100 protein-coding genes, 3 tRNA genes, 1 other RNA gene and 1 pseudogene (2 of these 105 running past the window's edge) are annotated in these 113,973 nt (G+C 60.6%); 54 read left to right on the forward strand and 51 right to left on the reverse strand.

Annotated elements, in window-relative coordinates; translation table 11 throughout:
* On the reverse strand, window positions 1-745 hold the 5' portion of the coding sequence (cqsA, locus tag ACQ4WM_RS06505; protein WP_436545857.1) for an alpha-hydroxyketone-type quorum-sensing autoinducer synthase. Its footprint begins 506 nt before the window's first position; 745 of the gene's 1,251 nt are visible here — the first part of the coding sequence; the start codon lies at window positions 743-745; its stop codon lies beyond the left edge, outside the window.
* Window positions 746-968: 223 nt separating this feature from the next.
* Here cqsA and ACQ4WM_RS06510 point away from each other — a divergent pair, with 223 nt between their 5' ends.
* Window positions 969-2,222 (forward strand): sensor histidine kinase, encoded by a 1,254-nt coding sequence (locus ACQ4WM_RS06510; RefSeq protein ID WP_436545858.1) that lies wholly within the window; start codon window positions 969-971, stop codon window positions 2,220-2,222.
* Between the two features lie 3 nt (window positions 2,223-2,225).
* Entirely contained in the window at window positions 2,226-3,233 is a 1,008-nt protein-coding gene (locus tag ACQ4WM_RS06515; RefSeq protein ID WP_436545859.1) for a response regulator, read from the forward strand.
* A 5-nt stretch (window positions 3,234-3,238) separates the two neighbouring features.
* On the opposite strand, the gene ACQ4WM_RS06520 is transcribed toward ACQ4WM_RS06515, so the two are convergent.
* On the reverse strand, window positions 3,239-5,770 hold the full coding sequence (locus ACQ4WM_RS06520) for an ABC transporter permease (protein ID WP_436545860.1): 2,532 nt from the start codon (window positions 5,768-5,770) through the stop codon (window positions 3,239-3,241).
* A 22-nt stretch (window positions 5,771-5,792) separates the two neighbouring features.
* Entirely contained in the window at window positions 5,793-6,821 is a 1,029-nt protein-coding gene (locus tag ACQ4WM_RS06525; RefSeq protein ID WP_436545861.1) for an adenosine deaminase, read from the reverse strand.
* Window positions 6,822-7,390: 569 nt separating this feature from the next.
* On the opposite strand from ACQ4WM_RS06525, the gene ACQ4WM_RS06530 reads away from it, so the two are divergent.
* The 14 genes from ACQ4WM_RS06530 to ACQ4WM_RS06595 all read left to right on the forward strand — a co-directional run bounded on the left by ACQ4WM_RS06530 (window position 7,391) and on the right by ACQ4WM_RS06595 (window position 24,263).
* On the forward strand, window positions 7,391-9,313 hold the full coding sequence (locus ACQ4WM_RS06530; protein ID WP_436545862.1) for a PrkA family serine protein kinase: 1,923 nt from the start codon (window positions 7,391-7,393) through the stop codon (window positions 9,311-9,313).
* A 58-nt stretch (window positions 9,314-9,371) separates the two neighbouring features.
* On the forward strand, window positions 9,372-10,640 hold the full coding sequence (locus ACQ4WM_RS06535; RefSeq protein WP_436545863.1) for a YeaH/YhbH family protein: 1,269 nt from the start codon (window positions 9,372-9,374) through the stop codon (window positions 10,638-10,640).
* Entirely contained in the window at window positions 10,640-12,229 is a 1,590-nt protein-coding gene (locus tag ACQ4WM_RS06540; RefSeq protein WP_436546214.1) for a SpoVR family protein, read from the forward strand. The genes ACQ4WM_RS06535 and ACQ4WM_RS06540 overlap by 1 nt, the downstream gene beginning before the upstream one ends.
* A 522-nt stretch (window positions 12,230-12,751) precedes the next feature.
* A complete protein-coding gene (locus tag ACQ4WM_RS06545; protein ID WP_436546215.1) occupies window positions 12,752-13,414 on the forward strand; it encodes an energy transducer TonB in 663 nt (220 codons plus the stop codon).
* A gap of 86 nt (window positions 13,415-13,500) precedes the next feature.
* Window positions 13,501-14,436: a MotA/TolQ/ExbB proton channel family protein gene (locus ACQ4WM_RS06550; protein WP_436545864.1), complete on the forward strand. Its 936-nt coding sequence runs from the start codon at window positions 13,501-13,503 to the stop codon at window positions 14,434-14,436.
* A gap of 3 nt (window positions 14,437-14,439) precedes the next feature.
* Window positions 14,440-14,868: an ExbD/TolR family protein gene (locus ACQ4WM_RS06555; protein ID WP_436545865.1), complete on the forward strand. Its 429-nt coding sequence runs from the start codon at window positions 14,440-14,442 to the stop codon at window positions 14,866-14,868.
* A 105-nt stretch (window positions 14,869-14,973) separates the two neighbouring features.
* Window positions 14,974-15,405, forward strand: coding sequence for an ExbD/TolR family protein (locus ACQ4WM_RS06560; protein WP_436545866.1), 432 nt, complete (start codon window positions 14,974-14,976; stop codon window positions 15,403-15,405).
* A 78-nt stretch (window positions 15,406-15,483) separates the two neighbouring features.
* A complete protein-coding gene (locus ACQ4WM_RS06565) occupies window positions 15,484-16,695 on the forward strand; it encodes a tetratricopeptide repeat protein (RefSeq protein ID WP_436545867.1) in 1,212 nt (403 codons plus the stop codon).
* Window positions 16,696-16,863: 168 nt separating this feature from the next.
* Window positions 16,864-17,835, forward strand: coding sequence for a bifunctional riboflavin kinase/FAD synthetase (locus tag ACQ4WM_RS06570; protein WP_436545868.1), 972 nt, complete (start codon window positions 16,864-16,866; stop codon window positions 17,833-17,835).
* Between the two features lie 70 nt (window positions 17,836-17,905).
* A complete protein-coding gene (gene ileS, locus ACQ4WM_RS06575) occupies window positions 17,906-20,806 on the forward strand; it encodes an isoleucine--tRNA ligase (RefSeq protein ID WP_436545869.1) in 2,901 nt (966 codons plus the stop codon).
* Between the two features lie 97 nt (window positions 20,807-20,903).
* Window positions 20,904-21,419 carry a signal peptidase II gene (lspA, locus tag ACQ4WM_RS06580; RefSeq protein WP_436545870.1) on the forward strand — a complete coding sequence of 172 codons (516 nt, stop codon included), beginning with the start codon at window positions 20,904-20,906 and terminating at the stop codon, window positions 21,417-21,419.
* 27 nt (window positions 21,420-21,446) lie between these two features.
* Window positions 21,447-22,667 (forward strand): bifunctional phosphopantothenoylcysteine decarboxylase/phosphopantothenate--cysteine ligase CoaBC, encoded by a 1,221-nt coding sequence (gene coaBC, locus ACQ4WM_RS06585; RefSeq protein WP_436545871.1) that lies wholly within the window; start codon window positions 21,447-21,449, stop codon window positions 22,665-22,667.
* Between the two features lie 23 nt (window positions 22,668-22,690).
* A complete protein-coding gene (dut, locus tag ACQ4WM_RS06590) occupies window positions 22,691-23,140 on the forward strand; it encodes a dUTP diphosphatase (protein WP_436545872.1) in 450 nt (149 codons plus the stop codon).
* A 16-nt stretch (window positions 23,141-23,156) separates the two neighbouring features.
* Entirely contained in the window at window positions 23,157-24,263 is a 1,107-nt protein-coding gene (locus tag ACQ4WM_RS06595) for a M48 family metalloprotease (RefSeq protein ID WP_436545873.1), read from the forward strand.
* Here the strand turns inward: ACQ4WM_RS06595 and ACQ4WM_RS06600 are convergent.
* Window positions 24,260-24,403 (reverse strand): hypothetical protein, encoded by a 144-nt coding sequence (locus ACQ4WM_RS06600; protein ID WP_436545874.1) that lies wholly within the window; start codon window positions 24,401-24,403, stop codon window positions 24,260-24,262. The two genes, ACQ4WM_RS06595 and ACQ4WM_RS06600, sit on opposite strands and share 4 nt — an antisense overlap.
* A gap of 109 nt (window positions 24,404-24,512) precedes the next feature.
* Between ACQ4WM_RS06600 and ACQ4WM_RS06605 the strand changes: the two genes are divergently transcribed.
* On the forward strand, window positions 24,513-25,496 hold the full coding sequence (locus ACQ4WM_RS06605) for an XdhC family protein (protein WP_436545875.1): 984 nt from the start codon (window positions 24,513-24,515) through the stop codon (window positions 25,494-25,496).
* On the forward strand, window positions 25,493-26,395 hold the full coding sequence (locus tag ACQ4WM_RS06610; RefSeq protein WP_436545876.1) for a DNA-3-methyladenine glycosylase 2: 903 nt from the start codon (window positions 25,493-25,495) through the stop codon (window positions 26,393-26,395). Before ACQ4WM_RS06605 ends, ACQ4WM_RS06610 begins: the two co-directional genes overlap by 4 nt.
* 5 nt (window positions 26,396-26,400) lie before the next feature.
* Here the strand turns inward: ACQ4WM_RS06610 and ACQ4WM_RS06615 are convergent, their stop codons facing one another.
* Window positions 26,401-26,988, reverse strand: a complete 588-nt coding sequence (locus tag ACQ4WM_RS06615) for an Imm5 family immunity protein (protein ID WP_436545877.1) — start codon at window positions 26,986-26,988, stop codon at window positions 26,401-26,403.
* A gap of 166 nt (window positions 26,989-27,154) precedes the next feature.
* Here ACQ4WM_RS06615 and ACQ4WM_RS06620 point away from each other — a divergent pair, with 166 nt between their 5' ends.
* Together ACQ4WM_RS06620 and ACQ4WM_RS06625 are read left to right on the forward strand one after the other, a co-directional pair.
* Window positions 27,155-27,628, forward strand: coding sequence for a (2Fe-2S)-binding protein (locus ACQ4WM_RS06620; RefSeq protein WP_436545878.1), 474 nt, complete (start codon window positions 27,155-27,157; stop codon window positions 27,626-27,628).
* Entirely contained in the window at window positions 27,625-29,928 is a 2,304-nt protein-coding gene (locus tag ACQ4WM_RS06625; RefSeq protein ID WP_436545879.1) for a xanthine dehydrogenase family protein molybdopterin-binding subunit, read from the forward strand. The genes ACQ4WM_RS06620 and ACQ4WM_RS06625 overlap by 4 nt, the downstream gene beginning before the upstream one ends.
* A 150-nt stretch (window positions 29,929-30,078) precedes the next feature.
* On the opposite strand, the gene ACQ4WM_RS06630 is transcribed toward ACQ4WM_RS06625, so the two are convergent.
* Both ACQ4WM_RS06630 and ACQ4WM_RS06635 read right to left on the reverse strand, forming a co-directional pair.
* A tRNA-Met gene (locus ACQ4WM_RS06630) sits at window positions 30,079-30,155 on the reverse strand.
* 107 nt (window positions 30,156-30,262) lie between these two features.
* A tRNA-Met gene (locus ACQ4WM_RS06635) sits at window positions 30,263-30,339 on the reverse strand.
* A gap of 187 nt (window positions 30,340-30,526) precedes the next feature.
* Between ACQ4WM_RS06635 and ACQ4WM_RS06640 the strand changes: the two genes are divergently transcribed.
* From ACQ4WM_RS06640 to ACQ4WM_RS06650, 3 genes are read left to right on the forward strand one after another with little or no spacing between them, the layout of a single operon-like run.
* A complete protein-coding gene (locus tag ACQ4WM_RS06640; protein WP_436545880.1) occupies window positions 30,527-31,117 on the forward strand; it encodes an NUDIX hydrolase in 591 nt (196 codons plus the stop codon).
* Between the two features lie 13 nt (window positions 31,118-31,130).
* Window positions 31,131-31,841: a leucyl/phenylalanyl-tRNA--protein transferase gene (gene aat / locus ACQ4WM_RS06645; protein WP_436545881.1), complete on the forward strand. Its 711-nt coding sequence runs from the start codon at window positions 31,131-31,133 to the stop codon at window positions 31,839-31,841.
* Window positions 31,842-31,889: 48 nt separating this feature from the next.
* Window positions 31,890-32,612 carry an arginyltransferase gene (locus ACQ4WM_RS06650; RefSeq protein ID WP_436545882.1) on the forward strand — a complete coding sequence of 241 codons (723 nt, stop codon included), beginning with the start codon at window positions 31,890-31,892 and terminating at the stop codon, window positions 32,610-32,612.
* 82 nt (window positions 32,613-32,694) lie between these two features.
* Here ACQ4WM_RS06650 and ACQ4WM_RS06655 read toward each other — a convergent pair whose 3' ends face one another.
* Window positions 32,695-36,006 carry a S41 family peptidase gene (locus ACQ4WM_RS06655; RefSeq protein WP_436545883.1) on the reverse strand — a complete coding sequence of 1,104 codons (3,312 nt, stop codon included), beginning with the start codon at window positions 36,004-36,006 and terminating at the stop codon, window positions 32,695-32,697.
* 191 nt (window positions 36,007-36,197) lie between these two features.
* On the opposite strand from ACQ4WM_RS06655, the gene ACQ4WM_RS06660 reads away from it, so the two are divergent.
* From ACQ4WM_RS06660 to ACQ4WM_RS06670, 3 genes are all read left to right on the forward strand, one after another.
* Entirely contained in the window at window positions 36,198-37,247 is a 1,050-nt protein-coding gene (locus tag ACQ4WM_RS06660) for a quinone-dependent dihydroorotate dehydrogenase (protein WP_436545884.1), read from the forward strand.
* Window positions 37,248-37,256: 9 nt separating this feature from the next.
* Window positions 37,257-38,303, forward strand: a complete 1,047-nt coding sequence (locus ACQ4WM_RS06665) for an aldo/keto reductase (RefSeq protein ID WP_436545885.1) — start codon at window positions 37,257-37,259, stop codon at window positions 38,301-38,303.
* Window positions 38,304-38,584: 281 nt separating this feature from the next.
* Window positions 38,585-40,987 (forward strand): TonB-dependent receptor plug domain-containing protein, encoded by a 2,403-nt coding sequence (locus tag ACQ4WM_RS06670; RefSeq protein ID WP_436545886.1) that lies wholly within the window; start codon window positions 38,585-38,587, stop codon window positions 40,985-40,987.
* A 251-nt stretch (window positions 40,988-41,238) separates the two neighbouring features.
* On the opposite strand, the gene ACQ4WM_RS06675 is transcribed toward ACQ4WM_RS06670, so the two are convergent.
* The 8 genes from ACQ4WM_RS06675 to ACQ4WM_RS06710 all read right to left on the reverse strand — a co-directional run bounded on the left by ACQ4WM_RS06675 (window position 41,239) and on the right by ACQ4WM_RS06710 (window position 48,022).
* Entirely contained in the window at window positions 41,239-42,171 is a 933-nt protein-coding gene (locus tag ACQ4WM_RS06675) for a CysB family HTH-type transcriptional regulator (protein ID WP_436545887.1), read from the reverse strand.
* 10 nt (window positions 42,172-42,181) lie between these two features.
* Window positions 42,182-43,252 (reverse strand): sulfate/molybdate ABC transporter ATP-binding protein, encoded by a 1,071-nt coding sequence (locus ACQ4WM_RS06680; protein WP_436545888.1) that lies wholly within the window; start codon window positions 43,250-43,252, stop codon window positions 42,182-42,184.
* 1 nt (window position 43,253) lies between these two features.
* Window positions 43,254-44,180 (reverse strand): sulfate ABC transporter permease subunit CysW, encoded by a 927-nt coding sequence (gene cysW / locus ACQ4WM_RS06685; RefSeq protein ID WP_436545889.1) that lies wholly within the window; start codon window positions 44,178-44,180, stop codon window positions 43,254-43,256.
* On the reverse strand, window positions 44,180-44,986 hold the full coding sequence (cysT, locus tag ACQ4WM_RS06690) for a sulfate ABC transporter permease subunit CysT (RefSeq protein ID WP_436546216.1): 807 nt from the start codon (window positions 44,984-44,986) through the stop codon (window positions 44,180-44,182). Before cysT ends, cysW begins: the two co-directional genes overlap by 1 nt.
* A 230-nt stretch (window positions 44,987-45,216) precedes the next feature.
* The gene (locus tag ACQ4WM_RS06695) at window positions 45,217-45,855 is read right to left on the reverse strand and encodes a peroxiredoxin (RefSeq protein ID WP_436545890.1); all 639 of its coding nucleotides are present in this window, start codon (window positions 45,853-45,855) and stop codon (window positions 45,217-45,219) included.
* 34 nt (window positions 45,856-45,889) lie between these two features.
* Entirely contained in the window at window positions 45,890-46,456 is a 567-nt protein-coding gene (locus ACQ4WM_RS06700; RefSeq protein WP_436545891.1) for an RBBP9/YdeN family alpha/beta hydrolase, read from the reverse strand.
* A gap of 51 nt (window positions 46,457-46,507) precedes the next feature.
* Complete coding sequence (locus tag ACQ4WM_RS06705) at window positions 46,508-47,509, reverse strand: sulfate ABC transporter substrate-binding protein (protein WP_436545892.1); 1,002 nt, start codon at window positions 47,507-47,509, stop codon at window positions 46,508-46,510.
* 129 nt (window positions 47,510-47,638) lie between these two features.
* Entirely contained in the window at window positions 47,639-48,022 is a 384-nt protein-coding gene (locus ACQ4WM_RS06710; RefSeq protein ID WP_436545893.1) for a diacylglycerol kinase, read from the reverse strand.
* Window positions 48,023-48,174: 152 nt separating this feature from the next.
* On the opposite strand from ACQ4WM_RS06710, the gene ACQ4WM_RS06715 reads away from it, so the two are divergent.
* Window positions 48,175-48,954, forward strand: a complete 780-nt coding sequence (locus ACQ4WM_RS06715) for an IclR family transcriptional regulator (protein WP_308924830.1) — start codon at window positions 48,175-48,177, stop codon at window positions 48,952-48,954.
* A 34-nt stretch (window positions 48,955-48,988) separates the two neighbouring features.
* Here ACQ4WM_RS06715 and pbpG read toward each other — a convergent pair whose 3' ends face one another.
* Both pbpG and ACQ4WM_RS06725 read right to left on the reverse strand, forming a co-directional pair.
* Complete coding sequence (gene pbpG / locus ACQ4WM_RS06720) at window positions 48,989-50,098, reverse strand: D-alanyl-D-alanine endopeptidase (RefSeq protein ID WP_436545894.1); 1,110 nt, start codon at window positions 50,096-50,098, stop codon at window positions 48,989-48,991.
* Window positions 50,099-50,274: 176 nt separating this feature from the next.
* Window positions 50,275-51,192 carry a DMT family transporter gene (locus ACQ4WM_RS06725; RefSeq protein WP_436545895.1) on the reverse strand — a complete coding sequence of 306 codons (918 nt, stop codon included), beginning with the start codon at window positions 51,190-51,192 and terminating at the stop codon, window positions 50,275-50,277.
* A 349-nt stretch (window positions 51,193-51,541) separates the two neighbouring features.
* On the opposite strand from ACQ4WM_RS06725, the gene phaP reads away from it, so the two are divergent.
* Window positions 51,542-52,102 carry a TIGR01841 family phasin gene (gene phaP / locus ACQ4WM_RS06730; protein WP_436545896.1) on the forward strand — a complete coding sequence of 187 codons (561 nt, stop codon included), beginning with the start codon at window positions 51,542-51,544 and terminating at the stop codon, window positions 52,100-52,102.
* Between the two features lie 130 nt (window positions 52,103-52,232).
* On the opposite strand, the gene ACQ4WM_RS06735 is transcribed toward phaP, so the two are convergent.
* The 6 genes from ACQ4WM_RS06735 to ACQ4WM_RS06760 form a co-directional block, all read right to left on the reverse strand.
* Window positions 52,233-52,952 carry an ABC transporter ATP-binding protein gene (locus tag ACQ4WM_RS06735; RefSeq protein WP_436545897.1) on the reverse strand — a complete coding sequence of 240 codons (720 nt, stop codon included), beginning with the start codon at window positions 52,950-52,952 and terminating at the stop codon, window positions 52,233-52,235.
* A complete protein-coding gene (locus ACQ4WM_RS06740; protein ID WP_436545898.1) occupies window positions 52,949-53,722 on the reverse strand; it encodes an ABC transporter ATP-binding protein in 774 nt (257 codons plus the stop codon). Before ACQ4WM_RS06740 ends, ACQ4WM_RS06735 begins: the two co-directional genes overlap by 4 nt.
* A gap of 9 nt (window positions 53,723-53,731) precedes the next feature.
* Window positions 53,732-54,949, reverse strand: a complete 1,218-nt coding sequence (locus tag ACQ4WM_RS06745) for an ABC transporter permease subunit (protein WP_436545899.1) — start codon at window positions 54,947-54,949, stop codon at window positions 53,732-53,734.
* Window positions 54,950-54,968: 19 nt separating this feature from the next.
* Window positions 54,969-55,898 carry a branched-chain amino acid ABC transporter permease gene (locus tag ACQ4WM_RS06750; RefSeq protein ID WP_436545900.1) on the reverse strand — a complete coding sequence of 310 codons (930 nt, stop codon included), beginning with the start codon at window positions 55,896-55,898 and terminating at the stop codon, window positions 54,969-54,971.
* Between the two features lie 257 nt (window positions 55,899-56,155).
* Window positions 56,156-57,130, reverse strand: coding sequence for a 4-hydroxy-3-methylbut-2-enyl diphosphate reductase (gene ispH, locus ACQ4WM_RS06755; protein WP_436545901.1), 975 nt, complete (start codon window positions 57,128-57,130; stop codon window positions 56,156-56,158).
* A 10-nt stretch (window positions 57,131-57,140) separates the two neighbouring features.
* Complete coding sequence (locus tag ACQ4WM_RS06760) at window positions 57,141-57,596, reverse strand: FKBP-type peptidyl-prolyl cis-trans isomerase (RefSeq protein WP_436545902.1); 456 nt, start codon at window positions 57,594-57,596, stop codon at window positions 57,141-57,143.
* 109 nt (window positions 57,597-57,705) lie between these two features.
* Between ACQ4WM_RS06760 and radC the strand changes: the two genes are divergently transcribed.
* From radC to rpmG, 3 genes are all read left to right on the forward strand, one after another.
* The gene (gene radC, locus ACQ4WM_RS06765) at window positions 57,706-58,380 is read left to right on the forward strand and encodes a RadC family protein (protein ID WP_436545903.1); all 675 of its coding nucleotides are present in this window, start codon (window positions 57,706-57,708) and stop codon (window positions 58,378-58,380) included.
* A gap of 245 nt (window positions 58,381-58,625) precedes the next feature.
* On the forward strand, window positions 58,626-58,862 hold the full coding sequence (gene rpmB / locus ACQ4WM_RS06770) for a 50S ribosomal protein L28 (RefSeq protein ID WP_010400928.1): 237 nt from the start codon (window positions 58,626-58,628) through the stop codon (window positions 58,860-58,862).
* Between the two features lie 22 nt (window positions 58,863-58,884).
* Complete coding sequence (rpmG, locus tag ACQ4WM_RS06775) at window positions 58,885-59,052, forward strand: 50S ribosomal protein L33 (protein WP_010400929.1); 168 nt, start codon at window positions 58,885-58,887, stop codon at window positions 59,050-59,052.
* 128 nt (window positions 59,053-59,180) lie between these two features.
* Here the strand turns inward: rpmG and ACQ4WM_RS06780 are convergent, their stop codons facing one another.
* The 5 genes from ACQ4WM_RS06780 to ACQ4WM_RS06800 form a co-directional block, all read right to left on the reverse strand.
* Window positions 59,181-60,350: a DesA family fatty acid desaturase gene (locus ACQ4WM_RS06780; protein WP_436545904.1), complete on the reverse strand. Its 1,170-nt coding sequence runs from the start codon at window positions 60,348-60,350 to the stop codon at window positions 59,181-59,183.
* A 168-nt stretch (window positions 60,351-60,518) separates the two neighbouring features.
* Window positions 60,519-61,919, reverse strand: a complete 1,401-nt coding sequence (locus tag ACQ4WM_RS06785) for a mechanosensitive ion channel family protein (protein WP_436545905.1) — start codon at window positions 61,917-61,919, stop codon at window positions 60,519-60,521.
* Between the two features lie 63 nt (window positions 61,920-61,982).
* The gene (locus ACQ4WM_RS06790) at window positions 61,983-63,302 is read right to left on the reverse strand and encodes an RsmB/NOP family class I SAM-dependent RNA methyltransferase (RefSeq protein WP_436545906.1); all 1,320 of its coding nucleotides are present in this window, start codon (window positions 63,300-63,302) and stop codon (window positions 61,983-61,985) included.
* Window positions 63,303-63,323: 21 nt separating this feature from the next.
* Complete coding sequence (gene purN, locus ACQ4WM_RS06795) at window positions 63,324-63,932, reverse strand: phosphoribosylglycinamide formyltransferase (RefSeq protein ID WP_436545907.1); 609 nt, start codon at window positions 63,930-63,932, stop codon at window positions 63,324-63,326.
* 92 nt (window positions 63,933-64,024) lie between these two features.
* Window positions 64,025-64,492, reverse strand: a complete 468-nt coding sequence (locus tag ACQ4WM_RS06800; protein ID WP_436546217.1) for a barstar family protein — start codon at window positions 64,490-64,492, stop codon at window positions 64,025-64,027.
* 344 nt (window positions 64,493-64,836) lie between these two features.
* Between ACQ4WM_RS06800 and ACQ4WM_RS06805 the strand changes: the two genes are divergently transcribed.
* The 5 genes from ACQ4WM_RS06805 (at window position 64,837) to ACQ4WM_RS06825 (ending at window position 68,700) form a co-directional block, all read left to right on the forward strand.
* On the forward strand, window positions 64,837-65,349 hold the full coding sequence (locus ACQ4WM_RS06805; RefSeq protein ID WP_436545908.1) for a glycine zipper 2TM domain-containing protein: 513 nt from the start codon (window positions 64,837-64,839) through the stop codon (window positions 65,347-65,349).
* A 93-nt stretch (window positions 65,350-65,442) separates the two neighbouring features.
* Window positions 65,443-66,231, forward strand: a complete 789-nt coding sequence (locus ACQ4WM_RS06810) for a spermine/spermidine synthase domain-containing protein (RefSeq protein ID WP_436545909.1) — start codon at window positions 65,443-65,445, stop codon at window positions 66,229-66,231.
* 45 nt (window positions 66,232-66,276) lie between these two features.
* Window positions 66,277-68,043, forward strand: a complete 1,767-nt coding sequence (locus tag ACQ4WM_RS06815; RefSeq protein ID WP_436545910.1) for a GspE/PulE family protein — start codon at window positions 66,277-66,279, stop codon at window positions 68,041-68,043.
* Between the two features lie 67 nt (window positions 68,044-68,110).
* A tRNA-Lys gene (locus ACQ4WM_RS06820) sits at window positions 68,111-68,186 on the forward strand.
* 133 nt (window positions 68,187-68,319) lie between these two features.
* Entirely contained in the window at window positions 68,320-68,700 is a 381-nt protein-coding gene (locus ACQ4WM_RS06825; protein ID WP_436545911.1) for a hypothetical protein, read from the forward strand.
* Between the two features lie 85 nt (window positions 68,701-68,785).
* On the opposite strand, the gene ACQ4WM_RS06830 is transcribed toward ACQ4WM_RS06825, so the two are convergent.
* Complete coding sequence (locus ACQ4WM_RS06830; protein ID WP_436545912.1) at window positions 68,786-69,832, reverse strand: lysozyme inhibitor LprI family protein; 1,047 nt, start codon at window positions 69,830-69,832, stop codon at window positions 68,786-68,788.
* A gap of 160 nt (window positions 69,833-69,992) precedes the next feature.
* On the opposite strand from ACQ4WM_RS06830, the gene ACQ4WM_RS06835 reads away from it, so the two are divergent.
* Entirely contained in the window at window positions 69,993-72,137 is a 2,145-nt protein-coding gene (locus ACQ4WM_RS06835; protein ID WP_436545913.1) for a dipeptidyl-peptidase 5, read from the forward strand.
* A gap of 82 nt (window positions 72,138-72,219) precedes the next feature.
* On the opposite strand, the pseudogene ACQ4WM_RS06840 reads toward ACQ4WM_RS06835, so the two are convergent.
* From ACQ4WM_RS06840 to ACQ4WM_RS06870, 7 genes and pseudogenes are all read right to left on the reverse strand, one after another.
* Window positions 72,220-72,647, reverse strand: a pseudogene (locus ACQ4WM_RS06840) (hypothetical protein); the annotation flags it as partial.
* A gap of 191 nt (window positions 72,648-72,838) precedes the next feature.
* A complete protein-coding gene (locus ACQ4WM_RS06845) occupies window positions 72,839-73,570 on the reverse strand; it encodes a BON domain-containing protein (protein ID WP_436545914.1) in 732 nt (243 codons plus the stop codon).
* A 33-nt stretch (window positions 73,571-73,603) separates the two neighbouring features.
* The gene (locus tag ACQ4WM_RS06850; protein ID WP_436545915.1) at window positions 73,604-75,349 is read right to left on the reverse strand and encodes a dipeptidyl-peptidase 3 family protein; all 1,746 of its coding nucleotides are present in this window, start codon (window positions 75,347-75,349) and stop codon (window positions 73,604-73,606) included.
* 48 nt (window positions 75,350-75,397) lie between these two features.
* Window positions 75,398-77,110, reverse strand: a complete 1,713-nt coding sequence (locus tag ACQ4WM_RS06855) for a methyl-accepting chemotaxis protein (RefSeq protein WP_436545916.1) — start codon at window positions 77,108-77,110, stop codon at window positions 75,398-75,400.
* A gap of 191 nt (window positions 77,111-77,301) precedes the next feature.
* Window positions 77,302-78,765, reverse strand: a complete 1,464-nt coding sequence (locus ACQ4WM_RS06860; protein WP_436545917.1) for an efflux transporter outer membrane subunit — start codon at window positions 78,763-78,765, stop codon at window positions 77,302-77,304.
* 46 nt (window positions 78,766-78,811) lie between these two features.
* Window positions 78,812-80,410: a DHA2 family efflux MFS transporter permease subunit gene (locus ACQ4WM_RS06865; RefSeq protein WP_436545918.1), complete on the reverse strand. Its 1,599-nt coding sequence runs from the start codon at window positions 80,408-80,410 to the stop codon at window positions 78,812-78,814.
* A gap of 6 nt (window positions 80,411-80,416) precedes the next feature.
* Window positions 80,417-81,637, reverse strand: a complete 1,221-nt coding sequence (locus tag ACQ4WM_RS06870; protein WP_436545919.1) for an HlyD family secretion protein — start codon at window positions 81,635-81,637, stop codon at window positions 80,417-80,419.
* A gap of 136 nt (window positions 81,638-81,773) precedes the next feature.
* Here ACQ4WM_RS06870 and ACQ4WM_RS06875 point away from each other — a divergent pair, with 136 nt between their 5' ends.
* Window positions 81,774-82,487 carry a TetR/AcrR family transcriptional regulator gene (locus ACQ4WM_RS06875; RefSeq protein WP_436545920.1) on the forward strand — a complete coding sequence of 238 codons (714 nt, stop codon included), beginning with the start codon at window positions 81,774-81,776 and terminating at the stop codon, window positions 82,485-82,487.
* Here ACQ4WM_RS06875 and ACQ4WM_RS06880 read toward each other — a convergent pair whose 3' ends face one another.
* Window positions 82,488-83,636, reverse strand: a complete 1,149-nt coding sequence (locus tag ACQ4WM_RS06880) for an STAND family AAA ATPase (RefSeq protein ID WP_436545921.1) — start codon at window positions 83,634-83,636, stop codon at window positions 82,488-82,490. It abuts the gene before it with no gap.
* Between the two features lie 210 nt (window positions 83,637-83,846).
* Here ACQ4WM_RS06880 and ACQ4WM_RS06885 point away from each other — a divergent pair, with 210 nt between their 5' ends.
* A complete protein-coding gene (locus tag ACQ4WM_RS06885; protein ID WP_436545922.1) occupies window positions 83,847-84,479 on the forward strand; it encodes a hypothetical protein in 633 nt (210 codons plus the stop codon).
* Window positions 84,480-84,535: 56 nt separating this feature from the next.
* On the opposite strand, the gene lpdA is transcribed toward ACQ4WM_RS06885, so the two are convergent.
* The 3 genes from lpdA to aceE form a co-directional block, all read right to left on the reverse strand.
* Window positions 84,536-86,308 carry a dihydrolipoyl dehydrogenase gene (gene lpdA, locus ACQ4WM_RS06890; RefSeq protein WP_436545923.1) on the reverse strand — a complete coding sequence of 591 codons (1,773 nt, stop codon included), beginning with the start codon at window positions 86,306-86,308 and terminating at the stop codon, window positions 84,536-84,538.
* Window positions 86,309-86,317: 9 nt separating this feature from the next.
* On the reverse strand, window positions 86,318-87,994 hold the full coding sequence (gene aceF / locus ACQ4WM_RS06895; protein WP_436545924.1) for a dihydrolipoyllysine-residue acetyltransferase: 1,677 nt from the start codon (window positions 87,992-87,994) through the stop codon (window positions 86,318-86,320).
* 93 nt (window positions 87,995-88,087) lie between these two features.
* Window positions 88,088-90,784, reverse strand: coding sequence for a pyruvate dehydrogenase (acetyl-transferring), homodimeric type (gene aceE, locus ACQ4WM_RS06900; protein WP_436545925.1), 2,697 nt, complete (start codon window positions 90,782-90,784; stop codon window positions 88,088-88,090).
* 441 nt (window positions 90,785-91,225) lie between these two features.
* Here aceE and folD point away from each other — a divergent pair, with 441 nt between their 5' ends.
* From folD to ACQ4WM_RS06930, 6 genes are all read left to right on the forward strand, one after another.
* Complete coding sequence (gene folD / locus ACQ4WM_RS06905; protein ID WP_436545926.1) at window positions 91,226-92,071, forward strand: bifunctional methylenetetrahydrofolate dehydrogenase/methenyltetrahydrofolate cyclohydrolase FolD; 846 nt, start codon at window positions 91,226-91,228, stop codon at window positions 92,069-92,071.
* Window positions 92,072-92,131: 60 nt separating this feature from the next.
* Window positions 92,132-94,201, forward strand: a complete 2,070-nt coding sequence (locus tag ACQ4WM_RS06910; RefSeq protein ID WP_436545927.1) for a M3 family metallopeptidase — start codon at window positions 92,132-92,134, stop codon at window positions 94,199-94,201.
* Between the two features lie 8 nt (window positions 94,202-94,209).
* Window positions 94,210-94,635: a DNA polymerase III subunit chi gene (locus tag ACQ4WM_RS06915; RefSeq protein WP_436545928.1), complete on the forward strand. Its 426-nt coding sequence runs from the start codon at window positions 94,210-94,212 to the stop codon at window positions 94,633-94,635.
* Window positions 94,632-95,027: a DUF2486 family protein gene (locus ACQ4WM_RS06920; RefSeq protein WP_436545929.1), complete on the forward strand. Its 396-nt coding sequence runs from the start codon at window positions 94,632-94,634 to the stop codon at window positions 95,025-95,027. The genes ACQ4WM_RS06915 and ACQ4WM_RS06920 overlap by 4 nt, the downstream gene beginning before the upstream one ends.
* A gap of 180 nt (window positions 95,028-95,207) precedes the next feature.
* Entirely contained in the window at window positions 95,208-95,900 is a 693-nt protein-coding gene (locus tag ACQ4WM_RS06925; RefSeq protein ID WP_436545930.1) for a hypothetical protein, read from the forward strand.
* A 235-nt stretch (window positions 95,901-96,135) separates the two neighbouring features.
* The gene (locus tag ACQ4WM_RS06930; protein WP_436545931.1) at window positions 96,136-97,278 is read left to right on the forward strand and encodes a branched-chain amino acid ABC transporter substrate-binding protein; all 1,143 of its coding nucleotides are present in this window, start codon (window positions 96,136-96,138) and stop codon (window positions 97,276-97,278) included.
* Here the strand turns inward: ACQ4WM_RS06930 and ACQ4WM_RS06935 are convergent, their stop codons facing one another.
* Entirely contained in the window at window positions 97,279-98,166 is an 888-nt protein-coding gene (locus ACQ4WM_RS06935; protein WP_436545932.1) for a LysR family transcriptional regulator, read from the reverse strand.
* Window positions 98,167-98,257: 91 nt separating this feature from the next.
* Between ACQ4WM_RS06935 and ACQ4WM_RS06940 the strand changes: the two genes are divergently transcribed.
* Window positions 98,258-99,220, forward strand: coding sequence for an NAD-dependent epimerase/dehydratase family protein (locus ACQ4WM_RS06940; RefSeq protein ID WP_436545933.1), 963 nt, complete (start codon window positions 98,258-98,260; stop codon window positions 99,218-99,220).
* Between the two features lie 56 nt (window positions 99,221-99,276).
* On the opposite strand, the gene ACQ4WM_RS06945 is transcribed toward ACQ4WM_RS06940, so the two are convergent.
* Entirely contained in the window at window positions 99,277-99,591 is a 315-nt protein-coding gene (locus ACQ4WM_RS06945) for a c-type cytochrome (RefSeq protein ID WP_436545934.1), read from the reverse strand.
* Between the two features lie 344 nt (window positions 99,592-99,935).
* Complete coding sequence (gene ilvD / locus ACQ4WM_RS06950) at window positions 99,936-101,801, reverse strand: dihydroxy-acid dehydratase (RefSeq protein WP_436545935.1); 1,866 nt, start codon at window positions 101,799-101,801, stop codon at window positions 99,936-99,938.
* Window positions 101,802-101,977: 176 nt separating this feature from the next.
* Here ilvD and ACQ4WM_RS06955 point away from each other — a divergent pair, with 176 nt between their 5' ends.
* From ACQ4WM_RS06955 to ACQ4WM_RS06965, 3 genes are all read left to right on the forward strand, one after another.
* On the forward strand, window positions 101,978-102,883 hold the full coding sequence (locus tag ACQ4WM_RS06955; protein WP_436545936.1) for a LysR family transcriptional regulator: 906 nt from the start codon (window positions 101,978-101,980) through the stop codon (window positions 102,881-102,883).
* An 11-nt stretch (window positions 102,884-102,894) separates the two neighbouring features.
* On the forward strand, window positions 102,895-103,725 hold the full coding sequence (gene lgt, locus ACQ4WM_RS06960) for a prolipoprotein diacylglyceryl transferase (protein WP_436545937.1): 831 nt from the start codon (window positions 102,895-102,897) through the stop codon (window positions 103,723-103,725).
* 187 nt (window positions 103,726-103,912) lie between these two features.
* Complete coding sequence (locus ACQ4WM_RS06965) at window positions 103,913-104,773, forward strand: MurR/RpiR family transcriptional regulator (protein WP_436545938.1); 861 nt, start codon at window positions 103,913-103,915, stop codon at window positions 104,771-104,773.
* Here ACQ4WM_RS06965 and ACQ4WM_RS06970 read toward each other — a convergent pair.
* The 5 genes from ACQ4WM_RS06970 to ACQ4WM_RS06990 all read right to left on the reverse strand — a co-directional run bounded on the left by ACQ4WM_RS06970 (window position 104,770) and on the right by ACQ4WM_RS06990 (window position 106,990).
* Window positions 104,770-105,216, reverse strand: coding sequence for an EVE domain-containing protein (locus tag ACQ4WM_RS06970; RefSeq protein ID WP_436545939.1), 447 nt, complete (start codon window positions 105,214-105,216; stop codon window positions 104,770-104,772). The genes ACQ4WM_RS06965 and ACQ4WM_RS06970 overlap by 4 nt on opposite strands.
* Before the next feature lie 88 nt (window positions 105,217-105,304).
* A non-coding RNA gene (ssrS, locus tag ACQ4WM_RS06975) (6S RNA) lies at window positions 105,305-105,482 on the reverse strand.
* A gap of 76 nt (window positions 105,483-105,558) precedes the next feature.
* Window positions 105,559-105,870: a cell division protein ZapA gene (locus ACQ4WM_RS06980; protein WP_436545940.1), complete on the reverse strand. Its 312-nt coding sequence runs from the start codon at window positions 105,868-105,870 to the stop codon at window positions 105,559-105,561.
* A complete protein-coding gene (locus ACQ4WM_RS06985; protein WP_065307521.1) occupies window positions 105,870-106,133 on the reverse strand; it encodes a cell division protein ZapB in 264 nt (87 codons plus the stop codon). The genes ACQ4WM_RS06980 and ACQ4WM_RS06985 overlap by 1 nt, the downstream gene beginning before the upstream one ends.
* Window positions 106,134-106,252: 119 nt before the next feature.
* Window positions 106,253-106,990, reverse strand: coding sequence for a hypothetical protein (locus tag ACQ4WM_RS06990; protein ID WP_436545941.1), 738 nt, complete (start codon window positions 106,988-106,990; stop codon window positions 106,253-106,255).
* A gap of 509 nt (window positions 106,991-107,499) precedes the next feature.
* Between ACQ4WM_RS06990 and groES the strand changes: the two genes are divergently transcribed.
* Window positions 107,500-107,790, forward strand: coding sequence for a co-chaperone GroES (gene groES / locus ACQ4WM_RS06995; RefSeq protein WP_065307519.1), 291 nt, complete (start codon window positions 107,500-107,502; stop codon window positions 107,788-107,790).
* A gap of 52 nt (window positions 107,791-107,842) precedes the next feature.
* Complete coding sequence (gene groL, locus ACQ4WM_RS07000; RefSeq protein ID WP_436545942.1) at window positions 107,843-109,492, forward strand: chaperonin GroEL; 1,650 nt, start codon at window positions 107,843-107,845, stop codon at window positions 109,490-109,492.
* 157 nt (window positions 109,493-109,649) lie between these two features.
* Here the strand turns inward: groL and ACQ4WM_RS07005 are convergent, their stop codons facing one another.
* Entirely contained in the window at window positions 109,650-110,300 is a 651-nt protein-coding gene (locus ACQ4WM_RS07005) for a hypothetical protein (RefSeq protein WP_436545943.1), read from the reverse strand.
* A gap of 298 nt (window positions 110,301-110,598) precedes the next feature.
* Between ACQ4WM_RS07005 and ACQ4WM_RS07010 the strand changes: the two genes are divergently transcribed.
* Window positions 110,599-111,057: a hypothetical protein gene (locus ACQ4WM_RS07010; RefSeq protein ID WP_436545944.1), complete on the forward strand. Its 459-nt coding sequence runs from the start codon at window positions 110,599-110,601 to the stop codon at window positions 111,055-111,057.
* Between the two features lie 86 nt (window positions 111,058-111,143).
* Here ACQ4WM_RS07010 and ACQ4WM_RS07015 read toward each other — a convergent pair whose 3' ends face one another.
* A complete protein-coding gene (locus ACQ4WM_RS07015; protein WP_436545945.1) occupies window positions 111,144-112,853 on the reverse strand; it encodes a S41 family peptidase in 1,710 nt (569 codons plus the stop codon).
* 225 nt (window positions 112,854-113,078) lie between these two features.
* Between ACQ4WM_RS07015 and ACQ4WM_RS07020 the strand changes: the two genes are divergently transcribed.
* A complete protein-coding gene (locus ACQ4WM_RS07020) occupies window positions 113,079-113,645 on the forward strand; it encodes a GNAT family N-acetyltransferase (RefSeq protein ID WP_436545946.1) in 567 nt (188 codons plus the stop codon).
* A gap of 81 nt (window positions 113,646-113,726) precedes the next feature.
* Window positions 113,727-113,973: the 5' portion of a POT-type proton-dependent oligopeptide transporter gene (locus tag ACQ4WM_RS07025; RefSeq protein WP_436545947.1), read on the forward strand. Its footprint extends 1,328 nt past the window's final position; only the first 247 of its 1,575 coding nucleotides appear in the window; it begins with the start codon at window positions 113,727-113,729; the stop codon falls past the right edge of the window.

The raw sequence follows: 113,973 nt of genomic DNA on the forward strand, positions 1-113,973 counted from the left end.
CCAGCGAGGCGGTACGGAAATGGACCCGGTGTGCCAAGCCCAGTTCGACCACCATGCCAGCTCCTTCAGGCCCGTGCGTACCCAGTGAATGCGATTCGTCGACGATCAGCATGCAGCCGCTGCGCTCGGCAATCTCCACCATCTCCAGCAGCGGCGCCACGCTGCCATTGGTGCTGTACAGCGCGTCAACCACGATGATGCCCGCGCCATGGCGTTCCAGCTGGCGACGCAAATGAACGCAGTCGTTATGCAGGAACGGCACGGCCACCGCCTGCGCCGACTGCACGCCCTCCCACAGCGACGCATGGGCCTGCATGTCCAGGTAGACGGGGATGCCGGGGCCAGCCAGGCTTTGCAGCAGCCCCACATTGGCGGCCCAGCCCGACTGCGCCAGCACGCACGCCTCGCTGTGCAGGAAAGCGGCCAGGCGACGTTCCAGCTGGTGCTGCCGGCTGCCTTCCTGCAGGAACACGGACGACATCAGCATGGCGCCGCCACCGGCAAGCACGCGCGCTTGCGCCGCCAGCAAGCTCGTCTCGCCGGCAATATTCAGATAGTCGTTGCCGGCGAGCATGACTGCATCGGCCGGCATCGCCTGCCATTCGTGCAAGTGCTGGCCGCCCAGCAACTTTTCAATGCGCTCGACATAGTGCTCATCCATGCGTTGGCGGACAAAGGCGGACAACTGCTGTTCGGCGCTGGCCTGGGCAGTGGTATCGAAATGGGAAATGGACAGTCTGGACATGAAGACTCCTTGTAAGGTTGCATGCGGAACTACCGCAACCAACATGCGCGAGTGCTTCTATCGTCATTTGATACAGCTCAATATTTGTCGAGATGGCCCGCCCATTCATCGGAAACAGCCTGATCATGCGGTATTGATTTTTCGCAATTATCCTCCCACAACCATGATGCAAGCGCAGGCTCATACCGGCAAGACGTGGCATGGCAGGCTGTTCCAGCCTTTCATGCACTTCCATGATGCCATCGAACATACGCCGGTGCGGCGCGCCCAGGTACGCCTGCTGGCCATGGGTGGCGCGCTGGGCATGCCGCTGTATTACACGCTGTGGCACTATTATTTTCCGCAGGAATATGAATCGCTGCCGCTGCGCGCGGTCGCCGCCCTGCTGTTCCTGCCGGCCCTGTTTCCTGACCGCTTCAGCAACAGCTGGTTCAGCATCTATCTGTTCGCGGGGCTGACCTTCGAACTGCCCTTCTTTTTCACACTGATGTTCCTGATGAATCACGCCTCGGTGCTGTGGGTGCATTCGCTGCTGGTGGCCCTGATCGTGCTGTTTCACTTCGATACGCGCATCGCGGTGCTCGCTTACCTGAGCGGCACCCTGCTTGCCTGCCTGGTGTTTGCGCAGCTGGGCGATGCAGCTTTCCTGTTTGACGACCGGGTGCGGCAACAACTGCCCGTGCACTGGTTTACCATCATCGTGCTGTCGCTGGTCAAGGTCAGCCGGCATGTGGGCGCGCAGGAAAAGCTGGCCGGACTGGCGGCCGGCCTGGGCAGCGTGGCGCACGAACTGCGCACGCCGCTCGTCAGCGTCGAGGCCAATGTGCGCGGCTTGCAGCGCCAGTTGCCGCGCATTGCCGATCCGCTAGCGCAGGAGACCAGCGCCGCCTGCCTCGACGCACTGGCGCGCATCCAGTTCGAAGTGCGCCACATGCATCACATGATCGACCTGTTCCTGCTCAGCGCCAGTGCCGTCAGCCGCAAGCTTGAAGCGAGCGAAGCGGTGTCCATGCACGAAGCCGTCACGGCCGTGCTGAAACGCTATCCCTTCACCAACAGCGTGCAGCACGAACTGGTGAGGGTCGACCTGCGGTGCGACTTCCAGTTTCCCGGCCAGAGCGAGCTGTGCGTGGTAATCCTGCTGAACCTGCTGCGCAATGCGTTCAAGGGCATACAGCGGGCCGGCAAGGGCCGCGTACGCATCATTATCGATGGCGCGCGCCCCGTGCCGCGCCTGCTGTTCATCGACACCGGCTGCGGCATTGCCACCAGCCGCTTGCCGCTGATCTTCGACCGCTTCTATTCCTATCCCGCACACAACGGCAGCGGCATCGGCCTGGCTTTGTGCCGGCAGATCCTGCAGGCCTGGCATGCGCGCATTCATTGCGTGTCGCGCGAGCATGCGTACGCCATCTTCGTGCTGGAGTTTCCGCAGCCTGTGGCGGACCGTTTTTCTCCTCCGTTTCGAGCAAGGTGACGCATGATACTGCCCGTCCATACCCACCCGACCCTGACCGTCCTGATCGACGACAGCGAGTCCTTCCTGACAAGCCTGGCCTTCCAGCTCGATCCCGCGCTGGCGCGCAAGACCTTCCACGATACCAGCGCGGCCCTGCACTGGCTGCGCCACAGCACACAACAGGGAGAGACCCCGCTGCACGTCAACTTCGACACGCAGAACCTGCCGCCCGACCAGTGCAATGTGGCGCTCGACGTCGAGCGCATCTGGCGCATCAGCGCCCAGCCCCAGCGCTTTGCCACACCGTCGGTGCTGGTAGTCGACTATTCGATGCCACAGATGAATGGCCTGGAATTTTGCCAGGCGGTGCGCGACCTGCCGTGCAAGAAGATTTTATTCACGGGTGCGGCCGATGAAAAAGTGGCGGTCACCGCCTTCAACCGGGGCCTGATCGACCGCTACATCAAGAAGAGCGACGACCATGCGCTCGACATCCTCGAACACGAAATCGTCAACCTGCAGCGCGAATTTTTCCTGCAGCAGTCCGACACCGTGCGCGACCTGCTGGTGCTGCACGACTACCAGTTCCTGCAGGACGAGGCGATGGCGTCGGTGGTGCTGGAACTGTGCCGGCGCCATGGTTTTGTCGAACACTATATCTTTCCCAACCCGGGTGGCATCCTGTTTTTCACGCGCGATGGCCAGGCCCGGCTGATGGTGATCGAAACGGCACGCAGCCTGCATACGCAATACGAGATGGCGCGCGACAGCGACGCGCCCGACTCGCTGCTGCTGGCCCTGCTGGAAAGGCGCGTGATCCCATATTTTTCCGATGCCGACAGCGACGGCATGTATAGCGCCGGCATCGGTGAAAACTGGTTCCGCTACTGCGCACCGCCGACCGTCTGCCTGGGCCGCGACACCTATTTCTGGGCCCTGTTCGACCTGCCAGCGCACCAGCTGGGCCAGCCGGTGTCGTCATACGCACAATTCCTGCGCAGGCAGGCCATGGAGAGTCCTGCCGCGTAAGCTGATCAGCTTTCGCGCAAGGTTTGCAGCGGTGGATGTTTCAGTACACCGCGCAGGCCCAGCCAGCCGCCGGCGATCGCGCACAGGGCGCCGGCCAACAGGCCGAACACCCAGACGCCGGGCGCAAAAGTCCAGGCAAACTTGAACTGATACGTAGCCAGCGCCCAGCCCATGGCGGCCGCGCCGGACGCCGCCAGCAAGCCGGCCAGCGCACCGACCAGCGAGAATTCGATCAGCTGGGCTTGCGCCAGCTGGCGCCGGGTGGCGCCCAGCGCGCGCAGCAGGCCCGCTTCGCGGGTGCGTTCGTCTTGCGAGCCCATCAGCGCGGCATACAGCACCAGCAAGCCCGAAGCCAGGGTAAACGCAAACAGGAATTCGACCGCCGTGACCACCTGGTCCAGCACCGCCTGGATCTGTTTCAAAATGCCACCAACGTCAACCACCGTCAGATTCGGATAGTCACGCGTCAGCGCGTTGCCCAGGTCGCCGTGCGCGGCCGGCAAATGAAACGCCGTGATCCAGGTTTGCGGCGTGTCCGCCATCGCTTCCGGATTGATAATGACAAAGAAATTGACCCGCATCGAGCCCCATTCGAGCTTGCGCAAGCTGGTGATGCGCGCCTCCACCGGCTGGCCGGCGATATCGAAACGCATGCTGTCGCCGAGTTTCAAATTCAAGGTTTTGGCGATGCCCTCTTCCACCGATGCTTCGGCCGGCGCGCCGGCCTTGCCGCTGAACCATTGGCCGGCGACCAGCTTGTTTTGCTCTTGCATGCGCGCCATGGTCGACAGATTGAATTCGCGGTCGGCCAGGCGCTTGGCGCGGTCATCCTCGTAAGTTTCTTCGGTAATCGCCTTGCCGTTTACCGCCACCAGGCGGCCTCTTATCATCGGATAAAGCGGTGCGTTGCCCACGCCGGCCTGCGCCAGGCGCGCGGCAATCGGCTCTTTTTGTTCCGGCAGGATATTGATGATGAAACGGTTTGGCGCATCAAGCGGCGTGGCGTCGCGCCAGGCCACCATCAGGTCGCCGCGCACCACGGTCAGCAGCAGCAAGGCCATCAGGCCCAGCGCCAGCGACACCACCTGGATCACGGTCGCGCCGGGACGCCGCTGCAGGGAAGTGACGGCAAAGCGCCAGCTTTGATGATTGACCATGCCGCGCAGGCTTTTCAGGGATTTGAGTCCGAGCCAGCCTGCCAGGCCGAACAGGGCAAAGCCGCCGAGGAAACCTGCCGCAGTCAGCAGCGCCAGTGTCACGTCGCCAGCCTGCCACAGCAGCAGCACGACAAAGGCAACGATGCCCAGGCCGTAGGTAGCCAGCGCCAGCGCCTGCGGTGGCTCCTGCTCGCGGCGGATTACGCGGTTGTGCGGCACATTACGCAGTTGCAAGATCGGTGGCAATGCAAAACCCAGCAGCAGCAAGATGCCGGTGGCCACGCCCTGCAGCGCCGGCAGCATCGACACCGGTGGCAAGTCGCTTTGCACCAGCTTGCCCAGCAATTCGAGCAGCACCAGATGGCCACCGAAACCGACAGCCACGCCGATCACGCTGCCGACCAGGCCGACGATCAGGAACTCGATCACATACATGGCCGTCACCTGGTTTTGCGTCAGGCCCAGGCAGCGCAGCATGGCGCAGGCATCCAGGTGGCGCAGCATGAAGCGGCGCGCCGCCATCGCCACGGCAACCGCCGCCAGCATCGCCGACAGCAAGCCTACCAAGGAGAGGAAACGGTCGGCGCGGTCCAGCGTCGATTGCATCTGCGGATTGCCCGACTCGATCGATTCGACGCGCACGCCCTTGATGGCCTGCTCGCTGATCTGCTGTTCCACCCAGGCCTGGTAGGCGGCGATGTCCCTGGCCTGGCCAGCCGGTGCCGACAGCAGCAGGCGGTACGACACGCGCGAGCCATTTTGCACCAGCGCCGTGGCGACCAGGTCGCCCAAGGGCAGCATCACGCGCGGCGCAAAGTTCAGGAACGAGGCACCGCGGTCAGGCTCGCTGGCGATCAGCTGGGTGACGGTAAAGCGCTTGTCGCCCAGTTTCAAGGTGTCGCCCAGCCTGGCGTTGAGGGCAGACAGTATCGCCGCATCGACCCACACGGTGCCGGGTGCGGGAACCTGGTCCGTAGCTTTGCCGACGGCGTCGAGCGCTTCGCTGGCACTGGTGGTGATTTTCAGTTTGCCGCGCTGCGGGTAGCCGTTTGAAACAGCCTTGATGGAGGCGAGCTGCGACAGCGATTGCTCGCCCTCGCCGGCCTGCGCCATGCTGGGAAAGGTGACGGTGTCGGCCAGCATGAAGCCGCGCCGTTGCGCCTCCGCGCGCCAGGCGGCGCTGACCGGCTGGTCGGCGCTGATGACGAGGTCGGCACCGAGCAGCTGGTGCGCATCGCGGTTCAGTCCCGAGCGCAGGCGGTCGACAAAAAAGCCCACTGCCGACAGCGCGGCGACGGCCACGATCAGGGCGATCAGCAGGAAACGCAATTGCCCGGCGCGCCAGTCGCGCCCGGTCATGTTGAGGGAAAGGCGGAGCATGACGGCAGGTCTTTATAGAAAGTTATTGCGGCGTATTCGAGGCGAGATATGGCGCAAAATAGGCATCGACGGTAGCCAGGAAGGCGTCTTTTTCCACCTGCGGCAAAAAGGCGGCAATAAAGCCGTTGCGCGACAGCTGCTGCGCGTGCGCCAGGCCCAAAGGCAGCGCGTCAAAGATGGCGTCGTAGTTGTCGTTCATGTAGCCGCCAAAATACGCCGGGTCGTCCGAGTTGACGGTGACCAGGAGGCCGGACGCCAGCAGCTCGGCCAGGTTATGGTCATGCATCTGGTCGAACACGCGCAGCTTGGTGTTCGACAGCGGGCAGACGGTCAGCGCGATCTGCTCGCGCGCCAGGCGCGCCGTCAGTTCCGCGTCTTCCAGGCAGCGCACACCATGGTCGATGCGCTCGACCTGCAAATCGTCAAGCGCGGTACGGATATAGGCCGGCGGGCCTTCTTCGCCGGCATGCGCCACCAGGTGCAGGCCCAGTTCGCGACAGCGTGCAAACACGCGCGAAAACTTCTCGGGCGGGTTGCCCACTTCCGACGAATCGAGGCCGATGCCGATGAACTTGTCGCGATAGGGCAGCGCCTCTTCCAGTGTGTCGAACGCTTCCTTTTCGCTCAGGTGGCGCAAAAAGCACAGGATCAGGCTGGCGCTGACGGGGCTGTCCTGGCAGGCGCGATGGATGCCGTTGATCACGTCGGCGATGGCCACGCCGCGCGCCGTATGCGTTTGCGGGTCGAAGAAAATTTCCGTGTGTAATACATTGTCTGCTTCGGCGCGCAGCAAGTAAGCCCGCGTCATGTCGTAGAAATCCTGCTCTTTCAGCAGCACGCTTGCGCCGGCGTAATAAATGTTGAGAAAAGACTGCAAATCCGTAAAGGCATAGGCGCTGCGCAAGTGTTCCACGGATTCATAGCCCAGCGGCACGCCGTTGCGTTCGGCCAGTGCGAAAATCAGTTCGGGCTCCAGCGAGCCTTCGATATGGATATGCAATTCGGCTTTGGGCATGCCGCGTACGATCGCGCGCAATTGCTCGTTCATCATGGGGTGTTCCTTGTAGGGGCGAAGAAAAAATGCTGGCGATCACGCACGACCAGCACAGGTCGGCACAGTACGCCATCAGACATGCATGCAGTTTATCGCAAGATGGCCGACCCCACCGGCGCAGGCCGGTACAGCGCCCTTCAGGCGTTGGCGGCGCACGCTGCAAAATTGTCGTATGATGGTTGTACGGGTGGCTCGAAGCGCCCGAAAAACCACGCAAATACATTGAATTTATCCATTAAAATCAATTATTTACACGCAAGTATTAAGGATATTACGAACTATCTTTTGACTTCCTCATCCTTTAGAGCAATAATAAATTTCATGGGGAAAAAGTAGCTGCAGCAAGCGCTGTCAGGACATGAAAAGACCGGCTGACCACGTCAGCATACGGTATCCAAGCGCCAGTTTTTTGGTCCGGGCAATCCGGACCGGGACAAACAGCCGGGCTTGAAAAAATAATAAAACCGGTAATAAGCAAACGATATTTGCAAGCGGCGAGCCGAGGCGGCTGCCTGGCCTGCTGCATGGTGACTGGCAGGGTGGTTTTACATTAAAGGACATTGAACATGACCATTTTTGACAACTACGCAGCACGCTACGAGCGCACCCGTGAAGAGGAAATGTCGCTCACCGAATACCTGGCCCTGTGCAAGAAGGACAAGCTGACCTATGCCAGCGCGCCCGAACGCATGCTGGCGGCCATCGGCGAGCCGCAGCTGGTCGACACGCGCAACGACACGCGGCTGTCGCGCATCTTTGCCAACAAGGTGATCAAGATCTACCCTGCCTTCCGCGACTTTTACGGCACCGAGGAAGTGATCGAGCAAGTGGTCTCGTATTTCCGCCATGCCGCGCAAGGCCTGGAAGAGCGCAAGCAGATTCTGTACTTGCTGGGACCTGTCGGTGGCGGCAAGTCGTCGATCGCCGAAAAGCTCAAGTCGCTGATGGAACACGTGCCTTTCTATTGCCTGAAAGGCTCGCCCGTCAACGAGTCGCCGCTGGGCCTGTTCAACGAGCAGGAAGACGGCACCATCCTCGAGGAGGACTACGGCATCCCGCGCCGCTACCTGCGCAATATCCCCAGCCCGTGGGCAGTGAAACGCCTGCATGAATTCAATGGCGACATCAACCAGTTCCGCGTCGTCAAGCGCTATCCGTCCGTGCTGAAACAGATCGCCATCTCGAAGACCGAACCGGGCGACGAAAACAACCAGGATATTTCCTCGCTGGTCGGCAAGGTCGATATCCGCAAGCTGGAAGACTATGCCCAGGATGACCCGGACGCCTACAGCTATTCGGGCGGCCTGTGCCTGGCCAACCAGGGCCTGATGGAATTCGTCGAGATGTTCAAGGCGCCGATCAAGGTGCTGCACCCGCTGCTGACGGCCACGCAAGAGGGCAATTACAAGGGCACGGAAGGTTTTGGCGCGATTCCGTTCGACGGCATCATCCTGGCCCACTCGAATGAGTCGGAATGGAAGACGTTTAAAAACAACCGCAACAACGAAGCGTTCCTCGACCGTATCTATATCGTCAAGGTGCCCTACTGCCTGCGCGTGGCCGATGAAATCAGGATCTACGACAAACTGGTAGCCAATTCCTCGCTGGCAAAAGCACCGTGTGCGCCGGGCACGCTGCGCATGATGGCGCAGTTCGCCATCCTGTCGCGCCTGAAAGACCCGGAGAATTCCAGCATCTTTTCCAAGATGCTGGTCTACGACGGCGAGAACCTCAAGGATACCGACCCGAAAGCCAAATCCATGCACGAGTATGTCGATTACGCAGGTGTCGACGAAGGCATGAACGGGCTGTCGACGCGCTTTGCCTTCAAGATATTGTCGAAGGTATTCAACTTCGACAATTCCGAAGTGGCGGCCAATCCCGTGCACCTGTTATATGTGCTGGAGCAGCAGGTCGAGCGCGAACAGTTTTCGTCGGAACTCGAGCAGCGCTACTTCTCTTATATCAAGGAGCACCTGGCGCAGCGTTACGTGGAATTCATCGGCAAGGAAATCCAGACCGCCTACCTGGAAAGTTATTCCGAGTACGGCCAGAACATTTTCGACCGCTATGTGACGTTCGCCGACTTCTGGATACAGGACCAGGAATACCGAGACCCTGATACGGGCGAGAGTTTCGATCGCGAGTCGCTCAACAACGAACTGGAAAAGATAGAAAAGCCGGCCGGCATTTCGAATCCCAAGGATTTCCGCAACGAGATCGTCAACTTCGGCTTGCGGGCACGGGCCTCGAACGGCGGCAAGAATCCGGCCTGGACCAGCTACGAAAAATTCCGCACCGTGATCGAAAAGAAAATGTTCTCGAATACGGAAGACTTGCTGCCGGTGATCTCCTTCAACGCCAAGGCCAGCGCCGACGATGCCAACAAGCACGCCGACTTCGTGGCCCGCATGGTGGAAAAAGGCTATACGGCCAAGCAGGTACGCCTGTTATGCGAGTGGTACTTACGCGTACGCAAGTCGTCCTAGCGGCAGCGGGGCGCGCCGGCTTCGGCCCGGCGCGCAAGACAAGTGAAGGAGGCACGCTTTGACTTACCTTATCGACAGGCGCTTGCAAAGCAAGAACAAGTCCGCCGTCAACCGCGAGCGTTTCTTGCGGCGCTACAAGGGCCAGATCAAGGATGCCGTGGGGCGCGCCATCAAGGGGCGCTCGATCACGGATGTCGAGAATGGCGAAAAGGTCACTATCCCCGTCAAGGACGTGGGCGAACCGGCGTTTGGCCACGCCCATGGCGGCGTGTGGGAAGTCGTCAATCCCGGCAACAAGGAATACCTGAAGGGCGACCAGATCGCCCGGCCCAAGGGCGGTGGCGGCAGTGGCCGCGGCAAGGCCGGCAACAGCGAGGAAACGTCCGAAGACGATTTCATCTTCGAACTGTCGCGCGAAGAATTCATGAACTTCTTCTTCGAGGACCTGGAATTGCCGCATATGGTGAAGACCCAGCTGACGGCCCCCACCGAATTGAAGAACCAGCGCGCCGGCTACAATATGTCGGGCACGCCCTCGAATATCCATGTGCTGCGCTCGCTGCGCGGCGCGCTGGGGCGGCGCATCGCCGTCGGCGGTGGTTCGCGCAAGCAGCTGGCACTGCTTGATGCACAACTGGTGCAGATGCTCGAGGATGGCGCATCGGAGGAAGACGGCGATGTGATCGAATTGCGCCGCCAGATACACCATCTGCACACGCGATTGCTGGCGATTCCCTTTATCGACCCGTTCGACCTGCGCTACAGCAACCGCATCAAGGTGCCCAAGCCCATGACGCAGGCGGTGATGTTCTGCATCATGGACGTCTCGGGCTCGATGGACGAGTCGCGCAAGGACACCGCCAAGCGCTTTTTCATCCTGCTGTATCTGTTTTTAAAACGCGCCTACGACAAGATCGACGTGGTCTTTATCCGCCACCATACGGCCGCGTCCGAGGTCGATGAGCACGACTTTTTCAATTCGCGCGAGTCGGGCGGCACGGTGGTGTCGTCGGCACTCAACCTGCTCAACACTATAATAGAAGAGCGCTACGGCGGCGGCCAGTGGAACAGCTATGTGGCGCAGGCGTCTGACGGCGACAACTGGGACAACGATTCCGTGCTGTGCCGCCAGTTGCTGATCAATACCATCATGCCCAAGGTGCAGTACTACACCTACGTCGAAATCACCGACGGCCCGCAGCAGAACCTGTGGGAGCAATATGCGGGCGTGCAGGACCACCACGCCCATTTCGCCATGCAAAAGATCGTCACGCCGGCCGATATCTACCCGGTGTTCCGCGAACTGTTCAAGAAACAGGTGAAATGATGACTTCCGCCGCCACCCCGCATGCCGAACCATTCGTCCGCATCCGCCACCCGAACGCCCTGCCCGAACAGTCCGAATGGACTTTCGAGCTGATCGAACAGATCCACGAGGAAATCCGGCGCGTGGCAAAACAGTTCGGCCTCGACACCTATCCCAACCAACTCGAAGTGATCACGGCCGAGCAGATGATGGACGCCTATACCTCGGTCGGCATGCCGGTGTCGTACAACCACTGGTCGTTCGGCAAGCATTTTTTGTCGACCGAGAAAAGCTACAAACGGGGCCAGATGGGTCTGGCCTATGAGATCGTCATCAACTCGAATCCCTGTATTGCCTACTTAATGGAGGAAAACAGCCTGACCATGCAGTCGCTGGTGATCGCGCATGCGGCCTATGGCCATAATTCCTTCTTCAAGGGCAATTATCTGTTTCGCGCCTGGACCGATGCGGACGCCATCATCGATTACATGGTGTTTGCCAAGAATTATATTGCCGAGTGCGAACAGCGCCATGGCGTGGACGCGGTGGAATTGCTGCTCGATTCCTGCCATGCGATCCAGAACTATGGCGTGGACCGCTACAAGCGCCCGGCCAAGTTATCGATGGCGAAAGAATATGCGCGCCAGAAAGAACGCGAAGAATACGTGCAGTCGCAGATCAACCAGCTGTGGCGCACCCTGCCCCGCCGCGACGAAGAAGACGACGAGGAAGAGCAGCGCCGCACCACGCCGCGCTTCCCGGCCGAGCCCGAGGAAAACCTGCTGTACTTTATTGAAAAATATGCGCCGCTGCTGGAACCATGGCAGCGCGAGATGGTGCGCATTGTGCGCAAGATTTCCCAGTACTTTTATCCGCAGCGCCAGACCCAGGTCATGAACGAAGGCTGGGCCACTTTCTGGCACTACACAATCTTGAACCAGCTGTATGACGAAGGCGTGGTCGGCGATGGATTCATGATGGAGTTCCTGAAAAGCCATACCAACGTGGTGTACCAGCCGCCGATCGACAGCCCATACTACAGCGGCATCAATCCATACGCGCTCGGCTTTGCCATGATGAGCGATATCCGCCGCATCTGCGAACACCCGACCGACGAAGACCGCGCCTGGTTTCCCGACCTGGCCGGCAGCGACTGGCGCAAGAGCCTGGACTTTGCCATGCGCAATTTCAAGGACGAAAGTTTTATTGCCCAATACCTGTCGCCGCGCCTGATCCGCGAGTTCCACTTTTTTGCCGTGCTCGACGACGACAAGAATGAAAAGCTGGCCATTTCCGCCATCCACGACGAAGCCGGCTACCGCTATGTGCGCCAGCAACTGGCAGAGCAGTACAACCTGGGCAACCGCGAACCAAATATCCAGGTATGGTCGGTCAACACGCGCGACGACCGCGCGCTGACCTTGCGCCACACGCAATTTTTGCGTCGTCCCCTGAACCAGCAGGCCACGGAAGTGCTCAAACATGTGGCGCGGCTGTGGGGTTTCGACGTGCATCTGGACACGGTCGATCCGCAGGGCAAAGTGCTGGGCACCCTCAATTGCCGGCGTGAAAAACGTCATCGCCGCGACGATGCGGCCTTCCGTCCCTAGGCATTTGCGCCCTTGTATAAGTGTGCGCTATGCCTGCATCAGAATTTAGTATGGCTGTCCGGGCTCGAAAATCGTCTTTTTGGGCTCTTTTTTTTGTCTGTTCAGTGACAGTTTGCACTCGATTGGTGCAATCGCCAGGCAAAGTGGTCTGGTTCCATAGCGAAAAGTTGTCAAAAGTAAAGAATTTGATCCAAATTTAGCGTTTTGCATATCCCATAACGCAAAATATAATTCTGTCATATTGGCACATGGAAGAACTTAGCCGCGGTAGGCCCTGATGGCTGTAAAAAACCGATAAGACCGCCTTTTTTTATGTCCGAAAGCGTGCAAAGATGGCATAAGCAAGTACGTTTTCAGGGCGCAAAAGATGGAGAAATTTAACCGGTTTTAGGCGTTAAAAATCTGTGTAAAATAAAGAATTCGTATGTATAATTCGGCGACGTCCCGGATACGGCTGGAGCTTTGTGTCGTCATTTTGGGGTTCAGTTGCAAGACAAGAGATGGTATTTGGAGAAAGCAGGCATGAATTTTTCGAACGAGAAAAGTCCCAAGAACTACACAGGCATCGTTGTCGTTGTCGTGTTGCACCTTCTCGCGGCTTATGGGATGGTGACGGGCTTGGGCAAGCGCCTGGTCACCAAAATGATGGACCCGGTTGAAACCAAGATTATCGAGGAAGTGAAACCGCCTCCACCGAAAGATCTTCCACCGCCACCACCGCCGCCAGAAACGAAAGCGCCGCCGCCGCCATTCATTCCGCCAGTCGAGGTGAACGTACAGCAGCCGCCACCGCCACAAAACGTGATTGCCAACACCAGCCAGGTGAAGCCAACCACCACGGAATTGGCGCCACCTGCGCCGCCGGCACAGCCTGCGCCTGCGGCACCTCCTGGCCCAGCCAAATCGGTGCGTACTGCAGCCGTGGTCGACTTCAGTGTCTGCGAAAAACCGCAATATCCGAAGTCGTCGCAGCGCAATGAGGAAACCGGTGTCGTGACACTGTCGTTCCTGATCGGCGTCGATGGCAAGGTCGCAGATTCGAAGATCGTCAAGTCTAGCGGCTTCCGTGACCTCGACAAGGCTGCGGTTACCGGCATCAGCCGCTGCACGTTCAAGCCTGCAACGGTAGACGGCAAGCCGGAACAAGGCTGGCAACAAATGCAATACGTTTGGTCGCTGGATTAAAACCCGAGGCAGTGTTTCACTGTCTCACACCATGATTTCGTTGTCGTCACGTTCAGCGATCTGTTATTTTTAATTTTGGAGGAAGCATGTTTAAGAATACCCGTTTGTCCGCATTTTTTGCCGCGGTTCTGTTGTCCGTTACCGCTACTACCGCCCTGGTAGCAGCGCCAGCCTTCGCGGACGCGCCAGCTTCGGCAGCAGCCACGGCGCCTGCGGCAGACGCTGCACCAGCTCCAGCTGCTGACGCAGCAGCACCGGCAGCAGCACCAGCCGCCGATGCAGCAGCTCCAGCTGCTGACGCAGCAGCTCCAAAAACCGAAGAAGTGCACAACCCGTTCGGCCTGCAAGCAGTGTGGGACGGCGGCTTCGTGCCACGCGCCACCCTGATCATCATGGTCATCATGTCGATCGGTACCTGGTACATCATCATCACCAAACTGCTCGATCAGATGAAAATCTTCAAGCAAGCCAAGGAAGCCGCAGCCAAATTCTGGAAAGCTCCTTCGATCGCTGCTGGTTCGGCTACCCTGGAAGAAGGCTCGCCATTCCGCTTTATCGCTGAATCGGGCACCAAGGCTACCGCTCACCACGACGGCGCCCTGCTGGAACAAATCGACCTGTCGACCTGGGTAACGATGTCGATCCAGCGCGCTTCGGACAAAGTCCAGTCGCGTCTGCAAGATGGCCTGTCGTTCCTGGCAACCGTTGGTTCGACCGCACCGTTTATCGGTCTGTTCGGTACCGTTTGGGGTATTTACAACGCGCTGACCGCGATCGGCATGACCGGTAACGCTTCGATCGACAAAGTCGCAGGTCCGGTTGGTGAAGCACTGATCATGACCGCCTTCGGTCTGCTGGTCGCTGTTCCTGCCGTTCTGGGTTACAACTGGCTGGTTCGTCGTAACAAAACCGCGATGGAAGACATCCGCTCGTTCAGCGCCGACGTCCACTCGGTACTGGTTTCTGGCGTAATGTCGACCAGCGAAGCTGGCCGTGCTGCCGGCGCTAAAAAGATCGGATAAGTCATGTCGATGTCCGTCGGCTCCGACAGCGGAGAACAAGATCAGGTAATGTCAGAAATTAACACGACGCCGCTTGTCGACATCATGTTGGTTTTGCTGATCATCTTCCTGATCACCAGTCCGGTTGTACTCAAGCTGCAGAAAATCGATCTGCCGATTGAGGCCAACCAAGCCCTGCAGACCAAGCCGCAAAACGTTAACATCGTGGTTAACAAGGACGGCGAGATTTACCTGGGCCAGACCAAACTGAAAGATACGAACGAATTGTTCGATTATCTTAAAGTTGAAGCAGTGAAAGTACCGCAGCCGGAAGTACACGTTCGTGGCGATCAGGAAGCGCGCTACGAATCGATCGGCCGAGTGATCTTCACGACCCAACGTGCCGGGATTCAGAAGGTCGGCTTTATCACCGAACCACCTGACAAGAGCTGATAGCGACTGACGTCGGCGCCCTGGCATTAACGGGGCGCCACGCTCAGGAGCTTGCCGGGCGGCAGTTTCGCCCGGTGCTTCGTTGGACTTCTTAAAGGAAACACTATGAGTATGAATGTCGGTTCGGGAAGCGCAGCAGGCGCGGATCCGGAACCAATGATGGAACTGAACATGACGCCCCTCATCGATGTGATGCTGGTGCTGATTATCATGTTGATCATCACGATTCCAAAACAAAACCACTCGGTGAACCTGAACATGCCGGTCGGCACCCCGCCGCCACCGACTACGGAACCAGTGGTCGTCACGATCGATGTCGATTTTGACGGCACCATCTTGTGGGACAACCAGGTCATTCCTGACCGTGCTTCACTGGAAGCCAAGCTGAACAACGTTGCTGCGCAAGCAGACCAGCCGGAAGTGCATCTGCGTCCGAACAAGCTGGCAGAATACAAGGTCGTCGCCGGTGTCATGGCTTCGGCACAGCGTCTGGGCGTGACTAAAATCGGTCTGGTCGGAAACGAGCAATTCCAGTAAGCTGTTAGTATCAGGTTCTCTTTACATCCGAATAGGCAGGCCATCCTGCCTATTCGCTTTTTACTGAAAGACTTTCTCATGTCCAAGTTTCGTCTCGCTCATCTCGGCCTCGTCATGGCCGCTATCGGTTTTACCGCAGCAACTCCCGTGATCGGCCTGGGTTCGCTGGCATATGCCGCCGACACCGTGCGCGCCGAAGTCGGCAAGCCACTGCAAGAAGCACAACGGCTCACGAGCGCCGGCAAAAACAAGGAAGCGTTGGCCAAGCTGCGCGAAGCTGACAACGTCGGCAACAAGACCGCCTTTGAAAGCTACCAGATCGAACGCGTGCGCGCCTCGGCCGCCGCCAGCGCCGGCGATAACGCCACCGCCATCAAGGCTTTTGAAGCCGTGATCAATTCCGGCCGCCTGAGCGCCGCCGAAGCACCGAAATTCACGCAAGGCCTGGCCGGCATGTACTACCGCGTCAAGGACTGGCCTAACGCCATCACCTGGTTCAAGCGCTCGCTGAAAGATCGCGACGATCCACAGACGCGCGAATACTTGATCCAGGCCTACTATTCGAGCGGCAACTATGCCGAAGCGGCAAAAGAGCTGCAGGCCAAAGGCGGCAACTCGGAAGGCAGCCTGCAGATGCTGGCCAATATCCAGTTGAAACAGGGCGACAAGGCCGGCTATGTATCGACCCTGGAAAAGCTGGCGACCAGCTATCCGAAGTCCAGCTACTGGGCCGACCTGCTGAACCGCGTTTCGGGTAAACCTGGCTTCTCGCAACGCCTGGGCCTGGACGTACAGCGCCTGCGCCTGGCCAATGGCCTGTTCACCAAGGCCTCCGAATACATGGAACTGAGCCAGCTGGCACTGCAGGCAGGCAATCCGGGTGAAGCACTGAGCATCATCGACCAGGGCTACAAAAAAGGCGTGCTCGGTACCGGTGCCGACGCCCCCCGTCACCAGCGCCTGAAAGACCTGGCCCTGAAAAACCAGGCCGACCTGAAAGCCAATGCAGCCAAGTCGGAAGCCGACTACGTCAAGAACAAGGACGCCGACAGCTTGAGCAAGCTGGGCTTTGCCCTGGTCTACGAAGGCCAGGCCGACAAAGGCCTGGGCCTGATGAATGACGCCGTGAAAATGGGCACCGCCAAGTATGCAGAAGAAGCCAAGCTGCACCTGGGCATCGCTTACATCCACGCCGGCAAGAAAGCCAATGCGAACACCGCCTTGAAAACCGTCAAGGGCACCGATGGCTCGGCAGATCTGGCCCGCTACTGGACCCTGATGAACAAGTAATTGACGCTGCACTGAATATTCGGTGAAAAAAAGCGTTGCTGGCACTCGTGCTGGCAACGCTTTTTATCATTTCAGCCAGGAAATTACCCCTGCGCCGGCCCCGCCGGGTGTGCATCGCTGAAACAGTCCGTATAATCGCTGTTTTGGCACAGTTTTGATCCCATTCCCATGAAGGTATTTCGCGGACTTCCCAATGCCCAGGCACGCGCACCATGCGCGCTGACCATCGGCAATTTTGACGGTGTCCATCTCGGTCATCAAGCCTTGCTGGCGCGCGTGCGCGAGGCGGCGACCGACCTCGGCATCGAGGCGGCCGTGATGACGTTCGAGCCGCATCCGCGCGAGTTCTTTGCCCAGCGCGCCGGAGACTTGTCAAAAGCGCCGCAGCGCATCGCCAACCTGCGCGACAAGCTGCAGTCGCTGGCCGACGCCGGCATCGACAGGGTGATCGTCGAGCATTTCAGCGTCCAGTTCGCTTCCCTGAGCCCGCAGGACTTTACCCGGCAAGTGCTGGTCGATGGCCTGCATGTGAAATGGCTGATGGTCGGCGACGACTTCTGCTATGGCGCGCGGCGCGCCGGCGACGTGGCCATGCTGCAGGCGGCGGGCCGTGAGCACGGATTTCATGTGAAAACCATGCCCACCGTGATGAATGGCAGCATCCGCATTTCATCGTCGGCCGTGCGCCTGGCGCTGGCCGCTGGCGATTTTACCCTGGCCACGCAGCTGCTGGGCCACCCGTATGCGATTTCCGGCCATGTGATCCATGGCCAGAAGCTGGGCCGCACGCTCGGTTTCCCCACTCTGAACCTGCGCGTGGCGCACCGCCCCGCCCTGTCCGGCATCTTTATCGTGCAAGTGCATGGCCTGGCGCCCGCGCCGCTGCCGGCCGTGGCCAGCCTGGGCGTGCGCCCGACCGTCGACGACAGCGGCCGAGTACTGCTGGAAGTGCATCTGTTCGACTTCGCCCAGTCCTGCTACGGCAAGCTGGTGCGCGTGGAGTTCCTGGAAAAGCTGCGCGACGAAGAGAAATACGATGATCTGGCCACCCTGACGGCCGCCATCGAGCGCGACTCGAACCAGGCGCGTGCGTATTTCACGCAACGCCGCAGCGCGATTACCGCCACCGACCGAATTTGATCCCGGCCCACTCCTGCGCGCGGCGGGTTTGTCCCGCCACAGTAACTCACACCATCCAGTAAAGAAGACTATGTCCGACCAAAACAAGCCAGCCGCACCGAAGCAGAACAAGAAACCCGTCAGCAAATACCCGGTCAACATGACGGAAACCCCGTTCCCGATGCGCGGCGACATGGCCAAGCGCGAACCGCAATGGGTACAGCAATGGCAAGACAAGAAAATCTACGAGCGCGTGCGCAAGGCAGCCGCCGGCCGTCCGAAATTCATCCTGCATGACGGTCCGCCGTATGCCAACGGCGACATCCATCTGGGCCACGCCGTCAACAAGATCCTGAAAGACATGGTGATCAAGTCGCGCTCGCTGGCCGGCTTCGATGCGCCGTATGTGCCGGGCTGGGATTGCCACGGCATGCCGATCGAGATCCAGATCGAAAAACTGTACGGCAAGAACCTGCCGACGGCCGAAGTGCTGGAAAAAGCGCGCGCCTACGCGAACGTGCAGGTCGAGCGCCAGAAGAAAGACTTTATACGCCTGGGCGTGCTCGGCGAATGGGACAACCCTTACCTGACAATGGCGCACGGCAATGAAGCCGACGAACTGCGCGCGCTGGGCAAGCTGCTGGAAAAAGGCTATGTCTACCGTGGCCTGAAACCGGTCAACTGGTGCTTTGACTGCCAGTCGGCGCTGGCCGAAGCGGAAGTGGAATACGCGGAAAAACGCGATCCGGCCATCGATGTCGGCTTCAAATTCGCCGAGCCGGAAAAACTGGCAGCCGCTTTTGGTTTGCCATCGCTGCCGACCGAAAACGGCTATATCGTCATCTGGACCACCACGCCGTGGACCATCCCGTCGAACCAGGCGCTGAACGTCAATCCGGAAGTCAAGTACGCGCTGGTGCAAGCCGAGCGCGATGGCCAGCCGCAGCTATTGATCCTGGCGCAGGACCTGGTCGTCTCCAGCCTGGCGCGCTTCAAGCTCGATGGCACGACGATCGCCACGTGCGACGGCGCTGCCCTGGCCGGCATCAGTTTCCGCCATCCGCTGCACGCCGCCGACGCCTTCTATGACCGCCTGTCGCCACTGTACCTGGCCGACTACGTGACCACCGAGAGCGGTACCGGCGTGGTGCACTCGGCGCCGGCCTATGGCCTGGACGACTTTATCTCGTGCAAGGCGCACGGCATGAAGGACGACGACATCATCAAGCCGGTGATGGGTGACGGCAAGTTCGCCTCGACCCTGCCGCTGTTCGGCGGCATGACCATCTGGGAAGCGTCGAAACCGATCTGCAACGCCCTGAAGGACGCGGGTGCGCTGTTTGAAGTGAAGATGTTCGATCACAGCTATATGCACTGCTGGCGCCACAAGACACCGATCATCTACCGCGCCACCTCGCAGTGGTTCGCCGGCATGGATGTCACGCCAAAAGACGGCGGCGCCACCTTGCGCGAAACCGCCTTGACAGGCATCGCCAACACCGAGTTCTTCCCGGACTGGGGCCAGGCGCGCCTGCATGGCATGATCGCCAACCGTCCCGACTGGACACTGTCGCGCCAGCGCCAGTGGGGCGTGCCGATGGCCTTCATCGTGCACAAGGAAACCGGCGGCCTGCACCCGCGTACGCCTGAACTGCTGGAACAAGTGGCCAAACTGATCGAAAAAGACGGCATCGAAGCATGGCAGGCGCTGGACCTGGCGGACCTGATCGGCGACGAAGCGGCCATCTACGCCAAGAACAAGGACACGCTGGACGTGTGGTTCGATTCCGGCGCCACCCACCAGACAGTATTGGGCGGCCCGCAAGCGCACGGTTCGCACTCGACCCAGTTGCAGTTCCCGGCCGACCTGTACCTGGAAGGCTCGGACCAGCATCGCGGCTGGTTCCACTCGTCCTTGCTGGTGTCGTCGATGCTCAATGGCCGCCCACCGTACAAGGCACTGCTGACGCACGGCTTCACGGTCGATGGCGAAGGCAAGAAGATGTCCAAATCGCTGGGCAACACCCTGGCGCCGCAAAAGATCTCGGACAGCCTGGGCGCCGACATCCTGCGCCTGTGGATCGCCTCGACCGACTACACGGGCGAGCTGTCGATCTCCGACGAAATCCTGAAGCGCGTGACCGAATCGTACCGCCGCATCCGCAACACCTTGCGCTTCCTGCTGGCCAATACCTCGGACTTCAACCCGGCGACGGACGCCGTACCGGTGGCGGAACTGTTCGAGATCGACCGCTATGCGATCGCCAACATGGCCTCGTTGCAGCAGCAGATCGAGAACAACTATGCGCGCTACGAGTTCCACCCGGTGGTGTCCAAACTGCAGACCTACTGTTCGGAAGACCTGGGCGGCTTCTATCTCGATATTTTGAAGGACCGCCTGTACACCACGGGCCTGAATTCCATCGCGCGCCGCTCTGCGCAGACGGCGCTGTGGCATATCACGCAAAGCCTGCTGCGCCTGATGGCCCCTGCCCTGTCGTTTACGGCCGAAGAAGCATGGGCCGTGTTTGCCGGCGAAGAAGCTTACGCCGCCAGCGATGAAACCATCTTCACGCAAATCTGGTGGCAGTTGCCGGAAGTAGCGGACGCTGCCGAACTGCTGGAAAAGTACACGGCCCTGCGCGCCGTGCGCACCGATGTGACCAAGCAGCTGGAAGACCTGCGCACTTCAGGCGCGATCGGCTCGTCGCTGCAGGCCGAACTGACCATCAAGGCCGCGCCGATGAAGTACAAGCTCTTGAACACTCTGGGCGACGACCTGAAGTTCGTCTTTATCACCTCGCAGGCGACGGTGGCCGAAGTGGCCGACGAAGCAGGCGAAGAAGTGGTCGTCACGGCGTCCGCCGCGCCGAAGTGCGAGCGCTGCTGGCATTACCGCGCCGATGTGGGCACCGATGCTGAGCATCCGACCCTGTGCGGGCGCTGCGTCAGCAACCTGTTTGGTGCAGGTGAAAAGCGCCGTTTCGCTTAAACTGTCGCACCGGAACGCCACGTGCGTTCCGCTCCCGACCGCCGCTGCCTGGATACCTGCCCGGGCAGCGGCGGCTTTTACCTCTCCCTGAAAAAATATGGCCACTAAAAACCGCGTTGTGTCGAAATCGAAATCGTCGTCGTCATCGTCCCTGGTTCCCTGGCTGGGCATCGCCGCCATCGTTATCCTGTTCGACCAGATCACCAAGATCACCGTGCTGCGCACCTTCCAGTACGCCGAAGAAAAGGTCATCACCTCGTTCTTCAACCTGGTGCTGGCGTTTAACAAGGGCGCCGCATTCAGCTTTTTGTCCGACCAGGGCGGCTGGCAGCGCTATTTATTCACCGGCATCGCGCTGGCGGCAGCCGCGTATATCATCTACCTGTTGAAAAAGCACGCCGGCCAGCGCATGTTCTGCTGGGCGCTGGCACTGATACTGGGCGGTGCGCTCGGTAACGCCATCGACCGGCTGGTATATGGCCACGTGGTCGATTTCCTCGATTTCCATTGGAAAAGCTGGGGCCATTTCCCCGCTTTCAATATCGCCGACAGTGCCATCTGCATCGGCGCGGCCCTGTTCATCATCGATGAACTGCGCCGAGTGAACAAATAACGCCAAATAACACGCAGGAGCCACACCATGGAATTGTCCGGCAAAAAAATCGTCCTCGGCCTGTCGGGCGGCGTCGCCTGCTACAAGGCGGCCGAACTGTGCCGCGCGCTGGTGCGCGCCGGCGCTTCGGTGCAAATCGTCATGACGGACGCAGCCAGCCACTTCATCACGGCCGTCACGATGCAGGCGCTGTCCGGCCACCCCGTGCATACCAGCCAGTGGGATGCGCGCATCGACAACAATATGGCGCATATCGACCTGACGCGCGGCGCCGACGCGATCCTGATCGCGCCGTGTTCGGCCGACTTTTTACGCAAGCTGGCGCATGGCGTCTGCGACGACCTGCTGTCGACCCTGTGCCTGGCCCGTCCGGCTCACCTGCCGCTGCTGGTGGCGCCGGCCATGAACGTGGAAATGTGGCAGAACCCCGCCACCCAGCGCAATGTGCAGCAGCTGCGCGAAGACGGCGTCAAGCTGTTTGGCCCGGCTGCCGGCGAACAGGCGTGCGGCGAAGTGGGCCTGGGCCGCATGCTTGAACCCGAGCAGTTGCTGGCTGAACTGATCGCCGCCTTCCAGCCGAAAGTATTGGCAGGCAGGCGCGTGCTGGTCACGGCCGGCCCTACTTTTGAGGCGATTGACCCGGTGCGTGGCATCACCAATCTGTCCTCGGGCAAGATGGGTTATGCGGTGGCACGCGCTGCGCGTGAAGCGGGCGCCGAGGTGCTGCTGATCTCCGGCCCGACCGCCCTGCCCGCACCGTTCGGCGTGCGCCGCATCGACGTGCAAAGCGCGCAGCAGATGCATGACGCAGTGCTGGCTCACCTCGATGGCCAGCACGTCTTCATCGCTGTCGCCGCCGTGGCCGACTGGCGGGTGGTCAACGCCAGCGACCAGAAAATGAAAAAGCAGGCCGATGGGTCGGTGCCGGAACTGCAGTTCGCGCAGAATCCCGACATCCTCGCCACTGTGGCGGCGCGCACCAACCTGGCCGGTTTTCCGTATTGCGTGGGCTTTGCCGCCGAATCGGAAAACCTGGTGCAATTCGGTTCCTCCAAGCGCGAAAAGAAGGGCATACCCCTGCTGGTGGGCAATATCGGCCACCACACCTTCGGCCAGGATGACAACACCATCATCCTGTTTGACGAAGACGGCCACACCGTGCTGCCGCGCGCCTCCAAGCTGGAACTGGCGCGCCAGCTGATTTCCGAAATTGCCAAGCGTATCGCGAAAATTTCGCTGCTCAAGTAACCCTTAACAAAGTTGTAGCTTCAATGAAAAATATCGACATCAAGATCCTCGACGCCCGCATGAAAGACCAGTTGCCGGCCTATGCCACCCCGGGCAGCGCCGGCCTGGACCTGCGCGCCTGCATCGATGAAGCCATCACGATAGCACCCGGCCAGACGGTGCTGATACCGACCGGCCTGGCGATCCACCTTGGTGACCCGGGCTATGCAGCGATGATCTTGCCGCGCAGCGGCATGGGCCACAAGAACGGCATCGTGCTGGGGAATCTGGTAGGCTTGATCGACTCCGATTACCAGGGCCAATTGATGGTCTCGACCTGGAACCGGGGCCAAAACGCATTCACGCTCAACCCCATGGAACGCCTGGCGCAGCTGATTATCGTGCCGGTGCTGCAAGTGGGCTTTAATATCGTCGAGGAATTCGGCGACAGCGAACGCGGTGCTGGCGGTTTCGGCAGCACCGGCAAACATTAATTAAGGACGACTATTTATGCCAGGTTTCCGCCAAATCGACCCAGCTCAAAACCCGCTGCGCCAATTGGCCATGCCGCTGCTGGTGGCTTGCGCCGCCATGCTTGCCGGCTGCACCACGCCCGGCAGCACCGTCAGCGGCCCGTTCAACATGACACCCTCAGCCGATGAAGCGCCCGCCTACACGGCGCAGCAAAAGGCCGCGCAGGAAATCCTGGTAAAGATGGTGGCCTTGCAGGACCGGCTGTCGAAAGTGTCGGCGCCGCTGCTGATCAACAATGCGGACCTGTGCAAGACCTACGCCCGCAACCTGCTCGGTTTCACGGCCCAGAACAAGTATTCCTACCCCAGCGTGTATGCCGATGCGGCGCAGGCAGCCCTGGGCTACGGCGAACAGATGCAGGTATCGAGCGTGCTGCCGGGCAGCGGCGCCGCGCGCGCAGGCCTGCGCAAGGGTGACGGCCTGCTGGCTGCCGAAGGCAAACCGCTGCCGGCCGGCCCGAACGCAGAAGGCCCGTTTGGCGCCATCGTCGGTCCGCTGGCCTCGAAAAGCGCCAGCATCAACATGACGATTGCGCGCCAGGGCCAGCCGCAGGACCTGAAAATTCCCGTCACCCGCGCCTGCGCCTTCCGCGTTGCACTGGGCAATGCCGACAATATCAATGCATATTCGGATGGCGCCCGCATCATGCTCACGCGCGGCATGGTGGGCGCAGCGCAAAGCGATGAGGGGATAGCCTTTGTGATTGCGCGCGAAATGGCGCATAACATCCTCGACCATGCACGCACGCAGCGCAGCAGCGGCACGGCGGGCAGCCTGATCGACAGCCTGGGCGCGGTACAGCCCGACGTGTCGATGCTGACGGGTGCCGCCGGCATACGCGCCATGCCGCAGGACCTCGACGCGCAGGCCGACACCCTGGCGATCTACCTGCTGGCGCGCGCCGGCTACGATATCGGCAATGCCGCCAGCTTCTGGCAACGCCTGTCGGCCCAAGTGCCGGCCAGCATCGCCAACGGCTACACGGCACTGCATCCGGGCACCAATGCGCGCATCGCCGCCATCAACCGGGCGGTGATCGATGTGCGTGCCAAGCAGGCGGCCAAAAAGCCGCTGCGGCCTTAAGAGCCTGAAAATGGGGGGAATACGCCCCCCATCAGCCAGCTGACCATGCCGATCAATATCACTGCCAGGAACACGCCGACCAGCAGTTTGCTGACGATGGGCATGCCTTGATCTTGCGATTGCTGTTCTTTGATTGTCATGGGAACTCTCCGCAGGCTGTGGGATAGCGAGTTTTCAGTATAGCCATGTTTTCCCCTCTTGCGACGCACGCCTGCGGCATATTTATTCACTCATCAAAGACAGCGCACCATGGACAGCATCGACCTCGAAGTACTGAAAACCTGCGCTGCCTGGATCGCTGCCGGCCACCGCTGCGAACTGGTCACGGTCATCAAGACCTGGGGTTCCAGCCCACGCCCGGTCGGCGCCACCCTGGCCATCTGCGACGACGGCACGGTGGTCGGCTCGGTCTCGGGCGGCTGCATCGAAGATGATCTGATCGAGCATGTGCGCACGCATGGCATCGTGCGCGAGCGGCCCGAGATCGTCAGCTATGGCATCAGCGCCGATGAGGCGCACCGCTTCGGCCTGCCCTGCGGCGGCACCATCGAACTGGCGATCGAACCGCTGCATGCCGGCAGCGGCGTGGCCGAACTGCTGGCGCGTCTGGAGCGCCATGAGCTGGTAGAACGGCGGCTCGATCTGAAGAGCGGCGCGGTCAGCCTGCATGCGGCGGCGCCGGGCGCAACTCTGGTGCTGGAAAACGATCACCTCACCACCCAGCATGGCCCGCGCTGGCGCCTGTTGATCATCGGTGCCAGCCAGTTGTCGCGCTTCGTGGCACAGATCGCCACCGCCATGGATTACCACGTCATCGTGTGCGACCCGCGCGAAGACTACCGCAGCGGCTGGAACGTGCCCGGTGTGCCGCTGCTGCACGCCATGCCCGACGACCTGGTGCTGGAACTGCAGCTCGACAGCCGCAGCGCCGTACTGGCCCTCACGCACGACCCGAAACTGGACGACCTGGCGCTGATGGAAGCGCTGAAGTCACCGGCATTCTATGTCGGCGCCATCGGCTCGCGCGCCAACAATGCGAAACGGCGCGAACGGCTGCTGCAGTTCGACGTCACGCCCGGGCAGCTGGCACGCCTGCACGGGCCGGTGGGCCTGTATATCGGCAGCAAGACACCGGCCGAAATCGCCATCTCCATCCTGGCCGAACTGACGGCCGTGAAAAACGGCGTGCCCGACACGCTGCAGATCCCGCACGCCCAAGCACTGTCGGCATGACCACCTTGCACTGGACGCTGCCGCTGCCTGCCGGCTACCGGCAGGCAGACGTGTTGGCTTTTCACGGCCGCGACACGCAAGGCGTGGCCGAACAGGTGACGCCGCACCGCCTGCGCAAGGCCATCTTGCAGCAAGGCCTGCCGGTGCTGCTGGAAGTTGATTTCACTGCCAGCGAAGCGCAATGCCGCGCCGAGATCGATGGCCGGCTCTGTCACGGCATGCAGGACGCGCTACACGGTGTGCTGAATAATATCCTCGGCCTGCGCATCGCACCCGAACCGTTTGCGCAGCTGGTGGCCGGCGACCCGCTGATGGGCCCTTTGGCGCGCGCCAACGGCAGCTTGCGCATCGTGCAGTCGGCCACGCCGTTCGAGGCGCTGACCTGGGCGATTATCGGCCAGCAGATCAACCTGCCGTTTGCCATAGCGCTGCGCCGCACCTTTATTTTGCAAGCCGGGCGCCAGCACAGCAGCGGCCTGTGGTGCTACCCGGAAGCGCGCGACGTGGCGCGGCTGGCGCCCGAAGATCTGACAGGGCGCAAATTTTCGCGCGCCAAGGCCGAGACCTTGCTGCGCCTGGCAGCGCTGGTCGACCAAGGCAAGTTGTCACTCGAACTGCCTGCTTCGGGCGAGGTGGAGGCGGTCTCGCAAGCCTTGCTGAAAGTAAAAGGGATCGGCCCGTGGACCGTCAATTACGCGCTGCTGCGCGGCTATGGCTACGCCGACTGCTCGCTGCATGGCGACGTGGCGATCCGCGCCGCCCTGCAAAAGCTGCTGGGCGAGGCAAGCAAGCCGGATATCGCGCGCACCGAGCAATGGCTGCGCCAGTACGCGCCGCACCGCACCATGGCAGCCGCGCATTTGTGGGCCAGCCTGCACACGGCACAGATCGATACATAGCCCCGCTAAGCCGCAACAGCCTGCGGTACGGCATGCGTCAGATACCACTTCCAGAATGTCCTGCGCAATCGTGTATCGCCATCCTCGTCAAGGCCACCGGCAACGGCCGATGCGATCAGATAGTCAGGAAAAAAGGCTTCCGCATCCATCTCGTGATCGTCACGCTTATCGCCGGCATCGAAGAGCGTGTCACTGATGGCCATGGTGATGGTGTTGGCAGCAGCGTGGCCGACAAACATGGCCGGGTACTCGCCGGTCTCGTACTCCTCGTCTTCAACCACGGCCACATAAAAATCGTCACGCACGCGCTGCGCTTGCTGATGCGATACCGCACCGCTGGCCGCGCCTCGCGCCGTGTCGAGTATCGCGTCGATAGCCTTAGGGTCGGCGAATTTTTCGCACCAGATCGGCAGGCCGTGCCGCACGCAGATGGCGTGCAGCTTGGCCAATCTCACGCTGCAGGCCTGGCCGGACTGCCCTGCCGACAGCGACCGCCACAACAGTTTTCTCGATGGCAGAGGCAAGTGCCCCGAACGAGAACTCTCCAATTGCTCCAGCAAGGTGCTGATCAACAGCGCCAGTTCATGCTCCATGCTTGCCCCTTGTGTTCGCCGATGCATCGGGCGTCAGCAGCTGCAGGATTTTACACCGCCTCCCTGCAGCACTTTGTTGCCGATGCTACCATCTACTACTGATGAGCTAATCCCCATGACGGATGGCCGCCACGTTTTTCCGTACCCCCCATTTCCGAGGAATCAAATGACTACCCTGACCATCAATGGCAAGCGGCACGATATCGCCCTGCCCGAAGACACGCCGCTGCTGTGGACCCTGCGCGACGAACTGGGCATGACCGGCACCAAGTTCGGCTGCGGCATGGCCCTGTGCGGCGCCTGCACCGTGCATCTCGATGGCGAGGCAGTGCGCTCATGCGTGACGCCGATCTCGGCCGCCGCCGGCAAGAAGATCACCACCATCGAGGCGGTGGGCGAAGACAAGGTGGGACTGGCCCTGCAACAGGCGTGGCAAGACCATGGCGTGCCGCAATGCGGCTACTGCCAGGCCGGGCAGATCATGTCGGCCACGGCCCTGCTGCACAAGACGCCCAAGCCCAGCGACCAGCAGATCCGCGAGGCAATGAGTGGCAATATCTGCCGCTGCGGCACCTACACGCGCATCCATGCGGCCATCAAGCAGGCCGCCGGCGTGCCCCCTAAAGGAGCTTCGAAATGAACGCGCCTGACAAGATGATCGTCTCGGCCTCGCGCCGCAACTGGCTCAAGGCCGCTGGCGCGCTGGCCGGTTTCAGCCTGGTCGCCGGCCCTTCCGGCCTGGTGATGGCGGCCGATGCCGTCAAATACGGCGGCGACAATATGGCCGGCGGCGTGGTCGACAACGTGCTGGTGTTCCTGTCCATCGGTTTTGATGGCATCGTGACCATCGTGTCGCACCGCGCGGAAATGGGCCAGGGCGTCCGCACCAGCCTGCCGATGGTGGCGGCCGACGAACTGGGCGCCGACTGGGCCAAGGTGAAAGTGCAGCAAGCGCCGGCCGACGAAGCGCGCTACGGCAGCCAGGACACCGACGGCTCGCGCAGCATGCGCCACTCGTTCCGCGCCATGCGCCATGTGGGCGCCACCGCCCGCCTGATGCTGGAAACGGCGGCCGCGGCGCGCTGGAACGTTGCCGTCGACCAGGTCAAGGCGGTCGATCACAAGGTGGTGCATGCGGCCAGCGGCCGCACCCTGGGCTTTGGCGAACTGGCGGCCGAGGCGGCCAGGCTGCAGGTGCCGTCGCGCGCCAGCATCTCGCTCAAGCGCGCCGAAGAGCTGCGTTACATCGGCCAGGACAATAAGCGCGGCATCGACCTTCACGATATCGTTACCGGCAACACCCACTTCGGCATCGATACCCGCATGGACGGCATGAGCTATGCCGTGATCGCCCGTCCGCCGGTATTTGGCGGCAAGCTGAAAAGCGTCGACAAGACGGCCGCCCTGAAGGTGCCGGGCGTGCTGCGCATCGTCGAACTGGCGGGCAGCCCGCCGCCGGCCATGTTCAATCCGCTGGGCGGCGTGGCGGTCATTGCCAGCAATACCTGGGCCGCCATCAAGGGCCGCGAAGCACTGGTGCTGGAGTGGGAAGACGGCGCCAACGGCAGCTATGATTCCAGGGCCTTCCGCGCCACGCTGGAAGCGGCCGTGCGCCAGAGCGCCAAGCCGGCGCGCGACCAGGGCAAGACGGTCGAGACCCTGGCCGCCGCACCGGCCACGCGCAAGATGAGTGCCGAATACTATCTTCCGCACCTGGCCCACGCCACCATGGAGCCGCCCGCCGCCACCGTGCGCGTGGCCAATGGCAAGGCCGAAGTATGGGCCTGCGTGCAGGCGCCGCAAGCGACGCGCAGCAATGTGGCCAAGGCCCTGGGACTGGCGTTCGAAGACGTCACCGTGCACGTGACCTTGCTCGGTGGCGGTTTCGGGCGCAAATCGAAACCGGACTTCGCGGTCGAAGCGGCGCTGCTGTCGAAAGCGATGGACGGCAAGCCCGTCAAGCTGACCTGGACCCGCGACGACGACCTGCAGCACGATTACCTGCACACAGTCTCCGTCGAGCGCCTGGAAGCGTCGCTCGATGCGAAAGGCATGCCGACGGCCTGGCTGCACCGCACGGCCGCGCCCACCATCACCTCGACCTTTGCCGCGGGCGCCAACCGGCAGGCGCCGTTCGAACTGGGCATGTCGGCTATCAACGTGCCGTTTGCGATCCCGAATGTGCGCGTCGAAGTGCCGGAAGTGCCGGCCCACACCCGCATCGGCTGGTTCCGTTCGGTGTCAAATATTCCGCACGCCTTTGCCATCCAGTCGTTTGCGGCCGAACTGGCGCATGCGGCGAAAAAAGACCACCGCGACTATCTGCTTGAATTGCTGGGCCCGGCGCGCAAGATCAATCCGAAAGAGCTGTCCGACGGCTGGAACTATGGCGAAGACCCGGCCAGATACCCGGTCGATATAGGCCGCATGCGCCACGTGATCGAACTGGCCACGGCCAAGGCAGGCTGGGGCCGCAAGCTGCCCAAGGGACGCGGGCTGGGCCTGGCCGTAGCCTACAGTTTCGTCACCTACGTGGCAGCCGTGATCGAGGTGGAAATCAATGCGGCCGGCGAAGTGCTGATCCCGCGCGTCGATATCGCCATGGACTGCGGCCCGCAGATCAACCCGGACCGCGTGCGCTCGCAGATCGAGGGCGCCTGCATCATGGGCCTGTCGCTGGCGATGAGCGGTGAAATCAGCTTCAAGAACGGCAGGGTCGAGCAGAGCAATTTCCACGACTACGCCGTGCTGCGCGCCGCCGACGCCCCGCGCGTGATCCACACCCACCTGGTGCCGGGTACGCTGGACATGGAACTGGGTGGCGTGGGCGAACCGGCCACCCCGCCGATCGCGCCGGCGCTGTGCAACGCCATCTTTGCCGCCACCGGCAAGCGCATCCGCGCGCTGCCGGTGGGGATGCAGCTGGCGAAGAAGAGCTGATCTTGAAAGTATAAGCCATGAGTTGGCGTTACCACGCCCCATAGCAAAAATCCGGGGTCAGACCCGCCCGGTCTGACCCCAGCCTTTCCGCCGTCGGGTTAACAACGAAAAAACCGCTGACCCTCTTGCGAGGAATCAGCGGCTTCGAATTGGTTGCGGGGACAGGATTTGAACCTGTGACCTTCGGGTTATGAGCCCGACGAGCTGCCAGACTGCTCCACCCCGCACAAGAATTATATACCAGATTGTTACGCGGCGTAAAGGGCAGTGTTGACAGATCGTTTGGCCATGAAAAAACCGCTGACCCTTTTGCAAGGAATCAGCGGCTTCAAATTGGTTGCGGGGACAGGATTTGAACCTGTGACCTTCGGGTTATGAGCCCGACGAGCTGCCAGACTGCTCCACCCCGCACAAGAATTATAAGCGCAAACGGGTAGCTTAGGCAATAGCTATTCCAAAATCGACAGCAATAGAACTATTCAATAGAAAAGAGCGGCGCATGCCTGATCCGCCCGGCACGCCACGGTGCACGCAATCGGTGTACAGTAAGCGTTACACCAGTGACTGAAACTCTGCCATTTTTATCTTAAGCCTGCCCATGAAATTCTGCTCCGAATGCGCCCACCCTGTCAGCCTGTCGATACCGGATGGCGACAACCGTCCCCGCTATGTCTGCCCCAGTTGCAACACCATCCATTACCAGAACCCGAAGATGGTGGTCGGCTCGATCCCCGTGTGGGAACAGGACGGCCAGTTGCAGGTGCTGCTGTGCAAGCGCGCGATCGAGCCCCGTTATGGCTACTGGACGCTGCCGGCCGGCTTTATGGAAAATGACGAGACCACTTCGGATGCGGCCGAGCGCGAAACGGTGGAGGAAGCGGGCGCGCATATCGAACTGGGCAAGCTGTTTTCGCTGCTGAACGTGCAGCGCGTGCACCAGGTCCACCTGTTTTACCTGGCGCGCCTGTGCGACCTCGATTTCGCGCCCGGCATCGAAAGCCTGGAAGTGCAGATGTTCTCGGAAAGCGAGATTCCTTGGGACGATCTCGCCTTTCCCACCGTGCGCACCACGCTGGAACTGTTCTTTGCCGACCGCGTGAAGATCAGCGAAGGCGGCAGCTACGGCTTTCACACAGGCGACATCAATCGCCCGATGGCCATGCCGGCTGACGGCGCCACTCAACCCTGACCACCTTGCTTGCATGATCCCCTGGCTCGATCTCCATACCCCGTTTCCTGATGTGTCGCGCGCGCTGAAGGGCGAAGCGCCTGGCCTCCTCGCGGCCGGCGCCGATCTGTCGCCGCGCCGCCTGCTCGAGGCCTACCGGCACGGCATCTTTCCCTGGTTTTCCGAAGGCCAGCCGATATTGTGGTGGAGCACCGATCCGCGCATGGTCCTGATGACGGACAATTTCAAAGTGTCGGACAGCCTGCAAAAAGCCATCCGCAAGGTCGAGCGCAGCGCCGCCACCGACGGGCGCTGGCAGCTGCGCTTTGACGGCGACTTCGAGGCCGTGATGCGCGCCTGCGCCGCGCCGCGCAAGGATGGCCCGGGCACCTGGATCTCGGAAGACATCATCGACGGCTATACGGGCTTGCACAAGCTCGGCCATGCGCATTCATCGGAATTGTGGCTCGATGGCGAACTGGTCGGCGGCGCCTATGGCGTGTCGATCGGCCGCATGTTCTACGGCGAATCGATGTTCGCGCGCGTTACGGACGGCTCGAAAATCGCATTGGCCCACCTGGTGCGCTTTTTGAAGGAACGGGGCGTGACGATGATCGACTGCCAGCAGGAGACGCGTCACCTGGCCTCGCTGGGCGCGGCGCCGATTTCGCGCGCGCGCTTCCTGGCCCATCTGCGCGAGGCGATAACAGAAGCACAAATCACCGACTGGCACACTGCGGCTTAGGCCTGGCTATGCTATCGTTGCAAGCAAGCTGCCTGATACTGGATCGCCATGACGCACCTGAACGAATTACCGTTTGCCACCCTGCAGTTCTACACGACGGCGCCCTACCCTTGCAGCTATCTGGAACAGCGCCAGGCGCGCTCGCAGGTGGCCACGCCTTCGCACCTGATCAATAGCGACGTGTATTCGGAACTGGTGCGCAACGGCTTCCGGCGCAGCGGCATCTTTACCTACCGCCCGTATTGCGATGGCTGCCAGGCCTGCATCCCGGTGCGGGTGGCGGCGCAGGATTTTACGACCAGCCGCAACCAGCGCCGCGCCTGGAACCGCCATGCGCAGCTGCAGGCCGGCGTGGCCACCCTGTCCTTTCTTGACGAGCACTACGAACTGTACCTGCGCTACCAGAGCACGCGCCACGCGGGCGGTGGCATGGACCAGGACAGCCGCGACCAGTACGCCCAGTTCCTGCTGCAAAGCCGGGTCAACACCCGCCTGGTGGAGTTTCGCGACCCGCAAGGCATCCTGCGCATGGTCAGCATCATCGACGTGCTGGCCGACGGGCTGTCTTCCGTCTACACCTTTTTTGATCCGGACGTGCCGGGCGCCTCCTACGGCACCTACAACGTGCTGTGGCAAATCGCCCAGGCGCGCGAGCTGGGCCTGCCCTATGTGTACCTGGGCTACTGGATCGCCGAGAGCCCGAAAATGGCTTACAAGATCAATTTCAAGCCGCTGGAAGCGCGCATCAAGGGGCAATGGGTAATCATGTGAAATCTGGGGTCAGCCCCCCCGGCGAACGCTAACGCACAGCTTTGAGTTAACAATCGCGAGGGTCTGACCCCGGCCCTTGAGCTTATTTGCTCTTGTCCGGATACGCCGGGCGCACGGGCCGCACCGGTGGATTTTTCGCCAGCTCTGCCTGTATCACCTCGATGGCTTTTTCCAGTTGCGGATCACGGCCGGCGATCACGTCGGCCGGCGTCTGTTCGACCTCTATATCGGGCGGCACGCCTTCGTTTTCCACGCCCCAGCCGTTTTCACGGGTCCAGAATGCCAGGTTGGGCGCAGTAATGGTGCCGCCGTCCATCAGCACGGGGAAGCCGAGGATGCCGACCAGGCCACCCCAGGTGGCCTTGCCGATCAGCGGACCCATGTTGTTTTTGCGGAACATCCACGGCAGCAAATCGCCGCCCGAACCGGCCGTCTCGTCGATCAGCATGGCGCGCGGGCCCTGGATGGAAGCCGACGGCGTCTTCATGTCGGCACCATAGCGCATGGCCCACCAGGCGATCTCTTTCTTCTGCAGGATCTCGATGTAATAGTCGGCCACGCTGCCGCCGCCATTGAAGCGCTCGTCGACGATGATGGCCTGCTTGTCGGCCTGCGGGAAGAAATAGCGTTTGAAGTAAGTATGGCCCAGGCCCGCCGTATTGGGCACATACACATAGGCCACCTTGCCGCCGGTGGCCGCGTTCACCTTGCGCATATTGCCTTCGATCCAGTCGCGGTTGCGCAGCGCGTCCTCAAGCGGCACCGGCACCACAGTAATGGTACGCGCGCCCTTGCCGTCGGCCGAAGGCCCCACCGTGATATCGATCGCCTTGCCGGCCGTGTTTTCAAACGCGCTGTACAGATTGGTCGGCGGCGCAATCGGACGGCTATCGACGGCCAGCAGATATTCTCCGGCCTTGACGTTCAGGCCCGGTTCCGTCAACGGCGCGCGCAAGCTCGGATTCCAGTTCAGACCGCCATACACTTTTTTGAAGCGGTAATGTCCGTTGCTGACTTCATAGTCTGCACCCAAGAGGCCGCCCGGCACTTTTTTGGCGTCGATAAAGTCGTCTCCGCCACCGCCGCGATGATGGCCGACGGCCAGCTCGCTGCACAACCATTGGATCAGGCGGTTCAGGTCGGCGCGGCTGGACAGTTCGGGCAGGAAGACTGCGTACTTGTCGCGCATGGCTTTCCAGTCCACGCCATGCATGCCGGGATCATAGAAATAATCGCGGTTGATGCGCCACACTTCGTTGAAAATCTGCGTCCACTCGGCGCGCGGATCGGCTTTTACCTCGATCGCATCGATCTTGATCTTGCCTTCACCGGCGATCAACGGTTTGCCGGTGGCTGAGCCCATGGCCCAGTTTTCCTTTTGCCGGTACAACAGCTTCTTGCCGTCGGCCGAGACCTCGAAATCATCGGCCTCCGCCACCATGGTTTCAGCCTTGCGATCCTTCAGGTCGAAGCGCTGTACCGCCTTCTTGCCGTCGTTCTCGCGCAGGAAAAAAATCTGGCCGTCGCCACCGGCCGACAGGCTGGAAAACTGCGCGGCCGGCATCGGCAGGTCGACGATGCGCGTGGCGATGCCGTCGAAGTCGATGCGGATCGGCGCCACCGGCGCCACGTTCACTTTCGGATCGTCGCGGCCCGTTTTCGGGTCGATCTTCGGTTCGTTTTTCACCTCGTTTTCGGACTTGGCGAGCTTAGGCTCTGCGCCGGCGGCTTTTTCCTCGTCGCTTTCCTTGATCAACGGTGACGGCAAATCATTCCTCAACACTGCCATCCACACCGTGCGCGTCACCAGGTTGTCTTCGTTCTGCTGCGAAAACCAGTTGTTGCTGGGGCCCGCATTGGTCGAGGCAAAGAAGTACAGGTATTTGCCGTTCTTGTCGAACACCGGTTCGGCCACGTCCGACAGGCCGTCCGTCACCGGCATCGACTTGTTCTGCTCGACCGAATAGATGTAGGCGCTGCGCGTATAGGTGGGCGAATTGAGCGTATAGGCCAGCCAGCGCGAATCGGGCGCCCACGAGGCGCGCATGCTCTTGTCGACACCGTACATCGGTTCGGTGGCTATTCTTTGCACCTTGCCAGTAGCGATGTCGATCACATACATGCTCCAGCCATTGTCGGCAAACGCGATCTTTTTACTGTCGGGCGACCAGACGGCGCTGTCGTAAAAGCCGCTGCCATTGAGCGGAAACTTGCGCACCGCACCCTTGCCATCCTGGGCCCGCACATGCAATTCGTATTCCCCCGACTCGTCCGAGAAATACGCCACCGAGCGGCCATCGGGCGACCAGATCGGCGTGCGCTCGTTGGCCCCCGGTGTTTGCGTCAGGTTGCGCACGTCGCCCTTGTCGGCCGGGATGGTGACGATCTCGCCACGGTACTCGAACGCCACGCGCGCGCCCGACGGCGAGATCGACGCATCGCGGATATATTTCGCGCCCTTGACCCAGCGCGGGCGCGTCTGCCCCAGGTCGCTGGCCACGGCGATGACCAGCTTTTTCGACTGGCCGCTGGCCAGATCCAGGCTGTGCAGATAGCCGGCCTGCTCGTAGACGATGGCGCCATTGGCGGCCGACGCGTTCAGCACGGGGAAATCCGTATGCCGGGTCAGCTGGCGCACCGCTTTGCTCTTGATATCGTAGGCAAACAGGTTGAATTCGCCGTTGCGGTCCGACCTGAAGTACACGGTGTCACCGAGCCAGATCGGATCGACATCGTTCGAACGCGTGGCCGGTTGCGGGATTTTCACTATCGATTTGTCGCCGGACGAAAACAGCCATAGCCAGGAATTGGTGCCTCCCCGGTAGCGCTTCCACTGTTTGAACGCCGGCATCAAGGGGTTGTAGGCGATGCGCTTGCCGTCCGGCGAATAAGTGGCGCGCGAGGCGTTGGGGATCTCGAGCTGGGTTTCCACGCCGCCCGTCACCGGCACCGTAAACAACTTCTGGAAGCGGTTGTTGAAGGCGGCGCGCGGCGAGGTAAACATCACCGCCTTGCCGTCCGGCGTGAACGCCTGCGCCAGGTCGGCGCCCGGGTGGAAGGTCAGGCGGCGCGGCACGCCACCGGCGGCGGCGATCACATACACGTCGGTATTGCCGTCGATATTGGCGCTGTACGCGATCAGGCTGCCATCGGGCGAAAACACGGGATTCGACTTGTCACCGAGGTCCGACGTCAGGCGCCGCGCGCCGCCGCCATCGCGGCTGGTCAGCCACAGGTCACCGGCATAGATAAAAGCCAGATGGCTGGCCGATAAGGCCGGCTCGCTCAGCATGCGGGTATCGCTGGTATTGGGCAGTGCAAAGGCGGTGGCGGAATGGCCCAGCAGCAGTGCGGCAGCGGCGGCGATCGCCGTCAGGATGGGTGTCTTGTTCAATCAGTGTCTCGCTTATGATGGCAGGAAAGCAGGAAGGTACACGGTGCCCATGCAACTTGGTAATGAATCAATAATTGCATTAGACCAATAAGAACTATACACCGATGGCCATCTGGAACACGGTAAAATACTGCACCCATAGCCCGTACCCATGACCGCATCACGCCCCGCGCACCATCCTTGAAAAACCCATGTCCAAAAAATTCCTGTATTCCCTCGCCCGCCCGCTGCTGTTTTCCATGGATGCCGAAGCAGCCCACCATTTCACCCTGCCGGCCCTGAAACGCGCCAGCGCACTGGGCCTGACCAGGCTGGCCAGCAAACCGGCGGCGGACCCGCGCACGGTGATGGGCATTACGTTCCCGAACCCGGTTGGCCTGGCCGCCGGGCTGGACAAGGATGGCGCGTATATCGATGCGCTGGCCGACATGGGCTTTGGTTCGATCGAAGTGGGCACGGTGACGCCGCGCGCACAGGCCGGCAACCCGAAGCCGCGCATGTTTCGCCTGCCGCAGGCGCAGGGCATCATCAACCGCATGGGTTTCAACAATGGCGGCGTCGACGCCTTTGTGGCCAACGTGCAGGCCTCGAAGTTTTACCAGAACCGCGCCGGCGTGCTGGGCCTGAATATCGGCAAGAACGCCGATACGCCGATCGAGAAAGCAGCCGACGATTACCTGCTGTGCCTGGAAAAAGTTTACCCCTACGCCAGCTATGTGACGGTGAATATTTCGTCGCCGAACACCAAGAATCTGCGCCAGCTGCAAGGCGCGTCCGAACTTGACGCCCTGCTGTCGCAACTGAAACAGGCGCAGGCGCGCCTGGCCGACCAGCACAAGCGCTACGTGCCTTTGGTGCTGAAAATCGCGCCGGACATGGATGGCGAACAGGTGAAAAGCATCGCCGGATCGCTGACGCGCCACGGCATCGACGGCGTGATCGCCACCAATACCACGCTCTCGCGCAGCGCGGTGGAAGGCATGGAACATGGCGCGGAAGCCGGCGGCCTGTCGGGTGCGCCCGTGTTCGAATTGTCGAACACGGTGATCCGCCTGCTCAAGGCGGAACTGGGCAATGCGCTGCCGATTATCGGCGTGGGCGGCATCATGCAGGGCCAGGATGCGGTGGCCAAGTTCGAGGCCGGTGCGCAGCTGGTGCAGTTGTACAGCGGCCTGATTTACGCCGGCCCGGCGCTGGTCGGCGACTGCGCGCGCGCACTGTGCGGCAAGCAAGCGCGTTAAGGAGACAGCATGGAGAAAATCACACTCGGTTCCAGCAGCCTGCAGGTCAGCAAAATCTGCCTGGGCACCATGACGTTTGGTGAGCAGAACAGCGAAGCCGAAGCGCATAGCCAGCTCGATTACGCGCTTGAGCGCGGCATCAATTTTGTCGACACGGCCGAGATGTATCCGGTCATGGCCAGCGCCGAAACGCAAGGCAGCACCGAGCGCTATATCGGCAGCTGGCTGAAGAAAAGCGGCAAGCGCGGCCAGATCGTGCTGGCCAGCAAAGTCGCCGGTCCGAACAGCCGCATGCACTGGATACGCGGTGGCAAGAACAACCTCGACGCGGTCAATATCCGCGCCGCCGTCGAAGACAGCCTGCGCCGTTTGCAGACCGAGCATATCGACCTGTATCAGTTGCACTGGCCCAGCCGCAATGTGCCCATCTTTGGCGCCAACAGCTTCGATCCGCAGCACGAACGCGCATCGGTCGCCATTGAAGACACCCTGGCGATCCTGGGCAAGCTGGTCGACGAAGGCAAGATCGGCCATATCGGCGTGTCGAACGAATCGTCGTGGGGCGTGTGCGAATATATCAAGCAGGCAGAATTGCGTGGCCTGCCGCGTATCGTCTCGATTCAGAATCTGTACAACCTGACGGCGCGCCAGGTCGAAACCGGCCTGCTCGACGAAACCTGCCACCGCGAGAACGTGGGCCTGTTGGCCTACAGCCCGCTGGCGTTCGGCCAGCTGACGGCGAAATACCTCGACGATCCGCAGGCGCGCGGCCGCCTCACGATCTTCCCGCCCGGCTGGAGCCCGCGCTATATCCGCCCGGCCACCATCGAAGCGGCCCGCCAGTACGCGGCGCTGGCGCGCGAGCATGGCCTGACGCCGACCCAGCTGGCGCTGGCCTGGTGCTACTCGCGCTGGTTCGTCGCCTCGACGATTATCGGCGCGACCAGCCTGGAACAACTGGCCCGCAATATCGATGCCTGGAACGTCACGCTGTCGCCGGAAGTCATTGCGGCAGTGGACGTCATTCACGCCAGCTTGACCAACCCCGGCCAGTAAAGCTGTCTGCTGCCGGTGGCGCAATGCCGCCGGCAGTCGTTTTTATACAACAAGCACCATTCCCTTGCACTGCACCATTGCGGCGCCGCCATGCGCGGTCGTATGCTGGATACCAAGGCGATATGCACTACCCCTGCAAATTTCCCGCGCATTATCCGTTTGCCGCATAACCATACACAGAAGCATTCGTAAGCGCGCCACGCGCCGACTGTTAATCTGATGGCATCACCAGACCACCACGGTCTGCGGAACCTGAATCACTAACCGAAGAGATATAGTCGATGAGTCCTGTTACTACCCGCGCCACCCGCGCCCTCCCCGTCAAGACCGTCATCGCCGCCAGCCTGGTGGCCTGTTTCGCCCTGCCCGCCCACGCCCAGCAGGAACTGCCGGCCGATGGCGAACTGCAATCGGTGGTCGTCACTGGCACCTTTGCCAAGAACCGCCGCACCATCGATTCCGAATCGCCGATCGACATCCTGACCTCGCGCGACCTGCAAAGCACGGGTTCAGGCGAACTGGCCACCGTATTGAGCCGCCTGCTGCCGTCACTGAATTTTGCGCGCGCCACCGGCGCCGACGCCAGCGACGCCGTGCGTCCGGCCCAGCTGCGCGGCCTGTCGCCCGACCAGACCCTGGTGCTGGTCAACGGCAAGCGCCGCTATACGTCGGCCGTGGTCAACGTCAACGGCTCGCTGGGCCGCGGCTCGGCGCCGGTCGACCTGAACGCCATTCCGCTGGCCGCCATTGACCATGTGGAAGTGCTGCGCGACGGCGCCGCCGCCCAATACGGTTCCGACGCGATCGCCGGCGTAATCAATATCATCCTGAAAAAAGGCGCGGCCGGTGGCGACGTGGAAGTGGGCTATGGCCAGACCCAGGAACACGACGGCAAGCAGAAAAGCATCAAGGGTTCGGCCGGCTTTGCGCTCGGCGAAGACGGCTGGCTGCGCCTGTCGGCCGAAGTGGCCGACCGCGACCCGACCAACCGCGCCGGCGCCGACTTCCGCAATCCGCTCGAACCGCGCTACGGCAAGGTCAACCAGCGCTATGGCGACGCCGAAAGCCAGCCGGCCACCATCTTCTTCAACAGCGAATACCATCTCAACGACAATATCGACTGGTATGCCTTCGGTAACTACGGCAAGCGCGATACGTCGGCTGCCGCCACCTGGCGCACGGCCTACAACGGCACCACGCTGCGCACGCCGGTCTATCCGGAAGGCTTTTTGCCGCTGCAAAACAGCACCCTGACCGACCAGTCCATCGTTACCGGCCTGCGCGGCGAAGCGGCTGGCTGGCGCTGGGATGCCAGCCTGAACTATGGCAGCAACAAGTTCGAGCTGGACCTGGACAACACCATCAACCTGTCGATCGGTGCGCTGGGCGTCAACAGCCCCACGCATTTTTATGCCGGTTCGCTGAAGAATGAACAGACCGTGTTCAACCTCGACGCGGCGCGCGAATTTGCTGCACCCATCTTTACCGGGCCGCTGACGGTGGCCGTCGGTGCAGAAGCACGCCACGAAAAATACAGCATCGGCGCCGGCGACGAAGGGTCGTACATCGGCAGCGGCTCGCAGGGCTTTGCCGGCTTTCGTCCGGCCAATGCGGGCAGCCACTCGCGCCACAATGAATCGATCTATGTGAACCTGGAAGCGGAAGTGACGAGGAAATTGTCGGGCGGCGTGGCGCTGCGCCATGAGCGCTACAGCGATTTCGGCAACACCACCTCGGCCAAGGGTTCGGCGCGCTACGCCTTTACCGATGCGCTGTCGCTGCGCGGCACGGCCTCCAGCGGCTTTCGCGCACCGTCGCTGGCGCAGCAGTACTACACCATCACCACCACCAACTTCCAGGTCATCAATGGCACCAATACGCCGATCGAAACCGGTACCTTCGCCGTCAATACGCCGCAGGCGCGTGCCCTCGGTGCACAAGACCTGAAGCCGGAAAAAGCCCGCAACTACAGCTTGGGCCTGCAATTCCAGCCGAACCGCAACTTTACTACCTCGGTCGACGCCTACCGCATCGACATCGACAACCGCATCCTTTTCTCGGCCAACCTGGCCCTGAACAGCGCACTGCAGGCCCAGCTGGCGGCGCAGGGCACGGCCGTCGGTGCCGCGCGCTACTTCACCAACGCGGTCGACACGCGTACCGAAGGCGTCGATATCGTCAGCACCTACCGCATCGACCTGCAGGAAAAGGACCGCCTGGACTTCACCGTGGCCTACAACCACAACAAGAGCTCGGTACGCAGCATCGCCGACAATCCAGCCATCCTGACCGCCAACAACCTGCTGCTGATCGACCGCCAGACGGTAGCCCGCGCCACCGTGGCCTCGCCGAAGGACAAGTTCAGCCTGGCCGCCGACTATGGCTTCGGCAACTGGAACGCGCACGGCGTGGTCACGCGCTACGGCAGCTTTACCGTGCCGCAAAACAATGTCGCGCTGGACCAGAACTACGACCCGCAATGGGTGCTGGACCTGTCGGGTTCCGTCAAACTGGGCCAGAACTGGCGCCTGACGGCGGGCATCGACAACGTCACCAACCGCTACCCGGCGCAAGTGACCAGCGCCGGCAACCTGAACGTCGCCGGCACCCAGCCCTACAGCATCTTCGCGCCGAACGGTTTCAATGGCCGTTATTACTATGCGAAGGCGGGTTATAGCTGGTAAAAACCCGGGCAGGCGCGAATGCTGTAAGTTCGCGCCCCCAGGCCAGCAGCAAACCTGTAAAGTGATTAATACCCGAGTCGCCCGCACGGGCCTCTCGGGCCAAGCGGGCCCGAAAAATGTCGAGGGCAAGGCGCGGCGACGACGACAGTACGCATGTACGGCTAGAAGCCGCAACGCCGCCATCGGCATTTTCTCGGGTTCGCGTCTCCGGCCCGCCATTCTTAGGTTTCTAGGCCTTGCGCCTTCAAGTGCTACAGCACTTCCTCACCACCCATGGCTCGGTCAATATCGGCGCGCGTCAGATCCGGCGCCAGTTGCAGGATGAATTCATACGCATACGCGCGCAGGTAGGCGCCGCGGCGCACGGCAAGGCGGGTGGTATTGGTAGCGAACAAATGCGACGCTTCCACCGCGCGCAAGCCCTTGTCGCGGCCATGGTCAAACGCCATTGAAGCAACGATACCCACGCCCATGCCCAGCGCCACGTACTGCTTGATGACGTCCGAATCCATGGCCGTGAGGATGATGTCGGTGGCCACGCCGGCCTTGGCGAAAGCATCGTCGATATGGCCGCGGCCCGTGAAACCCTTGTCGTAGGTGATCAGCGGATATTTTGCCAGGTCTTCCAGGCGGATCGGCGAATGTTCCAGCAGCGGGTGGCCGTCCGGCACCACGATCAGATGGCTCCAGCGATAGCAAGGGAACGACACCAGGTCGGGGAACTGGCTCAGTCCCTCGGTGGCGATGCCGATATCGGTCTTGCCCGACAACACCCATTCGGCGATATGTTCGGGCGCGCTTTGTTGCAGCGCGATGCGCACCTCGGGAAACGCTGCGCGAAAGCCCTGCACCACTTTCGGCAGCGCATAGCGGGCCTGGGTGTGGGTGGCCGCCACCGACAGGGTGCCGCTGGTCTGGCCGCTGTATTCCAGGCTGGCCTGCTGCAGGTTTTCCGCTTCGATCAACAGCCGGTCGACGATCTTCAGTATGCCCTTGCCCGGTTCCGTCAGGCCGGTCAAGCGCTTGCCGTTGCGCTCGAAAATGACCACGCCCAGTTCGTCTTCCAGTTCGCGGATCTGCCGGCTCACGCCGGGCTGCGAGGTGAACAGGGCGTTCGCCACTTCCGTCAGGTTATAGCCGCGGCGCGCTGCCTCGCGGATCGAGCGCAGTTGTTGAAAGTTCATATTATTCCAATCAGGTTCGTGTCGGCTCGACAAAGACGTGCAAACGCTTGGGACGCACGACCAGCGTCTCGCCTTCTTTCAGTTGCAGATGGCTGAAACGCTCGTTCGACATCACCGCTTCGATCAGTTCGCTGTTATCGACGCGCTGCAGGTCCAGCTGGGCCAGCGGGCCGATCGCATGGGCGCGGCTCAGTTTCACCACGATGCCTTCGGCGCCCGGTGTATAGCGGTCGATTTCCAGGTCGTGCGGCCGCACATAGGCGGTCCCCTTGCTGTCGCTCACGCCTGCATAGTCGGGCACGTCGAAACTGGCGTCGCCGGTGGCCATCACGCCGTCATGCACGCGGCCATGGAACAGGTTGACGTTGCCGAGGAAGCCATACACAAACGGCGAGGCCGGATGGTTGTAGACCTGCTCGGGCGAACCGAGCTGTTCGACGGTGCCCTTGTTCATCAGCACGACCTGGTCGGCCACTTCCAGCGCCTCTTCCTGGTCGTGCGTGACGAAAATGCTGGTCACGTGCAGATCGTCATGCAGCCGGCGCAGCCAGCGGCGCAATTCCTTGCGCACCTTGGCGTCGAGCGCGCCGAACGGCTCGTCGAGCAGCAGCACGCGCGGCTCCACCGCCAGCGCACGGGCCAGCGCGATACGCTGGCGCTGGCCGCCGGACAACTGCGGCGGATAGCGGTCGGCCAGCCAGTCGAGCTGCACCAGTTCCAGCAAATCCTTGACCTTGCGGCGGATCTGGTCTTCCGACGGGCGCTCGCTGCGCGACTTGACGCGCAGGCCGAAGGCCACGTTTTCAAACACGGTCATATGCTTGAACAGCGCATAGTGCTGGAACACGAAACCGACCTGGCGCTCGCGCACATGGCGGTCCGACGCGTTTTCGCCATCGAGCAGCACCTGGCCACTGTCCGGATGCTCAAGGCCGGCAATAATGCGCAGCAGTGTCGTCTTGCCGCAGCCCGACGGGCCCAGCAAGGCTGTCAGTTCGCCGGCAGGAAAGTCGAGCGAGATATTGTCGAGGGCGACGAAATCGCCGAAACGCTTGTTGATGTTGTGAACTGCGATAGTCATGTCAGTGCTCCGTGGAACGTAAGGCGGAATCGTCGGCGTCGCTCTCGTTCAAACGCCACTCAATAAAGGCTTTCAGGGCCAGGGTCACCAGCGCCAGCAGAGCCAGCAGCGAGGCGACGGCAAAGGCGGCGGCGAAGTTGTACTCGTTGTACAGAATCTCCACCTGCAGCGGCATGGTGTTGGTTTCGCCGCGGATATGGCCGGACACCACCGACACGGCGCCGAACTCGCCCATGGCGCGCGCATTGCATAAAATCACGCCATACAGGAGTCCCCACTTGATGTTCGGCAAGGTCACGCGGCGGAAAGTATCCCAGCCCGATGCGCCCAATACCAGCGCCGCCTCTTCCTCTTCGCTGCCCTGCGACTGCATCAGTGGAATCAGCTCGCGCGCGACGAATGGGAAAGTGATGAAAATGGTCGCCAGCACGATGCCCGGTACGGCAAACAGAATCTTGATGTCATGTTCCTGCAGCCACGGGCCGAACCAGCCCTGGGCGCCGAACATCAGCACATAGATCAGGCCGGAAATCACCGGCGAAACGGAAAACGGCAGGTCGATCAGAGTCAGCAAGATGCTTTTGCCGCGGAACTCGAACTTGGCGATGCACCACGAGGCAGCCACGCCGAATACCAGGTTCAGCGGCACGGCAATCGCGGCCGTGATCAGGGTCAGCTTGATGGCGGAAATCGCGTCCGGATCGACAATTGCCGCGACATACGCTTCCCAGCCCTTCTTGAACGCTTCGGCAAACACGGCCACCAGCGGCACGATCAAAAAGGCCGTCAGGAACAGCAGCGCGATGCTGATCAGGACGGTACGCACCCACAATGGTTCGAGCACCACGGGGCCGACGCTGGGCGCGATGCGGCGCGCTTTCGGCAGCGCATCTTCCACAGTGGCGACGGCGGAGACTTTGGTCGTCATTATTTCTTGCCCTTTCCGCGTGTCCACGCTTGCAGCAGGTTAATCGTCAACAACAGCAGGAAGGAGATCACCAGCATCACGACGGCAATCGCGGTGGCGCCCGCGTAGTCGTATTGTTCCAGCTTGGTAATAATGAACAGCGGCGTGATTTCCGACACCATCGGCATATTGCCGGCGATAAAAATGACGGAACCGTATTCGCCGGTGGCGCGTGCAAAAGCCAGCGCAAAGCCGGTCAGCAGCGACGGCAGAATGGTCGGGAAAATCACGCGGGTAAAGGTCTGCAGGGAATTGGCGCCGAGGCTGGCAGCGGCTTCTTCAAGCTCTTTTTCCGCGTCTTCCAGCACCGGCTGCACCGTGCGCACGACAAACGGCAGGCCGATAAAGGTCAGCGCCACCACCACGCCCAGCGGCGTGAACGCCACCTTGATGCCCAGCACGCCTTCGATAAACTGGCCGAACCAGCCGTTCGATGAATACAGTGCCGTCAGGGTAATGCCGGCCACGGCCGTAGGCAGCGCAAACGGCAAGTCGACCAGAGCATCGATAATGCGCTTGCCCGGGAATTTGTAGCGCACCAGCACCCAGGCCAGGATGCCGCCGAAAATCACGTTGAGCAAGGCGGCGATCAGCGAGGCGCCAAACGTCAATCGGTATGACGCCATCACCCTGTCGGACGTGACGGCCGTAAAAAACGCGTCCCAGGTCATCGTGAATGTCTTCAGGAACACCGCCGACAGCGGAATCAGGACGATCAGCGCCAGATAGAACAGCGTAAAGCCCAGCGACAGCTTGAAGCCGGGCATGACCCGGAACGGCGCTCCCCGCGCCTTGACCGGTGCTATTGTTGCTGCAGACATAGAAACCCCTTCTTATTACATTTTCGAGTAACAGGGCGTCATATTCACATGCAATCGTTATAAAAAGAACTAACCATTTCTCATTTGCTTAGACGGGAAATGCATACTCAAGCTGATTAACCGTTGGGGGAAAAAAAACGCACCGTCAAAGTGCGTTTTTAGCAACAACAGCTGGCTTATTTGTTTGGCTGAGGGGTCAGACGCAGATAGGGCTTGGCGGCCGTATAGCCTTTCGGATACTTCTGCTTGATCACTTCAGGGTCTTGCACCGGCAGCGGGATAATCACGTCGTCGCCATCTTTCCAGTTGCCGGGGGTGGCGACCGTGTAGCCGTCCGTCAGCTGCAGGGCGTCGATCACGCGCAGGATTTCGTCGAAATTGCGGCCGGTACTCAAGGGATAAGTGAGGATCAGGCGCACTTTCTTGTTCGGGTCGATGACGAACACCGAGCGCACGGTGGCGGTAACGGACTGTTCCGGATGGATCATGTCGTACAGCACCGATACTTTCTTGTCGACGTCGGCGATGATGGGGAAACCCACCACCGTGTTTTGCGTCTCTTCGATATCCTTGATCCAGCTTTTATGCGATTCGGCCGCATCGACCGACAGCGCCACGGCTTTCACGTTGCGCTTGTCGAATTCCGGTTTCAGCTTGGCGGTCAGGCCCAGTTCGGTGGTGCAGACAGGGGTAAAGTCGGCCGGGTGGGAAAACAGCACCACCCAGGAGTCGCCGGCCCACTCGTGGAACTTGATAGTACCGATCGAGCTGTCTTGTTCAAAGTCGGGGGCGGTATCGCCCAGGCGTAAAGTCATCGTGATCTCCTGAACAGGTTTTAAGGTTGGACAATCAGGCTGCATGACGGTGGCGCGTAGTATTTTGCGCCAGGTCAGACAGTGTTTGCAGTTGCGCCTGGCCATACACCCAGTCACCCAAACCGGACTCGGCGTTGATATGACCCAGCGCACCGCCATCAATATACTTGCAATTCCAGCGCCGCGCCCACTGCGCCGCGTGTTCGGCTTTCATCCACGGATCGGTCTGGCTGGCGATCAAAATGCCAGGGCAAGGCAATCGCTTGTGCGGCAAGTTGCCGGCCACGCCGAATTTTTCGGGGTCGGCCGGCGCCACCAGCAGCACGCCAGCCACGCCCTGCGGATCGCGCGCCAGGCTGTGCGCCGTCGCCAGGCAGCCGAAGCTGTGCGCAACGATCAGGGTTGGACGGCTGTCCTCGCGCCGCACCCGGTCCAGCCTGGCAGACCAGGCGGCCAGGTCGGGCTGTTCCCAGTCGTCCTGGTCGACCCGCTCGAATTGCGGATACAGGCGCTGCCAGCGGCTCTGCCAATGCTCGGGACCGCTGTTATGCAAGCCCGGCACGATCAGTACCCGGTAATCCGAAAAGCTGCGCAGCGCCATGATGATTCCTTTGTGATCAGCTCAAGCAGGCTCTCGCCTGCCATGGAATGATTACTTCGGTTGATAGATCTGGTCGAAAATGCCGCCGTCGGCAAAGTGTGCCTTTTGCGCCGCCGTCCAGCCGCCCACATCGGCGATGGTGAACAGATTGACCTTGGCAAACTGGCCGGCATATTTCTGCGCTGCCTTGGCGGTGGCCGGACGGTAGTAGTTCTTGGCAATAATGTCCTGGGCCTCATCCGTGTACAGGTATTGCAGGTAAGCTTCAGCCACCTTGCGCGTGCCGTGCTTGTCGGCCACCTTGTCGACCACGGCAACCGGCGGCTCGGCCAGGATGCTGATGGACGGGGTGATGATGTCGAACTTGGTCGGACCCAGTTCCTTGACGGCCAGGTAGGCTTCGTTTTCCCAGGCGATCAGCACGTCGCCGATGCCGCGTTCAACGAAGGTGGTGGTGGCGCCACGCGCGCCGGAATCGAGCACCGGCACGTTTTTATACAGTTTGCCGAGGAACTCCCTGGCCTTGGCTTCGTTGCCGCCCGGCTGGCGCAGCGCGTAGCCCCAGGCTGCCAGGTGATTCCAGCGGGCGCCGCCCGAGGTTTTCGGATTCGGTGTAATCACGGACACGCCTGGCTTGATCAGGTCATTCCAGTCCTTGATGCCTTTCGGGTTGCCCTTGCGCACCAGGAACACGATGGTCGAGGTGTATGGCGAGCTGTTGTGCTGCAAACGCTTTTGCCAGTCGGCAGCGAGCAGCTTGCGTTCGGCCAGCGCGTCGATGTCATAGGCCAGCGCCAGCGTCACCACGTCCGCTTCCAGGCCGTCCAGCACGGCACGCGCCTGCTTGCCGGAACCACCATGCGATTGCTTGATCTTGACGTTGTCGCCGGTCTTGCCTTTCCATTCCTTGGCAAACGCCGTGTTTACGTCCTGATACAGCTCGCGGGTCGGGTCATACGACACGTTGAGCAAGGTGATATCGGCAGCTTGCACGGTTTGCAGGACCGCCAGAGCGCTGATGGCGGCGGCTATGATTATTTTTTTCGACAACATCGATGATCCCCGTGTGGTTGACTTTCAGAGCCACCAGATTACGGCTTCCACCTCATAAAGAGAACGAAGCGTTTCAGCATTTGATATGCGATTTTCGCATATAAAGAATGTTGAACGGGGATCTCGTGGTCAGTAAAAACGGTTGAACAACACCACGACCCAGGTGGCGAATGCCAGCAGGCAGGTCAGCAACACGGCTGCGCTGCCGAAGTCCTTGGCGTTTTTCGACAGTTCATGGCGCTCCAGCGAAATGCGGTCGACCACCGCCTCCAGCGCGGAATTGATCAGTTCGACGATCAATATCAGCACCAGCACGCCGATCAGCACCAGCTTTTCAAACGCGGAAACGCGCAGCAGCAAGGCGATGACGGTACCAAACACGAACAGACCCAGTTCCTGGCGGAACGCATGCTCGCCGCGCCAGGCCGCTTTCAGGCCGTCGATGGAATAGAAAAATGCGGAAAAGATACGTTTCAAGCCGCTCTTGCTTTTGAATTCATTTACTGGTTGCATGGATTTTCGTGTTCAGGCCGATGAAGGAGTTTGATTATGCCTTGGCACAATAGAGATGTGACAATTTTTCATGCAAAGCCACAGCGGCCATTCCCCTCTTTCACATCATGGTATAAAGTACGGCATGAATACTGCATCGCACCAAATCCACCATGAAAATTGAACCCGTCGCAGCGCCCAAGACGACGATACAGGTGATAGAGCGCATGGTCGCCCTGCTCGACGCACTGGCCAAATATAGCGACCCGGTCAGCCTGAAGGAATTGTCGAAGGTGTCGGGCCTGCACCCGTCCACCGCCCACCGCATCCTGAACGACATGGTGCTGACGCGTTTTGTCGACCGTATCGAGCCGGGCACCTACCGCCTGGGCATGCGCTTGCTGGAACTGGGCAATGTGGTGAAAAGCCGCCTCAGCGTACGCGAAGCGGCGCTGGACTTCATGCGCCAGCTGCACAAGAAAACCCAGCAGACCATCAATCTGTCGGTGCGCCAGGGCGACGAGATCGTCTATATCGACCGCGCCTTTTCCGAGCGTTCCGGCATGCAGGTGGTGCGCGCCATCGGCGGGCGCGGCCCGCTGCACCTGACTTCGACCGGCAAGCTGTTTTTATCGGTCGATGAACCGAAAGCCATACGCGCCTATGCCACGCGCACTGGCCTGGCCGGACACAACAAGAATTCCATTACGGATTTGCTGAAACTGGAACGCGAGCTGAGCCAGGTGCGCGAGAACGGCTATGCACGTGACAATGAAGAGCTGGAACTGGGCGTGCGCTGCATGGCGGCCGGCATCCGCGACGACTCCGGCAAGCTGATCGCCGGCCTGTCGATCTCGGCGCCGGCCGACCGGCTGCAGGATGAGTGGCTGGAAGACCTGGTGGAAACGGCCAACCAGATTTCCGTGACCTTGGGATTTATGCCGCAGAATTAAAAAAAGGGGCCAGTTCAAACTGGCCCCTTTTTTATCAACCGCCTGGCAGAACCAGGTTGCCCGGTTTTAATGCCTCCAGCCACTTGCGCATCCGTCCCGCATCGGCCGTACGCGACTGCTTGCCCTTGGAATCGAGAAACACCATAATCACCGAACGCCCTTCGATCACGGCCTGCATCATCAGGCAGCGGCCCGCCTCGTTGATAAAGCCGGTTTTCTGCAAGCCGATGTCCCAGCCCGGATTGGCCACCAGGTGATTCGTGTTACCGAACTGCATGGGGTGGCCGCTGGCTTCGACGATCGCTTTCGGATCGGTCGAGAACTGGCGCAGCAGCGGATGCTGGAATGCGGCCATGGCCAGCTTGGCCAGGTCATGTGCGCTGGCCACGTTCATTTTCGACAAGCCGTTCGAATCGACATAATGCGTGTCATTCATGCCGAGCTTGCGCGCCTTGGCGTTCATGGCGCTGACAAAGGCCGGCAGGCCACCCGGATAGTTGCGGCCCAGGGCTGACGCGGCGCGGTTTTCCGAGCTCATCAGCGCAATATGCAGCATATTGCTACGAGTCAATTGTGAACCGACTTTCAGGCGCGAACTGCTGAATTTGGCGCGGTCGACATCGTCGTCCGTGATCGTCAGCACTTCATCCATGTCCTGTCCCGCTTCGACTACCACCAGGCCCGTCATCATCTTGGTAATCGAGGCGATCGGCAGCGCCACATTGGAATTTTTCTCGAACAAGACTTCCGCATTGCTCTGGTCGAGCACCAGCGCCACGCTGGACTTCAGGTCGAGCGGATCGCGTGTCAGATTGAGGCCGGCCAGGTCGCCCATGGTCGGCATCGGCGCGGCCATCGGCACGGCGGCGCTGGTCACGCGTTGATAGATGACCTTGCGTTTGCCGCGTACGGTAACGACGCGGCGCACGGCTTTCTCGCGCGGCACGGCTTTGGCGCGCGTGCCGATTGCACGATCGCCAGTGGCACGCGCGCCTTTGCGCAGCACGACCTTGGCTTTCTTGCTATTTTGTTTCTTGGCAGCTGAAGACTTGCTGGCTGCTTCCTTGGCGTGCACGGCCGCAGCCGGTGCCAGCGCAAACAGCAGGGAAGCCAGCAAGCCCAGCGCGAGTTTAAACTTTGCCATTCAATATTTCCCCGTGAAGCTGTTGCATTATTGCAGTTTAGCGAAATGTAGAGTAATCGCAAGCCAATTTAACAGTTGAGACAGTATTTATTGCGGCAATGAAACATAAAGCATGATTGAGGAGCAAATGAATTTCCTTTTCATTATGTGTTTCATTGGCTGAACCGTGATGGGTGTCATTTCTTGACGACAAACACGACGCCGATCACGGCCACCAGCATGCCGGCGATTCCCAATATGTTAAATGCTTCGCCAAACATCAGCCAGGCCATCACGGCCGTGGTCGGTGGCGTCAGGTACAGCAAGCCCGTGACCTTGGTGGCGTCGCTGCGCCGTATCAGTGCGAACAACAGGAAGATGGCACCAATCGACAGCACCAATACGGACCATAACAAGGCGCCGATAAAGTTGCTGGTCCATTGCACCTTGCTTAAAGCAAAATCCAGGCCTTCGTAATACAGGGCAAACGGCAACACCACCACCATCGAGGCGGCAAATTGCACCACCGTGCCGGTGCGCAAGTCAAACTGCGGACAATGGCGTTTCTGGAACATGGTGCCGGCCGTCATCGACAGCAGCGCGAACACGCACAGCAGCACGCTTTCCAGGGTCAGCCCCACCAGGTCGATCTTGGCATACACCACCAGCGCCACGCCCAGCAGGCCAAAAAACAGGCCCAGCCATTGACGCGGCCGCACCGACTCGCCGATCAAAGGTGCGGCGCAGGCCGTCAGCACCGGCTGCATGCCGACTATCAGGGCCGAGAGGCCGGCCGGCATGCCCAGCTTGATGGCACACCAGACACCGGCCAGGTAGCCGGCCTGCATCAACACGCCGGCCACGGCGATCTGGCGGAACTGCCCCACCGGCCACGGTGCGCGCAAGACCAGCACCAACGGCAGCAGGATTACCAGCACGCCCAGGAAGCGCAACAGCAGAAACGTCAGCGGCGGCGCATACGGCAGGCCGAACTTGGCGACGATAAAACCGGTACTCCATAACAACACGAAAAAGCCGGGCAAGACCATCGGCACCAGACTGGCGGGAAAAACGGCTTGATTGCCGGCGCCTGGCGCGGCGGGAAGATTGGACATGGACAGACTCGGAAAACGTGGCGGCACCGTGGGCTTCCGCCAGTGCGGAAGATCAAGTCTAGCATGCTGCGCTGCCCGGCGTGCCGCAGGGGCTGAAGGTGCCAGTTTTCCGGAAATAATTAACCACAAGAATCAAAAATTATTATTTAGAAACAATGACTTTTGACCTGAATCTATTCAATTGTTGCATTGCACAAGATTCGCTTGACTTAACTTTTTTTCACCGTAAAATAAGGTTTGTTGCGTTGCACAATTGCTTGTTCAGCTAGATAAAACAGAGTCAACTGCTTCCCCTTTATGGCAAACGCAGCATCAAATTAACCAGATTCTAATATTTTGGAGATTCACAATGTTTTCAATCCCTGAGCAATTCTCGTCCGCTACCAAATCCAACCTGGAAGCCCAATTCGCCCTGTTCTCGTCGCTGACGGGCAAGGCATTTGAGAGCATCGAAAAAATCGTCGAACTGAACCTGACCGCCGCCAAGGCTACCCTGGAAGAGTCGACCGCCACTGCCAAGCAATTGCTGGCAGCCAAGGATCCACAAGAATTCTTCTCTTTGAGCGCTGCGCAAGCCCAGCCGACCGCTGAAAAAGCCATCGCCTACGGCCGTCATCTGGCTGCGATCACGTCCGGCGCCCAAGCCGAATTCAGCAAAGCTGCTGAATCGCAAATCGCCGAAACGAACCGCAAGGTGATCTCGCTGGTCGAAGAAGTCACCAAGAACGCACCAGCCGGCTCGGAAAACGCCGTCGCCATGTTCAAAAGCGCCATCGGCAACGCCAATGCAGGCTACGAGCAGTTCACGAAAAGCAGCAAGCAAGCCGTAGAAACCATCGAAGCAAACCTGGCATCGGCCGTCAGCCAGTTCACGCAAGCCGCTGCCAAAGCGGCACCGCACGCTGCCTGATTAGCCTTCTGACTCAAGGCCGCCCCAGGCGGCCCAGCTGAACCAGCTCCCCCAGGCATCCACCCCGTGTTTCCCCACGGATGCCATTATGCCCCGCTTCTCCCGGGGCATTTTTTATGGGGAAATACTATTATTCGCCGAGATAGGCCGCCTTCACGCGCGGATCGTCGAGCATGTCGGCCGCATTGCCGCTCATCGTCATCAATCCCGAATCCATTACATAGCCGCGGTGCGCCGCCTGCAGCGCCAGGCGGGCGTTCTGTTCGACCAACAAGATCGTGATGCCCTCGCTCGATACCTTGCGGATGACTTCAAAAATCTTCTCGACCATGATCGGTGACAGGCCCATCGATGGCTCGTCAAGCAGCAGCAGCTTTGGATGGCTCATCAGCGCACGCGCCATTGCCAGCATCTGCTGCTCGCCGCCCGACAAGGTACCGGCCATCTGCGCCGCCCTTTCTTTCAGGCGCGGAAACACGTCAAACCATTTGGCTATATCAACTTCGACGCCGGCCGCGTCAGTGCGGGTGTAGGCGCCCATCATCAGGTTTTCGCGGATCGACATGCGGGTAAATACGCCGCGCCCTTCCGGCACCATCGCCAGCTTCTTTTCCACCAGGTGGAACGACTTGCTGCCCTTGAGCGACTCTCCCATATAGCTGATCGTGCCCTCGACCTTGCAAGCTGGCAAAGTGCCCGTGATGGCTTTCAGGGTCGTCGTCTTGCCGGCGCCATTCGCGCCGATCAGCGCGATCAGCTCGCCCTGGTTGACTTGCAGGTCGATGCCCTTGACGGCCTTGATACCGCCATAAGCCACGCTCAGGCCTGCTACTTTCAATACATTGCTCATGCGTGCGATCCTCCCAGGTAAGCCTCGATGACGGCCTGGTTTTGTTGTATTTCGGCTGGCAAGCCTTCGGCGATGCGCTTGCCGTATTCGAGTACCGTGATGCGGTCGCACAGGCCCATCATCAGTTTCACGTCGTGCTCGATCAGCAGCACGGTCTTGCCCTCGGCCTTGATTTTCACCAGCAACTCGCGCAGGGCCAGTTTTTCGGTGGCGTTCATGCCGGCCGCCGGTTCGTCCAGCGCCAGCAATTGCGGGTCAGTCGCCAGCGCACGGGCAATTTCCAGGCGGCGCTGGTCACCGTACGACAGGAAGCGCGCCGTGCGGTTGGCAAACCGGGCAATGCCGACAAAGTCGAGCAGCTCCATCGAGCGGCGGCGGATAGCCGCCTCTTCCTCGCGCGCCGCCTTGTGGCGGAAGATGGCGCCGAACACGCCCTGGTGCGAGCGCACATGGCGCCCGACCATCACATTTTCGAGCGCCGTCATGTCACCGAACAGGCGGATATTCTGGAAGGTGCGGGCAATCCCGGCCTTGGCCACCTTGTGCGGCGCCGACGGCGAATAGGGCTTGCCAGCCAGCTCGAAGGTGCCTGTATCGGGCTGGTACAGGCCGGTAATCACATTAAAAAACGTCGTCTTGCCGGCGCCATTGGGGCCGATCAGTCCGTAGATCTGGCCTTGCTTGATGGTAATGCCGACATCGGTCAGCGCCTGCAGGCCGCCAAACCGCTTGTTCACGCCGGCGATATGGAGAATGATCTGTTCGCTCATGCGTGCTCCTCAGGCTGATACGACATCGGTCGATTTGTCGGGTTGGTCGATATCGTGGTCAGGCCGGTCCTCGCTCTTCGGCGATGGCCACAGCCCAGCCGGACGATTGAGCATGATCAATACCATGGCCAGGCCGTACAGCAACTGGCGCAGCACTTCGGCTTCGATCACCACCTTGCCGAACAGCGCCTGCTGGGCCGGCTCGACCACATGGCGCAGCAGTTCGGGGATCGAGGCCAGGATCACGCCGCCGAGTATCACGCCGGGAATATGGCCGATACCGCCCAGCACCACCATCGCCAGCACGGCGATCGATTCGGTCAGCGAAAACGATTCCGGCGACACAAAGCCCTGGAATGACGCAAACATGGCGCCGGCCACGCCGCCAAACGAGGCGCCCATGGAAAAGGCCAGCAGTTTTACATTGCGCGTGTTGATGCCCATGGCTTTCGCCGCAATCTCGTCTTCGCGGATGGCGACCCAGGCGCGGCCCAGGCGCGAATGCTGCAGGCGTGTGGTAATGAACACCACGGCGACGCACAGGAACAGGAACAAAAAGTAATAGGCGTTCACGGACGGCATGGAAAAGCCTCCCACCATCACGGTGCTGTTGGTGCCCGCCTCGCCTGCCAGGTTGACGCCGAACACGCGGATCGGGTCGATCAGGTTGATGCCCTGCGGCCCGTTGGTGAAATTGATCGGGTCGTTCAGGTTGTTCATGAAGATGCGGATAATCTCGCCAAAGCCCAGGGTCACGATGGCCAGGTAGTCGCCGCGCAGTTTCAAGGTCGGCGCGCCCAGCAGCGCGCCGAACAGGCCGGCAGCAAAGGCCGCCAGCGGCACGATCACCCACACCGACAAATGGATGCCGTGCTCGCGGATCTCCGGCCCCATCAGTTGTACCAGCGACTCGCCGAACACCGGATACTGATTGATCACCGATTCGAGCAGGATGGCGAACTGCGGCGACGCCAGCAGCGCCGTCAGGTAGGCGCCGACTGCGTAAAAAGCGATATATCCGAGGTCAAGCAGGCCGGCAAAACCCACCACGATATTCAGGCCCAGGGCCAGCATGATATACAGCAGCGCCATGTCGATGATGCGTACCCACGAGTTGCCGAACTGGGCGGCAAAAAACGGGAAGATCATCAGCAGCGCGGCCAGGCCCACCATGCCGGCGTAGGCTTTGGCGGGGTTCTTTTTGACGTCGAAGTCGAGTAGTGCCATTGTCTGTCTCCTAATGACGTCAGGCGCGGTCGGCCACGCGTTCGCCCATGATGCCGGACGGGCGCAGTGTCAACACGATGATCAGCACGATAAAGGCAAAGATGTCCTGGTAGTGGCTGCCGAGGAAACCGCCGGTAATGTCGCCGATATAGCCGGCGCCCAGGCTTTCTATAATGCCCAGCAAGATGCCGCCTATCATGGCGCCGTAGATATTGCCGATGCCGCCCAGCACGGCTGCGCAAAACGCCTTCAGGCCGGGGATGGCACCCATGGAAAATTGAATGGAAGCATAGTTGGCGCCCCACATCACGCCGGCCACGGCGGCCAGCGCGGCGCCGATGGCAAACGTGGCGACGATAACTTTATCGGAATCGACCCCCATCAGGCCGGCCACGCGCGGGTTTTCCGCCGTGGCCCGCATGGCGCGGCCCATTTTCGTTTTTTCCACCAGGATCACCAACGAACCCATGGATATCGCGGCCAGGGCCAGCAGCAGCACTTGCGTTTGCGAAATCACCGCGCCGCCGATATTGATCGGGTCGGTCGACAGCAGTTGCGGGAAGGGCAGCGGGTTGCGGGTCCAGATCATCATGGCAAAGGTTTGCAGCAAGATCGACACGCCGATAGCGGTAATCAGGGGGGCCAGGCGGGGGGCGTTGCGCAGGCGGCGGTAGGCGACCCGCTCGATGATGATGTTGATAAGGATGCAGGCAGGGATCGCGCCGAGGATGGCGGTAGCCAGTTTCAGATAGCCGGGCCAGTCCGGCACATAAATGCCCAGCAACTTCAGGATGGACAGGCCCACCATGGCGCCTATCATGAGCACGTCGCCGTGGGCGAAGTTAATCAGGTTCAGCACGCCGTACACCATCGTATAACCGAGGGCGACCAGGGCATACATGCTGCCCAGCACCAAGCCGTTAATGATTTGCTGGATGAATGTATCCATGTCAGATTGCCCTATCGTTACATTTTTCGGGAACACCTTCCACTCGCCATGCCGCCGCCGATAAAAAAACGGCACCGAAGGAAAAAATCCTGCAGTGCCATCCTTGGACCGTTCTCACCAGCCTGGTGCGTGCACTGAAAACGTGCACCAACCCGCTTAATCATAACGACAACATATTCAAGCTTGCGACCATCATAACGATCTTTTGTAAAAACTTAGCTTGGAATAATATCGAAATCAACAAATTAAATTCTGTTTCAGGTAGAAGTTGCTCCAAAATTAACCTGTTCAACCACTCTTTTCACACCATCGAGCCCTTTTGGCATCGGGAAGGTCACGGCTTCTTGTACGCCATCGAGTGGCCGCACGCTTTTCACGCCGCACTGTTTCAGGCGGTCGATCACCGCTTGCACCAAAATCTCCGGTGCCGAGGCACCGGCCGTGACACCGACGCGCAGTTTGCCGTCCAGCCAGGCCGGGTCGATCTGCGAGGCGTTATCGACCATATAGGCGGGCGTGCCCATCTTGTCGGCCACTTCGCGCAGGCGGTTCGAATTCGAGCTGTTCGGGCTGCCGACCACGATCACCAGTTCCACCTGCGGCGCCATGAATTTGACGGCTTCCTGGCGGTTGGTAGTGGCGTAGCAAATGTCGCCTTTTTTAGGCTCGGAAATATTCGGATATTTTTGTTTCAGCGCCGCAATGATGTCGATGGTGTCGTCTACTGACAGCGTTGTTTGCGAAACATAAGCCAGGCTGTCCGGATTGGCCACCTGCAACGACGCCACATCCTCCAGCGTTTCCACCAGGTGCATGCCCTGCTCGGCCTGCCCCATGGTGCCTTCCACTTCTGGGTGGCCGTCGTGGCCGATCATGATGATCTCGCGGCCCTCGCGGCGCATCTTGGCCACTTCCATGTGCACCTTGGTGACCAGCGGACAAGTAGCGTCAAAGATGCTCAAGCCGCGCGATTCGGCCTCGGCGCGCACTGCTTTCGAGACGCCATGGGCGGAAAACACAAGCGTATTGCCAGAAGGCACATCATCGAGGTCATCAATGAAGATCGCGCCCTTGTTGCGCAAATCAGCCACCACATAGGCGTTGTGGACGATTTCATGGCGCACATAAATAGGCGCTCCGAATTGCTGCAGCGCGCGCTCGACGATCTCGATCGCCCGGTCGACACCGGCGCAAAAGCCGCGCGGCTGGGCCAGTAACAGTTCCTTGTCCATGGTCATCTCCTTACAGCACGGATATCAGTTTGACTTCAAAGCGCAGCGGCTGTCCGGCCAGTGGATGATTGAAATCAAACAGGGCCGAGTCCTCGCGCATTTCACGCAGCACGCCGGCAAAGCGGCCACCACCGGGGGCGGCAAAGTCGACCAGATCACCGATCTTGTAGTCGGCGCCCGGCACCGAGTTTTCGTCCAGGGTAGCGCGCGACACCGATTGCACCAGGTCCGGGTTGCGCTCGCCAAAGCCTTCGCCTGCGGCCAGCTCGAAAGTCGTGTGCGTGCCTTCGGGCAAGCCCAGCAAGCGCTCTTCCAGGAACGGCGCCAGCTGGTTCTGTCCCAGCATCAGCGTCGCCGGATTTCCATTGAAGGTAGTGACAATATCAGTACCGTCCATGGTGGCAAGACGATAATGCAGGGTGAGGTAGGCCTCTTTGGTGACAACTGCTGGTTGCTGGTTGGACATAGTGATGTTTTCAGATAACTGATGCAAAGCGATATTGTAAGCCACACTGGGCACGCCTGCCCCATCGCCCCCATCAAACAATGCGCATACCGTGCGTATGGAGAGCAATATGGCAATCAAGGACTGGCCCGCCCGCGAGCGGCCCCGGGAACGGCTGATCGAGGATGGCGCGCATACGCTGTCGGATGCGGAATTGCTGGCCGTCTTCCTGCGCACCGGCGTGCGTGGCAAGAGCGCGGTGCAGCTGGCGCGCGACACGGTCGAGCACTTCGGGTCGCTGCGCGGCCTGTTCGGCGCCAGCCTGGCCAATTTTTCGGCCGTGCACGGCATGGGCAGCGCCAAGTTCGCCCAGTTGCAGGCCGTGATGGAGCTGGCGCGGCGTGCAATAGTCGAAGACCTGCAATCAGGCCAGGCCTTGAGCTCACCGCACGCCGTCAAGGACTACTTGCGCATCACCATGGGCAACCTCGGCCATGAAGCGTTCCATGTGCTGTTTATGGACGTCAAGAACCGGCTGATCACGACACGCGAAATGTTTCGCGGCACCCTGACGCATACCAGCGTATATCCGCGCGAAGTGGTGAAACAGGCGCTGCAGCACAATGCGGCCAGCGTGATCCTGGCGCATAACCACCCTTCCGGCACACCCGATCCCAGCGAATCGGACCTGTTGCTGACGCGTTCGCTGGTGCAGGCGCTGTTGCTGGTCGACGTGCGCGTGCTTGACCATTTTGTGGTGGCAGGACGGCAAGTCCATTCCTTCGCCGAACATGGGCAACTCTAGGCTGCATGCGCGTTTGCGGCAGTTAACCTGTGTAAACAAGGACATACGCCCGTTCTGCCCGATGCTTGCCTGGCAGTAAACAAAGTGGTTTACCAGATTTTTCATGGACAAAATGACGGCAAGCCAGATTGTTAAATAAATTAAATACAACAAGACACAATTGTTTTTCGCAAGTCATTGATAAATCTGATTTTTTTGGATATACTCTCGTTTTTCCAATTTGGAATGTCTTTAAGGAGTGCGCCATGGCACGTGTTTGCCAAGTCACTGGGAAGAAGCCGATGGTCGGCAACAATGTTTCCCATGCAAACAACAAAACCAAACGTCGTTTTTTGCCTAACTTGCAAAATCGTCGTATTTTTGTTGAATCTGAAAACCGCTGGGTCTCCCTGCGTTTGTCCAACGCCGGTCTGCGCGTCATCGATAAAGTCGGCATCGACGCCGTATTGGTCGACATGCGCGCTCGTGGCGAAAAAGTCTAATTAGCAGAACAAGGGAGCTATCATGGCAAAATCAGGCCGCGACAAAATCAAGTTAGAATCGACCGCCGGTACGGGTCACTTCTACACGACCACCAAAAACAAGCGTACGACGCCTGCGAAAATGGAGATCATGAAATTTGATCCTAAAGCACGCAAGCACGTGACGTACAAAGAAACCAAGATCAAGTAATCGATCTTTGCTTCGACGAAAAAAGCCGCTTTCGAGCGGTTTTTTTTTCGTCCTTGTTTTCTTGCGTGCGGCTACCGGACGAAAAAAAAGGCCCCGCTGTGCGGAGCCTCGCAATACCCAGGCAGGGCTTACGCGTAGCTGCGAAGGCGCAGGGAGAACTCCTGTAAGGACTTAATACCCGACGCTTCAGCCCGTGCACACCAGTCTTGCAGCTTGTCCAGCAACTGCTCGCGCGTAAAGTGCGAACGCTCCCAGATGGCGCCCAATTCCACGCGCATATGATGCATGGTTTCCAGCGCCTTGCTGTGCTGGAACAACTCGGACAGCTGCTGGTGATGCACATCGGCCAGTTTGGCCGGTTCACGCTGCAACAGCTTGTGCGACGACTTCAAAAAGCGTTTTTCCAGCTCGGCCTTTTCTTTCAGATGTTCGACCTCTTCCTTCCACGCCGACTTGATCGATTTGGCATACTTGGCCATCACGTCGTAGCGGTTGGCAATTACTGACTGCAAGGTATCGAAATCGGCTTCCAGCTTGCCAGGCGCGAACTTCGGTTCCGGCGCCAGCTTCTTCACTTTTGCCAGTCCCAGCATTTCCAGGCCACGGATATACGCCCAGCCAATATCGAACTCATACCATTTTGACGACAGCTTGGCCGACGTTGCATACGTATGGTGGTTGTTATGGAGTTCCTCGCCGCCGATCAAAATGCCGAAAGGAATGATGTTGGTCGCAGCATCGGCACAGTCGTAGTTGCGGTAGCCCCAGTAATGACCGATACCGTTGATGATGCCGGCCGCCGTCACGGGTATCCACATCATCTGCACGGCCCACACGGAAATGCCGATCACGCCAAACAGGGCGAAATTGATGAAGAACAGCAAGACCACGCCCAGCCAGCTGTATTTGGTGTACAGATTGCGCTCGATCCAGTCAGTTGGCGTGCCATGGCCGTATTTGGCCATGGTTTCCAGGTTTTTCGATTCGGCGCGGTACAACTCGGCGCCTTCCCAGAAGACTTTCTTGATGCCACGCGTGACGGGGCTGTGCGGATCTTCTTCCGTATCGCACTTGGCGTGATGCTTGCGGTGGATGGCCGCCCACTCCTTGGTCACCTGACCGGTGGTCAGCCACAGCCAGAAGCGGAAGAAATGGCTGGGGATGGCGTGCAATTCCAGTGCACGGTGTGCCTGGTGGCGATGCAGGTAAATCGTGACGCTGGCAATCGTGATGTGGGTGACCACCATGGTATAGGCAAACACCTGCCAGGCGGACAGATCGGTGATACCTGTTGCCATAAACTGCAGAACGTCATGTAAAACGGAACTCAATGTCATTACTACTCCAAGTTGATGGGGCTTGTACACGTACGCCCCAGCGACGCTGGAAAGGCGATATGCGTAGATTTTAGACGCAATTGTACGCCTTGTGCGCACCGTCAGGCGTTATTGAACGCGCCAGCGAAGTCAGGGCTGGCTGGCCGGACCCGTGGTTTCAGTGGCGGTGGCGCCTGGCAAGGCCGAGGAGGCGGCGCCGATGATGCGCAACTCGCGTTGCGGGAATGGTACGAACACACTATGTTCTTGCAACGTACGCCAAATGGCGCGGTTCACATTCGACTTGACCACGCCGGTGCCGTTTTCAGGATCCGATATCCAGAAGCCGATCTGCAGATCCAGGCCATCGGCGCCGAAGCGCACCAGGGTCGCCGACGGCGGCTTGCTCTTCGATACACGCGGCACATTCGCGGTCGCTTCTTCCAGCAGCGGAAAAATGACGTCGATATCGGTGTCGTAGCCAACCGATACGGTGGCCGACAGCCATATCATGCGATTGCTGAGCGACATGTTCTGCACGCCACCCGAGATCAGCATTTCATTCGGCACGATGGATTCAATACCATCGCCGCCCAACAGCACGGTATAGCGCGTATTGATCTGCGTCACTTTCCCGCTGAACTGGCCGACCGTGATCACGTCGCCGATGGTCAGGCTGCGGTCCAGCAGGATAATGAAGCCGGAGACGAAGTTGGCGGCGATCTTCTGCAAACCGAAACCGAGCGCCACGCCAAAGGCGCCGCCGAACACTGACAGCACTGTCAGGTCGATACCCACCAGCGACAGGCTGACCAGCACGGACACCAGGATCAGCACGGCGCGCCCCATGCGTGACATCACCACCCGCAGCGAAGAATGCAGGCCCTGCATTTTCATCAGGCGGTCGTCGAGCGCAGTGCCGGCCCACATCGCCAGCACCATCAGCACGGCTACCGAAATGGCAGCTTGCAAGATGGCAGCCACTGACACCTTGTTGCGGCCCAGCGGCACGACGATACTTTCCAGGAATGCATGCAGTTCCGGCCACAGGCCCGTGATATACAGGGCCATGCCCAGCCAGACAATAATCGTGAAAACTTTTTCCAGCAGCAGCATGACGGGGCTGATCTCGCCATGGCGGGCAAAGATGCGGCGCAGCACATAAAAGCCGAAACGCACCAGCGCCATCGAGGTGCACAAGGGAATGGCAATGCCGAGCAAGTTGACGCTCTGGAACCTCGCCAGGAAATGCTGGGACACGCCCAGCAGCAGCGCCGTCAGCACCGGTGTCAGAATGCGGATAAAACTTTCGGTGCGAGTACGCACTTCCACGCTGACGGGCGGAACAACCGCATCGGCGCGCCTGGCCAGCACGGCACGCAACTGGCGCACGAAGATCCAGCTCAGGGCCAGGCACGCGATGATGACAAGTGCCTGCCACAAGATGGCCGGTTGACGAAAATCATCGACGAAGTCGGTGATCAGATTGAGCAGCGGAGTCTGGTTCATTGCGTGGGACTGGAAGGTGTTACGGAATGAGCGAGTGCTCACGCCAGGCGGCTGGCTGGTGAAAACAGCAGTCGCTGCGAGTGCAGCGGCCGCCAGTGATGCTTTTTATTCCGCGTCGGCGGCGTCAGCCTCGTCAGCCGGTTTTTCGTCGGCGTAGACTTTCTTCGGCATCACCTTGCGCTCGAACACGGCGGCAAAGAAACCATCGGTCTGGTGCAAATGCGGCAGCAGTTTCAGGTAGTCGCCCATTTCCAGGTCGATCTTCTGCTCGGCCAATACTTTGCTCATCGGCACCAGCGTGAAGTCGGGATTGGCGGCCAGGAACTGCTCGGCAATCATATCGTTTTCTTCGTTCAGGAAACTGCAGGTGGCATACACCAGGCGGCCGCCGCCCTTGACCAGGCGCGCAGCGCCAGCCAGGATCGCAGCTTGTTTCGCTTGCAACTCGACGATGGAGTTCGGCTGCTGGCGCCATTTCACGTCCGGATTGCGGCGCAGGGTACCCAGGCCACTACATGGCGCGTCGACCAGCACGCGGTCGATCTTGCCAGCCAGGCGCTTGATCTTGGCGTCGCGCTCATGGGCGATCTGCACCGGATGCACGTTCGACAGGCCGCTGCGGGCCATGCGCGGTTTCAGCTTGGCCAGACGCTTTTCCGACACGTCGAACGCATACAAGCGGCCGGTGTTGCGCATCAGCGCGCCCAGGGCCAGGGTCTTGCCACCGGCACCGGCACAGAAGTCGACCACCATTTCGCCACGCTTGGCGCCGACGATCTGCGACAGAATCTGGCTGCCTTCGTCCTGCACTTCAATCGCGCCACTCTGGAACAGCGGCATGTTTTGCAGCGATGGCTTTTTCAGCACACGCAGGCCCAGCGGCGCGAACGGCGTCGGCGTGCTCAGGATCGGTGCTTCGGCCAGCGCCAGCATCACGTCTTCACGCGTGGACTTGAGCGAGTTGACGCGCAGGTCCAGCGGCGCCGGTGCGTTCAGGGCATCGGCCAGCAGCATGGTTTCGGCTTCGCCGAACTGGGCGATCAGCTTGTCGAACAGCCATTTCGGCATGTTCGAACGCATATTGGCCGGCATCAGGTTGCGGTCGATCTGCTTGATGCGTTCCAGCCATTCCACTTCTTCTTCCGTCAGGCCGCCCAGCGAATCGGCGCCCATCGCTTCGGCCAGGCCGAGGATGGTCAAACGGCGCATGGTCGGGCCATTGCCCGCTTCGGCGAAATCGGTAAAGAACGATTTGTTGCGCAAGATGGCATAAATGCCTTCGGCAATGGCGCCGCGCTCGCGCGAACCGAGGCGCGGATGGTCGCGGAAATAGCGCGACAGGGTGGTATCGGCCGGCGCCGTGAAACGTAAAATTTCGCGCAATACTTCTTCAGCATTGGCAAGTATCGCTGGTGGCAATCTCATTGTTATTCTTCCTGTAATATTTTATTGAGGGTCCACGCGGACCTGGCCATGCTCGATCGACAGTTTACCGTCAATGAACAGGCGGATGGCGCGCGGGTAGAGCAGATGTTCCTGTACCAGCACGCGCGCCGATAAGCTGTCTTCTGTGTCGCCCGGCAAGACCGGAACGGTGGCACTGGCCACGACCGGACCATGGTCGAGTTCGGCGGTAACGAAATGCACGGTCGCGCCATGCTCGGTCACGCCGGCGGCCAGCGCCTGCCGGTGCGTCGCCATGCCCGGGAACAGCGGCAGCAGCGACGGGTGGATATTGAGCATACGCCCCGCATAGTGCTCGACAAACGGTTCGGTCAGGATGCGCATGAAACCGGCCAGTACCACCAGGTCGGGCGAAAAACCGTCAATCACAACTTGCAGTGCCGCATCAAATTCGGCGCGGCTGGCGTAATCCTTGTTGGCAACAACTGCGGTCGCTACCCCGTGTTCCGCAGCAAATGCCAGGCCTGGCGCATCGGCCCGGTTACTGATAACGGCGGCGATACGGGCTGGCCATTGCTCGGCTTTTGCCGCGCGCACGACTGCTTCCATATTGCTGCCACGTCCGGAAATGAGGATAACGATATTTTTCATAGCGCGCATTGTACCCGCTATGACGACGTGAATCTAGAAAGGCAGGCATTATTGTTGCGGCGCAGCATGCGCCCGCGCAGCCAGCGCCGGTGCTATTCGAAGGAGTAAAAGACGCGGAACGGGACTTTTTTCTCGGCCCAGTAGTCGGCCGCATCGCGAAACACGTCAAGCAGGGTTTCGCGCGCTTCCTTGTCGAATTTCTGGGTATTGGGCAGTTGCTCGAGTACTACCAGGAAACCGGTCTGGGGGCCGGCCTTGAACATGGTATCGGTCAGGCAGAGGCGCAATGCGTCGAAATTCTTGGCCAGGCTCTTGGGAAACAGGAACGCTTCAGCGATCAGGCCGATGACTTGCTGCTTGGTCAGGCCGGTGTTGCAGTAGGCATATAAAAAGTGCTGCCCGAGACGAGCCGCCTCGTCTTGTAACTCGGTCACGCGGAAGGCTCGGATGGACTGGACAAGGTTGGGCGGCACGGTTATTAACAAACTCATTTTTCCCTCAAAGCGACCTGTTATGTATGGATCTGTTGTGCTTGTTGCATTTGCCGCCTGCGGGTCAATACGCGCGCGGCATATCGGTCGCCTGCATCAGGGTGCGACGGACTGCGTCTTTAAAACCATACGCGTATTAGGGTAACGTGTTGTCCTCCGTGAATCAACCCGAATATGATATCAAACGCAAGATTTGTTACAAACCACGAGTTTCAACCGATTTTCAATCTTTTGTATCGATTGAAAGTGCATGTTACAGACTGAGGGGCAAGGTGCTTCTGCTGTTACATTTTGTTGCCAGCGGTATGACACTCACGGACACAGGCGGATTACACTGGATTCATGTTGCAAAAAACAATCAGACAACATCCAGATGCCAGACCCTGAAGATACTCCACATAACGAGGTAAGAAATGAACCTGCAAGCCAAATTGATCATGTCAGCTCTTTGTATCGGTGCTTTGCCACTTGCCCAGGCTACCGACTTTGAAGATTTCGGCAAGGTCGTGCGCGTCGTGCCGCAAGTGGAACAGATCAACCGTCCACGCCAGGAATGCCGCACGGAATACGTGCAGGTTCAGGCCCCGCCGCAACAGCGCAGCGCCGGCGGCTCCATCGTCGGCGGCCTCGCCGGCGCCCTGCTGGGTAGCCAGGTCGGTAGCGGCAATGGCCGCACGGCTGCCGCCGCTGCTGGTGCGATTGCCGGCGCCGTGGTCGGCGACCGGGTAGACAACCAGAACAATTACCAGGGTGGCCCGCAGGAACAGGCGATCAAGCAATGCCGCCAGGTCGACCATTGGGAGTCGCGCAACAATGGCTACCAGGTCACGTATGACTACCGCGGCCGCAACTACACGAGCATCATGTCGTATGACCCGGGCGAACGCATACGCCTGCGTGTTTCGATCGAGCCTGCACAGCAGTAAGTTTGCCGTTGCCAGGCGTCGTCAATGCCGGTCCCCAGGGGCCGGCATTTTTTTATGGCACGCTATAATGCGGCACACTTCCAGGCCTGCCTTATGCTTATCAAACGAAAATCCATCGAACAAGTCGAATCCTCGCGTCCCGCGCGCAAGCCGCGCTACGCGCCCGTCACCCTGTCTGAAATGGATGGCGTGCGCTATCTGCATTTCGGTACCGAATGGGTACAGGGTGCAATGCGCATCCGCAAGCCGGACTGGCCGGAGCTGGAATACGCGCAGCAGATGATGGCGTGGATGCTGTGGATCGCGCAACCGCAGCGCGTGGCCCAGCTGGGCCTGGGCACGGCGGCGCTGACCAAGTTCTGCTACCGCCAGTTTCCGCAAACGCAAGTTGACGCGATCGAGCTCAATCCGGCCGTGATCAGCATCTGCGAAGCCATGTTCAAGCTGCCGCCGAATGACGAACGCCTGCACGTGCGCGAAATGGATGCGCTCGACTACGTCAACGACGAGGTCAACCATGGCACCCTGGACGCCTTGCAGGTCGACCTGTACGACGCTACCGCGCGCGGCCCCGTGCTCGACAGCGCAGAATTCTACAGCGCCTGCTGCGCCTGCCTGGCGCCACACGGCATCATGACGGTCAACCTGTTCGGCGACCACCCCAGCTACGCCAAAAATATCAAGGCGATGAAATTTGCGTTCGAACAGGTGATCTGCCTGCCTGAAGTCCATGATGGGAACGTGGTGGCGATCGCCTTCAAGACCAGGGTCGCACTCGATGCCGACGCGCAAGCTACCTTGCTCGAACGCGCGAAACAGATCGTCGCCGACACCAAGCTGCCCGCCAAAACCTGGCTCAAGGGCATCCAGAGCACGCTGTAAGCCGTCCTGCTTTCACCTTGCCGGCGGCCATGAAAGGCGCCGGCCATGTCCCATGTTTCTGCTCCGCTCGATTTGCAGGAAATCATTTCCTGGCTGCTGGCCGACGGCCACCTGGCTGCAGCCGATATCGCCGAGATTCGTGGCAGCGCGCAGACCCACTTGCAGCACAGCAAGGCCATCCACCCGCTGTGCGCGCTGGCCGACTGCCAGCTGCGATCGGCGCTGGCGCCGCATGCACCGCTCACCCTCGATACCCTGTGCGCCTGGCTGGCCGGGCGCGCCAGGCTGCCCTATCTGCGCCTCGACCCGTTGACCATCGACTTCACCCAGGTGGCCGACGTGATGACGGCCAGCTATGCGGCCCGCTTCAATATCTTGCCGGTAGAAAGCAGTCCCGAGCGTATCGTGATTGCCACTGCACAGCCTTACGCGCTGGGCTGGCAGGCCGAACTGGGGCGGCTGGCGCCGCGCAAACTGAGCCTGGTGATCGCCAATCCTGTCCTGATCGCCGAATATATTGCGCAGTTTTTCAGCCTGGCCGGCTCGGTCAAGGTGGCGCGGCAATCGTCGACGCAGGATTTATCGCTGCGCCATAACTTCGAGCAACTGGTCGAACTGGGCCGTGGCAAGAGCAGCCTGGACGCCAACGACCAGCACGTGGTGCGCATCGTCGACTGGCTGTGGCAATACGCGTTTGCCCAGCGCGCCTCCGACATCCACCTGGAACCGAAACGTGACGCGGGCCTGGTGCGCCTGCGCATCGACGGCCTGCTGCACCAGGCTTACCAGGTGCCGCCGGTGGTGATGCTGGCCATGACGGCGCGCATCAAACTGCTGGGCCGCATGGACGTGGTGGAAAAGCGCCGCCCGCAAGACGGCCGCATCAAGACGCGCAACACCCAGGGCCAGGAAATCGAGCTGCGCCTGTCGACCTTGCCGACCGCCTTCGGCGAAAAACTGGTGATGCGCATTTTTGACCCCGAAGTGGTGATGAAAAGCCTGGACCAGCTGGGTTTCCCACCTGCGGACGCCGCGCGCTGGCAAGCCTTGACGGCGCGCACCCACGGCATCGTGCTGGTGACGGGCCCTACCGGTTCGGGCAAGACCACCACTTTATATGGCACCCTGAAAGCGCTGGCCAGCAGCGAGGTCAATGTGTGCACAGTGGAAGACCCGATCGAAATGGTCGAGCCGGCTTTCAACCAAGTGCAGGTTCAGCCCGAACTGTCGTTTGCCGACGGCGTGCGTGCGCTGCTGCGGCAAGACCCCGACATCATCATGGTCGGCGAAATCCGCGACCTGGCCACGGCCGAGATGGCGATCCAGGCGGCGCTGACGGGCCACTTGGTACTGTCGACCCTGCATACCAACGATGCCCCCTCGGCCGTAACGCGACTGCTGGAGCTGGGCGTACCAAACTACCTGCTGGAAGCGAGCCTGATCGGCGTGCTGGCCCAGCGCCTGCTGCGCTGCCTGTGCCCGCAATGCAAGCAGCTGGCAGAGGCGCCCGGCAGTGCGCAATGGCACAGTCTGGCCGGCGACAAGCTGGCGCGCCCCGACTCCTGCTATCGCCCGGTGGGTTGCGCCAACTGCCGCCAGAGCGGCTATCGGGGCCGCACCGGCGTGTATGAGCTATTGAACGTGACGGAACGCTTCAGCCAGCTGATACGCGAAGGCGCCGACCTCCATGCGCTGCGGCATCAAAGTATACTCGACGGCATGACCCCGCTGCGCCTGGCCGGCGCGCAGCAGATTATCGCCGGCTTGACCACCATCGAGGAAGTGCTGAAAATCACGGCGGCCCTGCATTGAATGCGGCACCGTGGCAGCAAAAAGGTTTTGCATTCTTTCAAAACACATATATAATGCGGCCTCTTTCGGGTCGTTAGCTCAGCTGGTAGAGCAGCGGACTTTTAATCCGTTGGTCGCAGGTTCGAATCCCGCACGGCCTACCACGAATGCGCAGTACCAAAAAGCCTGTCTTTCGAGATAGGCTTTTTTCGTTAACCGTGGCGCGGCTGGCGCGGTGATACCATGTTCCACCTCCCCTCCACCACAAAGGCCATCGTGAATCTCGCCCTCCTTTTTATGCTTGGCGCCTCTCAACTGTACACACCATCGACCAAGCCCATCGTGCTCGACGGCCAGTACAGCCAGCGCACGGACGAGATGAGCTTGCAGATCATTGGCGAGCAGGTCTGCTTCATACCGGACAAGGCGCAATGGGGCCGCCTGCCCCGCCTGGCGGCAGCCACCCACGATGCCTGGTTCTGCTTTTCCAATGGCGCCGAAGCGCGCAAGCTGCTGCGCGTGCCCGCGCGCCAGCAGGACAACTGCGGCTGGCAGGCGCGTGCCCGCATCATCATCGACACTTACCAGCCGTATCTGGAAGAGGGCGACGGCCACGACATGGCGCGCCTGGCATCGGTAGACAAGGTGGCGCAGCCGAACGCCATCGCCTGCGAGTAGTTTCCAGTCCAGTTCGTATTCCTGCAAATAAGGCGTAAACAGGTCCGGCTACGACAGTGGGCGCTTCTTGCATGCCGTCACTGCATCATGGCTCCAGCAATTCCTGCAGCTGCGCATTGCGGCGCGCCGTCAGCACGGCGGCCCAGGTGTGGCTGCTGACGGACGGATAATGCACGGCGCCAAACTCCTGCCAGGCGTCGCGATATTTCAGCCACAGGCGCTGCGTGTCGCGGATGCCGTCCTTGTCGACGGCGCCAGCGTAGTCTTGCTTGGGCTGCTTCATCAGCTTGCCGTAGATCACATTCAATTGTTTGTCGAGCGCTTGTGCCTGGGCTGGCGTCATGGCCGCCGGCAGCTTGCCCGCCTCGTATTGCTTGATGTCTTGCGCCAGCAATTCCAGCTCGGCCGTGCGCGCGGCAATGCTCATGGCGGCGCGCGCCGTACCGCCCAGGTCGGTTTCCTTGCCGGCGCGGGCATCGGCAAACCTGGCCGTGGCCGCTTCCAGTTTCTGCCAGGACGCTTGCACGGCAGCCGGCCACGCCTGGCTGGCCTTGCCGCTGGCCTGGCTGCGCGCGCGGTTTTTCTGGCGCGCGTCGATGGCGCTGCACACGCCCATCATGTAGCCGCTGGTAATGTCGTCGCACAGGTCGATATTGCCCTGGCCACTGGCGGCCAGTTTTTGCAAATGCCCGACCCTGCCCGCCATTTCGGCTGGCGCGGCAGCGATGCTGCATGCATATTTCATGGCCAGCGGCGGCGCTTTCGTCACGCCCTGGCCGTTCTGGTACAACATCATCAGCACTTCGCTGTTATTGGTGGCCACGGCGCAATGGCGCACCTGGCGCCAGTCGTCAAGCTTGGGCGCGGACATACTCTTGGTATCGTAATACAGGTCGCTGGCCTTGCATTGCTGCAGAGACGCCACGGCACCGGGCGCGGGCAGGTCGGCCGCCGGCGGCGAGGCATTCGCCACCTTCATGCAGGCGGCATGCCAGGCGGTGGTTTCGGCCTGGCCGACGCCCATCGCGCTGGTATTCGGATACGGTGCGCCATCTGCGGCGATGGACTGGCTGGCCAGCAGCGCGCCGGAAGCAAACAGGACCGTTTTCAATAAAGAAAAATAAGTGTTCATGGTTGGCAATGCAAGCATATATAAAGCGGCAAGTTTAGCCTATTGCTTGCCATGCTTGCGCACCTCAGCCATGGTAAGTAACGGTTCCTCGCCTTGGCATCAGGCAAACTGATGGGCAATAATGTTGCTCGTCGTTACTATTCAATCCAGGATCCCGCTCATGACATCACCCCGTCTTCGCCGTTCCCTCGCCTCGCTGCTGATCGCCGCGGCGTGCGCCTCGCTTGCCCATGCCGCCTCCACCACGGCAGTCACGCCCGCCGCTGATACACAGTCTGCCAAACATGCCATCACGCACGAAGACGTGTGGCTGATGAAACGGGTCGGCGCGCCGGTCGCCAGCCCTGACGGCAAGTGGGCCGTGTTTGCCGTGGTCGATCCCGCCTACGATAACAAGGAGCAATGGTCGGACCTGTGGATCAAGTCGCTGACCGACGACAGCGCGCCGCGCCGCCTGACCTTCTCCAAAGGCGGCGAAAGCGCCGTGACCTGGTCGCCGGACAGCCGCCAACTGGTGTTTGTCGCCAAACGCGAGGGCGACGAGGCCGGCCAACTCTACCGCCTCGATGTAGTGGCCGGCGGCGAAGCGCAGCGCCTGACGAGCTTGACTACGGGCGCACGCATGCCGAAATGGAGTCCGGACGGCAAGCAGTTGCTGTTTATCAGCGATATCTATCCGGGCAACAAGACCGAAGCCGATGTCAAACAGAGCGCAAAAGAGCGCAAGGAACGCAAGTACAGCGCCCGCTCGTATGAAACCACGGCGCCGCGCTACTTCGACAAATGGCTGACCGACAAGCAGGTGCGGTTGTTTATCATGGACGCGCAAAACGCGGCAACGCCGCGCGATATCCTGTCCGGCACGCAACTGGTGGCCCTACCCGGCTTTGGCGGCAGCCAGGGCGACGAAGGCCAGTCGCTTGACGCCATCTGGACGCCGGACGGCAAGGGTGTCGTCTTCAACGCCGCCACCAACCACGATGCAGCCCAGCGCGCCGCCACCTATGCCCAGCTGTACCTGGTGCCGGTGGCAGGCGGCGAGCCGCAGAAGCTGACGCAGGATCAGCGCAGCTATGGCTCGCTGAAATTTTCACACGATGGCAAGACCCTGTTCGCCCTGAGCGACGCCGAAACGCCGGGCAAGGTGTATGACGTGAAACGCCTGGCAAGCTTTGCCTGGCCGCTGGTCAACCCTACCCCCACCATCCTGACGGACAAGCTGGACCGTTCCATCTCGCGCTTCGTGCTGCCGGACGGCGGCAAGCGCGTCATCTTCAGCTATGAACATGCGGGCCTGGAAAAGCTGTACTCGATCGATGTGAAAGGTGGCGAGGTGCGCGAAGAGCCTTCGCTGGCCACCGGCAGCATCAGTTCGCTGAGCAGCGGCGGCAAGGCCCTGGTGGGCGTGTGGGAGTCCAGCATCAACCCGCCGGAAATCTACGCCTTCAATGGCAGGCAGCCGAAGCGGCTGACCGCCTTCAATACCGAAAAAGCCGGCAAGATAGCCTGGCAGGCGCCCGAACATTTCTGGTTCAAAACGGCTGATGGCCGCCAGATCCACAATATGATCGTCAAGCCCGCCAACTTCGATCCAGACAAGAAATATCCGCTGTTCACCGTAATACACGGCGGCGCGGCCAGCATGTGGCGCGATCAATTCGTGCTGCGGTGGAACTATCACCTGCTGGCCAAACCTGGCTATATCGTGCTGCTGACCGACTACAAGGGTTCCACCGGCTATGGCGAAGAGTTCGCCCGTTCCATCCAGTTCGACCCATTGAAGGGACCGGCTGACGAGATCAACCAGGGCGTCGATGAAGCGATCAAGAAATATCCATTTATCGACAGCACCAGGCTGGCGGCTGGCGGCGCCAGTTACGGCGGCCATCTGGCCAACTGGCTGCAGGCCACCACCACGCGCTACAAGGCGATCGTCTCACACGCAGGCGAGATGGACCTGATCATGCAGTGGGGCACCAGCGACGGCGGCTTCGGCCGTGAAGTCAATGCCGGTGGCCCGGTCTGGTCCGGCCTGCCCGTGTGGCGCGATCAAAGCCCGATCATGCAAGCCGGCAACCACGAAAAAGGGACCGGTTTTAAAACGCCCATCCTGATCACCGTCGGCGAACTCGACTACCGCGTGCCGGCCAACAATGCTCTGATGAACTTTGCCGTGCAGCAGCGCCTGAACGTGCCGGCCAAGCTGCTCGTGTTCCCTGACGAAAACCACTGGATACTGAAAGGCGAGAACAGCCGCTTCTTCTACAGCGAGGTAGAAGGCTGGCTGGCCAGGTATCTGAACTGATCGCCAGCTGCTTGATCAAAAGCCAGCACCATCAGCGCCGCCACCAGGCAGGCGGCGCCCAGCTGGTGGCCGGCGAAGATCCAGCCGAACAAATCAAAAGCACCATCATGGCCGGCACGGCCGGCAGGCCGGAGTCGCCGCACAGGGAAATGAAATGGGTCTGTATCAGGCCGTTGGTGGACAGGCCGCAGATAAAGAAGGTGGCGAACAGTATCCGGAAGGCACGATGGCCGGCCGCGCTGCGCAGTATCAGGAAAGGCGTGGCAAAGCTTATTTTCGCGGCCGGCGCCATCACCAACGGACTGCCAGGATCGGCGCCATAGGCGCGCAGGCCCATGTCTTGCGGACGGTTGCGCATGCAGAAAACGCCAGCACGCCCGCCACCAGGCCGCGGTGCGTATCGAACCAGCGGTTATCCAACACGGCGCTCAGCACCAGCGCCGACGAGATCTGCTCCACGTCCCAACCGAACTCGCGGCTCAAAGGCTGCAGCAGCGCGCCGCGCCAGCCATTGATATACGGGAAGGGAAAGCATGTGGACCTCATGAAAAGCAGGGCGCCGGGTGGCGGGGCATTTCATGATATATGACGATCATACTTTATAAAATCAAAATAAAAACGCCGCTTCAGGCGCCGCAAGTATGCAGCGGAAACCTGGGGTCAGACCCGGCGGGCGACCCCGGACTTCGGCTGCAACTTGTTTACTTCACCTTCAAGCCATTCTTCACATCCGTCACGCCTTCCACGCTGCGCGCCAGGTCGGCTGCTTTCTGCACTTGCGCTGGCGACGGCACGACGCCGCTCAGCATGACGACGCCGTTGACGGTTTCCACATGCACATCCATCGCTTTGAGCTCGTCATCCTTGACCAGGTCGGCCTTGATCTTGGTGGTAATCACCGTGTCGGCCACCACGTTTTTGGTGGTGCCGGCCGCGTTGCGGGTCACGCAAGCGGCTTTCTCGGCCGCATCCATGGCGTCGCAATTTTCACGCGTTGCCGGTGCGGGATTTTGCGCCACGTTGGTGCCGGCTGCCGCGCCCGTACTGGCGTCGGCCAGGGCTGCGCGCTGCCTGGCCTTGGCGTCGGTCATGCAGCTGGTTTTATCGGCGCCCGTACGGTCGCCGCAGCGCGCCTTGGCCAGCTCATATTCGGCATTGGCCACGTCCTTGCGAACCTTGGCCAGTTCGCGCGGGGTGTTGCGGTGCTGGGCGACGGCGTCCGATTCAGCCTTGGCGCGAGCGACCTTGGCTTCTTCCGTGCAGACTTTTTTTGCATTGCCGGACTGCGCATCGCAAACAGCCTTGGCCTCTTTGTAGGTGGCCGCCGCCTGGTCGGTCAGCGATTTATAAGAGGTATCTTGTGCATGGGCCGGTGCGGTGGCAAGCAGGGCACTGGCGCTGGCGGCCAGCACAAAGGAAAGCAATTTATTCATGATTGAACCTGTCGGTTTGGATTGATGCACAGATTAAACCCCTGTCGCGCGCAAACCTCTGTGCGACAGCGCACGCGCCGTCACGAAGGCCGGGCGGATATCGTTGGGCACGGATTTCATCTTGTCCAGCGCGACCTGCACTTCCGGGCGAATCACCACGTATTTGCTCATCAGGGCCTGCGCGCGCGCATAGTCGCCGGTCGCTTCTATGGTCAGGAATTCACGGTCCAGGTCGATCACGGCCTGCTTGATCTTGCCGAAATCCACGCCGAAGCGGCCGTCGCCCAGGGAAACAAAACCGCCCTTGTCGAGGATGTAGTTGATCTGGATCGCCATGCCGCGCGCATGCGAATCGGTCAGGCCGAAATGCAGCGTGCGGAAACCCGAAGCCAGGAAAGTGTTGTACAACTTGCGTTCGGCCACTTCGCCCTGCCCCAGGGTGTCGTTCAACTGCCCCTTGTCCATCATGTAGCGCAGCGCAAACAGGCCGGTGATGTCGGCCTTGGCTTCTTCGATGGTGGAATAGGTTTCCTTCAGATCCTGGCGCGGCGTGGATGCCTTGCCGTTGACCAGGGTGGCATGCGGGCCCAGGCCGTGCATGATTTCATGCGCGAGGATATGCGTGAAGAAGGAATTGAAGTCAACGTCCTGCTGCGCCTCGGGCGCCAGCACCAGCCTGGAAATCGGCGTCAGGGTGGCCTTGAACTTGGCTTCCTGCACGTTTTTCAGCATCACGCGCTTGGAGCCGCGCGCGCTGATGATGCGCTCGTCGTTCGGCAAATTGTAGGCGGCCGTCTGCACCGCCATATTGCCGTCGCCGGCGCCATACACCTGGTTGACCACCACCATCGGTGCCAGTGCACCCACCTTCGGATTGCGGTATTGCGCGTCCAGCGGCAGATTGTCTTCCAGTTCCTGCATGTGGCTGGCGAAGAAGTTCAGCTTCTGCGTTTCAGCCTGGTCGCGGATATTCACATATGCTTCGAAGGCCGCCTTGTAGCCGAACAATTCATCGTTATACGTTTCATAAGGGCCGATGGTAATGTCGACCGGCGAATCGAGGTCCATCCAGGCAAAGTCGGATGGCAAATAATCGTTGTCGAGGAAAGCCTTCGCACGCAGGGTGAGGAATTTTTTCAAGGACGCATTGTCGGTCGCAGCCGCCGCCTCATCGAGCAGCCTGGCAAGCTTGGTCAGCTCGACCTTGTACTCGTCCGAATACTTGACGGTGGCGTACTGGCCATCCTTGTCGGCGCGTATGGTCGTGAAGAACCATTGCGCCTGCTGCTTGTCCTGTGCGGACAAGCCGTTCATCCAGCTTTCCAGGCTGGCCTTGGTGGCACCCGCTGGATAGAAATTGCCCGCTTCCGGCTTGTGCGCGAGAATCGCGATTCCGGCATAGCTGGCCGGCATAAAGGAGGCGTGGCCGTCGAGCACCGACCAGGGCCCTTTGTTGATCCAGAAATAATTCAGGCGGGCCTGGCCCAGGGTGGACTTGTCCTTCTTCAAGGCCGCCCATAGCGCTTCATTGCCGGACCAGCGCTGGCGCAGCTGCAACACGTCGACCAGCTTGGCCGCTTCGACCAGCCTGGCGATGGCCTGGCGGTCGCCGGCCGACAAGTGAGTGATATCGGCCGTCAGCTCGACCGGCGCATAGCGCGCGCTCATGGCGGACAGTTGCGCGACGGTCGCGGGGGTGTTGGCGGTCGTGGTATTGGTGGCGGCGCAGGCACTGCCGACGGCAACGGCCATCAGCAGCGGGAACAGGATGTGTTTCATGGGACCTCGGCAAGACGTGATGAGGCCCACATTGTATGCGAGCAGCGCTTAAAACTCTTCCCATGCATCATCGGCCGGCGCCTTGGCAGCCAGTTTTTTCGGTGCGGGCCTGGACGCTGGCTTGACCACGGGCCTGGCAACAGCCACGGCCGCCGGACGCGCACGCACCGGTGGCGCTGCCTGCGCTGGCACTTGCGCGTCATCGAGCTTGAAGATGCTGACCACTTGCGACAGGCTGCCCGCCTGCTCTTCCAGCGAGGCGGCGGCCGAGGCCGATTCTTCCACCAGCGCCGCATTCTGCTGCACCACCTGGTCCATCAGGCCGATCGCCTGGTTGACCTGTTCGATGCCGGACGACTGCTCGCGCGTGGCAACGCTGATTTCGCCCATGATATCGGTCACGCGCTTGACGCTGTCGACGATGTCCTGCATGGTGGCGCCCGCTTCATCGACCAGGCGCGCACCGGTGTCGACCCGCTCGACGGAGTCGTCGATCAGCGACTTGATTTCCTTGGCGGCCTGGCTGGAACGCTGCGCCAGGCTGCGCACTTCGGTGGCGACTACTGCAAAGCCGCGGCCCTGTTCGCCCGCGCGCGCTGCTTCCACCGCCGCGTTCAGCGCCAGGATATTGGTCTGGAAGGCGATGCCGTCGATCACGCCGATAATATCGACAATCTTCTTCGACGACTCATTAATGGCGGCCATGGTCTGCACCACTTGCGCCACCACGGCGCCGCCCTTGACGGCCACGCTTGATGCCGACAAGGCCAGCTTGTTGGCTTCGATCGCGTGCTCGGCGTTCTGCTTGACGGTGCCTGTCAATTGTTCCATCGAAGTGGCGGTTTCCTCGATCGAGCCGGCTTGCTGCTCGGTGCGGTTCGACAAGTCCAGGTTGCCTGCCGCGATTTCGCGCGAATTGGTGGCGATGGTTTGCGTGCCGGTGCGCACCTGGCTGACGATCGTGACCAGGCTGTCGCGCATGGCGCGCATGGCGTGCAGCAGGCTGCTGCGGTCATTGGACGTAGTAGCAATATCAACGGCCAGGTTGCCGGCCGCAATTTCGCCGACGATGGCGGCTGCATATTCAGGCTCGCCGCCCAGCTGGCGCAGCAAGCCACCGCTGATGCGCCAGGCCGCCACCATGCCGATCGCAATCGCGCCCAGGCACAGCATCACCATGAAGAAGAAAAAGCTGCGCGCAACCGAAGAAGCACTGTCGGCCTGCTCGCGGCTCATCTTTTCTTCCAGGTCGATCATCTGATTGATGGAAGCGAGCCAGCCGACAAAAGCACCGGCGCCCTGCTGGTGCAGCAAGGCGCTGGCGCCGGCCACGTCATCGGCCAGGCGCAGTTCGATCACCTTGGCAATAATTGGCTGGGCTTTAGCTTCGCTGGCCTTGATGGCAGCGAGCGCCGTGCGTTCGGCTTCGCTCACATTCTTGCCGCTGCCGATAATCTGGTCCAGCGGTGTGGCCGATTGCGCATAACTTGCGGCCAGCGCATCGATGCGAGCCACCTCGGTTTTTGCCGCAGCGATATCGGTCGCCAGCACCACATCGCGCACGGCAATCGCTCGATCATGCACGCTGCCGCGGAAATTGATCGCGTAGCGCTGCTTGACGTTATTGACGTCGCTGATATTGGTCAAAATCGTGTCGATTTTTTGCACACGATTGATGCCGAGCGCCGTCACGATAACGAACAGCAGCAAGACCAAACCGAACCCTGTATAAAGCCGCGTGCTGATTTTAGTACTTTGCATAGCCGTCCATCCATTCATTCGTGAAAGTATCCAGATCACCATCCCGTGATGTTGACATTTGGAAATAAAAGTTAATTTATCATGAATGCGACCAGCCTGCCTGTAGCGGCTCAAAAACGACTGGTTCAATGCGACAACGCTACGGGCCGGCGGCGGCACCACCGCCGGCCACGCTCACGTAAACGGGGAAGTCATTGCGCCGCAGCGACCTTCGCCAGGTCGCCCTGCGGCTGCCAGCCGGCGCCCAGCGAGCGGGCCACGGCCACCGTCGCCAGCAGGCGCTGGGTCTTGATCTGCACAGCGGCGCGGTCGGCTGCCAGCGAGCTGCGCTGGGCATCGGTGACGTCGAGGTAGGTCGACACGCCGCGCTCGTAGCGCGTGCGCGCCACCAGGTAGGCGCGCGCTGCCGCTTCCTGCGACAGCGCCTGGGCATCGCCCTGCAACTGGCGCTGCTCGACGTCCGACAAGGCGTCTTCCACTTCACGCAGCGCCGTCAGCAGTTTTGTTTCATGGTTGGCCAGCGCTTCGTTGTAGCGCGCCTTCGACAGATCGAGGTTGGCCTGGTTGCGGCCACCGTCGAAGATCGGCAGCGACAGCGCCAATGGCCCCACGCTGAACTGGCGCGAGCCGCCCTGCGCCAGGTCGCGCAGCTTTTCCGAGGCATAGCCGAAATTGCCGGTCAGCTGCAGCGAAGGATAGAACGCGCCTTCGGCCACGCCCACTTGCGCATTCAAGGCGCGCAGGCTGGCAACACTGGAGACCAGGTCCGGACGATGCGCCAGCAAGGTGGCCGGCAGGCCGACGGGAATTCCCGGTGGCTGTGGCAAGGCGGCCGGGTCGCTGGCCAATGGCAGTTGCAATGCCGCTGGCGGCTTGCCGGTCAGGATCGCCAGGCTGTTTTCCAGCTGGTTGCGCTGGCGTTTGACTTCATGCAGGTCGGCCTGGGCATTCTGCAGTTCGACCTTGGCACGCGCCAGGTCCAGCTCATTGGTCAGGCCGGCATTGAAGCGCGCGTCGACCAGTTGCAGCGATTCGCGGCGGGTGTCGAGCGCGCCATTCAAAATCGTCATTTCCGCGTCCAGGCCGCGCAACTGCCAGTAGTTGCTGGCCACTTGCGCCGACAGCATCTGCAGCACGCCGTCGCGGTCGGCCTGCGAAGCGAGTACCTGCGCGTCGGCCGCTTCGACCATGCGCTTGACGCGGCCCAGCAGATCGATTTCATACGACAGCGAGCCGCCGACCGAAAAATTATTGCCGCTGATCGAGCGATTACCCAGGGCCAGGCCCTGCGAGGTATTGGCCGAGGTACGCGCGTTCGAAATCCCGGTGCTGAGATTGACGTTCACGCCCTGGTTGGCGCGCGCCGTGCCGCTTTGCGCCAGTGCCTGCAGCAGTCGTTCGCTGGCCGCTTTCACGCTGGGGTTGTCGCGCAAGGCACTTTGTTCCAGTCGGTTCAGGGTGTCGTCGCCGAACACGCTCCACCACTCGGCCGGCAATTGCGCGGCGTCGGCCGTGCCTGAACCATGGCGGAAAGTGGCCGTATCGATGCCGGCCACGTTGGCAGGCGCCTTGAAGTCCTGGCCCACGGTGCCGCAGGCGGCAAGCAGCACGGCCAGCGAGGCAGCGGCGGCGATTTTGGTGATAACTGTATTCATGATGTGTACCTTCTTGTTCTTGAGTGGGCGCAGTCGGTGCAAGCGATCAATGTCCGCCGCCAACGCCACCGGGGGCTTTGAGTTTGTCGGCCAGCCATAGCGGCACGATACAGGCAATCAGGATCATGCCGACCAGGAAAAAGCCGTCGTTATAGGCCATCACATACGCTTCGCGGCGCACGATGCCGTCGATCGCCTGCAGGGCCTGGTTGCCGGCCGTGACCGCATCAAAACCCTTGGCCATGAACGACGACGTCAGCTGGTCGATGCGCAATTGCGTGGCGCTGGAAAACGCATTGATCGATTCGCCCAGGCGCTGCGAGTGAAAGTGTTCGCGCGTGCTCAGCGCCGTGGCCAGCAGCGCGATACCGATCGAGCCGCCCAGGTTGCGCGTCATGTTGAACAGGCTCGAGGCCGACGCCATGTCTTTCGGTGCAATGCCCTTCATGGCGAAGTTCGACAGGGTCAGCATCACGAAGGGCTGGCCCAGCGCGCGCACCACTTGCGACCACAGCAGCTGGTCGTAGCCTGTGGACGCATCCATATAGGCATTCATCAGGCAGGAACCGCCGAACAGCAGCAGGCCGAACGAGCACAGGATGCGGTTGTCGACCACGGATGACAGCTTGGCGACGAAGGGCATGATGAACAGCTGCGGCAAGCCCACCCACATGATGACTTCACCGATCTGCATCGGCGAATAGCCGGCGATCTGGCCCAGGAATAGCGGCAGCAGGAAGGCCGAACCGTACAGGCCCATGCCCGTTACCGCCGACAGCAGGGTCGCGACCAGGAAATTGCGCTGGCTATACAGACCCAGGTTGACGAACGGTTCGGCCCGCGTAGTGCTGGTGACCACCCAGCCCAACAGGCCGACCAAGGCCAGCGCGGCAAAGGTAATGATGAAGACGGAATCGAACCAGTCCTTCGAGTTGCCCTCTTCCAGGAAAATCGTCAGGCAACCGAGGCCCAGCGCCATGAAGAAGATGCCGAGCCAGTCGGCCTTCCAGAACAGTTTCAGGTTGGTTGGCTCGCGGTCCAGGCCGTAGATCATGCCGACGATCAGCAGCACGCCCGGTACCCAGTTGATATAAAAGATCGACGGCCAGCCATACAGCTCGCTCAGATAGCCACCAAGGGTCGGGCCCATGGCCGGCGCCAGGGTGGCGGTCAGGCCGAAAATGGCCATGCCGGTGGCGCGCTTCGACGGCGGCAGCTTGAGCATCACCAGCGTGAACGCCATCGGGATCAGCGCGCCGCCCGTGAAGCCCTGCAGCATGCGGAACACGATCATGCTTTCCAGGTTCCAGGCCGTACCGCACAAGGTGGAAAACAGCAGGAAGAACGAGGTGGTGCCTATCATGTAGCCGCGCAGGCTGAACACGCGCGCCAGCAGCGCGGTGAGCGGAATGACGATGATTTCGGCCACCAGGTAGGCGGTGGAAATCCACGAACCTTCTTCCTGGGTGGCCGACAGCGAGCCCAGGATATCCTTGAGCGAAGAGTTGGTGATCTGGATGTCGAGCACCGCCATGAAGGCACCCAGCATGCCGGCGGCGACCGCCAGCCAGGTGCGCGCGGAGACTTTCTCGTCCGGCACGTGGAAGGCTGGCGGTTTCGCCAGCGTGGTTGTGGGGCTGCTCATGGGAACTTAGCGGGCGGCGCTGGCGGCGGCTGGGTTGGCCGGTGCGTTGGCCGGTGCGTTGGCCGGTGCAGCAGCATGGCGCGCCGGCTGATTGTCAGCCTGGTTGATTTCCACTTCGGCGATCACCGACATGCCCGGCACCAGGCGGCCGTTCATGGCCTTGATGTCCTGCGGCTGGAACACGATCTTGACCGGCACGCGCTGGACGATCTTGGTGAAGTTGCCGGTGGCGTTATCGGCCGGCAGCAGTGCGAACTGCGCGCCCGAAGCTGGTGCGAAGCTGTCCACGGTACCAACCAGATCCTTGCCAGGCATGGCATCGACCGACACATGCACGCTCTGGCCAGGGCGCAGGTCGGCCAGCTGGGTTTCCTTGAAGTTGGCGGTGACCCACACGTTATCCTGCACGATGGCCGTCAGTTGCTGGCCGGGCTGCACGCGCATACCGGTTTCCACGTTGCGCTTGCCGATGCGGCCGGAGACAGGAGCCAGGATGCGGTTGTATTGCAGCTGCTGCTCGGCGTCTTTCAGTTGCACGCGCAGCACGTCGACCTGGGCCTTGGCCACATCGCGCGCAGCTTGCGCAGCACCAATCTGGGCCTTGGCGGCCACCACGCTGTCGCGGCGTGCGGCCAGGTCAGCCACGGCGCTGGAACGAGCCGCATTGGCCGCGTCCAGTTCCGCTTTCGAGACAGCTTTCATCTGGCTGGTGTACAGCTGGCCGTAACGTTCGGCGTCCTGTTTCGTGCGCAGCAGCTGGGCGTCGGCCTGGGCCACCTGGGCTTGCGCACCGCTCGCCTGTGCCTTCACTTGCGCGATCTGCGCGTCGGCCTGCAGCACTTGCTGTTCGGCGCTGGCGATCTGGGCAGCGATCTGTTCGGTTTTTACGCGCTGGTCGAACGGGTCGAGTTCGGCGATCACGTCGCCCTCTTTCACGATCTGGTTGTCATCGATAAAGACCTTGGTGACAACGCCGGCAATGCGCGACGACACCGGATGCACGTGGCCGGCCACATAGGCGTTTTCTGTTTCCACAAAATAGTGGCTGCGGTACCACATGCGGGCGCCGGCGCCCAGCGCAACGAGCACAATCAGGCCGGCAATGATTTTCACGCGATGATTCGGTGCAGCGGGGGCCGCAGCCGGCGCGGGAGCGATACGGGCGGCTACTGGGCCTGCTGGCGGAACGGTGCCGGATTGCTCGGCGGAACTGGACGGGGTGGGCATGCTGCGCTCCAAAATGAAATGATATAGGTTCATTATTGGACAAACAAATCCGCTTGTCAAGAAATGAAACGATTGCATTTCATTTTAATTTGCACTACAGTGTCAGCCATCATTCACCCTCCACGAGACCCAGACCATGTCCGAGCCAGGCCTCAGCGACACCCGCCCCACCGAATCCGCCGACCATGACAATATGGAGCAAGGCTGCTGCGGCAAGAGCGCCGGCCGGCCACGCGCCGCCGACATGGAGGCGCGCGCGGAAAACCTGCTGCATACGGCAGGCCACCTGTTTCTGGACAAGGGATACGGCAAGGTCAGCCTGGAGATGATCGCACGCGAAGCGCATGTGGCCGTGCGCACCATCTATGTGAAGTTTGGCGGCAAGTCCGGCTTGTTCAACGCGGTGGTGGAACAGAAACGCGCGGCGTATTTTTCCTCGATGCCGGCACTGCAGACCGACATGCGACCGCTGACTATCATACTGGCCGACTTTGGCCTGCTGTTCATGCAGCTGGTCACGATGCCGGCGGCGATCCGCTTGAACCGCATGGTGATCGCCGAGGCGGCCAGCCACCCGGAGCTGGCAGAATCGTTCTACAAGGTAGGGCCAGGCCAGACGCGCGAGATGCTGAGCCAATTTTTCAGCCGGCCCGATATCGCGCCGCTGTTCCGGGCCGCCCTGACACCGGATCTGCTGTCCAGGCACCTGATCGATTGCCTGCTGGGCGACCAGCTGTCGCGCCTGCTGTTCCTGCCGCAGACGCAACCGCACGTGGCGCAGTTGCGCCAGCTGGTGGAAGTCAGGCTGGACCTGTTCCTGCGCGCCACCCTGCAGCACCCGCCAGCCTGATCAGGAACGTTTGCAAACCTCTTGCGCCGGTGCGCTGGGCTCGCTCTCCACCCCAAGAGCACTAAGGAAAGGACGCGCCGCCGACCTGCCGTCCAGCTGCAGCACGGCAACCATGCCATCACGCCGCTGCGGACCATAGGGCATCAGGCCAAACGAGGTTTCAAAGCGCTGCGCCAGGAAATAGGTGCGGAAATAATCGTAGGCAAACACCACCTGGCCGTCGGCCTGCAGCAACAAGCCCTTCGCATACAAGGGCGCCAGCCATTGCTCCGCCGGCAAGTCCCAGCCCTTGACGGCGCAATAATCGCTGGCAAAGCGTTCCAGCTCATCTTGCTGCAAGAACAAGGTCCTGGCATCAAACAGCACGAACGCCAGCTCAATCAGGAACTCGCGCGCCGCCTGTGGATCGTCCGGCAGGGTCTGCCGCGACAACGCATGCTTGCCCAGCAAGCCATCGAGGCAGGCGCCATCGCGGGCCAACTGCGGCAACAACGTGGAAAACACATATTCGGCATCGCGTTCGGCCGACTCGTGGCCATTCGGCGTGTACAGCACGGACTGCAAGAACGCCTTGCCGGCCTCGTCGAATTCGCGCAGGGCCACCGTCCATTGCGCGCCAGCCGCCTCGGCATCGTATTCCAGCAAGGCATAGGCCGCGCGTTGCGCCGGGCCGCCATACAGGCTGGCAGGACTGCTCTTGAACAGGATGCCCAGCGACTTCATCAGGGAACTGCTGTCACCCGTATGGTTGTTGCCATGGAAGACGGCATGGATATTCTTGTACAGCGCGCGCTGCTCGGCCGTGGCGTATTCGCCAGCGGAAAAAAAGCTGAAACCCGCGCGTCCAGCGTTGACCGCCGTGCCGCCAGGGAAGCGGCTGCCCGGCACCAGATAAAAACGTGCGCCCGGCAAGCTGGCGGCCTGCAACAAGGGCCGCAGCAGGTATTCATAGACATAGGCGGGCGTGGTACCGGCGCAGGCGTCCGGCGCCACCAGCTCGCCCGTAAAAAAGATCGCATCGATCTGCGTGCCCGCATCGCACAGGGCTGCCAAGTCCTGGAACAGGGCGTGCAGCACCGGCGCGTGGATTTGCTCGTCGGCACGGCGCAGGCGCATGTCGGCGAGATGAAGGGCGGTAAATTTTTTCATCGTTGCACTTCTTTCTCGGCACAGTCTGGCTTGAGCGCAGACGCACAAGGAAAAATCACACCATCTGGCCAGGCAGAGCGAACATCACTTCGGACCTGTATTGTGCCATTTTTCCCTGAAGCAATACTCACCAATTTTCACCGACGGCATATGTGCAAACAAGATCGCGTGTATAGTTGCCTGCTCCCCAATATTTGCAAGCACAAAATAATGTTACTCAATACCATAGGCATTCCTGCCACCCGCCCCGCACCGCATGTGGCGACCCTGCTCGCCTTTCTGGCCACCCTGTCGCTCGCCTGCTGGGTGGGCTATGGCGTCGATCCGCACCTGGCAGACGAAAACCACTTGATGGAAAACATCCAGGCGGTGGCCCTGCTGCTGGCCTGCCTGGTGCATGGCTGGCGCGCCAGCAAGCTCGACAAGAAAAGCGTGGGCTTCATGCTGCACGCCGGCCTGTCGCTGCTGATGTATTCCTTCCTGCTGCGCGAAGTGGTCATCCGCGACTTCGGCGTACCGGGCAACCAGTTCTGGCCCTGGACCGAACATATCCTGCGCGGCATAGGCTGGAGCTGCTGGGTGGTCTACCTGGTGGCATTCGCCTCGCGCATCCGTGGAATCTGGGCCCTGCGCTGGCAACTGCTGGCCACCCCCGTCATTATTACCGCCCTGTGCGGGGCCGTACTGATGGCGTCCGGCTGGCCTTTCGACAAGAAAAAATTCCACGCGCTGTCGGAACAGGATTCGGGCTTTATCGAAGAACTGCTGGAGATGAACGCATATATCATTTTGCTGGTCGGCTCGGCCTCGGCGTCGCTGAGCGAGGTCCGCAAAGAAAACTGAACGGCAATAAAAAACCCGCAATCGCTTGCGGGTTTTTTGCATACACAGCCTTGAAATCAGCGCTTGCGCGGTGGCGGCAAGTCGGTGCACACGCCTTCATAAACTTCCGCCGCCATGCCGATCGATTCACCCAGGGTCGGGTGAGGATGGATGGTCTTGCCGATATCGGTGCCATCGCAGCCCATTTCAATCGCCAGCGCGATCTCGCCTATCATGTCGCCGGCATGCGTGCCGACGATGGTGCCGCCGATAATGCGGTGGGTTTCAGCGTCGAACAACAGTTTCGTGAAACCTTCGGCGCGGCCATTGGCCACGGCGCGGCCCGAAGCGGCCCACGGGAAATGGCCCTTCTCGACCTTGATGCCCTTGGCTTTCGCTTCGTCTTCGGTAATGCCGGCCCATGCCACTTCCGGATCCGTGTAGGCGACCGATGGAATCACCTTGACGTCGAAGTGCGACTTCTGGCCTGCGGCAGCTTCTGCTGCCACGTGGCCTTCGTGCACGGCCTTGTGCGCCAGCATCGGCTGGCCCACCAGGTCGCCGATGGCGAAGATGTTCGGCACATTGGTGCGCATCTGGCTGTCAACTTCGATAAAGCCGCGATCCGTCACGGTCACGCCTGCCTTGTCGGCAGCAATCTTCTTGCCATTCGGGCTGCGGCCCACGGCCACCAGCACCAGGTCGTAGATTTGCGGCGCCGGCGCGGTGGCACCGGCTTCGGCCGCTTCGAACGTGACCTTGATGCCTTCAGGCAGCGCTTCCACTGCGACCGTCTTGGTCTTGGTCATGATGTTGTCGAAGCGCTTCTCGTTGAACTTCTGCCATACCTTGACGGCGTCGCGGTCGGCGCCCTGCATCAGGCCGTCCATCATTTCGACCACATCAATACGCGCACCGAACGTCGAATACACGGTGGCCATTTCAAGGCCGATAATGCCGCCGCCGATGACCAGCATGCGTTTCGGAATCTGGCGCAACTCCAAAGCACCGGTCGAATCGACGATGCGCGGATCTTCGGGCACGAACGGCAGTTTTACTACCGACGAACCGGCGGCGATAATCGCCTGCTTGAACTGCACGACTTTTTTCGTGCCGTCGGCCGCCGTCACTTCAATGTGGTTGGCAGACAGGAACTGGCCCACGCCGGTGATGACTTGGGTCTTGCGTGCCTTGGCCATGCCGGCCAGGCCGCCCGTCATGTTCTTGATCACGCCTTCCTTGTACGCACGCACCTGGTCGATGTCGATGGTCGGCTTGGCGAACGTGACGCCGGTATTGCCCATGTGCGCCGTCTCGTCGATCACGGAAGCGACATGCAGCAGTGCTTTCGACGGGATGCAGCCGACATTCAGGCACACGCCGCCCAGCGTCGCATAACGCTCGACGATAGCAGTGCTGAGGCCCAGGTCGGCCGCGCGGAACGCTGCCGAATAGCCGCCAGGACCGCCGCCCAGCACCATCATGTCGACGCTGATGTCGACCTGGCCGGCATAGCTGCCGGCCGGGATGGCTGCGGCCGCAGGTGCGGGTACTGCCGCTGCCGGAGCGGCAGCCGGTGCAGGAGCCGCTGGCGCAGCAGCAGCCGCACCATCAGTTGCTTCCACCACCAGCAGCGCGCTGCCTTCGGCGATCTTGTCGCCGACCTTGACCTTGACTTCCTTGACCACGCCGGCGTGGGTCGAAGGAATCTCCATGCTGGCCTTGTCCGATTCCACGGTAATCAAGGACTGGTCCACCTTGATGGTGTCGCCGACCTTGACCATCAGCTCGATCACTTCGACTTCCTTGAAGTCGCCGATATTCGGTACTTTTACCTCTACTGTGCTCATAGTCGCTCCTTACAGCAGAATTTTGCGCATGTCGGCCAGCACTTCGCCGAGGTACACCGAGAATCGCGCGCCCATCGCGCCATCGACCACGCGGTGGTCGTACGACAGCGAAGTGCCCATCATCAGGCGTGGCTGGAAGGCCTTGCCATCCCATACCGGCTTGATCGACGCTTTCGACAGGCCCAGGATCGCCACTTCAGGTGCATTGACGATCGGCGTGAAGTGCGTGCCGCCGATGCCGCCCAGCGACGAAATGGTGAAGCTGGCGCCCTGCATGTCGGCCGGTTTCAGCTTGCCTTCGCGTGCCTGCAGCGACAGCTCGGTCATTTCTTTGGCGATCTGCGAGACCGATTTCTGGTCGGCGTTCTTGATCACCGGTACCACCAGGCCATTCGGCGTGTCAGCTGCAAAGCCGATGTTGTAGTACTGCTTGAGGATCAGGTTTTCGCCCTTGGCGTCCAGCGACGAGTTAAACGCCGGGAATTTCTTCAGCGCCGCGACGCAGGCCTTGATGACGAAGGCCAGCATGGTCAGCTTGGCCGCATCCTTGTTCTTCGCATTGGCTGCGTTGGTGTCGACGCGGAACGCTTCCAGATCGGTGACATCGGCTTCGTCGAACTGCGTGACGTGCGGGATCATGACCCAGTTGCGGTGCAGGTTAGGGCCCGAGATTTTCTTGATGCGCGACAGCGGCAGCAGTTCGGTGGCGCCGAACTTGGCAAAATCGAGCGAAGGCCATGGCAGCAGGTCCAGGCCAACGCCCGAACCGCCCTTGGCTGCGACTGGTGCATTTGGCGCGGCAACGGCGCCCGACATCACGCCCTTGACGAAGTTCTGCACGTCTTCCTGGGTGATGCGGCCTTTCGGACCGGATCCGCCAACACGGGCCAGGTCCACGCCCAGTTCGCGCGCAAACTTGCGGATCGATGGCGAGGCGTGCGCCAGCTTGCCGCTGACGGCCGGCGCTGCCGGAGCAGCAGGTGCAGCTGCAGGAGCAGCAGCGGTCGCTGCGGCTGGTGCAGCGGCAGCTTGCGCCGGTGCGGCCGCAGGCGCAGCTGCGGGGGCTGCAGCAGGAGCGGCAGCGCCACCGGTGGTTTCCACCACCAGTACCAGCGAGCCCTTGGCAACCTTGTCGCCAACCTTGACTTTCAATTCTTTCACGACGCCGGCATGGCTCGATGGAATTTCCATGCTGGCCTTGTCCGATTCGACCGTCAGCAAGGACTGGTCCACCTTGATGGTGTCGCCAACCTTGACCATCAGTTCGATGACTTCGACTTCCTTGAAGTCGCCGATATCGGGCACGGTGACATCGACCAGCCCACCAGCGGCCGCTGGCGCGGCGGCCGGCGCAGGCGCGGCGGCGGCAGGGGCAGCAGCAGGCGCAGGTGCGGCTTCGGCAGCCGGTGCAGGAGCAGCAGCGGCAGGCGCCGGCGCCGAGGCGTCGTCCGCCACTTCCAGCAGCAGCACCAGCGAACCTTCGGCGATCTTGTCGCCGACATTGACTTTCACTTCCTTGACGACCCCGGCGTGGCTCGATGGAATTTCCATGCTGGCCTTGTCCGATTCGACCGTGATCAGGGACTGGTCGACCTTGACCGCATCACCTGGCTTGACCATCAGTTCGATAATCTCGACTTCCTTGAAATCGCCGATATCCGGGACTTTGACTTCCACAATGCTCATAGCTTGCTCCGTTATTTTATTTGTCAGATGGACCCGCAGATACGCCAGGGCGGCGCTTGCGCACTGCCCTGGCGTTTGCCGGTCGCTCAACGATTACTGGGTCACCGGATTCGGTTTGTTGGCGTCGATGCCGTACTTGGCAATCGCCTGCTCCACTACCGACACGTCGATCTTGCCTTCGTCAGCCAGCGATTTGAGCGCGGCCACGGTGACATAATAACGGTTCACTTCGAAGAACTCGCGCAGCTTGGCGCGGCTGTCCGAACGACCAAAGCCATCGGTACCGAGCACTTTGTAGGTGCGGCCCTTCGGCATGAAGGCGCGGATCTGTTCTGCAAAGGCGCGCATGTAGTCGGTGGTGGCGACGATCGGGCCATCGGTATCTTGCAACAGCGACGTCACGTACGGCACGCGCTGCTGTTTCGACGGGTTGACCATGTTCCAGCGTTCTGCATCCTGGCCATCGCGGGCTACCAGGGTCAGCGACGGCGCCGACCAGACGTCTGCGGCCACGCCCCAGTCGTTGGCAAGCAGTTCGGCGGCAAAGATCGATTCGCGCAGGATGGTGCCGCAACCGATCAGCTGCACGCGCAACTTGGCGTCCGCCGGGCCTTCCTGCAGCTTGTACATGCCTTTCAGGATGCCTTCTTCCGTGCCTGGTTTCAGGCCTGGCTGGGCGTAGTTCTCGTTCATGATCGTGATGTAGTAGAACACATCTTCCTGGTTGGCGATCATGCGGCGCAGGCCGTCCTGGATGATCACGGCGACTTCATGGCTGAAGGTCGGATCGTAAGGCATGCAGGTCGGGATGGTGGCGGCAAAAATATGGCTGTGGCCATCTTCGTGCTGCAGGCCTTCGCCGTTCAGCGTGGTGCGGCCAGCGGTGCCGCCCATCAGGAAGCCACGGGCGCGCATGTCGGCCGAGGCCCACACCTGGTCGCCGATGCGCTGGAAGCCGAACATCGAGTAGAAGGTGTAGAACGGGATCATGATGCGGTCGTTGGTCGAATACGACGTCGCCGCAGCGATCCACGAGCTCATGCCGCCCGCTTCATTGATGCCCTCTTGCAGGATCTGGCCGGCCTTGTCTTCGCGGTAGTACATCACCTGGTCCTTGTCGACTGGCTCGTACAACTGGCCGCGCGGATTGTAGATGCCGATCTGGCGGAACAGGCCTTCCATGCCGAAAGTGCGCGACTCATCGACCAGGATAGGCACCACGCGCTGGCCCAGCGCCGGGTCTTTCAGCAGCGTGGAGATAACGCGCACGAAAGCTTGCGTGGTCGAGATTTCGCGGCCTTCCGGGGTGGCGTCGAGCACGTTCTTGAACGCGTCCAGGCTTGGTACCGGCAGGGTTTCTTCGGCTTTCTGGCGGCGCGACGGCAGGTAGCCGCCCAGCGCTTTGCGGCGCTCGTGCAGGTAGACCATTTCCGGTGCATCGTCGGCCGGTTTGAAGAACGGAATATCGGCCAGTTGATTGTCCGGAATCGGCAGCGAGAAACGGTCGCGCATTTCCTTGATCGCTTCGTCGTCGAGCTTTTTGGTCTGGTGCGCCGTGTTGCGCGCTTCGCCGGACTTGCCCATGCCGTAGCCCTTGACGGTTTTCACCAGCAGCACGGTAGGCTGGCCCTTGTGTTCCTGGGCGATCTTGAACGCTGCGTAGATCTTGTGCGGATCGTGGCCGCCACGGGTCAGGCGCCAGATGTCGTCGTCGGTCATGTTGGCAACCATTTCCAGCAGCTTCGGATGCTTGCCGAAGAAATGCTTGCGCACGTAGGCGCCGTCCTTGGCCTTGTAGTTCTGGTATTCGCCGTCGACGGTTTCCATCATCACGCGCTGCAGGATGCCTTCCTTGTCTTGCGCCAGCAGGGCATCCCAGCCCGGACCCCAGATGACTTTGACGACGTTCCAGCCGGCGCCACGGAATTCGCCTTCCAGTTCCTGGATGATCTTGGTGTTGCCGCGTACCGGGCCGTCCAGGCGCTGCAGGTTGCAGTTGACCACGATCACCAGGTTATCGAGCATGTCGCGTGCGGCCAGGCCGATCGCGCCCAGCGACTCCGGCTCGTCCATCTCGCCGTCGCCACAGAAAGCCCAAACCTTGCGGTTGTCGGTCTTGGCGATGCCGCGTGCGTGCAGGTATTTCAGGAAGCGCGCCTGGTAGATCGCCATGTGCGGGCCCAGGCCCATCGAAACGGTCGGGAACTGCCAGAAGTCAGGCATCAGTTTCGGGTGAGGGTACGACGACAGGCCCTTGCCATCGACTTCCTTGCGGAAATTCAGCATCTGTTCTTCGCTCAAACGGCCTTCGAGGAAGGCGCGCGCGTACACGCCCGGCGAGGAGTGGCCCTGGATGTACAGCAGGTCGCCGCCGTGGTCGGCGGTCGGCGCGTGCCAGAAGTGATTAAAACCAATACCCAGCATATTGGCCAGCGAAGCGAAGGACGACAGGTGGCCACCGAGGTCGCCATCGGCGCGGTTGGCCTTGACCACCATGGCCATGGCGTTCCAGCGCATCCACGAACGCAGGCGCTCTTCGTACTCGAGGTTGCCGGGGCAGTGTGCTTCTTGTTTGGTGGGGATGGTGTTGACGTAGGCGGTGGTGCTGGAGAAAGGAATCTGGGCGCCGCGGCGGCGGGCCAGGTCGACCATGCGCTCCATCAGGTAGTGTGCGCGTTCCGGGCCTTCATTTTCCAGTACGGCTTCGAGTGCGTCCAGCCACTCCTTGGTTTCCTGCATGTCCGGGTCGGCGGCGATCTGTGTCGTTACCTGGTTCAGTTGATCTGACATCTGTTGAGTCTCCTTTTGTGAGCGCCCCACGCCGATTTTCCGGATCGCTGTCGGACGGTATTTCGCTGATTATTTACTAGTATAGGTCTATAAGTGTGGGGATTCTAACAGTGTATTTTGTATTTTTCAAATTACGATATAACATTTCGCATTATGAAATTTCCCTCGTAGAATATGCTGCAGTGCCGCAAATTCTGAAGAGAAATTAGCGTGATCAAAGTACCAAACACGGTGGCAAAACCACATGCCCTGGTACTCACCGCTCCACGAGCACACCAGCAAAAGTATGAGCGCCCAAGGCGCTCGCACAGGCGCTCCGGGCCAAGCGGGTCCGCGTCTCCGGCCCGCTGTTGTTACGCCCTTCAACCGCCAAAACCGCCCCTTTACCCTGACCGGCTTTATAATCCTGCTTTTCCCTCTCACCTGCCTCCAGCCCCCACCATGCCAGCACAACTGATCGACGGAATCGCCCTCTCCCAAAAACTGCGCAGCGAAATCGCCGCGCGCGCCGCCGCCCTGACCGCCAAAGGCACCCAGCCCGGCCTGGCCGTGATACTGGTCGGCGAAGACCCGGCCAGCCAGGTGTATGTGCGCAACAAGGTCAAGGCCTGCGGCGACGTCGGTTTTCACTCGGTGCTGGAGAAATATGAAGCGGACCTGTCGGAAGAAGATCTGCTGGCGCGCATCGCCAGCCTGAACGCGGACCCGGCCATCCACGGCATCCTGGTGCAAATGCCGCTGCCGAAACATATCAACCCGCACAAGGTGATCGAGGCGATCGCCGCCACCAAGGACGTCGACGGTTACTCGGTGCTGAGCGCCGGCGAAATGCTGACCGGCCTGCCAGGCTTTCGCGCCTGCACGCCATATGGCTGCATGAAACTGATCGAAAGCACCGGTATCGACCTGCGCGGCAAGCATGCGGTGGTGATCGGCCGCAGCAACACGGTCGGCAAACCGATGGCGCTGCTGCTCTTGCAAGCGAACGCCACCGTCACCATCTGCCATAGTGCGACACCGGACCTTGGCCACCACACGCGCAACGCCGACATCGTCGTCGCTGCCGTTGGTCGCCGCAATACCCTGACGGCCGACATGGTGCGCCCTGGCGCCATCGTGATCGACGTGGGCATGAACCGCGACGACAACGGCAAGCTGTGCGGCGACGTGGACTTTGCCGGTGTGCAAGAGATCGCTTCGCATATCACGCCGGTACCGGGTGGTGTCGGCCCGATGACGATTACCATGCTGTTGATGAACACCGTCGAAGCCGCCGAGCGCGTGTAAGACGCGTGTAAAAATCACCGGGCGGCACGACCGCCCTTTTATTGATTATGGAGCTGCCTGATGACTGACAATCCCTTGCTTGATTTTTCCGGCCTGCCGCGCTTCGACGCGATTACGCACGAACATGTCACGCCTGCCATCGACACCCTTCTGGCCCAGGCACGCGCCACCGTGGCGCAACTCGAAGCGCCGATGGAAGAAGTCAGCTGGGATAACTTCGTCACGCCGCTGGACCAGATCGGCGAAACCCTGGGACGCGCCTGGAGCATCGTCAACCACCTCAACAGCGTGATCGACACCCCCGAGCTGCGCGCCGCCTACAATGCGAACCAGCCCAAGGTGACGGAATTCTGGACCGAGCTGGGCCAGAATGAAATCCTGTTCGGTAAATACAAGCAGCTGCAGGCCAGCGCCGCCTTTGCCAGCCTGTCGCCGGCGCGCCGCCGCATCGTCGACAATGCCGTGCGCGACTTCCGCCTCGGTGGTGCCGAACTGCCGGAAGACAAGAAGGAACGCTTCGGCGCCATCCAGGAAGAACATGCGGCTGTCTCGACGCGCTTTTCCGAAAACGTGCTCGACGCCACCAACGACTATAAATTGCTGGTCGAAAACGAAGAAGACCTGGCTGGCTTGCCCGACGACGCCAAGGCCGCCGCGCGCGCCGCCGCCGAAAAAGCCGGCAAGCAGGGCTTTGAATTCTCGCTGCATTTCCCGTCCTACTACCCGATCCTGCAGTTCGCCGACAAGCGCGAGCTGCGCGAAACCATCTACCGCGCCAACGCCACCAAGGCGTCTGACCAGGGCACAGTGTTCAGCAAGAAAGAGGACTGGGACAATACGCAAAATATCGTCACCCTGTTGAAACTGCGCGACGAAGAAGCCAAGCTGCTGGGCTACGCCAATTTTGCCGAAGTGTCGCTGGTATCGAAAATGGCAACCTCGCCCGACCATGTGATCGCCTTTCTGGAAGACTTGGCCAAACGCGCGCGTCCCTACGCCGAGAAGGACCTGGCCGAACTGAAACAATTCGCCGAGGAAGAACTGGGCATCGCCGACCTGCAGGCCTGGGACGTGCCGTATGCGTCCGAAAAACTGCAGGAGCGCCGCTATGCGTTCTCGGCCCAGGAAGTGAAACAGTACTTCCCCGAACACAAGGTGATCGACGGCCTGTTCCGCCAGATCCGGAACCTGTTTGCGGTCGAGATCAAGCCGGACACGGCCAGCGTCTGGCACAAGGATGTGCGCTTCTACCGCATCGAACGCGACGGCAAGCTGATCGGCCAGTTCTACCTGGACCTGTATGCGCGCGCCGGCAAAAGCGGCGGCGCCTGGATGGATGATGCGCGCGGCCGCCGTGCCGACGCCAACCACGTGCAAACGCCGATCGCCTACCTCACCTGCAACTTCACGGAACCGGCCGTGGTCGCTGGCCAAGCCCAGCCTGCCCTGTTCACCCACGATGAAGTGATCACCCTGTTCCACGAATTCGGCCACGGCCTGCACCATATGCTGACCGCCGTCGACGAGTTGGGCGTGTCGGGCATTTCCGGCGTCGAATGGGATGCGGTGGAACTGCCATCGCAATTCATGGAGAACTTCTGCTGGGAATGGGAAGTGCTCGAACATATGACGGCCCATGCCACTACCGGCGAGCCGCTGCCGCGCGCACTGTACGACAAGATGCTGGCGGCAAAAAACTTCCAGTCCGGCCTGCAGACGCTGCGCCAGGTGGAATTTTCCTTGCTCGACATGCACCTGCACTACGACTACGACCCTGCCAGCGGCCAGAGCGTGCAGCAGCTGATCGACAGCGTGCGTGCCAAATTCGCGCTGATTATCCCGCCCTCGTTCAACCGCTTTCAGAACTCGTTCGGCCATATCTTCGCCGGCGGATATGCGGCCGGCTACTACAGCTACAAATGGGCCGAGGTGCTGTCTGCCGACGCGTATGGCGCTTTCGAGGAAGCGAAAGCGCTGGGACCGGAGGCATCTGCGGCAACCGGCAAGCGCTATCTGGAAGAGATTCTGTCGGTCGGCGGTTCGCGCCCGGCGCTGGTATCGTTTACGGCCTTCCGTGGCCGCGAGCCTTCGATCGACGCCCTGCTGCGCCATAGCGGCATGGCAGCGTGAACAGTGGCATGACGCGCGTCGACTTTCATACCAATGTGCCGGACAAGCTGGCCTACGCCTGCCGTCTGGCACGCAAGGCCTATATGGCCGGCAACCAGATCGTCGTGCTGGCAGGTAACATCGCCCAGCTCGACGCCATCAACGCGGCCATGTGGACTCTGTCGCCGACCGACTTCGTGCCGCACGTGCTGGCCGGCGACCCGTTGGCCGCGCAAACGCCCATCATACTGACCGACAGCGAAGACGTGGAGCTGCCGCACCACGATATCCTGGTCAATGTGTCGCAACTGCCGCCCGCCAGCTACGCGCAATTCCAGCGCGTGTTCGAGATCGTCTCGATCGACGAGCAGGACGCCCAGGCCGGGCGCCAGCGCTTTTTGCACTACCGCAAGCTCAATCTGCAACCGACGCACTTCGTGGCAGGCAAGTCATGAGTGACAATATGAACCCGCAACCATTCGACCAGAGCATTCCGCTGCTGACGGAAGTGCTGTCAGGGCCGCAAGCCCTGCATCAAACGACGGCCGAGCCGGAAATAGCGCCACCCGCCAGAATCGCCGAGCCGGCTCCGTTCCTGGGCCCCGTCACCGTGCAGCCCGACTGGGACGCCATCGAAGCGCGCCTGACCCAGCGCATCCTGCATCAGGTGCAGGGCAAGATTGACCATCTGCTGGAAGAGCGCATAGGCCACGTGCTGCAAACGGCGCTGCAAAACGCGCTGATCGGCATGCGCGGCGCATTGCGCGAAGACCTGCAGCAGTCGCTGGAGCAGATCGTGGCGCATGCGGTGAGCCATGAACTTGGGCACCTGCATCCGCCGGCATAGTAAGGGCATCACTGCTGGCAACAATACCTGGCTGTGTTATTCTTTTGGTAAATCAATCAGGAGGGCGCCATGGTCAGCATTTCTTCGACGGCAAGCACGCTGCGACAAGTTTATGCCTCAACAACGGAGGCAAACGACACACGCGCGCAGAAAACGGCGGGTGCCACTGCAGCAGGCGCGGTGGCCGATAACACGACCATCTCCACCCTGGCCGGGCGTTTGTCGGCAGCGGCCGAGCATACCAGCACGCGGCTGCAGGGGCTGGACCACCAGGCCTTGCAAGACCAGCTGATCGCCGACGACAGAAAAGTCTTCTACGAGCTCGATGCGGCGCACAAGAGTGCCGCCGCACAGCAGGTGCCGCAGCCGGAAGACAAGGCATCGGCAAGCTCGGCCACCGCCGCAACCGACTTTGTCAACGGCAAAAAGACCAATCCGTTTGCCGGCCTGTCACGCGAGCAGTTGTCGACCATTTCGCACGACGAAAGCGGCACGTTTACCATCAACGAACGGCGCGCCGCAGCCACCCAGGCCTACCGTGAGGAGGAGGCCTGGCGCCAGCAGGTAGTCAGCCAGGCCATGCAGGAATATAACAGCACGGGCAAGATGACCAAATTCTTTGGCTCGGTGCTCGATCATTTCAATGCCCTGCCGCCGCTGGAGCAGGCCACCTATCCTGAAAATTACGCCAGCGACCTGCAGGACAAGATCAAACTGGACTTCAATTACTACAATCATTCAGCTGGCGACGCCGGCCCGACGCCAGGGTCGATTGCCGACATCACCAACAACAACCTGTTTCCCGCAAAGCTGGACCTGTTCGAGCTGCTGGGCGTGAAGCTGAAGGACTGGACAAGTCAGGGCGGATCGTAAATCGGCGGCCACCTCGCCCTACCTGATTCCCCTTGCAAACGCCACTGTTTGGTGCGCTCGCGCCAGAGAAAACAGTGCATTGCGCCTCACTTTGGTGATTGTCGCGACAAAATGCAAAAAGCCGCATTTGCGGCTTTGCGCGGCCTGATTTTTATTGTACCTTTCTCCACACGCACCGCCCTTTGCAGCGGTTTTCAAGCGACGCCGCCATATCTTTATCCACTGGAGAATATTCATGCTGCTCAAGACCACTACCCTTTCCCTCGCCATCGCATTTGCCTTTGCCGGCACTGCAGGCGCACAGGAAATCATCAAGATAGGCCATGTGGCGCCGGTCTCGGGTGCCAGCGCCCACCTGGGCAAGGATAATGAAAACGCCGCCAACATGGCGATCGAGGACCTGAACGCCAAAGGCTTCAAGATCAATGGCAAGGTCGTGAAATTCGTGCTGGTGCCGGAAGACGATGCAGGCGACCCGAAACAGGGGACGGCCGTGGCGCAAAAGCTGGTCGACGCCAAGGTCAACGGCGTGATCGGCCACCTGAACTCCGGCACCACGATTCCCGCTTCGCGCATTTACTTCAACGCCGGCATCCCGCAGATTTCGCCGGCCGCCACCAACCCGACCTACACCCAGCAAAAGTTCAACACGGCTTTTCGCGTGGTGGCCAATGACAATAAACTGGGCGGCACCCTGGGCGCGTATGCGGTAGGCAAGTTGGCCGCCAAGAAGATCGCCGTGATCGACGACCGCACGGCCTATGGCCAGGGCGTGGCGGAACAATTCGTCAAGGGTGCGAAAAAAGCCATGCCTGGCGTGCAGATCGTCGGCAAGGAATTTACCAATGCCAACGCAACCGACTTCAACGCCATCCTGACCAGCATCAAGTCAAAAAATCCTGACCTGGTCTTCTTCGGCGGCATGGATTCGGTGGCTGGCCCGATGCTGCGCCAGATGAAAGCGCTGGGCATCAAGGCGAAATTCATGGGCGGCGACGGCATGTGCACCGAGCCGCTGGGCAAACTGGCCGGCGACGCGATCGGCGAAAACCTGGTCACCTGCGCGGAAGCGGGCGGCGTGACGGGCGAGCAGCAGAAAGGCATGGACGATTTCCGCGCCCGCTACAAGCAGAAATACAATATGGAAGTGCAGCTGTACGCACCCTATGTGTACGACGCCGTGATGACCATGGCCACCGCCATGGCCGACGCCAAATCGTCGAAGCCGTCGGTCTACCTGCCATTCCTGGCGAAGGTCAAATACCAGGGCGTGACCGGTCCGATCACGTTTGATGCAAATGGCGACATCAAGGATGGCGCACTGACCTTGTTCACCTACCGTGACGGCAAGAAAACCAAGATGGAAGTCGTCAAATAATCAGGCAGCATAGTCTTGTAATCCTTCCACCAAGGCATCGAAGGCCGCGCGGCAGCCAAGGCTGGCGCGCAGGTCTTCATGCATGGTCACCCAGGTTTCCAGCGGCAAGGCAAAGGCGTCTGGCAGCACCCGCCGCAAGGCGGAATCTTTCGCAGCCAGCAAGGCCTGGCAGCCGCCGATGCCGGCACCGGCGCGTATCAGTGCCAGTTGCGCCAGGTCACTGTCACAGCACACGGCAAAGCGTTCGCGCGACAGCATTTGCCAGGCGCCACTCGCGCTGCGCACCATCGGCCCCGGCAAGTCATAACCGATCAGCGCATGGTTTGCCAGGTCCGCCACCTCCACCGGCTCGCCATGGCCGACCAGATAGTCGCGATGGGCAAACAGGCCCACATCGATCACCCCCACCTTGCGCATCACCAGCCGTTCCTGGCGCGGTCGTACCATGCGCACGGCAATATCGGCTTCGCGCCGCAGCAGGTCCTGCACCTGGTTGCTGAGCACCAGCTCCACCACCAGCGCCGGATGGCGTTCACGCAGGCGCGCCAGGATAGGCGGCAGCACTTCCACACCCACCACTTCGCTGGCCGAAATACGCACCACGCCGGCCACGCCCTCGCCCACATTGCCGGCCGCGCGTTCCATCAGGCTGGCCGTGTGCTCCATCGCCTGCGCATGGGGCAGCAAGGCCAGCGCGGCCTCGGTGGGCAGCAAGCCCTGCTGCGAGCGCGTAAACAGCGCCACGCCCAGTTCCCGTTCCAGTGCAGCGATATGGCGGCCGGCGGTCGGCTGCGTAATGCCGAGCGCACGCGCAGCGGCAGACAGCGAGCCGTGGCTCAGCACGGCCAACAGCGAGCGGTAATATTCCCAGGCGATATTTTTTGTCATGCATAAATGTATAGCTGATGGACGATGCTCGTCAATTCCCAACTAGCTCTTTACAGCCGATACTGGGTCCATCGACTACAGGGAGAACAATATGGAAACAGCACTGGTACTGGGCGCCACGGGCGGCATCGGCGGTGAAATGGTGCGCCAGCTGCTGGCGGCGGGCTGGCAGGTACGCGCCATGACGCGCGGCGAACTGCCATCGCCACGCAACGATGGCATTCGCTGGCTGCAGGGCGACGCCATGGTACGCAGCGACGTACTGGCGGCCAGCGCGGGCTGCTCGGTGATCGTGCACGCCGTCAACCCGCCCGGCTACCGCGACTGGGACAAGCTGGTGCTGCCGATGCTGGACAACACCATCGCCGCCGCACAGGCGCAAGGCGCGACCATCGTGCTGCCCGGCACCGTCTACAACTATGGCGCCGATGCGTTTCCCGCGCTGGCGGAAGACGCGCCGCAGCACCCGGCCACGCGCAAGGGCGCGATCCGGGTCGAACTGGAAGCGCGGCTGGAACGTGCGGCCAGTGCCGGTACGGCGCGCGTGCTGATCGTGCGCGCCGGCGACTTCTTCGGTCCGCATGCCGGCAACAGCTGGTTTGCACAGGGCCTGGTCAAGCCGGGCCAGCCGGTGCGGACAATTACCTATCCGGGCAAGCAGGGTATCGGTCACCAGTGGTCCTACCTGCCCGACGTGGCGCGTAGCATGCTTGAACTGCTGGCACTACGCGAGCGCTTGCCGCCGTTTGCCCGCTTTCACCTGGCCGGCCACTGGGATCATGACGGGCGCCAGATGACCGATACCATCTTGCGCGTGGTGGCGCAGAGCACGGGCACAAAGCCGCAGGTCAAGGCCTTCCCATGGTGGTTGATGAGCCTGGCGGCACCGTTCGTGACGACCCTGCGCGAACTGCGCGAGATGCGTTATTTGTGGCAGACACCGGTGCGCATGGACAATGCCAGCTTGCTTGAAGTGCTGGGGCATGAGCCGCATACGCCGCTGGAAGTGGCGGTCAAAGCGACGCTGGAGGGGATGGGCAACCTGCCCGCTTAAAAAAACGCGCCGGGCATGCCGGCGCGCTGTTTGCACTACTGCTGCTGCGGCACAGATTATTTCTGTGCCAGCACCCATTTCACCAGGGTGCGGGCTTCCGCTTCGCTGACCTGCGGGTTCGCTGGCATCGGGATCGCGCCCCAGGTACCGGAGCCGCCCTTCATGACTTTTGCCACCAGCTTGTTTTCCGCATCTTTTTGACCAGCATACTTGGCAGCCACGTCTTTGTACGCAGGGCCAACGAGCTTGCTGCCGATGGCATGGCAAGCCATGCAATTCTTCGCTTTTGCCAGGTCTGCATTGGCCATCGCCACTTGCGAGCTCAACGCCGATACAGCCAGTACACCTGCCAACATGATGGAACGTTTCATTATCTTTTCTCCAGAGTGACTTCCTGCCTGCATTCTACCGTGTTTCGGCAGCCTCTCCTCGAGCCCAGATCAAGCGATTTAAACAGGCTGACGTTTGAGGCAGATCCATTTTGCCCCAACTGCATGCCAATTCCCATGTTGTTTGTAAGGCGATGTAAGTCCCGCCGCGAAAGTGATACGGCAATGCGCCCCTACGCGACCAGCAGACCTGCAAAACGAATTAACGCCCCAGTCACCCGCACGGGCATCTCGGGCTCGCGTCTCCGGCCAGCCATTTAGGTTTTGCGCCTGACGCATTTAAATACGGCGGACAGCTTAAAGCCGATGCTGCACCTCTACCAGTATCAACGTTTTTTCAACTGCGACAGATCCCGCACGGCGCCGCGGTCGGCCGAAGTAGTCAGTGCCGCATACGCCTGCAGCGCCTGCGAAACATAACGGTCGCGGTTGACCGGCAACCAGGACGCATCACCCTTCGCTTCCATGGCGGCGCGGCGCGCTGCCAGTTCGGCCGGCGTGACGCGCAGGTTGATGCTGCGCTCGGGAATATCGATATCGATAAAGTCGCCCTCTTCCACCAGGCCGATGGCGCCGCCTTCGGCCGCTTCCGGCGAGGCATGGCCGATCACCAGGCCGGAAGAACCGCCCGAGAAGCGGCCATCGGTAAACAGCGCGCAAGCCTTGCCCAGGCCTTTCGATTTGATGTACGAGGTCGGGTACAGCATTTCCTGCATGCCTGGGCCGCCTTTCGGGCCTTCGTAGCGGATGATGACGACGTCGCCTTCATGCACGGTGTCTTCCAGGATCGCTGCCACGGCCGCATCCTGGCTTTCAAATACACGCGCCTTGCCCGAGAATTTCAAAATGCTTTCATCGACGCCGGCCGTCTTGACGATGCAGCCCTTCTCGGCCAGATTACCGTACAACACGGCCAGGCCGCCGTCCTGCGAATAGGCGTGCGCCTTGTCACGGATGCAGCCGGTGGCGCGGTCGGTATCGACGGCAGCGAAACGCTCGGACTGCGAAAACGCGGTCTGCGTCGGCACGCCGCCCGGCGCGGCGCGGAACAGTTCATGCACGGCAGGATCATCGGTGCACTTGATGTCGTTTTGCGCAATCGCGTCGGCCATGGTCGGCGCGTGGATGGTTGGCAAGGTGGTATTCAACAGGCCGGCGCGCGCCAGCTCACCGAGGATGCCCATGATGCCGCCGGCGCGGTGCACGTCTTCGATATGGTATTTGTCAGTCATCGGCGCCACTTTGCACAGGCACGGCACCTTGCGCGAAATGCGGTCGATATCGGCCATCGTGAATTCCACTTCCGCTTCGTGCGCAGCAGCCAGCAAGTGCAGTACGGTATTGGTCGAGCCGCCCATCGACACGTCGAGCGCCATCGCGTTTTCAAATGCAGCCTTGGTGGCGATCGAGCGCGGCAAGACCGAGTAATCGTCCTGCTCGTAGTGGCGCTTGGCCAGCTCCACGATCAGCCGGCCGGCGCGCAGGAACAGCTGCTGGCGGTCGGAGTGGGTGGCCAGGATGGTGCCGTTGCCGGGCAGAGCCAGGCCCAGCGCTTCGGTCAGGCAGTTCATCGAGTTGGCGGTAAACATGCCCGAGCACGAACCGCAGGTCGGGCAGGCCGAGCGTTCGATTTCAGCCACGTCGGCGTCACTGACGCTGCTGTCGCCGGCCTTGATCATGGCGTCGACCAGGTCGAGCTTGATGATTTTCTGTGCGCCATTGACCACCTTGATGACCTTGCCCGCTTCCATCGGCCCGCCGGAAATGAACACCACCGGGATATTGATGCGCATGGCGGCCATCAGCATGCCCGGCGTGATCTTGTCGCAGTTCGAGATGCAGACCATGGCGTCGGCGCAGTGGGCATTGACCATGTATTCGACCGAGTCGGCGATCAGGTCGCGCGAAGGCAGCGAATACAGCATGCCGCCGTGGCCCATGGCGATGCCGTCATCGACGGCGATGGTATTGAATTCCTTGGCCACGCCGCCAGCCGCCTCGATTTCGCGCGCCACCATCTGGCCCAGGTCCTTCAGGTGCACGTGGCCGGGCACGAACTGGGTAAACGAATTGACCACGGCGACGATCGGCTTGTCGAAGTCGCCGTCCTTCATGCCGGTGGCGCGCCACAGGGCGCGGGCGCCGGCCATATTGCGGCCGTGGGTGGTGGTGCGTGAACGGTATTGCGGCATGATGGTCTTTCGAAAGAGTTGCCTGGCTGCCGGGCTTGCATGGTGAAGACCCTGTGCGCCCGTGGGGGTACGCCAGATTGCCTTGCGCACGGCCCCGTGTCAAATATATGATGCACGCAGCTGTGAGTCGCAATAGATATCACAGCATTTATTCAACATGGAAAAACATATCAATCATGCCGCTTGAACTGCGCCAGCTGCGCTATTTCGTGACCGTTGCAGAGGAACTGCACTTCGGCCGCGCCGCGCTGCGCCTGCACATGACACAGCCGCCGCTGTCGCAAACCATCATGGCCCTGGAAGAGCTGCTGGGCGCGCCGCTGTTTATCCGTACCCGCAGGGAAGTGAGCCTGACGCCGGCCGGCACGGCCCTGCTGCCCGAAGCGCGCCGCCTGCTGGCCCAGGCGCAGGATCTGCCGGCGCTGGTGCGGCGCGCAGCGCAAGGCGAGGCGGGACGCCTGTCGCTGGCGTTCGTCTCGTCGGCCGACTACAGCGTGCTGCCGCCACTGCTGCGCGCTTATCAAACCAGCTATCCGCAGGTGCAGATACAGCTGCAGGAAGCCACCTCGGACTTGCAGCTGGAAGAGTTGCTGGCCAGCCGCATCGACGCCGGCCTCTTGATCCCGCCGCTGCCCGACAAGGCAAGACTGGCGCTCGATTATTTGCCCGTGCTGGCCGAGCCCCTGGTGCTGGCGGCGCCAGCCGGCCTGCCCATCCTGAACACGCCGGGCCCGCTGCGGCTGGTCGACGTGCCAGCGCTGCCGTTGATCATTTTTCCTCGTGCGATTTCGCCGGCGCTGCACGATGCCATCCTCGGCGTGTTCCGCGCGGCCGGCATCGCGCCCCTGATCGGCCAGCAGGCGATCCAGATGCAAACCATCGTCAGCCTCGTCTCGGCTGGCATGGGCATCGCGCTTGTGCCACAATCGGTGTCGAATCTGATGCGCCCCGGCGTAGAATACAGGCCGCTGCAAGACCCTACCCCGTTGGTGGAGACGGGGCTTGCCTGGCGCCGCGACAATACTTCGCCCGTGCTGCAGGGTTTTCTGGCCCTGCTGCGCGGCACCCTGCCCGATTTTTAGAAAGAATACCGATGCTGATACACCCGATGCCCAACCCGATCGCCATCCAGATCGGCCCGCTGGCCGTACACTGGTATGGCCTGATGTATGTGCTGGCTTTTGCCCTGTTCATCGCGCTGGGCCGCGTACGCATCAAGCAGCCCCATATTGCCGCGCTGGGCTGGAAAAAGGAGGACCTCGACGACATGCTGTTCTATGGCATGCTGGGCGTGGTGATCGGCGGGCGCCTCGGTGAAGTGCTGTTCTACCGTCCCGAATATTTCTTCCACAATCCGCTGGAGATCTTTATGGTCTGGCATGGCGGCATGTCCTTCCACGGGGGATTTCTGGGCGTGATACTGGCGATGTATCTGTGGGGCCGCAAGGCGGGCCGCAACCTGTTCGACGTGCTCGACTTTATCGCGCCGCTGGTGCCGCTCGGCTATGCGGCAGGCCGCATGGGCAACTTCATCAATGCCGAGCTGCCGGGCCGCATCGCGCCCGAGACCCTGCCGTGGGCCATGCAGTGGCCAGGCATCCCCTACCCCGTGCACCCGTCGCCGATCTACCAGATGCTGGTCGACGGTATTCTGGTGTTTATCATCCTGTGGCTGTTTGCGCGCAAGCCGCATCCACGGGTGGCGGTCGGCGCCATGTTTACCCTGCTGTACGGCTGCGCCCGCTTCTTTACCGAATACTTCCGCACGCCGGACTGGGAAGTCGTGTGGTTCGGCGTGCCGATCACGTCGGGACAAATGCTGTCACTGCCGATGATCATCGGCGCCATTGCCCTCTTGGTCTGGTCTTACAAAAGCCGCATCATGGCCACGCCACCGACCAAGGCACGCGCCGCCGGCGCCTGATTATCGGCCGTCATCCGTCGCCGGCTGGCCAATTGCAATTATGTTTTCCAATTTCCATTAAATAGAAATTTCTTTCTATTCAGGGCATTCGATTCTATAATTCTTTCAACCTGAGCTGCCGGCATGTGCTGCGCAGCCAGGAAAGAATGGAACGGTCCATTGCAGTCCTGAACAGAGAGCGCAAGAGATGGCACAAGCAGCCCCGATTGACCAGTTGATGCAACAAATCGCCGATGAATACGAGAGCCTGTCGCGCCAGTTGAAACTGATCGCCAGGCATATCGAACAAAATCGCGCCAGCCTGATGCTCGAACGCATCAGCGACATCGCCGCCGCCTGCGACGTGCAGCCATCCGCCATCGTGCGCTTCGCCCAGCGCTTCGGCTTTTCCGGCTTCAGCGAAATGCAGGACGTGTTCCGCCAGGCCTATACCGACCAGGCCCGCGCAGCACCGAACTACCGCCAGCGCATCCGCAAACTGATTTCCACACGCGACAGCAAGGTGCGCACGGGCGACCTGACACGCGAATTCATCGGCGCGAGCCGCAGCGGCCTTGATGAACTGTCGGCGGGCCTCGATGACGAGCAGCTCGAAGCGGCCATCACCTTGCTGCAACATGCCGACAATATTTACGTGGTGGGCGTGCGGCGCGCATTTCCGGTGGCCTCGTATATCGCCTACGCACTGCAGCACACCAGCAAGCGCGTGCATCTTGTGACGGGCCTCGGTGGTGGCCACCGCGACCAGATGCGCAGCGTGCGTGAAGGTGACGTGGCGATCGCCATCAGTTTTGCACCCTATGGCAAGGAGACGCTGGAGTGCGCGCGCATGGCGCACGAGAATGGCGCAAAAACGCTGGTCATTACCGACAGCAAACTGGCGCCGCTGGCGCGCAGCGCCGACGCCCTGTTGACGGTAACCGAAGGCAGCGCATTTGCCTTCCGCTCTCTGACCGGCACCATCTGCCTGTGCCAGGCGCTGTTCATCGCGCTGGCCTATCGGATGGAAATCGATATCGAAGAAGTCGGCACGCAGGCGCGCGATTAATCCCTCAAGCGCGCCTGGATGGCTTTCCACTGCGCCGGGGTGACGGGCGTGATCGACAGCCGGCTGCCCTTTTTGAGCAGCAGCATGTCTTCCAGCCCCGGCATCTGGCGCATTTCTGACAACGGCAGCAGCGCCGTCTTTTTCAGGCCCCGCACATCGACACTGACCCAGCGCGGCTGTTCCAGCGTGGCTTTCGGGTCGAAATAATGGCTGTTTTTGTCAAACTGGCTATGGTCCGGGTATGCCGTGCTGGCCACTTCGGCCACACCCACCACGCCCGGCTGCGGGCAGCTGGAATGATAGAACAGTACGCCGTCGCCCTCACGCATGCCATCACGCATGAAGTTGCGTGCCTGGTAGTTGCGCACGCCGAACCAGGGCATGGCGTGCCCGGGCGCCGCCATCAGGTCATCGATGCTCACTTCGGTGGGTTCGGATTTCATCAACCAGTATTGCTTCATGTCTTCCCCTGGAAACTGCGGACGTAAAAAAACGGCTGCGCATCGTCATGCTGCAACCGTTCTCTATCAATCAGGCCCCGCCTGTGCCGCTATGCCGGCATCCCGAACCAAACGGTTCAAGGTGGTCACGTTAGTTCAATTTCGGGTTCGTCGAACGAGCGACGCTCACTCCCATCAAACAAAATTCGCAACCGATGCGCATAAATGGTTCAAGGAATATATGGCAATCGCGAACACCGCAGGGTAGGGAGAAGTTTACTCCTTAGTGCGCGCATCGCAAAGGGAATTCGTACAGAACATGCGGCCCCGGCACTTAAGCGCCGCTTAAAACAAATTTTCCTGGGGCGTCAGGGCGCTATCGAGCACCATGTGCATGGCCGAAATTTTTTGCTTTACTTCCAGAATGGTCAGCTCCGACAGCGGCCCTTGAGGCGACTTGACGGACAAGAATTCGGCTGCCACGCCCAGCGCCGCCAGCACGGCGATGCGGTCATTGCCCTTGACCTTGCCCGCATCGCGGATGGCTTTCATCTTGCTATCAAGATAGATGGCCGCTTCGCGCAGCGCGCGCTCTTCGCCATCGCGGCAGACCATGCTGTACGACTGGCCCATGATATTGACATCGACACGCGACATTACGCTTCCTTCCCGTTTTCAGCCGCATGGGCCATGGCTTCGGAGGCGGCCTGCTCCAGGCCCGCCTGCACCAGTTCCGGAATTTTTTCCAGCAGCGCCTCGACCCGCTCCTGCGCCTCGCGCATGCGCTGCACATACTGCGCGTTCTCCGCAGCAAGGGCAGCATTGTCCTTGCGCAGTTGCGCGTTTTCACGACGCAGCGCATGAGTCATTTCGGCCAGCAGGCCAATTTTGTCGGATAATTCGTTGAATTCGGAAATCATGCCGCCACTATAGGGCGCAGCTTGCACAGGCGTCAATCGAATCGCGTTACTGACACACATAATTACATCAATGACGTCCAGTTACCGGAAAATAGGTGCTTTTCATCATCATCGCCGATCTAGCGGTCTTCCTCGTAGCCCGGTTCGATGTCCAGCGCGCCATAGCGGTTTTCGCACGAGCGGCGACGCAGTTCCTGTTTGCCATTTTTGCCATCAAATACCATCGTCAGGTCGCGGCAGGTGGTAAAACTGCCGGGCCTGGTGCCCGTGTCGGATGTCGTCAGGCTCACGCGCAAGGGTGCGGCGTTGCCCATGCCCTTGTTGCTCCACTGACGCGTCTTGCCATCTTGCTCGTCCTTCAGGGTGCGCACGGCCGCTTTCAGCAGGTCTTTCTTTTCCTGCGCGTTCAGGCTGGCCACCGTGACGTCTGACAGGAAGGGCGGATACGTGACGGGCGGCGCATCCTTGCCCTGAATATCCCAGCGCCCGCTGTTTTGCGAGCAGGTACGCCGGCTCAGATCCTGCGTCTTGCCGCCGGCCGTGACGACAAATTTCAGGTCGCGGCATACATGCGCCTTCAGACTGTGCTCCGTCATGGAGGAATTGCTGAAGCTGTAGACGGCTTGCAGGGTGGCCGCCTTCGCGCCTGCGTTGCTCCATACATGCGCTTCCTGGTCATCGTCGTCCTTGTTCAGGTCCCTGGACAAGGCATTGAGCAGCGCCTCCTTATCCTGCGGAGACAGGCTTGCCACCGTCAGTTCGTCAAGAAAAGTTTGCGCGCCGGCACTGGCGGAAAAGACCAGACTGGCGGCGGCGAAGGACAGACAAACGGCATGGCGGGAAAACAAGGTTGGCATAATCATCACTACTTGGTAAGTAATACTGATTATCTTAGCAAATTTAATCGTCATGCAATGTTTCCTGTGCGTACAGGAAAAGCACTGTCGTCAACGCCATGCTAGAGTCGCATCCGCCGCTGACGCCCGGGAAGGTGGTTTGCGCCAGCGCAAACCCAAGCCCGAATGCCACTTGCACGTATCGTGTATATATATGTTCCCCTTGAATAAGCCCCCTGCCGTCCCTATAATTAGCACTCGTTAGTAGAGAGTGCTAACAAACTCTTTCGTAGCAATCCTCATGACAGACCGATGCTTGCCAGTTGTTCGGCAAGGAGTACGCGCGGTGGGCGACGCCGCAGCGTACTTCCGCCAGAAGCGGGCAGGCACGGGACGATCGAGGTTTGCTTGATTCGTTGCACGCCGTAGTTGATATGTCGATACGGCGGTCGGTCGACAGCGGGCCTGGCACGATGCCGGGCTGGCCAGGATCGAGCAACACTTATCCATTGAACTTTAAGGAGTTTTGTATGAATCTGCGCCCATTGAACGATCGTGTCATCGTCAAACGCCTCGACCAGGAAACCAAGACTGCGTCCGGCCTCATCATTCCTGATGCAGCTGCTGAAAAACCGGACCAAGGCGAAGTCCTTGCCGTAGGCAATGGCAAGATTCTCGACGACGGCAAAGTCCGTCCTCTGGATGTCAAAGTAGGCGACCGCGTACTGTTCGGCAAATACGCCGGCCAGACCGTCAAGGTCGATGGCCAGGAACTGATGGTCATGCGCGAAGAAGACATCATGGCGATCGTCGTTCAGTAATTCGTTTCCACGTTTTAAATAGATCTATTCCGAAATCTCTGGAGAATTGAACATGGCAGCTAAAGAAGTAGTATTCGGCGACGCAGCGCGCGCCAAGATGGTCGAAGGCGTAAACATTCTCGCCAACGCAGTCAAAGTGACCCTGGGCCCGAAAGGCCGCAACGTGGTCCTGGAGCGCTCGTTCGGCGCCCCTACCGTCACCAAGGACGGCGTATCGGTTGCAAAAGAAGTCGAACTCAAAGACAAGCTCATGAACATGGGCGCGCAAATGGTCAAGGAAGTTGCTTCCCGCACCAGCGACAACGCCGGTGACGGCACCACCACCGCTACCGTGCTGGCACAAGCCATCGTGCGCGAAGGCATGAAGTTCGTTGCCGCCGGCATGAACCCGATGGACCTGAAGCGCGGCATCGACAAGGCTGTCGCTGCTACCGTGGAAGAACTGGCGAAAATCGCCCGTCCTTGCACCACCACCAAGGAAATCGCCCAGGTTGGCGCGATCTCGGCCAACTCCGACTACTCGATCGGCGAGCGTATCGCTGAAGCGATGGAAAAAGTCGGCAAGGAAGGCGTGATCACCGTGGAAGACGGCAAGTCGCTGAACGACGAGCTGGATATCGTGGAAGGCATGCAGTTCGACCGCGGCTACCTGTCGCCGTACTTCGTCAATAATCAAGAAAAGCAAGTTGCCATCCTGGACAATCCATTCGTCCTGCTGTGCGACAAGAAAATCTCGAACATCCGTGACCTGCTGCCGGTACTGGAACAAGTCGCCAAAGCTGGCCGTCCACTGCTGATCATCGCGGAAGACATCGAAGGCGAAGCACTGGCTACCCTGGTTGTAAACAACATCCGCGGCATCCTGAAAACTTGCGCAGTGAAAGCACCTGGCTTCGGCGACCGCCGCAAAGCCATGCTGGAAGACATCGCTGTCCTGACCGGCGGCCAGGTCATCGCAGAAGAAGTCGGCCTGACCCTGGAAAAAGTCACGCTCGAAGAGCTGGGCCAAGCCAAGCGCATCGAAGTGGGCAAGGAAAACACCATCGTCATCGACGGCGCCGGCGAAGCTGCCTCGATCGAAGCACGCGTGAAACAAGTGCGTGTACAGATCGAAGAAGCGACCTCGGACTACGACCGTGAAAAACTGCAAGAGCGCGTGGCCAAACTGGCTGGCGGCGTTGCCGTGATCAAGGTTGGCGCAGCCACCGAAGTCGAAATGAAAGAGAAAAAAGCCCGCGTTGAAGATGCACTGCACGCGACCCGCGCTGCCGTCGAAGAAGGTATCGTGCCAGGCGGCGGCGTAGCCCTGCTGCGCGCACGCGCCAACATCACGGTCAAGGGCGACAATCCTGACCAGGACGCAGGTATCAAGATCGTGCTGCGCGCGATGGAAGAGCCACTGCGCATGATCGTGCAAAACGCCGGCGAAGAAGCTTCGGTAGTCGTGGCAGCCGTATTGGCTGGCACCGGCAACTACGGCTACAACGCTGCCAACGGCACCTATGGCGACATGGTCGAAATGGGCGTGCTGGACCCAGCCAAAGTGACCCGTTCGGCGCTGCAAAACGCCGCTTCGATCGCTTCCCTGATGCTGACAACTGACTGCATGGTCTGCGAAATCGCTGACGACAAAGCAGGCGGCGGCATGGGCGGCGGCATGGGTGGTATGGGCGGCATGGGTGGCATGGACGGCATGATGTAATGTCCTGCGGCCCGGCGCGCAGGCGACGGCGTCGCCGGGCCGCACCGCCGTAGCATGAGGAGCGGGCCAAAAGCTGCTCTTTTATCTGCGGCAACCCGAGAGCCATCTTCCACGGAAGGTGGCTTTTTTTCGCCCCGACAAAATGCACCCGGCTTGCTCATGGCCGCGCTGCCAGCACCGCACTGACGATTTCCCATTCGGACATCCAGGCCCCGGTATGCCCGCAGCGCAGCTTGAGCAGGCGCTGCATGCGAGCCTGGAGTGCAATCAACGGATAGCCGATGACCGGTTCATGATGCGCGATGCGGTTGCGCAAGCCGCGCAACGCCTCCAGGTCATCGTGGATCACCTGCCGGCCGGCCGCGACAGTCAGCGGTAACGGAAGATGTGGAAATACGGCATGCATGTGCGCATTCCAGAGGTGCTGATCCTGGCCAGCCGTAAACATCTTGCACCAGAAGGCGAATTTCAACCCGGCAATGACCTTGCCGGTCGAACCAACCGGAATGCCTTGCCGAGCCGACTGCAGTTCACCCTTGGCCCATGTGGTCAGTGAACGCTCGAACCCCATATGCCAAGGCCAGTTGGCGCCATACTTCAGTTCGAGTGCATGGGCTGCCGCGTTACGGATCACGACTTCACAAATATGCAGCGCCGAAAAAAATGCACCCGATACCAAGGCGTTCCAGACATAAATATCGAGCGCCGTCGCGCCGCGCCCGAAGCCCACAGCATTGACATAGGTACCCATCCTTGTCGGCGAAATTGCAGCCGTGACGGCCGCAATTTGTTGCGCTGACAGTGCCATATGGCGTCCATTTCAAGAAAGATGCGCGTTTTTCAAAAGGGTATATAATGAAGATGTGTGTTTCGGGACTTGTTGGCGCAAGCCTCCCCCCGGAAACAAGAGAGTTAGAATGGCCCACTTCGGTGGGCCATTCGCGTTTATGGACGCATGAGGTCATGCTTTTCATGCTGTCATTTTCTCAGCCTACTCCATATACTCGTTCCGCTCTTGGGGATACGCAAGAAGCCGCTGGCGCGATTGCCCGCGCCCTCGTTTTGCTTTAGCATGACCGCCATCATCCACCTACTGCACCCCACCCATGCCGCCACGCGCCTCGTCTTCCAAAACCGCCATTACCGCCGGCATCCTGGCCGGCCTGCTGGCAGCCGCCCTGGGCGCTTACTATGTGTACCAGCCGCCTTCGAGCGGCCCGGCGACACAGGACGCGCCCGGTGCGCAGCTTGATGACAAGGCCGTCAATGCGCTGCTGGCGCTGCCGGAAATCCGCGCCTGGTCGGCGCATATCGAAAAAGCCTCGGGTGGGCGCTCGCATGGCGCCGTGATGGAAACGGCGCCCGAACAGCGCCTGGTCGACGGCCAGGCCTATTTTCAACTGAGCTTTTTTGAAAACGCGCCCGACGCGGCGCACCGCTGGGAGAGTTTCCTGGTCACGCCCGACGGCAAGCGCATCCTGGTCGAAGACACGGCAGAAGGAGAGTTGCTGAGCCTGGAGCGCTGGCGCAAGGAGAGCGCGCCCATGAAACGCGTCACCAACTAGGCAAGCGCTATCAAGCCAGATGGACAAGATGGCTGACTGATTACTTCGTTTGCCCGGATCATCCTGTCTTCAGGTTTTTTGTTTTACTAGCGTGCCAAGGCCAACAATGCGGCGGCCAGTACCGGGTCGTCGCCTGTGCGCACGCTTTGCAGAGTCGGTCGCGCTTCGATTTGCGGGATGACGCCTTTGCCCACGAACTCACGGCCGTCCTGGTAGGTGTCACGCTTGACGCAAATGCGCGCCATGCCGCCACCGGGCAGATCAAAGGTCAGTGGCTGGCCAGTGCTGCCACCAGATGCCTCTCCAACAATTAGCCCACGCTGGAGCTGGTCAAAGGCGACCAGGAAATCCTCGGCCGCAGAAAAGCTGCGCGGTCCGGACAGAACGGCGACGGGATTGGTAAAAACTTGTGCGTTGCGGGCACGCTCATCAACATAACCATCAAGACGCAACCAACTCACTGAATTGCCATGCTGTGCACGGATAACAGGATCACCCAGCCGAACATAACTGCGCGAGCCAATGATGGGCTTGTTGGTCAAGTGGCGCAATATCTGGTAACCGAATTCAGTTGACCCGCCACCGTTATTTCTCACGTCAATAATCAATGCCGCTGCTTTCTGTATAGCAGGCCATGCTTTTTCAAATGCCTGAACACCTGCATCACTTTCAAAATGGTCCAGCGCAATATATGCAATATTGCCTTTTAGCAACTTGAATTCAAACTCTGGCTGCTTGACAACATCAGAGTAGCTGCTGCGCCGCACGCTCACATTGCGCTGACTGCCGTCGGAGCCTGCCAGTGAAAGATGGACAGGCTTGACTGCATCACCAGCGAGGAGCTGATAAGTATAGATGCGCACAATTTTGTCCTGCGGGGTTGAACTGCTCACAAACGGGGCAACGTTTTGCTGCGCGTAGGCCTTGGTCGGCTTGCCATCGATTGCGATGATCTCGTCACCAATCTTGATAATCTTTTCCAGCGATGGGCTGCTGACCTGCACTACAACTACCTTGTCTTCGATCAGGGCAGTCCGAATCGGCGGCCGGGAATAGTATTTGCTGGTCAACTTATCCGGAGGGTAGATATTCGTGTGCCCATCCTGAAGCAAGGGAGCCAGTTGCATCAGGACATCATAATATTCTCGCGTGTTCCTGGCCGCCATCACCTTGGGCAAGTAGTCAAGGTAAACTTTATTCCAGTCCAGGTTCGATACATGGTCGAAATACACGAAATTCTGGCGCGCTTCGTGCCAGAACAGTGACAGACCGGCGATACGCTCTTCGACACTCAATTTTTCCCTGTATCCGGCAGCACGGGCAGGCGTATCGAAAATCGTTGTCCCGAGCCGGGCACGGGAGTTAATTGCGGCAAAACGAGGTTCGTTACGCAAGCTTTTGAAGGCTGGCGCTTTGTCAAATTCGATCGGAAGCCAGATCGAACGCTGGCTTTGTTCCAGCGCCTCCAGGGCTTTGTCCTTCATGCCGAGACGAAGGTACACCTCGGCCAGCGGTATCAGATTATTGAGACGTTCGGCTCGCAGGTAGGTGGAGCCGTTGGCAAGGTCGCGCATGGCAGGCTGGTCCAGTTCAACGATGAGGTCTTCAAAGCGCGCTGCAGCTTCGCGCAGTTGATCTGGCGTTGATGTTTCATTGATGCTGTCTTGCACAGCATTACGCTTGCCTTGCATGTATGTACGTTGATCATTCACGCGCTCCAGGGGCTTGCCCGGCGCGGCCACGGCAGTTGAAGAGATGAACATCAATACACAGAGAAACAGAGGATGGGGTCGCATGCCAGTTCCATTTTTGAGAAGATCAGAGTCTATCTGCAAAAAACCAGCAAAAATACGTGCTTTATCACCATGATTCCATCGGTTGGCAATAAGGCCGCAAGCACACTGTCATGCGTTTTTCATCGTTACGTTTTTAGCCTTTAAATGCTTCAGACAGCTTAACTGAACGGCATTAGACCCCAGCACAAGGTTTACTTTCCGGCCACATGGTCCGATACTCTGCCCATGCCCGCCCCTGACTTACGCCCCCTCCTCCCCAGCGACGCGCCCGCCTACCGCGCGCTGCGCCTGGCCGGCATCGCCGAACTGCCATCCGCCTTTTGCACCACGCATGCGCTGGAAAGCAGCGTGCCGATGGAACAGATGCGCCAGCGCCTGCAGCCAACCTCCAACCAAATAATATTTGGCATTTTTAATGATGCGCAGCTGATCGCCATGGCGGGGTTGCACCGCGAAGCGATCGCCGTGGTACATGACAAAGCCAGCCTTTGGGGGGTGCATGTAGCGCCGCAAGCACGCGGCGAGGGACTGGGCCGGCAACTGGTACAGGCCGCCATCAAACATGCTTGCGCCATCCCGGAGCTGGCCACCGTGCGGCTGGCCGTGGCACAGGACAACCAGGCGGCGTTGACGCTCTATCTGAGTTGCGGTTTCGTGCTCGACGCTGCGGCACCGCAAGACGGCATGCTGCACCTGCGATTGCAGCTGCCGCGCCCTGCCGTACCTGCCTCGAAAGTGCCACAAAGTAGTATCTTTCTGAAAATCAAACCTTTACCAATCCCTGTCAAATAGCTTGCAAGCCGTTTTTTCTGTTGCCAGCAAACGCGGCAGGCCTTAGCATCGCGGCTTATAAAAAATCACTTGGGAGAGCCAATGTCAACGGCCGAGACACAAACCGCCACCGGCAAGATGCCGCGGCAGATTCCGTACATAATCGCCAACGAAGGCTGCGAACGTTTCAGCTTTTACGGCATGCGCAATATTCTGACGCCGTTCCTGATCAGTACCTTGCTGCTGATGATACCGATCGACCAGCGTACGGGCGAAGCCAAGCATGTGTTTCATACGTTTGTTATCGGCGTGTATTTCTTTCCGCTGCTGGGCGGCTGGCTGGCCGACC

The organism is Janthinobacterium longum (assembly GCF_051380735.1).
Taxonomy (GTDB): Bacteria; Pseudomonadota; Gammaproteobacteria; order Burkholderiales; family Burkholderiaceae_D; genus Janthinobacterium.

What these genes read in the sequence shown, in the direction of transcription:
- ACQ4WM_RS06540 (WP_436546214.1), top strand. Translation starts at nt 10,640, where the DNA reads ATGACTTCCGCCGCCACCCCGCATGCCGAACCATTCGTCCGCATCCGC.
- ACQ4WM_RS06920 (WP_436545929.1), top strand. Translation starts at nt 94,632, where the DNA reads ATGAGTGACAATATGAACCCGCAACCATTCGACCAGAGCATTCCGCTG.
- ACQ4WM_RS06855 (WP_436545916.1), bottom strand. Translation starts at nt 77,110, where the DNA reads ATGCAAAGTACTAAAATCAGCACGCGGCTTTATACAGGGTTCGGTTTG.
- ACQ4WM_RS06725 (WP_436545895.1), bottom strand. Translation starts at nt 51,192, where the DNA reads ATGTCCAATCTTCCCGCCGCGCCAGGCGCCGGCAATCAAGCCGTTTTT.
- dut (WP_436545872.1), top strand. Translation starts at nt 22,691, where the DNA reads ATGAAAAATATCGACATCAAGATCCTCGACGCCCGCATGAAAGACCAG.
- ACQ4WM_RS06625 (WP_436545879.1), top strand. Translation starts at nt 27,625, where the DNA reads ATGAACGCGCCTGACAAGATGATCGTCTCGGCCTCGCGCCGCAACTGG.
- rpmB (WP_010400928.1), top strand. Translation starts at nt 58,626, where the DNA reads ATGGCACGTGTTTGCCAAGTCACTGGGAAGAAGCCGATGGTCGGCAAC.
- ACQ4WM_RS07020 (WP_436545946.1), top strand. Translation starts at nt 113,079, where the DNA reads ATGCCCGCCCCTGACTTACGCCCCCTCCTCCCCAGCGACGCGCCCGCC.
- ACQ4WM_RS06665 (WP_436545885.1), top strand. Translation starts at nt 37,257, where the DNA reads ATGGAGAAAATCACACTCGGTTCCAGCAGCCTGCAGGTCAGCAAAATC.
- ACQ4WM_RS06875 (WP_436545920.1), top strand. Translation starts at nt 81,774, where the DNA reads ATGTCCGAGCCAGGCCTCAGCGACACCCGCCCCACCGAATCCGCCGAC.
- ACQ4WM_RS06990 (WP_436545941.1), bottom strand. Translation starts at nt 106,990, where the DNA reads ATGCCAACCTTGTTTTCCCGCCATGCCGTTTGTCTGTCCTTCGCCGCC.
- ACQ4WM_RS06980 (WP_436545940.1), bottom strand. Translation starts at nt 105,870, where the DNA reads ATGTCGCGTGTCGATGTCAATATCATGGGCCAGTCGTACAGCATGGTC.
- ACQ4WM_RS06615 (WP_436545877.1), bottom strand. Translation starts at nt 26,988, where the DNA reads ATGGAGCATGAACTGGCGCTGTTGATCAGCACCTTGCTGGAGCAATTG.
- ACQ4WM_RS06945 (WP_436545934.1), bottom strand. Translation starts at nt 99,591, where the DNA reads ATGAAACGTTCCATCATGTTGGCAGGTGTACTGGCTGTATCGGCGTTG.
- ACQ4WM_RS06695 (WP_436545890.1), bottom strand. Translation starts at nt 45,855, where the DNA reads ATGACTTTACGCCTGGGCGATACCGCCCCCGACTTTGAACAAGACAGC.
- ACQ4WM_RS06565 (WP_436545867.1), top strand. Translation starts at nt 15,484, where the DNA reads ATGTCCAAGTTTCGTCTCGCTCATCTCGGCCTCGTCATGGCCGCTATC.
- ACQ4WM_RS07010 (WP_436545944.1), top strand. Translation starts at nt 110,599, where the DNA reads ATGCCGCCACGCGCCTCGTCTTCCAAAACCGCCATTACCGCCGGCATC.
- cysW (WP_436545889.1), bottom strand. Translation starts at nt 44,180, where the DNA reads ATGACGACCAAAGTCTCCGCCGTCGCCACTGTGGAAGATGCGCTGCCG.
- ACQ4WM_RS06545 (WP_436546215.1), top strand. Translation starts at nt 12,752, where the DNA reads ATGAATTTTTCGAACGAGAAAAGTCCCAAGAACTACACAGGCATCGTT.
- ACQ4WM_RS06865 (WP_436545918.1), bottom strand. Translation starts at nt 80,410, where the DNA reads ATGAGCAGCCCCACAACCACGCTGGCGAAACCGCCAGCCTTCCACGTG.
- ACQ4WM_RS06600 (WP_436545874.1), bottom strand. Translation starts at nt 24,403, where the DNA reads ATGACAATCAAAGAACAGCAATCGCAAGATCAAGGCATGCCCATCGTC.
- ACQ4WM_RS06985 (WP_065307521.1), bottom strand. Translation starts at nt 106,133, where the DNA reads ATGATTTCCGAATTCAACGAATTATCCGACAAAATTGGCCTGCTGGCC.
- ispH (WP_436545901.1), bottom strand. Translation starts at nt 57,130, where the DNA reads ATGGACAAGGAACTGTTACTGGCCCAGCCGCGCGGCTTTTGCGCCGGT.
- ACQ4WM_RS06955 (WP_436545936.1), top strand. Translation starts at nt 101,978, where the DNA reads ATGCCGCTTGAACTGCGCCAGCTGCGCTATTTCGTGACCGTTGCAGAG.
- aat (WP_436545881.1), top strand. Translation starts at nt 31,131, where the DNA reads ATGATCCCCTGGCTCGATCTCCATACCCCGTTTCCTGATGTGTCGCGC.
- pbpG (WP_436545894.1), bottom strand. Translation starts at nt 50,098, where the DNA reads ATGGCAAAGTTTAAACTCGCGCTGGGCTTGCTGGCTTCCCTGCTGTTT.
- ACQ4WM_RS06745 (WP_436545899.1), bottom strand. Translation starts at nt 54,949, where the DNA reads ATGGCACTACTCGACTTCGACGTCAAAAAGAACCCCGCCAAAGCCTAC.
- ACQ4WM_RS06595 (WP_436545873.1), top strand. Translation starts at nt 23,157, where the DNA reads ATGCCAGGTTTCCGCCAAATCGACCCAGCTCAAAACCCGCTGCGCCAA.
- radC (WP_436545903.1), top strand. Translation starts at nt 57,706, where the DNA reads ATGGCAATCAAGGACTGGCCCGCCCGCGAGCGGCCCCGGGAACGGCTG.
- aceF (WP_436545924.1), bottom strand. Translation starts at nt 87,994, where the DNA reads ATGAGCATTGTGGAAGTCAAAGTCCCGGATATCGGCGATTTCAAGGAA.
- ACQ4WM_RS06810 (WP_436545909.1), top strand. Translation starts at nt 65,443, where the DNA reads ATGCTTATCAAACGAAAATCCATCGAACAAGTCGAATCCTCGCGTCCC.
- ACQ4WM_RS06515 (WP_436545859.1), top strand. Translation starts at nt 2,226, where the DNA reads ATGATACTGCCCGTCCATACCCACCCGACCCTGACCGTCCTGATCGAC.
- ACQ4WM_RS06560 (WP_436545866.1), top strand. Translation starts at nt 14,974, where the DNA reads ATGAGTATGAATGTCGGTTCGGGAAGCGCAGCAGGCGCGGATCCGGAA.
- ACQ4WM_RS06740 (WP_436545898.1), bottom strand. Translation starts at nt 53,722, where the DNA reads ATGAGCGAACAGATCATTCTCCATATCGCCGGCGTGAACAAGCGGTTT.
- ACQ4WM_RS06790 (WP_436545906.1), bottom strand. Translation starts at nt 63,302, where the DNA reads ATGAGATTGCCACCAGCGATACTTGCCAATGCTGAAGAAGTATTGCGC.
- ACQ4WM_RS06850 (WP_436545915.1), bottom strand. Translation starts at nt 75,349, where the DNA reads ATGAAACACATCCTGTTCCCGCTGCTGATGGCCGTTGCCGTCGGCAGT.
- coaBC (WP_436545871.1), top strand. Translation starts at nt 21,447, where the DNA reads ATGGAATTGTCCGGCAAAAAAATCGTCCTCGGCCTGTCGGGCGGCGTC.
- ACQ4WM_RS06610 (WP_436545876.1), top strand. Translation starts at nt 25,493, where the DNA reads ATGACCACCTTGCACTGGACGCTGCCGCTGCCTGCCGGCTACCGGCAG.
- groL (WP_436545942.1), top strand. Translation starts at nt 107,843, where the DNA reads ATGGCAGCTAAAGAAGTAGTATTCGGCGACGCAGCGCGCGCCAAGATG.
- ACQ4WM_RS06930 (WP_436545931.1), top strand. Translation starts at nt 96,136, where the DNA reads ATGCTGCTCAAGACCACTACCCTTTCCCTCGCCATCGCATTTGCCTTT.
- ACQ4WM_RS06965 (WP_436545938.1), top strand. Translation starts at nt 103,913, where the DNA reads ATGGCACAAGCAGCCCCGATTGACCAGTTGATGCAACAAATCGCCGAT.
- groES (WP_065307519.1), top strand. Translation starts at nt 107,500, where the DNA reads ATGAATCTGCGCCCATTGAACGATCGTGTCATCGTCAAACGCCTCGAC.
- rpmG (WP_010400929.1), top strand. Translation starts at nt 58,885, where the DNA reads ATGGCAAAATCAGGCCGCGACAAAATCAAGTTAGAATCGACCGCCGGT.
- ACQ4WM_RS06605 (WP_436545875.1), top strand. Translation starts at nt 24,513, where the DNA reads ATGGACAGCATCGACCTCGAAGTACTGAAAACCTGCGCTGCCTGGATC.
- ACQ4WM_RS06715 (WP_308924830.1), top strand. Translation starts at nt 48,175, where the DNA reads ATGAAAATTGAACCCGTCGCAGCGCCCAAGACGACGATACAGGTGATA.
- aceE (WP_436545925.1), bottom strand. Translation starts at nt 90,784, where the DNA reads ATGTCAGATCAACTGAACCAGGTAACGACACAGATCGCCGCCGACCCG.
- ACQ4WM_RS06760 (WP_436545902.1), bottom strand. Translation starts at nt 57,596, where the DNA reads ATGTCCAACCAGCAACCAGCAGTTGTCACCAAAGAGGCCTACCTCACC.
- ACQ4WM_RS06700 (WP_436545891.1), bottom strand. Translation starts at nt 46,456, where the DNA reads ATGGCGCTGCGCAGCTTTTCGGATTACCGGGTACTGATCGTGCCGGGC.
- ilvD (WP_436545935.1), bottom strand. Translation starts at nt 101,801, where the DNA reads ATGCCGCAATACCGTTCACGCACCACCACCCACGGCCGCAATATGGCC.
- ACQ4WM_RS07015 (WP_436545945.1), bottom strand. Translation starts at nt 112,853, where the DNA reads ATGCGACCCCATCCTCTGTTTCTCTGTGTATTGATGTTCATCTCTTCA.
- ACQ4WM_RS06815 (WP_436545910.1), top strand. Translation starts at nt 66,277, where the DNA reads ATGTCCCATGTTTCTGCTCCGCTCGATTTGCAGGAAATCATTTCCTGG.
- ACQ4WM_RS06935 (WP_436545932.1), bottom strand. Translation starts at nt 98,166, where the DNA reads ATGACAAAAAATATCGCCTGGGAATATTACCGCTCGCTGTTGGCCGTG.
- ACQ4WM_RS06710 (WP_436545893.1), bottom strand. Translation starts at nt 48,022, where the DNA reads ATGCAACCAGTAAATGAATTCAAAAGCAAGAGCGGCTTGAAACGTATC.
- ACQ4WM_RS06555 (WP_436545865.1), top strand. Translation starts at nt 14,440, where the DNA reads ATGTCGATGTCCGTCGGCTCCGACAGCGGAGAACAAGATCAGGTAATG.
- lgt (WP_436545937.1), top strand. Translation starts at nt 102,895, where the DNA reads ATGCTGATACACCCGATGCCCAACCCGATCGCCATCCAGATCGGCCCG.
- ACQ4WM_RS06520 (WP_436545860.1), bottom strand. Translation starts at nt 5,770, where the DNA reads ATGCTCCGCCTTTCCCTCAACATGACCGGGCGCGACTGGCGCGCCGGG.
- lpdA (WP_436545923.1), bottom strand. Translation starts at nt 86,308, where the DNA reads ATGAGCACAGTAGAGGTAAAAGTACCGAATATCGGCGACTTCAAGGAA.
- ACQ4WM_RS06780 (WP_436545904.1), bottom strand. Translation starts at nt 60,350, where the DNA reads ATGGCAACAGGTATCACCGATCTGTCCGCCTGGCAGGTGTTTGCCTAT.
- purN (WP_436545907.1), bottom strand. Translation starts at nt 63,932, where the DNA reads ATGAAAAATATCGTTATCCTCATTTCCGGACGTGGCAGCAATATGGAA.
- cysT (WP_436546216.1), bottom strand. Translation starts at nt 44,986, where the DNA reads ATGCCCGGCTTCAAGCTGTCGCTGGGCTTTACGCTGTTCTATCTGGCG.
- ACQ4WM_RS06805 (WP_436545908.1), top strand. Translation starts at nt 64,837, where the DNA reads ATGAACCTGCAAGCCAAATTGATCATGTCAGCTCTTTGTATCGGTGCT.
- ACQ4WM_RS06530 (WP_436545862.1), top strand. Translation starts at nt 7,391, where the DNA reads ATGACCATTTTTGACAACTACGCAGCACGCTACGAGCGCACCCGTGAA.
- ACQ4WM_RS06835 (WP_436545913.1), top strand. Translation starts at nt 69,993, where the DNA reads ATGACATCACCCCGTCTTCGCCGTTCCCTCGCCTCGCTGCTGATCGCC.
- lspA (WP_436545870.1), top strand. Translation starts at nt 20,904, where the DNA reads ATGGCCACTAAAAACCGCGTTGTGTCGAAATCGAAATCGTCGTCGTCA.
- ACQ4WM_RS06970 (WP_436545939.1), bottom strand. Translation starts at nt 105,216, where the DNA reads ATGAAATCCGAACCCACCGAAGTGAGCATCGATGACCTGATGGCGGCG.
- ACQ4WM_RS06860 (WP_436545917.1), bottom strand. Translation starts at nt 78,765, where the DNA reads ATGAATACAGTTATCACCAAAATCGCCGCCGCTGCCTCGCTGGCCGTG.
- ACQ4WM_RS06660 (WP_436545884.1), top strand. Translation starts at nt 36,198, where the DNA reads ATGTCCAAAAAATTCCTGTATTCCCTCGCCCGCCCGCTGCTGTTTTCC.
- ACQ4WM_RS06680 (WP_436545888.1), bottom strand. Translation starts at nt 43,252, where the DNA reads ATGACTATCGCAGTTCACAACATCAACAAGCGTTTCGGCGATTTCGTC.
- ACQ4WM_RS06510 (WP_436545858.1), top strand. Translation starts at nt 969, where the DNA reads ATGCACTTCCATGATGCCATCGAACATACGCCGGTGCGGCGCGCCCAG.
- ACQ4WM_RS06620 (WP_436545878.1), top strand. Translation starts at nt 27,155, where the DNA reads ATGACTACCCTGACCATCAATGGCAAGCGGCACGATATCGCCCTGCCC.
- ACQ4WM_RS06880 (WP_436545921.1), bottom strand. Translation starts at nt 83,636, where the DNA reads ATGAAAAAATTTACCGCCCTTCATCTCGCCGACATGCGCCTGCGCCGT.
- ACQ4WM_RS06550 (WP_436545864.1), top strand. Translation starts at nt 13,501, where the DNA reads ATGTTTAAGAATACCCGTTTGTCCGCATTTTTTGCCGCGGTTCTGTTG.
- ACQ4WM_RS06830 (WP_436545912.1), bottom strand. Translation starts at nt 69,832, where the DNA reads ATGAACACTTATTTTTCTTTATTGAAAACGGTCCTGTTTGCTTCCGGC.
- folD (WP_436545926.1), top strand. Translation starts at nt 91,226, where the DNA reads ATGCCAGCACAACTGATCGACGGAATCGCCCTCTCCCAAAAACTGCGC.
- ACQ4WM_RS06870 (WP_436545919.1), bottom strand. Translation starts at nt 81,637, where the DNA reads ATGCCCACCCCGTCCAGTTCCGCCGAGCAATCCGGCACCGTTCCGCCA.
- ACQ4WM_RS06650 (WP_436545882.1), top strand. Translation starts at nt 31,890, where the DNA reads ATGACGCACCTGAACGAATTACCGTTTGCCACCCTGCAGTTCTACACG.
- ACQ4WM_RS06705 (WP_436545892.1), bottom strand. Translation starts at nt 47,509, where the DNA reads ATGTTGTCGAAAAAAATAATCATAGCCGCCGCCATCAGCGCTCTGGCG.
- phaP (WP_436545896.1), top strand. Translation starts at nt 51,542, where the DNA reads ATGTTTTCAATCCCTGAGCAATTCTCGTCCGCTACCAAATCCAACCTG.
- ACQ4WM_RS06845 (WP_436545914.1), bottom strand. Translation starts at nt 73,570, where the DNA reads ATGAATAAATTGCTTTCCTTTGTGCTGGCCGCCAGCGCCAGTGCCCTG.
- ACQ4WM_RS07005 (WP_436545943.1), bottom strand. Translation starts at nt 110,300, where the DNA reads ATGGCACTGTCAGCGCAACAAATTGCGGCCGTCACGGCTGCAATTTCG.
- ACQ4WM_RS06825 (WP_436545911.1), top strand. Translation starts at nt 68,320, where the DNA reads ATGCTTGGCGCCTCTCAACTGTACACACCATCGACCAAGCCCATCGTG.
- ACQ4WM_RS06675 (WP_436545887.1), bottom strand. Translation starts at nt 42,171, where the DNA reads ATGAACTTTCAACAACTGCGCTCGATCCGCGAGGCAGCGCGCCGCGGC.
- ACQ4WM_RS06910 (WP_436545927.1), top strand. Translation starts at nt 92,132, where the DNA reads ATGACTGACAATCCCTTGCTTGATTTTTCCGGCCTGCCGCGCTTCGAC.
- ileS (WP_436545869.1), top strand. Translation starts at nt 17,906, where the DNA reads ATGTCCGACCAAAACAAGCCAGCCGCACCGAAGCAGAACAAGAAACCC.
- ACQ4WM_RS06885 (WP_436545922.1), top strand. Translation starts at nt 83,847, where the DNA reads ATGTTACTCAATACCATAGGCATTCCTGCCACCCGCCCCGCACCGCAT.
- ACQ4WM_RS06915 (WP_436545928.1), top strand. Translation starts at nt 94,210, where the DNA reads ATGACGCGCGTCGACTTTCATACCAATGTGCCGGACAAGCTGGCCTAC.
- ACQ4WM_RS06670 (WP_436545886.1), top strand. Translation starts at nt 38,585, where the DNA reads ATGAGTCCTGTTACTACCCGCGCCACCCGCGCCCTCCCCGTCAAGACC.
- ACQ4WM_RS06940 (WP_436545933.1), top strand. Translation starts at nt 98,258, where the DNA reads ATGGAAACAGCACTGGTACTGGGCGCCACGGGCGGCATCGGCGGTGAA.
- ACQ4WM_RS06735 (WP_436545897.1), bottom strand. Translation starts at nt 52,952, where the DNA reads ATGAGCAATGTATTGAAAGTAGCAGGCCTGAGCGTGGCTTATGGCGGT.
- ACQ4WM_RS06750 (WP_436545900.1), bottom strand. Translation starts at nt 55,898, where the DNA reads ATGGATACATTCATCCAGCAAATCATTAACGGCTTGGTGCTGGGCAGC.
- ACQ4WM_RS06570 (WP_436545868.1), top strand. Translation starts at nt 16,864, where the DNA reads ATGAAGGTATTTCGCGGACTTCCCAATGCCCAGGCACGCGCACCATGC.
- ACQ4WM_RS06525 (WP_436545861.1), bottom strand. Translation starts at nt 6,821, where the DNA reads ATGATGAACGAGCAATTGCGCGCGATCGTACGCGGCATGCCCAAAGCC.
- ACQ4WM_RS06640 (WP_436545880.1), top strand. Translation starts at nt 30,527, where the DNA reads ATGAAATTCTGCTCCGAATGCGCCCACCCTGTCAGCCTGTCGATACCG.